Source organism: Acinetobacter lactucae (assembly GCF_001605885.1).
GTDB classification, from domain to species: Bacteria; Pseudomonadota; Gammaproteobacteria; order Pseudomonadales; family Moraxellaceae; genus Acinetobacter; species Acinetobacter lactucae.
Genome location: NZ_LRPE01000023.1, coordinates 115344 through 230686, shown reverse-complemented (window position 1 = coordinate 230686; position 115343 = coordinate 115344). Strand labels below are relative to the sequence as shown.

Below are 115343 nucleotides of genomic sequence, written 5' to 3'. Positions count from 1 at the left end.
GTGCATTAGAACCAGCTGATGTTTCAGGCATCGTGCTTGATGAAGATGCAAGAAGTGCCGACATTATTTTTGCAACCAGCGATCAATTAGCGCGTGCGATTGGCTCTCAAGGTCAAAACGTTCGTTTAGCTTCTGATTTAACTGGCTACAAACTCGACATGATGCTTGAAGAAGAGTATCGTGCTCGTCAGCAAAATGAAGCTCAGCAATATCTTGATATGTTTGTATCACGTCTCGATATTGAAGAAGATTTAGCAATGGCATTGGTGGAAATGGGTTTCACTTCTTTAGAAGAGATTGCTTATGTTCCTGCTGAAACTTTTGACGAAATTGAGCTTGATGCTGAATTGGTTGAGTTATTGCAAAGTCGTGCAAAAGAAGCAGCCCTTACTGATGCTTTGAAACAGCAAGAAAATATTCAAGAACCGAGCGCAGACCTTCTCACTATGGAAGGCATGACTTCTGAGATCGCTTACTCGCTTGCCGCTCGCGGTATTATTACTGTCGACGATTTGGCAGATCAGGCTACTGACGATATCTCTGATATTGAAGGTCTTGGTCATGAAAAAGCAGGTCAATTGATCATGAAAGCTCGCGAATCATGGTTTAACTAGGAGATGAAATATGACGGACAAGTCGATTAAAGAGTTAGCTCTCAGTGTAGGACGTCCTGTTGAGAAGCTCCTAGAACAGGCTCGTGAAGCAGGTTTGCCTCAACGTACAGCAGACGACATTATTACCACTGAACAACAGGATACTTTGGTCAATCATTTGAAAAAAGTTCATGGTCAGGAAAGTGGTAACACAGGAAAAATTGCGTTGAAACGTAAAACAACCAGTACCGCTAAAGTTGCAAGTACTTCAGGTAAAGCAAAAACGATTAACGTAGAAGTACGTAAAAAACAGGTTTTTGCTAAACCAAACCCTGAACAAATTGCAGCAGAAGCTAAAGCACGTGCAGAAGCAGAAGCGAAAGCACGTGTAGAACAGCAAACGCGTGAAACTGCAGAGCAAAAAGCGCGTCTTCAAACAGAGCAAAAAGCTAAAGCAACTTTAGATGCTATGCGTGCTGCTCATCAACAAGATACTGCTGCACAGACAGCTCCAAAAGCTGCTGTTGTAGTGAAAAAGCGTGGTGGTGGTACAGTAAAACCTGCACCAAAACCAGCTGAAACTCCAGAACAGAAAAGAGCTCGTGAAGAGCAGTCAGCTCAGTTAAAAGCAACTGAAGAAGCTGCACGTCGTAAAGCAGCTGAAGAAGCTCAGCAACGTACACTTGAACAAATGCGCAAAATGGCGTCTAAGTATTCAAATGACGATGCTACTACGACAATTCGCGTGATTGATGATTCTCCACTTGCTTCAGGTCTAGTTGGCCAAGCTTATGAAGATTCATTTAAGCAAGAAGACCGTGAAATTAAACGCGGTGGCGCAACCACTAACCCACGTGCTGGGAAGAAAGGTGGTCGTCGTGGTCAAGAAGAGCAAAGCTTTGTTAACCATAACAAACGTGGTTTAAAATCAAGCCAGGCGAATAAGCATGGATTTGAAAAGCCAGTTAAAAAGCAAGTTTATGATGTAGAAATCGGTTCAAGTATTGTTGTTGCCGATCTTGCTCAAAAAATGGCGATTAAAGTACGTGAAGTTATCAAGACACTTATGAAAATGGGTGAATTGGTTAATCAAGATCAAGCTATTGATCAAGACACAGCAGCACTTGTTGTAGAAGAAATGGGCCACAACCCTGTTTTAGTTTCTGATACACAAGCGGAAGATAACTTGCTTGAAGCAGCTGAAGAAGCTCGTGGTGAGCAAACAACTCGTCCGCCAGTTGTTACCATTATGGGTCACGTCGACCATGGTAAAACATCATTGCTTGACCGTATTCGTCGTTCGAAAGTGGCGGCTGGTGAAGCAGGTGGTATTACCCAGCATATTGGTGCATATCACGTTGAAACAGACAAAGGGATTATTACATTCCTTGATACACCGGGACATGCGGCATTTACTTCAATGCGTGCACGTGGTGCTAAAGCAACAGATATCGTTGTATTGGTTGTTGCAGCAGATGACGGTGTAATGCCACAAACTGCGGAAGCAATTGACCATGCTCGTGCAGCAGGTACTCCAATTATTGTTGCAATCAACAAAATGGATAAAGAATCTGCTGATCCAGACCGTGTGTTAAATGAATTAACAACGAAACAAATCGTTCCAGAAGAATGGGGTGGTGATGTTCCGATTGCTAAGGTTTCTGCACACAGCGGACAAGGTATTGATGAACTCCTTGATTTAATTCTTATTCAATCAGAATTGATGGAATTAAAAGCATCTGCTGAAGGTGCTGCGCAAGGTGTTGTTATTGAAGCACGTGTCGATAAAGGCCGTGGTGCGGTAACTTCTATTCTTGTTCAAAACGGTACATTAAACATTGGTGACCTTGTTCTTGCAGGTTCGTCTTATGGCCGTGTCCGTGCAATGTCTGATGAAAACGGTAAGCCAATTAAATCAGCAGGCCCATCTATTCCTGTAGAAATTCTGGGTCTACCAGATGCTCCAATGGCAGGTGATGAAGTTCTTGTTGTTAATGACGAGAAGAAAGCGCGTGAAGTTGCCGATGCTCGTGCTGACCGTGAGCGTCAAAAACGTATTGATCGTCAAAGCGCAATGCGCCTTGAAAATATCATGTCGTCAATGGGCAAAAAAGATGTTCCTACAGTCAACGTTGTTTTGAAAACAGACGTACGTGGTACTTTAGAAGCATTGAATGCAGCTCTACATGAATTATCTACTGATGAAGTAAAAGTTCGTGTAATTAGTTCAGGTGTTGGTGCGATTACTGAGTCTGATGTGATTCTTGCTGAATCTTCAGAAGCGGTATTGTTAGGCTTTAACGTTCGTGCCGATACGACTGCTCGTCAGCGAAGTGACCAAGATGGTATCGATATTCGTTACTACAGCATCATTTATGAATTAATTGATGATGTGAAAGATGCTATGAGCGGTAAACTTGCTCCTGAACATCGTGAAACAATCTTGGGTGTTGCGGAAGTACGTGAAGTATTCCACTCAAGTAAGTTTGGTGCAGCAGCAGGTTGTATGGTACTTGAAGGCACATTACATCGTAATAAACCGATTCGCGTATTACGTGATGATGTTGTAATTTTCCAAGGTGAGCTTGAATCTCTTCGTCGTTATAAAGACGTTGTTGAGGAAGTTCGCGCAGGTATGGAATGTGGCCTTGCAGTTAAAGGTTATAAAGACATCAAACCACAAGATAAGATCGAAGTGTATGATGTTCAATTGATTAAACGGAGTCTTTAATGGCGGGTAGCCAACGCTTAAAGCGCATGGCGGATTCAGTACAACGTGAGTTGTCTGAGCTAATCCGTCAAGAGCTTAAAGATCCTCGCTTAGGTGGTCTAGTGACCATCTCTGCGGTGAAAGTTAGTGCGGATATGGGTTATGCTGAAGTTTATGTCACCGTTATGGGACGTGAACTAGGCGATGAGCAAAGTGAAGCAGCAAATAAAGAAACTTTAGATGTATTAAATAAAGCTTCTGGTTTCTTGCGTCACGAATTGAGCCGTCGCATTAAGACTCGTATTACGCCTCGCTTACGTTTCCATTACGATAAGACGAATGCATATGGTAACTATATGTTTGGTCTAATCGAAAAAGCGGTACAAGATTTACCAGAACGTAAGTCAGATGACCAAGAGTAATTAAAACTCAAAATAAAAAAGCCACCTTCGGGTGGCTTTTTTATTGATTCAATTTTTTATTCTTTAGGAGGTTCCATTGGCGGTTTGTTTTGTGAAAAGCGTTGACCAATTTTGTAACGGTCCCAAGGTAGAGGACGTTCAATGGCTTCAGGTACTTCACCACTTAATGAGCGTAAACGTAAATGTAGCGCAGCTTGAGCAATCAAATTAGCCGAAACTGGTGCGGTGATGAAAGCTAAAAGGGTAATGAGTAGCTCAGCAAAACCAAAGCGACCTTGGAAAGCAAAAAAGATCATGGAAGCGATCAGAAAGCTTCCTAAGCCGAGCGTACTCGACTTAGTTGGCGCATGTAAGCGCATGAATAAGTCAGGTAAACGGACCATACCGATTGAGCCCACTAGCATGAAGAAGGCACCAAAAACCAGAAAGACCGAAACAATAATTTCCATTGCAAATTGCATTTGACCTCTCCTTAATCGATAACATGACCGGTTGTGAAGTAGCGTGCTAAGGCCGCTGTAGATACGAAACCTAACATCGCAACCAGTAGTGCACCTTCGAATAGAGAGGTCGTCATCCAATAAATACCTAACACAACAATAAGGCAAGTTGCATTGAGGAAAAGCGTATCGAGTGCCAAAAGTCGGTCTACAATTGATGGGCCCATGACCATTCTGAAAAGGCAAAGTAGCATCGAGATTGTAACGGCAATCAAGCTAATACCTAGAGCATAGGGTAAGATTGTCATGCACTTGCCTCCGTTTTACTTTTCACATCAAAAATTTCCATAAGAGGAATTTCATAACGTTGTTTGATGTCTTGAATGTCAGATTCGGTATTATCTGTGCTCAAAGCATGAACCAGAATATCCCCACGTTCCTGATCGATACCCGCAGAAACCGTACCAGGCGTTGTGGTGATGATCATCGCCAGCAAGGTATTGACCTGTTCATGTTCTGTTTCTAAAGGTACACGATACCATTTAGGATGTAATTTTTTGGTAGGCCCTAAAACAAGTTTTGCGACCTTAAAGTTAGAAATAATAATATCCCAAAGAACCACAAAGCATAGTTTAACCGCTGGTTTCCAGTGAATATGCGGTGTGCGGGTAATAAACGGTTTAACTAAACGAGGAATAATCAAGCCTAAAAGCATAGCAGTCAAAAGATCACTCGCATCAAGGCTATGCGCCAGCATCAACCAAAATAAAATGATGAGAACTGAAACAAATGGGTGTGGAAACCAGCGTTCAAGCAAATGAGATAACTGCATTGTTATGGCTCCATAGGTTTCAATTGACTTTCATCAACAATGGTAGGCGTTTGAAGTTTGTCCTGTTGCTGAATTTGTCGTTGTTTATATTCAGAGATATGCTCACCATTGAACGTATCTTTCGAAATAATATTTGGAACAAGATAAGCATTATGATCTTCAACCTCACCGCCATACTTGGTTTCCGGTAAGTAAGCTGGGTCATATGGTTGCACACTGATGACTTCACCGTTTTGATCTACTTTAAGAATAGATTGTTGGTAAAGCGCATGGTCTTGGATCTGCTCTGCGGTGTTTAATGTGTAATGCTGAATTGGTGCAGCAAAGACAACATAAGCGATTAAACCAGCAAGTAATATATAAATGACTTGATCGTTACGTGGTGGTGCGCGTTCCGGCAAAGCACGATAAAGAATATAAGCAGGATGGATTGGATCTTCTTCTGGAGGAGATGCGCGCCAGAATAAGATAAAACCAACACGTGTAAGAGCAATAATACTTAATAAGCTCACAACAAGCACAACACCAATAATCCAGCCTTGATAGCTAGCTTCAACTGTCGCTTGCAAGATAAATACTTTTCCAAGAAAACCACTAAAAGGTGGTAAACCTGCGAGCATCATGGCAATCAAGAAATAAGTCAGCATAGCCGCTTTTTCTTGTTTGATTCTTGGTGCAACTTTTAAATGATCTTTAAAATCTCCACGTTGTGAAGTGATCCATCCACAAAATAGATAAAAAGCTGCTCCGATCAATGTACTGTGCACTAAGTAATATAAAGCGCCAGACCATGCCTGTGTATTAGACATGGCAATGGCTGTAAGCAAAGTACCAATTGAAGAAAGTACCATAAAGCCGACAAAGCGACGCAAACGATCTGCCCCAATTGCTGCAATCACACCATAGAGTGAAGTAATTAAGCCAATAGGCAGTAACCAGCTTTTTAAGATTTCTTGACTAAGTGCATCGTCAAATACTGTTCCATTTACACGTAAAATAGAATAGATCCCGACTTTAGTCATGATGGTGAAAATCGCAGCTACAGGCGTACTTGCAACGGCATAAGTTTTTGGTAGCCAAAAACCGACAGGAAGCATTGCCGCTTTAATACCGAAAACAACAAAGAGAAGTAAGGAACCAGCGACTGCTAATTTGTGTTGATCTGCTTCAAGTGTCGGTATAAGTCGTGAGACATCGGCCATGTTAAGGCTACCCACACTGCCATAAATCATACCAAGCCCAATTAAGAATAGGGCAGAGGCTAAAAGATTGATAATGACATAGTGAACGCCAAGCTGAAAACGAGGTTTACCTTGTCCATGTAAGAGCAACACATACGAAGCCATCAACAGGATTTCAAAAAAGACGAAAAGGTTAAATAAGTCGCCTGTGAGGAATGCTCCACAGATCCCCATTAAGAGGAAATGTACCATGGCATGAAAATAGCGACCACGGGTGTCCCAGTTATCACTTGCATACCATAAAACTGGTACTGCTAATGCGTAGGTCAATACCAGCATAAAAGCTGAAAGACGATCGAGTACAAGGACAATACCAAACGGTGCTGACCATTCACTGAGTTGGTAAACAGTAATTTGACCCGTGCTGGCGTAACTTAGATAAACAATAGCGGTAATTAACCCGGCAATTGCTGAGACAAGGCTAATGCCACGTCGCCAAGGCTGGCGCCAGTCATCTTTTAAAGCACCTGCCCCAGGGTTGCCTAACAGTAATAAGATAAAAGCAGTGAATGCTGGGATGAGAATGCTAAAAATAGGCGTGTGTTGTTGCCAAAAAGATAAAAAATCAAACATCACGGCTCATCCTCACGTGGGTCGTATGTTGGGGAGGCATCTTCTTTAGCATCAACATGATCACTACCTGATTCATAACGGCTACGTAGCGCAAGTTGTACAATAAACGCTGTAGTTGCAAAACCGATCACGATGGCGGTTAACACCAACGCTTGAGGAAGTGGATCGGTTATTTTTGTTGTTTCAGTTAAAATTGCCGGTGAGCTGATTTGTAATCGACCCATAGCGAATAAAAATAGGTTTACTGCATAACCGATTACAGCCAATCCAAGCACAACAGGGAAAGTACGAGCACGTAAAATCAGATAAATACCTGTGGCAACAAGTAAACCAATAGCAGAAGCCAATAAGAATTCTAAACTGATCATGATGATTCCTCCCGATGTGGTACAGGACCAGACATACTCGAATGACGAGAGTCGCCTAATACAGAGATGAGCAACATTGTCGCGCCTACAACGGTGATATAAACACCCAAGTCAAAACTTGCAGCTGAAGCTAGATGTAGTTTCCCTAGAATTGGTAATTCAACATAGACATGAGCGCTAGTGAGGAACGGACGTAACCAGAACCATGCTGCTATACCAGTCAAACCTGCAATCGTTAATCCTGTGCCAATCCAAACTTCGTAAAGGCGGCCTGACTTCGCTTTTAACAGCTGTTCTGCTTGATCTTGACCTAGTGCGATATATTGGATGATTAAGGCCATTGAGGTGATTAGACCTGCAATGAAGCCACCGCCTGGATAGTTATGTCCTCGCAAAAAGATATAAACACTGACGACAAGCGCTAGCGGTAATACCCAAGAGGCCGTAATACGGAACATAAGCGGAGATGGATTGAAACGGTAGGTGAGACCTTGAGTCATTGTTGTACCGTGTACACGCATACCATCCATTAAACAAAGTGCACCAATCGCAGCGATTCCTAATACCGTAATTTCACCGAAGGTATCGAAGCCACGGAAGTCAACTAAAATGACATTTACAATATTTGAGCCACCACCAAGTGGTAAAGACTGTTGGGCAAAGAACCAAGAAATCGAATTGTGATCACGGGTTAAAATGAGCCACGTAATCCAGCCAATTCCTAAACCTCCAACAATGGCTAAAGCAGCGTCTCTTAAACGTCTAGAGCGACGAGATTCATAAGGTGTTAGCTGTGGAAGTAAAGATAAACTCATTAATAAAAGAACAGTCGTTACAACGTCTACTGTAATTTGAGTTAGTGCTAAATCTGGTGCTGACATGGTGACGAAAACCATGGTTACCACTAGACCAATTGCACCACTAATAAGTACTGCCTTAATACGCTCATGGTGGAACCAGAGCATCATCCAACAGCCTGAGAACAATGTCAGCCAAAGAACAATAGCAATCCATGGAGCATGGGTGAGTTCACGTGTACCCGTGCTCAGCCCTTGATTGAGTAAAGGCATGGTCACCATGATGATGCTAAAAGCAATGATCCAGAACAAATAACTTTGCAATGAACCATTTTCCGTTTTCTGTTTGATTTTTCGGCTAGTAAGCAACAGATGTTTTAAAAATAAATCAAATAAGATGCGGCCTTGTAATCTGCCTAGACGTGGGTCAAGGTCAATTTTGCGAATCATGCCGTCTTTTGCTAAAGCAAAGTAGAAGAGCGTACCTCCAATCAAAGCAATAATACTCATCACCAGAGGAGCGTTAAATCCATGCCAAATTGCAAGGTGTGTACCCGCAAATTCCGGTTGCATTAAGCTTGCTTTTGTTACGCTATTTACCAGTGGTTCTACCAATAACGAAGGCAGAACGCCGACCAAGATACAGAGCACAGCAAGAAGAATGGCTGGGGCACGCATCCCGATTGGAGGTTCATGGGCATTTTTATTTGGAACTTGTTTGCCAATTGGACCATCAAAGAACACACCATGCACTAAGCGAATTGAGTAACTTACTGCGAAGATACCAGCCAGAGTGGCAATAATACTAGCAAAGATAACCGTTGAACCTGAAAGATTCGCCAATAGCTCGGTAAAGAACATCTCTTTTGAAATAAAGCCATTAGTGAGTGGTACACCTGCCATAGAGGCAGCGGTGATCATGGTGAGTGTGGCAGTGAAAGGAAGTAATTGCCAAATACCACTGAGTTTTCGAAGATCACGTGTGCCAGTTTCATGATCAATAATCCCTGCAAGCATAAACAGTGCTGCTTTAAATGTTGCATGGTTAATAATATGGAAAATAGCAGCAGCAACCGCTAAAGGAGAACCGATCCCTAGTAAACAAACAATAAGTCCTAAATGACTAATGGTTGAATAGGCTAACAGTCCTTTTAAATCTTCTTTGAAAATAGCAAAGCACGCTGCCATACAGAGCGTAAATAGGCCGACAAACGTAACAATATTATGATAAATCGCAGCACCTATAAAAATTGGAAGTAAGCGGGCAAGTAGAAAAATCCCCGCTTTTACCATAGTCGCAGAGTGCAGATAAGCAGACACTGGCGTTGGTGCAGCCATTGCGTTCGGTAACCAAAAATGAAATGGAAACTGAGCACTCTTCGTAAATGCGCCAAGCAAAATCAGCAATAACATTGGAATAAAAAGAGTGTGGGCTTGGATCGCATCTTTCATGCCCATGATTTCGCTAATTTCATAGGTTCCAGTGATTTGTCCTAATAGAACAAATCCACCTAGCATTGCTAAACCGCCCATCCCTGTAATCGTGAGTGCCATCCGAGAGCCACGTTGAGCAGCCTCATAATTACTCCAATAACCCACTAGCAAGAAAGATGAAATACTGGTGAGCTCCCAAAAGACTAATAAAATAATAAGATTATTAGAGAGCGAAATACCCAGCATTGCTGCCATAAACAGCATGAGTAAGGTATAGAGTTTACTTAAAGAATTTTTAGGGCCGAGATAATAATAGGCGTATATATAAATGAGTGTACCGATACCGGTAATAAGTAAAGAGAATAATAAACCAAGAGCATCGAGTCTGAAGCTCAGATTGATCCCTAATTGAGGTAGCCAATCCCAGCTTTGTTGAATGCTTGCACCACCAAGCACAGTTTTAGCCTGAGTCAGTAATAAACCAAAACTGGTTAAACTGACTCCAATTGCCCCTAAAGCCGTTACTCCACGCGAGAACCGTTGAAGCAATGAAACAAGGGTGGTGCCTAATATTAACGGTAATAAGATAATTATCGGTAGCACACTCGTATCCATATATGATTTAGGTCGAAACCTAAAGGTGAAATTTTAATTTCAGAATAGATAGGAATTCAAAGAGAGTTCCAAAGCTTATTATTCCGAAAACCCAACCAAATTAGAAAATAAAGCGAGAAACAAGTTGTATTGCGCAACTTGAAGAATAAAAACGCAAAATGAAATTTATTGTACACTAAAAAAGCATTGAAAATCTGATGTTATTACATGTAGTAACAACATCTAGTTATTTTAGAGCCTAAAAAACCGCACTCCACCATATATTTTGTGAGTGCAGTTTTTTGATTATAAAGCTCAAACCGAAGGGCTCTCCTCTGGTGTGTCTCCCGCATGAATCATCTTTAATAATTCATTTTTTTGTTGTTCATTTAAACCCTGAATTTGCTGAAATAAAACCTCAATCTGTGCTGGTGTTGGGTCTATTAAATTTAGAGATTGTGCTTCTATATGTGGTGCTAAAGGTTCGCTTCTTTGAAGTAAGGTATAGATCTGTTCAAGTTGTTGCTTGGTCGTATTTAGGTCAAGATGGCTAATTTTACCGTGCTCCAATTTTAGACATTGATAGGTTGAAGCATGTTCGAGTAACTCTTCACGACTTCCTGTTGCAATAATTTGTAGGCGTGGGAATGCTTGATGAAGTCGATTTAAGATCTCAGAGCAATGCGTTGAATCGAGCTGTGCATCAATCTGGTCAATGAGTAAAACGCCGTCTCCTTCAAGGCAAGGGTTTAAACTTAATGGATTGAGTAAACAGAGTCTGCGGGCTATATCGCCTACTAAAGCAATCCAAGTTTTTGTGGTATTTGAAAGCTGCTGAAAAGGTAAGGTTTGACCTTCATAATCAACCATAAGTTGCAACCGCGGCTGATATTGTAAATAGATATCTTTAAGTTCAGGTAAAACTATATTTAATGCATTCTTGAAGGCGTAGAGATTGGGTGAAGTAAGCTGTTTAGGTTGCCCAGATAATTCTTTTTGAAGCTCATTTAATAATTCTGTGTGATCTTGCTGATCTGATTGCTTAGATCTAATGCGTTGTACTAGATATGCAGCTTGAGCATTTTCGATATCACTGATTTCTCGTAACCATTCAAAAAAGCGCGTAAAAGTTGTAAACGGGAGCGGGCTAATGTCGTAGGCTGAAATGGCTTGAGTAATGCCGGGTAAATTTTTATTGAGCAGATTAACATCATTTACAAAGCGCTCGGCTGGGTAGTAAGCGATTAAGGGTAGTCCTTGTAATGGATCTTTTTTTGTAACTTGTTGATAAAGCGCCATGGTTTGGTCAAGTTGTTGAGTTTCAACTTGGCTTATTCCGACACCACTTGCATTTAAGGTTTTAAAAAGTTTCCAGCTACACAGAGAAGAATCTACCTGCTGAGCAGAGGTGCTTTCTGGTAAATGGCCAATTTCAGAAGGGATTTGGATGGTCACTTCGATTTTTGATTGGAGGCGCGACTGAGTAATGTCTTGATCAGGAGTGACAATACCGGGACTACGTAAATCTTTAAGGCGAGCAGGCAACCAAGTTAAAGCATGGTAAGTATGTTTGAGCAACATACTTTTACCAGTTGCCTGTTCACCTAAAATTAAGGTGATTGGCTGTTTTTCATAGTGAAAATGTATTTTAAGGTCGTGAAACAGAGCAATATGTTTAAATTGGACAGATTCAAGTTTCATAGGCTCACCTAAGTATGAGCGCTTCAACCAACCGACTGACGAAGACTTAAAGGCGCCCTTAGTTTTAATTGTTGTATCAGATCATAAAGATGATGGATATTTAGACTTACTTTAGCACGAGTACAGGCAACGTACAGTAGTCTTAATTCTTCATCGGTAATCTTGTGCTCTAAGCCATTAATTTTAAATTGATAGTCATCTTCAATATGAACACGGTTCCATTCTAGCCCTTTCGCTTTATGGGCTGTAGAGATGACATAGTCAGCCTGCTCAAGTGGTGTAATCTTTGCAAGTGCTTTTTTTAATGGGTCTGTGCCATGATCATCAACCAGTTTTACTAATGGCTTAATGTCACTACCTTCATTGGTTTCACAGTATTCATGGACATCGTGCCACGAATTAAACCATGCCAGTTCAGGCACATCCGTAACCCGTTTTCCTTGCTTTAAGAGGCTGGCAGCATCTACAAAACGGTTTAGTTTTTGATGATCAGCCTGCAAACTCACTTTATCGCCGTGAACTAAGCCTGCTAATAAAAGCTCCATTGCCCGAGCATTGGTACGGCATAAAATCGCATCACGCATTTTGGTGTGTGGTTTATTTACGACGCTCGATTTCTGGTTTGGATTGCCAAGCAAGGGAACAGTTTCATTTAAACCACCCAATAATGCATTAGCAACATCGGCAATTGTTTCACCAAAACGAAAAGAGGTCGTTAAGCGAGACTCTGGCAACGGCAATTGTTGCATTGCATTAATCGCACCGCGCCACGCGTAGATTTGCTGATGTGCATCACCTACATAAATAACCTGCGTATTTTTTTGGCGAAGCAAAATGCCCAACATTAAAGGGTCAGCATCTTGTGCTTCATCAAATAGTACATAATCGGCTGGGATGTTAGGTTCAGACAATGCCCAAAGTTTGAGGTAAATATCGTGACCAATACCAGCTTGGTGGTTTGGATCGATTGACTCTAACCAACGGCGTTCAACAGCAGAGTAAAGATGGGTTTGCAGTGCAGTAATATCATCTAGATGTAACCAGTTTGGCGCCTGAATGTGTCGAGGGGCTGGATATTGAGAACTGGTCGAACAGAAATAGCTCACCGCATTGGCGACAAGACTCGCTAGGCGACTTGGCATCAAGACGTATTTTTCATAACGTCCACCCATCATGCGCCGTAAGGTAATCGGTTCTAGTCGATATTCTTTTGCAATAAAGCTTGGACTTAAGCGAGGCAAGCGTAATTTATCAGTTACACCACGCGGCACACTGCGAAAGGCGAGTGAGTGAAAAGTACGACAATCTACATTACGATGAAATTTGTTTTGTGCTTCACCCGCAATGGCTTTGTTAAATGCCAAATACATACCGCGCCGTTCAGGCATGGCATCACTAATCATTTGTAACGTAGTAGTTTTACCTGTACCCGCATAGGCAATCACTTTAAATGATTGCCCAAGACGTGCGTTATCTATGGCAATGGCTTGCTCATAGGTGGCTTTAGGTTTTTCGATATTCGACACTGAGTGATTTTAAACCTTGTTGCGGTTAGCTTTTTCAACTAAACCAGATAAACCCTGACGACGAGCTAATTCGTCAATAATAAGTTGTGGATTAAGATCGAAATAACCCAACATGACAATGCTATGGAACCACAAATCGGCAGTTTCATAAATCAAGTCATTTAAATTGCTTTCTGTATTTTGAGCAGCGTAGTCTTTGGCAGCGATAATCGTTTCTACGCTTTCTTCGCCGACTTTTTCTAAGATTTTATTGATGCCTTTTTTGTAGAGGCTTGCCACATATGACGTATCCGCTTCTGCTTGTTTACGCTCTTGCATCAATTGCCCTAAGTGAGCAAGTACATCCACTTGTTCAGTGGTGTGTGCATGATCGTGGCTTTCAGTTTTGGCTTTATCGCCATAAATTGCAGTAGGGTCTTTTAATTGTGCATCGACAATTTCCCAGCCCTGTGGGGTAAGTTTACGATAGAAACAAGACTCACGACCTGTATGGCACGCGATCCCGCCGTGTTGCTCAACTTGTAATACGATTACATCGCCGTCGCAGTCCAGACGAATTTCATAAACCGTTTGGAAATGACCTGATTCTTCACCCTTGTGCCAAAGTTTTTGGCGAGAGCGAGAGAAATACACCGCCTGATTTTTTTCTGCTGTGAGCGCAAGTGATTCACGGTTCATCCACGCTACCATCAAAATACGTCCGGTTTGATGATGTTGAGCAATGGCAGGGATAAGACCTTGTTCGTTAAATTTTACTTCATCGAGCCATTGCGTGTTATTCATGAGGAATCACCAAAGAAATATGAACTATAAATTGATTTCAATCAGATGCTAAAAAATAGCTTGTATAGTGTACGGCATCAACGTCAGTTTTAGGAAAAATTCTTTGTCCTTTTTGTCTTTGTCAGCCCATTGAGTAGCTTGAATACGATTACTTTTAAAAGTCAGACAGAGATTCACTTTTTAAATTAAAAGTACTGTTTTCTTTAGGCAATTGAGCTACTCGATCATAATCAAGTTGTTGAAATGGGCCAGTCTTTAAGCCTGAAATTGTGATCGCCATTTCTTTTCGAAAATAGGGGATTTGATACATCCAAGGGAAAACTAAATCTCTTAAACCACCAGTCCACCAATGGTCAGATTGATAAAGTGGTGTTAGTAAACGACTGAGAAATTGATAAAACTGGGTGGATGAGTGGCGAAGCTGGTGGTAGTGCTGCCAGAGCAGGGACCAATCAATATTCTGGTTCTTTTGAGCATGTTGTAATGATTGAGAAAAAGCCCAAGCATCCAATAATGCCATATTTGCACCTTGACCTAACTGTGGACTCATTGCATGAGCGGCATCGCCGAGCACACCAATTCGACCCTGACCAAATTGAGTCAGGACGACATCGCGGTAGTTTGCAGATAGCCATTTAGGCTGAGTTTGACTGTTATACAAAATTTCTTTTAGCCATTCTGCAACTTTGGGCCAACGTTCTGAGACTTGCTTTAACCAAGCTTGTTTAGCCTGTTCATCTTGCAAAAAGCTTTGTAGTTGTGGCGTAGGTAAGCTCCAAAAAACACTTGAAAGACGCTGTTGAGGTTCGGTTGGAATAGCTCCTGTAGGTAGAATTCCCATCATAATTTTCGAGCGATCATAAAATTGATGCAGAATTTCAGAATCGAGCACTTGGCACTCAGGCACGATACTCCAGGCTGCACCCCACGGGTAGGCTTGATCGACCTTTACCCATGCTTTAGGTCTTAATTGACTACGCGCACCGTTGGCAATAAGTACAGCATCAAAGCGAGCCTCAAACTTATGGTTTTGATGCATGCCGAACAGTCGAACTTCATTGGTATGTTCTTCAAAGCTTTCAACAGAGTGGTTCATACGCCAAGTAATTTGGCTTGAGTATTCACTAAGCTTTTGTGTGAGCACATGACATAAAGTGGCACGGTGTATACCTAGACCATAAAGATTTGCTGATGCTTCATGATAATGACTATTCACTAAAAGACGCTTGTCTGGAAGTTGTCCTTCTAAGCCTGTGACTCTTGCACCTAATGTTAAGGCTTTGTCGAGCACACCTAAATGTTCAAATACGGCTAAGCCCGCGGGTTGTAGTAATAAACCGGCACCGACCGGAGATAACTCATCAACTTGTTCAAAAATAGTAACGTTATTACCTTCACGGGCGAGTAAAATCGCAGTGGCTAAACCTGCAGTGCCGGCACCGATAATAGCAAAATGAGGTGTTTTCATTGTTTATTCTTTTGAAGCATTTATAGATTCAATTTAGCAATGAACGAATAGTTGAGCTATAAATTTTTTTAAAATTAAAGTTTTTCCATAAAAAAATCCCTTGCACTGGCAAGGGATTTAGAATTTATTTCAAGATGCGCCAAAGTGCTAATAAACTACTCAGCACAATCAGAATAATCGAGACAAACCAAGGGCTAATAATCGCGATGGTCAATAAAATCAGCATGCTACTACCGAACATCCAACTGCGGCGTTGTTGATGTTCCATTTGCAAACGAAGTTGTTGAATTTCACGTAACTGACGGTCTTGCCAAGCAGATTGATTCTTTAAACCATTTAGACTGTCAATAATTAAACTTGGGAAATCTTGAGCGCCTAAAAGCAGGTCAGGTAACTGCTGGCCGAGCTCTTTTACATTTTTGACTGGGTTCATGTTGGATTTGACCCATTCCGTCAAAATTGGTTTTGCCAATTTCCAGATGTCGAGCTGCGGATAAAGGTCAGTACCTAAGCCTTCTACATGCACTAAAGTTTTGAGTAGCAGCATGAGTTGTGGCGGAATTTCTAAATGGAAGCGTCGAGCAATATCCATGACTTGAATTAAGATGCCCGCAAAATCAAGCTGATCCATTGGTTTAGACACCATTGGCCCAACGGTACGGCGCATTTCACGTGCTAACGAGTCTTGGTCCGTACCTGGTGGAATCCAGCCAGCTTGATGCACAATTTGAATAAGCTGCATAAAGTTGCTGTTCATGACAGCAAGCAACATGCGAGCAACTGTCATTTGGTCGTGTTTAGATAGTTCACCCATAATCGCGCAGTCCAGCGCAATAAAGCGTGGATTGCTTGGGTTGATAGTTTCTACAAAGACGTTACCGGGGTGCATGTCAGCATGGAAAAAGTTATCGCGGAAGACTTGCGTAAAGAAAATAGTTAATCCTTTTTCTGCAAGTTGTGCGCGATCCATGCCTAATCGGTCAAAGGTTGCCGTATCTGAAATAGGCACACCTGTAATACGCTCAGCCACCATGACATCTTTTGTGTCCATGTACACTTCAGGTACATACATCATGGTTGAGCCAGTAAAGTAATGGCGCATACGGCGGGTGTTATCTGCCTCAATACTCAAGTCCAGCTCATTTAAAATGATCTGGCGGTAGTCTTGAATAATTTCGGTGAGATGCAATGCACGAGCAGCCTCAAGGCGGCTTTCTAATGTATTTCCTAGCCATGCCAAAATTTCAAAGTCTTGCAAAATTTGATTGCGAATGTCAGGGCGAGTCACTTTAACCACAACTTCGCGACCATCATGCAACGCAGCAGTATGCACTTGGGCAATTGATGCGGCAGCTAATGGCTGATCATCAAAGCGAGCAAACAATGTATTAACATCGGCTTTTAACGAGTCTTGAATACGCTGTTTGGCAACCTCTCCATCAAAAGGCTTTACTTGATCTTGAAGTAAAACTAGCTGAGCGAGCACCTCAGGTGGAATCAAGTCACGACGAGTAGAGAGTAATTGGCCGAGCTTGATTGCAAGTGGTCCCATATCTTCTAAAGCTTCTTTGAGCTTTAAAGGGTTTTTACGTTCACGGCTCGACCATGCAGCTGGATGCATTTTAATAATATTTAATGCATGCTGAGCTTTAACTGGTAATTCATCCGCAGGGAACAACGTATCGAGTCTATAGTGCGCTGCAATACGCCAAAGTTCGAGTAAACGTGAAACGTGCGGAATCATATACAGTCTTACCTAGTCTTGAGAGGGTTGTAGTTGTGCATTGAGTTGCTGCAATCTTGCTTCTAGACGGTCAATGTCTTGATTAAGCTTGCGAGTAGCTTGAGTTAAGTCTTCCATTTCCCAGCGAGGGGCAAATAGGCCGCTATCTTCTTTTAATGCGTCTTCTGCAAAAAATAGATGACTTTGAAGAGAGCGTTTTAAATGTTTTGGTGCAAGTTGAATCTTGCCAATCTCGTGTGCGAGTTGAGGACCGACCCATCTGGATAAATGCGCAGCTAAATCTGGTTCAGCTTGCTGCATAATCTTTTGAATATCCTGTAATAGGTGATAATCACCTTGGAGTGGGATATTGCCAATCTGGTCTGGATCGCTGACTAATAATTTAATCAGTTCAACGACATCTTTAACATGCAAAGTGGCAGTTGCTTCAGAAATTTTGAATTGGCCATCAAAAGGACGTTGTTCAAAAATAGAAGGTTTTTCGCTGTGTCCTGTTGCAGTAGGTTCAAGACGTACTTTTTCTTGGTCAAAGAATACATCGACAGAAAGCTGCGGGCTATCAATCACTACACGCAACATTTTGCCCTGTAACTGATTAAGCTGAATGCGTGTAACCGCATCCAGATCGATCAGATGATGAATGATACGTTCGACTGCACCGAGTGCCAGAATCGACCACATATCGTTATCCCTTACAGTTTAAAGCCACGGTGAACGGCAACAATACCAGCAGTAAGGTTGTGATAGTCACAGTTCTGGAAGCCAGCATTTTCCATCATACCTTTTAAAGTACGTTGGTCTGGGTGCATACGGATTGATTCAGCTAAATATTTATAACTTTCTGAATCATTGGCAACCAATTTACCCATAATCGGTAAAGCGGTGAATGAGTAGAGGTCATAAAGTTTTGAAAATGGCTCAAATACAGGTTTAGAAAACTCAAGAATCAGTAAACGACCACCTGGCTTCAACACACGGAACATAGACGCAAGTGCTGCATCTTTATCTGTCACGTTACGTAAGCCAAAGCTAATGGTGACAAGGTCAAAGCTGTTGTCTGCAAAAGGCTCTAAGGTTTCTGCATTGGCAAGAACAAAGTCAACATTGGTACAGCCCGCATCAATTAAACGGTCACGGCCAACATTAAGCATAGATTCGTTAATGTCTGAAAGTACGACATGGCCTTGCTGACCAACTTCACGGCTAAATACTTTTGCTAAGTCGCCTGTACCACCAGCAATATCCAACACGTGTTGACCACGGCGAACGCCAGACATGTTAATTGCAAAACGCTTCCACAAACGGTGAATACCAAATGACATCAAGTCATTCATCAAGTCATATTTGCTTGCAACTGAATGGAAAACTTCTGCAACTTTTTGTGCTTTATCTTCAGTTCTAACAGTTGAGTAACCAAAGTGTGTTGTTTCACCCACGTTGCCGGTATTGCCCGCACCACGAGGTAAATTATATTTCGGTACAGAACCATTCACAGGCGTGTCTGTTAAGGTTTGCTGTAAAGTTTGTTGTTGCCCTTGAGGTGTACCTTGCGGTAAAGGTGAGCTTAGGAATGGGCTAACTTTGTCTGAACTTTGTGCCTGCTCAGTTGGAGATGTTGGCTTTTGGTTTTCGTTAGACATATTGTCTCTCCTAGACTCAAACTCAAGTGAAACGGAATAAGTTCTGCATGATGACAGATTTTGTCTATTTTTACAGGCATCATCATGCAAATATAATGAATAAAATCTCAACTTCGCGAGGTTGATTTTTTCTATGTGCCGACCTTATCACACTCTAAATGGATTCGGATGCCCTGAATGTACATTTTCAATAATCTGGCGTTCTTTTTCAGTAAAAGTCTTGATAAAGGTCTCGGCTGATTTTAACGGTTTCATTGCACTAAAACCATCTTGAATGAAATCATACATCAATTCGAAGTGATATTTTTGGGCAATACCTTTACACATTTTAAAAGCAGTAAACATCATAAATGAGCGCATGTACTTATCGAGCGCTGCTCCTAAATCATCAAGAAGGGCAAGCTGCTGGTAACGAGCCTCGGCCTGATCAAGCTTGATTAAGGTTAAACGCATAATCTCATCAGTGAGTACGGTATCTGCCGGATAGTCCTCAAGAAGTTGCATTGCTACTTGCTCATCAAGTCGAGTGGCAAGTACAGCCAAACTTACCGATTTAGTGCCTGTTTTAATTGCATTTTCAGGTAAAACTTTTTCTGCTTTATGCGCATATTTCAAGAGGCGTTCAATTTGAGCTGCCAAGGCATCAAACTCTGGACCGCCATATAAACGATTTAAAAAGTACTCTGACATGAGCTTATGCGCTGGCAAATTAAAAAAGTCGTGATGCGTATCTTTCATCCGCTCTTTTAGCCATGTTTGTACATCTTGCAAACGTTGGGCAAGCACAGGATTATCATGATAATTAAATGTTTTATATTGTTGTAAAAGATCATCAAAAGCAGCGAGTTTAGACATTTAAGGCTCTAATATTGGGCTATTTGCAAAAAATCATAAAAGGCATTGTAACCTTGTACTATGGCGAGTAGATGTAAAAAAAATGATTCATGCGTCAATTTTTAAACAGAATTTTGTCGCAATGACATAATTTGTATAGCAATTCATCATTTAACCGCATAAGTTAAAGATCATCGAAATTAAACAATAAAAGATTAGAGCCGTGGACTATGAGTGAACAACAACCAAAATTTGAGATTCGTGATGAAGAACAGCTTTCAGTCGATTTGATTGAAGCACAATATGCGTTAAAAGAAAGTCGGGGCAAACCTAACGCTAAAAGTACACTGATATTAATGAGTGGTATTGAACTGGCTGGAAAAGGGGAAGCGGTTAAGCAGCTTCGTGAATGGCTAGACCCAAGATATTTACGAGTCAAAGCAGACGCACCGCGTGTACTGACGGATACAGAGGCTTTTTGGCAATCTTACTCGGAGTTTATTCCGACTGAAGGACAAATTGTGGTGATGTTCGGCAACTGGTATAGCGATTTGCTCGTCACAGCAACGCATGTTTCTGAACCTTTAGATGATTCCCGCTTTGATGAATATGTTGAAAATATGCGGGCATTTGAGCAAGATTTAAAAAATAACTATGTGGATGTGGTTAAAGTTTGGTTTGACCTTTCATGGAAATCACTACAAAAACGTTTAGACAAGATAGACCCATCTGAGCAACATTGGCATAAGCTTCACGGCCTAGACTGGCGTAATAAAAAGCAATATGACACTTTGCAAAAGTTACGCCGTCGTTTTACCGACGATTGGTACATTATTGATGGTGAAGATGAAAAACAGCGTGATCAGTTTTTTGCTCAGTACCTTTTACAACATATGCGACAGCTCCCAGAACATGAAACTGAAGTCAAAGGACAATGGCAGCAAGCTAAAATTCCAGAGAGTTTGTTACAACCAGCTAATGAGCCACTTGAAAAAGCCGACTATAAAAAAGAACTCGATAAACTGAGCAAAAAAATTGCCGATGCCATGCGTTTTGATAAACGTAATGTCGTGATTGCTTTTGAGGGTATGGATGCAGCCGGTAAAGGCGGTGCTATTAAGCGAATTGTTAAAAACTTAGATCCGCGTGAATATGATATTCATTGTATTGGTGCACCTGAACGCTTTGAAGCTCGACATCCTTACTTATGGCGCTTTTGGAACCGTATTAATGAGGCTGAGAAAATCACGATTTTTGATCGGACATGGTATGGGCGCGTGCTTGTTGAACGTGTTGAAGGTTTTGCTTCGCCTTTAGAATGGCAGCGTGCTTATGATGAAATAAATCGCTTTGAAAAAGATTTATTTGATAGTCAAACGGTTATAGTAAAAATTTGGCTAGCAATTAGCAAAGATGAGCAAGAGCAGCGTTTTAAGGCGAGAGAAGAAACACCGCATAAACGTTTTAAAATCACTGCGGAAGATTGGCGTAATCGTGATAAATGGGATGATTATTTAAAAGCCGCAGCAGATATGTTTGAGCGAACCAGTACTTACTACGCACCTTGGCATATTGTTGCAACTGATGATAAATATACGGCACGTCTGGAAGTCTTAAAGGCTATTTTAAAACAGCTGAGAGCAGACTAGGCTCTCAGCTACAAGGCATATATTAATTTACAATAGTGCTACGGCTTTTTTGCTGAATACGCTTTGCAAGGTTATAACTGTCATTCAGATGAGTTTCTGCTATTTTTTTCATCATGAAATAACCTAAACTTGCTGCTACAATTTGTCCGCCTAGCGGTATAAATTTAGTCACCTGTTTCGTTACGATTTTGCCAAAAAAGCCATTAAATGTTTTTTTAACGGTGGTACGTGCCACTACAAAGCCTGAAAATTCAAAACCACGTTTACGTAGCTCATCCCAGTGAATTGTTTTAGTTTTTGGGTCGTAGACACTCACGTGTTCAGGTGCTAAACCAAAACGGGAATTGATATCTGGAATCAGGTGAGACAAAATTCCCAAATCTACTACCACGTCAAAAAAAGGAATCGGTACGAGCGCCGCTCCTGCTGAGACGTAAGCTCTTTTTTTGATGAGTTCATGGCACTCATCGCGAATTTGTTCCAGATTTAGGCTAGGATCAATATAGTCAGGAATCTTGTCAATTTTCATAATGTTTACCTGTATAAGTTTCTTGATGGCGTCATTCAAACCAAGTGGGTATATGACACCTAAAGTTAAATTATGCTGTGTTTAAACCAACGTGACATAGTCAGATTCAGTTGTATAGTAATGAATGTTTATGATTTTGTGCATAAATTATGCAAGCAGGATATGAAATAAATGGGGATTCATGTTATTCAAAGTCAACGTATTGATGTGTTGTTACAAGGTGTATTGGCGTCTACATCACAAGCTTCAACGCATCCATTACAGGTTTTGAAAACCCAACATTTTATTGTTCCAAGTCCTGCGGTCGAGCAATGGCTGATACAAAAACTTGCAGAACAGCAAGGCATGAGTGCCAATTACCATTTTCACCAACGGGTACGAGGTTTCCAATGGTTTGCCTACCAGCAAGTTTTAACTGCGCATAAAGAGCAGGTTCGTAAAGCGAACATCCCTCGTTTGATTTTTAAATGGCGGGTGCATCAGGCTTTACACGAATTTATTCAACCTGAAACGATGAGCATCGACACGTCGCATCCTTTACATTCTATTGTTCAGCGTATTTATGACAGCGCAGATCGACTCGAACAAGGCATAGATAAACAATTAAAAAAACAAAAAATGCTGTATTGGGTCGCTGAGCAGGTTGCCGATCTATTTAGCAACTATATGATTTATCGTGGACAGTGCCAGCGTGGTTGTGAAAATAGTTGCACTTGTCCTGAAAACTGGCTGTCTGCTTGGGGGCAGGGCCGAGCACTCGATATTGAAAAATATATTGTACAAAAAGATGAAGAAGTGACTGCTTTTGCATTACATCAAACGCAAGAGCTAGAACGTTGGCAGCGTTGGTTATGGCAACAACATTTTCATGATGACTTTTTGCAGATGCAACAAATCGATGAGTTGTTTTGGCAAGAGTTAGATCATCCGGACCGCAGTAAGCGTGCTATTTCAAGATTACCTAATCAAGTGGTGATCTTTACGTTGTTAGATTTACCGCCAAGCCAATTACAGTTTTTGCGCCGTTTAGGGCAATACGTTGATGTGCTGATTTTGCATTATAACCCTTCACAAGAATATTGGGCTGATAGTGTCGATCCACTCTGGAAACAACGTTATGACTTAGGGGTAAAAGAGCGTTTTATTGCAAAAAATCCGAAGGCAACAGATGCTGAAATTAGTGATTTCTTTAATAAATTTACACTCAACTTTAATGCTGAAGCGCGTGAGTCCAGACATCCGCTTTTAACCAGATTGGGTAAACAAGCCCGCGACCACTTTTCACTATTATCAAATTTATCTACGGGCGAAGAAGGTAAGTGGGTGGATGCTTTTGTGGATGATTTTCCTGAAAGTTTACTTGGTAAAGTTCAGTCAGATATTTTGCATTTAGTGGAGCCTCAAGCTAAGCAATATGCGCTTGTTCCAGATGATGACTCGATTCAGATTCATGTTTGTCATTCGACTTTACGTCAGCTTGAAGTATTAAAAGAGCAGTTGATTTGCTGGTTGGCTAAACCACATGAGCAGCCGCGCCGTCCAAACGATATTTTAGTTTTAGTTCCTAATTTGGCTGATATAGAGCCATTAATTCGAAGTGTATTTCCCGCTACTGCCACTGAGCAAGGTGTACATTTGCCGGTGAAGATTGCAGGTGTTGCATCACTTGATGCACTTAATGCTTGGCGTGCCGTGATTGGGCGTATTCAACTGATGCAGGGGCGTTTTAGCTTTGATGATTTTGCTGACTGGTTAAGTTTGCATGCGACCCAGCAACGTTATGAACTTGAATATGTTCAGGTTGAGCGAATTTTAAATTTACTTGCCGAGGCAGGCTTTAAACGAGGGCTGGATGCAGAGCATCTCAAACGCAGTTTGTGTGAAGGGGACGACGATTACCGATATAGCTTTAAATTTGCCTTAGAAAGATTGGCTCTTGGTATTGCCGTGCCTGTGCATGCGACGTTTAATCAGGTGTTGAGTTATGCCAAAGTTCAACCGAGCGATTTCGAGTTGGTGGGTACACTCATTCAGATTTATCAAGATTTGAATGAGCGCCGTGATTGGCTGACTCTGCATGAACAAGGAAAAGTCTACACGGTTGAATATTGGCTCCAAGTGCTGGGCAAGGATATTATTGAATTTGAGCAGGTCGGTGTTGCAGCTTTAAAGGCTGTGCGGGAAATTGTTAAAAAACAAGAACGAATGTTAACGCTCGCAAGTTATTACGCCGAGACAGAAACAGGAACTTTGCGCAAAATTACCTTGCCTCTGCCTTATATTATTGAAGAAATTCAACGGACATTAGAAAGTCAAAGTGCGCAAGCTGAACCGACAGGGCAAATTACCTTTGCCCAAATTGGACACATTCGACCGTTACCTTATCGTTTAATGGTTATGCTAAATCTTGATGCAGGGCAATTTCCAAACCGTGATACACACGTTCCATTTGATTTGATGGATGCACTGCGCCAACAATTAGGCGATCGCTCTCGACTTGAAGATGATCAAGGTGCTTTTTTAGATGCTTTATTATTAGCCCAAGAAAATTTATGGCTGTTTTATAACGGCTTTGATGTGAACGATGGTGAAGTGCGCGAACCTTCCAGTATTCTTCAAGAGTTCCGTGAGCATCTTGCTTTAATTGTGAAAGCTGAAAATGATGCACCTGAAAAAATAGTTGTTGAAGGGATTGAGATTCCATCACAATTAAAACAACTCTATCACTTACATGATTTACAGCCCTTCGACCCGAAAGGTTTTACTGTAGAAAAAAGTGTTATTCGCTACCAAGACCACTGGTTTAAGATCGCTTCACAAATTCAGCAAGTTTCAGGAAGCCGTCAACCTTGGACGAACACAACCTATCCGCTACAAGCACCGGATATGCTGGTTTTAGAGAGCCAGCAGTGGATACAGGATGTGACATTCCCTGCACGGTTATATTTGAAAACTTTAGGGGTAGAAAACTTAGGAAGTGTCGGAGTGCTCGACCAAAATGAACCGTTATTATTAGATGGTTTAGGGCGCTATGCGATTCGACATTTTTTACAACAATCTGAACAGCAAGCACAACCTGAAGTATTAATTGATCAGTTACCTGTAGGTAAAGTCAAATATAGTGCATGGCAACAAGGTGTATTTGAGCAAGAATGTTTGCTTGAACGTCTTCACCATTATGCACCAGCAGTGACACAAACCACTCAGCGTATTTGGCGAATTGCTAAACAGCTGCATATGAATATTACAGTTCCGAAGTCTGAAACTTGGGATTGGGTGAGTATGGAGCCTTCAAGCGCTCGGGCAAAAAGACGTGCTAAAGTCTGGTTAGAATATCTACTTTGGTTAGCTTACTTAAATGAAGGAAGTGCAGGGGCTGAAAAACGCCGTATTGTGGTTTTTAGCGATCAAACTGTGATTTGTAGTGGCATAAGTTCTGAGCAAGCTCGGCAATATTTACAGCCATGGTTTAAAATCTGGCGCCATGCACAGCAACAACCTTTGGTTCTACCAGCAGCCTTATTATTAAAGCCGCTAGAAAAAGCTAAAGCATATCAGTGGGAAACAACAAATCAGACAGAAAAAGCAAAACTGGATGAGAAGAGCTATGCTGAGCTGCTAAAATACTGGAATGAAACAGGGTCATTTACCACGATGGATATGACTCAAAATGAAGCTTGCAAGTTGCATCAAGACTGGAGCTTTATTTTACAAGAACAAGATGCACAGGCTTTACTTCAACATGCTTGTGATGAGTTTGCCTATGATCTGTATCATCCGGTTTTTCAATTTCAACATTCGGAGTAAGGCATGAACTCAAGAGTACAGGTGTCTTATCAACCTATTATTGATATTGAATTTAGTGGCTTACATTTAATTGAAGCTTCGGCAGGTACAGGAAAAACCTATACCTTATCAAGTTTGATGGTCCGTATCTTTCTTGAAAAGTACTTGCCTAGACAAGTCATTGCGACCACGTTCACCCGTGCTGCTGCCGCCGAGTTAAAAAGCCGTATTCGTGCACGTTTGGTTGAAACGTACCGTTATTTAGATGCCAAGCGTAGTTTTACAGAACAAGAATTACTTACGCAGGCAGAGCAAGAACCTGACTTATTACTCGAGCATATTCTAAAGCATTTTGCGACGCGTATTGCCTATGCTTGTGAACGCTTAAAGTTAGTGATAGATCAGTTAGACGAGCTATTTGTCGGGACACTCGATAGCTTTAGCCAAAAGTTGTTGCGTGAGTTTGCTTTTGAGAGTGGCAAAATTGAACGTGCCCAAATTACTGATGATGCCAAAACCTATAGCCGACAACTAATTCATGATGTTTTACGTGAATGGATACAGTCTCAACCTCAAACCGTGATTGATGCGTTGTATTTGGCAGGTGAGCTTAAGAGTGTTGATAGTTTTGTTAAACTGGTCGAAGACTCACTGAATTTTAGTTCAGCTCATTTTAAACTTCCCGAAAAACCAACTATTCAATTTGAACAACTTGCGCAGCTCAAACAATTAGCGACAGAAATTGATATCAGTCTTTTAGAAGCATATTACCTGCTTGATGGCGAGCACTATAAACATGTGAGCGGGACAGTATTTAGAAATGGGGCATTTAATAAACTATTTAGTGAATTTTTACCGCAGTTACTACAAGTTCTAAAGCAAAGCGACATTATTTTAGTTTTTGACGGGTCATTAGCCGCACAGAGAGAACTTGTTTTTAAGTTTTTAGGCCAAATTGCCGATCAAAAAGTTTTTAAGAAATGTCCTGCTGAAATTTCAGATGGATTCTATCAACATCCCTGTATTCAACAGATTCAACAGCTATTTGGCGTACTGAAAAACTACGCCGAGCAGTTCGACCAGCTTCATATTTATTTAAAAGCCTATTTATGTGTAGAGGTTAAAAAACGCTTACCACAGGTTTTGCAAAATAAAGGTGAGACTACTTTTTCTCAGCAAATTCGTACACTTTCTGAAGCTTTAAAAGGTGAGCAGGGGCAACGTTTTGCTGTATTTGTGCAGGCTCGATATCCCTTAATATTGGTTGATGAATTTCAGGACACTAACCAAGATCAAGACGACATGCTGGCGAGCATTTGGCGTCATCCAGAGCGCTACAAAAAAGGTTGCATGATTATGGTGGGTGACCGTAAACAGGCGATTTACGGTTTCCGCGGTGGGGATATGCTCACCTTCTTAAATGCCTATAAAGATATTCAAGCTAAACATGGTCGTGAATATAAGTTAATTCATAACCATCGTTCCGTTGCGGATCTGGTTGAAGTGGTCGATGCCTTGTTTCAAAGGCAAATCGACTTTGGTGAAGAAGTTCAATATGACCCAATTCGAGCAGGAGCTCGGCCTCATCCGGTTTTAGTTGATCAAAACCAGCCTAACCCCCATCCTTTACGCTGGTTGATGCTCAAAGATAAAGAAACAGAGGCTCAGCAAGTTGCATGGAAGATTCGAGATCTACTTAACCAGTCACATGCTGGACAACTATATTTTCAAAAAGATGCTCAGACTCAAACCTTAAACGAAGATGATATTGCGGTATTGTCTCGTAATCATGATGGCCTCGATAAAGTTCAATTTGAGCTAGAACGTTTAGGAATTCGGGTTAATCGTCCATCAAAACGAAGTGTTTTCGATTGCTCGATTGCTCAAGACGTGGGTGCTTTGTTGACGGCCATACTTCATCCTTACGATGAGGCAAAAGTAAAGCGAGCGTTAATTAGCCGTCTATTTGCCATGGATTTAAAACAACTCTTGCAACTTGAGCAAACAGCCGAAGGGTTAAGCCAGTTTATGACTGGTTTTGACATGATTAGAGAGTTGTGGTCCGCTCAAGGCTTTTTAGTGGCATGGCAACAATGCCTCATCCAGTTTGATATATGGCAAAATCTGGTTGCAGCTCAAAGTAAAGATAATGAACGGGTTGTGGTGAACTTACGTCATTTAACTGAAATTTTGAGTCAGCACAGTGAAAAATACTCAGGTGCCCAGAACCTTTATCACTGGTATCTCAAACAGTTACGTTCTCCTCTTGACCGTGATTGGGAGTTAGAACGTAAATTATCGAGTGAAGCTGGTGTTCAGCTCATGACAATTCACCAGTCAAAAGGACTGGAATTTAAGATTGTATTTTTATTAGGTGCAGATAAGCCCTTTCGAGAAAATAATAAAACACTCAATTTTTCGACCCAAGATATTATCAAACCAGACTCAAACCAGACTTTGACTCAACGTGTCGTTGCGATTGCTGACAAAACTTATTTGAATGAGATTGAACTTAAGCAACATGAGGAGCGAGCGCTCGCTGAACAGAATCGTCTTTGGTATGTCGCTTTAACGCGAGCAAGCCATCGCGTCTATGCTGTTTTACAAGATCTCGATGGTAAATCGGTATCAGGCCTCGCATTTTGGAAAAATAGGAATGAGCCTTTTCAGCACCATTGCTGTACGGATGAAATGGTTTTGGAACAGATTCCACAAGCAATTCATTTAGCCAAACAAACAAGTATTATTGAAATACAAGCAAAACGGTTTCCTGAACAACGTTTTTATTCGAGAGGGAAAACCAGTTTCAGTTACTTGGCACAGCATTTAAAACATAAGGCTGGCACAGATTTATTGGCCAGCCAGAGAAATGATGCTGTATTGGCAGAAGATGAGTTGGACTTAATTAATACTGCTGAAGCAATCAGTGCTCAGCCGATTGACTGGATAAAGAATAACTTTCCTAGAGGAACGCTTGCCGGTAATTTCTTGCATGAAATATTTGAACATATTGATTTTCAATGTTCAGATGACTGGGTCATAGAAATACGACGTCGTTTTAAAAATGACTATAGTAGCCTTTGGCAAGATTTACTCATTAAATATAACGAGAGCTTCCCAGAAGAGGAAGATGCCGAAAATCTGCTTTACCAGTCAGTTGCAGAGTGGTTAAAAGATATTTTGCGAACGCCGCTTTCTCAAGGCTTTCGATTAAACCAGCTCCAACAAGACCAGTATCTGTCAGAGTTCCCTTTTTATTTAGCACTCTCAGATCGGGTATTAGCGATGACTCGTATTCAGCAACTCTTCGCTGAGTATGGGTTGAATATGCCGGAATTACTTGAAGCTCGCTCAGCACGTTACCTCAATGGTTCTATCGATTTGGTTTATTTTGATGGTCAGCGTTACCACATTGCCGATTATAAAAGTAATTACTTAGGCGATGATCTTGCAGATTATCGTAGCGACAGCATTGCCCAAAGTATGTCTTTAGCAAGTTATTGGCTACAAGCAGGTTTATATCTCGTTGCGTTACATCGTTATTTGCAAGTCAAAATGCAGGATTACCAGATTGACCAACATTTGGGTGGGGCAACTTATCTTTATTTACGTGGTATGAATGGTGAAGCGGAGCAGGGGTACTATTATTGGGAACCTAGCGTCGAGTTTATTCTTCGTCTTGATGCCATTTTGGGGTATTTTGCTGAGGATAAAATTGCATGAAAAATGCTGATAAAATGCGTAATTTGAAGATTAACAAATACTTGACATGTGGATAAGCCTGTCTATAACCATGTGGACAAGCGTGTGGAAAACTAGGTGGATAAGTGTGTGGACAATCTAAACAGCCCTGAACAAGCCGATTTAAGCTGGTTAACAACTTGGAGTAACTTCTTAAATCAGGCTCCATTTACTGAACAATCGCAAGTGCCAGAAACCACTTTTTACTTGCAGCAGCTTATTGAAGCGAGCTTACAAGGCGATAGCTCTATCGATGTCAGTTCAGAGCAAATTGCAGCACTTGGTCAGCTTGCTATATCTGCCGATCAAGCAACTTCAAAAGTTGCGCCGTGCGTCTACGATGAGCAGGGGTTGGCATTATACCGATATTGGCACCTAGAGCAACGACTTGCGGAACAAATTTGTCGATTAAAGCAACAATTAATTCAACCTGTAGCTTGTGAAGACTATCTAGACCTACTCACCGATCCTCATCAACAGGCAGCTTTACAGATGGTTGCTCGGCAAAGTTTGAGTATTATTACGGGTGGGCCGGGTACAGGTAAGACTTATACGCTGGCACGTATTATTGCTGTGCTGAGTCAGGCAATTCCGCATATTCGTGTGGCGATGGCTGCTCCAACAGGTAAAGCAGCACAGCGAATGCAAGAAGCATTACAGAACTCGTTTAACGATCCTAAATTGCTTGAGTCTGGATTAGTGAGTGAAGAGCTAAGGAATCAGGGAACACAAACGATTCATCGATTATTAGGGATGGGACATAGCCAGACACCAAGGTTTAATCAAAAACAGCCTTTGCCTTATGACGTGATTGTCGTGGATGAAGCTTCCATGCTTGATTTAAATCTAGCTACTCTTTTATTTGAAGCTGTGCCTGAGTCTTGTCGAATTATTTTATTAGGAGATGCGAATCAGCTCGCTTCCGTCGATGTCGGCGCGGTTCTTGCAGATTTGCAGCAAATACAGGCGTTGGCTGATAACAGAGTACAATTACAAACCAGTCGTCGTTTTGCTGAAGGTGCGTTGATTGGACAAGTGGCCAAATTTATTCAGGCACAAAGCTATCAACAAGACCATGTAGAAGTTTTGCAGCGGTTTGAAGTTGATATTGTTCAGGTGTCAGAATTAAAGCCCATACTTTTACAAAGAGATATGCCTGATGTGGTTCAGCTTGAATATTTACCAGAAGGGAATCAATTAGACCTAGATAACTATTATCAAAAGCTAATGCTCGGTTTCCAAGGGTATGTACAGAGTCTAAAAAATTATTTAAAAGAAGAGCGTTCGATTGAACAGGCCCAAAATGTAGTAAAAGCGTTTGATGACTACCGGATTTTAACGGCTGTTCGTCATGGCCCGTTCGGCTTGCAGCAGTTAAACCAATATGCGCAGCGTTGGTTGCAGCAGCAACTTTCAATCGTGACTCTTGGAGGATGGTACGTGGGTCGTCCTGTAATGATGACTTATAACGATTATCAGCTTGGTATTTCAAATGGAGACATTGGTTTGTGTTTTGAACATAGAACTCAGCCACAACAATTTGAAGTATATTTCCCAAGTTTAAATAAATGGGTCGCTGCAAATCGATTGCCTAAAAGTATTCAAAGTGCCTTCGCCTTAACCATTCATAAATCGCAAGGGTCTGAATTTACACATACTGCTGTCGTTCTAGATCAGGCTGCAAAGAACTTATTAAGCCAAGAACTTATTTACACTGCGATTACACGAGCTAAGAAAGTAGTCAGTCTTTTAGTGCATCAAGAGGCATTGTTACAGGCATTTACAGTTCGTACTACACGAAAAAGTGGTTTAGTTCAGAAAGTTAATCGGTTAGTTCGTTAAGACAAACTTAATATTTTTACACTTGTAAGAAAAAGCTTACATAGATTCGAGATATTTGCTGCTAGAGTACACCCCGTGTTTTTGAGATTATAAATGCACAACGAGCTTGGCACGGAATGTCGGGCAAAATCGCACAATAAAAATTACTTAAGTCGAGAGACTGCGAACTTACAATGATGTAGGTGTATAAAGAGGAAACTTACAGCCGCTAAGCCTTGTAGTTTTGGGAGAGACTACAGGGCTTTTTTATATTCTAATTTTTAGCACGTTTCAAAAAGTATTAAGAAGTTTCCTTTCTAGCACTGCCGTCGCTATGTTTTCTGCTAAAAATTTAAATCAATAATATCAATATATTTATTTGTAATATGATTTTAAAACAGGCATTTTTCCTGTGAATTGTTAAGTTAAATGTTATACAGAACTGTACGTTAAATGTTAAAAGGGGCCATTTGCCAAATATTAGACAGACCTGTACGTTTTTACTTACATGATGATAAGAAAAATACTACTTTTCTTCATAATTGGATATGTCACAATACATCACATAAGGAAATAGAAACAAAAACAACGGAAGTGAGTTAAAACAACAAGAAGGATGTGGCTAGCATCTCACCAACGACAATAAAAACAGTAATAACACGATAAACAAAAACTACAGCGCAAAAAACCCAAGCAGAAATGCTTGGGTTTTTTATTTGCTTCTATACTAAGTCAGTCTCATGAGAATCGCTACCAAATAAAGAACGGCGTTGATCTCTCGGTATACGTGGACATTGGGTTGAGATTTGATATAACACTTTAGCTAAAGCAGGCAGGTGAGTACCTACTACAGATTTGCCTGTTGTTAATAGAGAAACACTGATATCTCTTTCAGGATCGGCCCAGCATAAGATATTAGAGAACCCTAAATGGCCAAATGCTTGCCCTGACATTGGACCAAAAAGTCCTACAGGGTTGCTGCCTAACATTGGCCCTAAAGCATAGCGCATTGGAATTAATAATGTACGGTCAATGTTAACGCCTGTGGTGGGAAGAGTCGCTCTGAAAATAGTTTTTTCACTGAAGATTTGCTGACCTCCGTAGCTTCCACCACTTAAAAGCATTTCAAAGAATCGGCCAGCTTGTTCTGCACTGGTATAGATGTTCCCTGCTGGGCAAATGGTGTCCATAAAACGACTATCATTAGTGACATCAACTGCAAGTTGTAAACCGCCACCTAAAACATGGTTAAGGTAGTGATCGGTACCAAGGCGAGGATGCAAACCTGTTGCACAGTTTAAGGCAACTTCTGAACGGTATTCAGGTTTTAAACCATAGTTGAAATAAGGCATTCCCATCGGTTTTTCGATAGTCTGATGCACAAAGTCACGTAAATCCTGCCCAGTCACCCGTTCAATGACTTCTCCTAAAATATAACCTGCCGTAACCGCATGATAGGCAAGGTGATTACCAGCGGGAGACACAGGGCGAGCAGCATATAAACGTTTTAAAATTTCGTCTTTATCAAATAATAATTCTGGTGTGACATCGCCATCAATATAGGGAATGCCACCACGATGTGCTAATAAATGAAAGATCGTTGCGCGGCGCTTACCGTTAACACCATATTCGGGAATGTAATAGCTCACGGGATCAAGCAAATTAATTTCACCCTTTTCATCTAATAGATGAATCAACATGGCTGTGATCATCTTTGATGCTGAAAAGAGGCAAACAGGGGTATCTGGTGTTGCAATCAGCGCATTGTCTTGAAGCCCCATCGGAGAATTCCCTTGGGCATATCCAATGCTTCTATTCAGCAAAATTTTACCTTGCCTACGTAAACAAAAGGTAATGAGTGGATAGTTTCCGGTTTTATATAGTGCTTCTATACTTTTCCAGATTTTTTGAATCTGGTGTTCACTCATGCCACCCTGTTCAGCAGCAACTTCATCTTTTTGTCGAATGACTTGCTCAATATTGTCCGGTACTGGACAAGTGTTGGTCGAAAAAATTTTCACACGTCCCTCGCGCTTCTTTCTTTTTATTCAAGGCTAGTGTGCAGGGTTAAGGTCTTCATGTCAGTGTCTAAAATGACAAGTTACTGAAAACTATTTTGCAATCCACCTATAGATACCTTAAAATAGGCGACTTGCTGTAGTGATGCACGGCAGTCAGTTGCCTCAACTGATTCATATCGTTTACTTTTTTAAGCATCTCGGAGAAATCGAATGGCTTTAACTAATGCAGACCGCGCAGAGATCATTGCTAAATTTGCTCGCGCTGAAAATGACACTGGTTCACCAGAAGTTCAAGTAGCTTTATTGACTGCTCAAATCAATGATTTACAAGGTCACTTCAAAGCTCACAAACACGACCACCACAGCCGTCGTGGTTTGATCCGTATGGTTAACCAACGTCGTAAATTGCTCGACTACTTAAATGGTAAAGACCACGGTCGTTACACTGCTTTGATCGGTGCTTTAGGTTTACGTCGTTAATTCGATTTTCACTTTGTTTTCGCTATTTCGCATGTCGCAATGCTTTATCGCTGAAAAGAGAGTTTCACTTAATGTTAGGTTAAGTGATTTTTAGAAGGGGCGCTTGTGCGCTCCTTCTTTGCGTTTAACTTTTTTAAATAATTGATCTAGTGTGATGGCTTCTAAGCTTTGTCATTTATCTACCAATCGGTGTAGTCTGAATGCCAAACCTTAGGGGTCTCACTAGAATAAAATTAGGAAAATACAATACATGTCAATGTTTAATATCGTTCGTAAAGAATTCCAATTCGGTCAACATCAAGTCGTTTTAGAAACGGGTCGCGTTGCACGTCAAGCAAACACAGTTTTAATCACTATGGGTGGCGTAACTGTTTTAGTTGCAGTTGTTGCTCAACCTAAAGCAAAAGCGGGTCAAGACTTTTTCCCGTTAACAGTTAACTATCAAGAAAAACAATATGCAGCTGGTCGTATCCCTGGTGGTTACGGTAAGCGTGAAGGCCGTGCTTCTGAAGCTGAAACTTTAATTTCACGTCTTATTGACCGTCCAATTCGTCCGTTGTTCCCAGAAGGTTACTTCAACGAAATTCAAGTAACAGCAACTGTTGTTTCTTCTGACAAAACTATGGATGCTGACATTGCAGCAATGCTTGGTACATCAGCAGCATTGTCTATTGCTGGTACTCCTTTCCGTGGTCCAATCGGTGGCGCACGTGTTGGTTTAATCAACGGTGAATATGTTCTTAACCCGAACTTCGAACAGTTGAAAGAAAGTGACCTTGACCTTGTGGTTGCAGGTACAGAATCTGCTGTATTGATGGTTGAATCTGAAGCGAAAGAACTTTCAGAAGATCAAATGCTTGGTGCTGTGCTTTTCGGTCATGACGAAATGCAAATTGCAATTCAAGCGATTAAAGAATTTGCTGCCGCTGCTGGTGCTGTTGAATCAACTTGGGTTGCTCCAACTAAAAACGAAGCGCTTCTTGAGCAATTAAAAGCAGCTTTCGAAGCTAAAATTTCTGAAGCATATACAATTGCAGTTAAACAAGACCGTTATGCAGCACTTGATGCACTTTATGCAGAAGCTGTAGCTCAGTTCGTTCCAGAAAATGACGAAACTGGTATCGCTGATGAAGTAAACGAATTATTCGAAGACCTTAAATACCGTACAGTACGTGACAACATTTTGTCAGGTAAGCCACGTATTGATGGTCGTGATACAAAAACTGTTCGTGCTATCGACGTTCAAGTTGGCGTATTAGATCGTGCACACGGTTCTGCATTATTTACACGTGGTGAAACTCAGGCGTTGGTAACAACAACTTTGGGTAATACACGTGATGCGTTAATGGTTGATACCCTTGCTGGTACTAAAACTGATAACTTCATGTTGCACTATAACTTCCCTGCATACTCTGTAGGTGAAACTGGCCGTGAATCTGGTCCTAAGCGTCGTGAAATTGGTCACGGTCGTTTAGCGCGTCGTGGTGTTCAAGCTGTTCTTCCTGCTGCTGACCGCTTCCCGTACGTGATTCGTATTGTATCTGACATTACTGAATCTAACGGTTCATCTTCAATGGCTTCTGTATGTGGTGCTTCATTATCACTTATGGATGCAGGTGTTCCGCTTAAAGCTCCAGTTGCTGGTATTGCAATGGGCTTAGTGAAAGAAGGCGAGCGTTTCGCAGTACTTTCTGACATCTTGGGTGATGAAGATCACTTAGGTGATATGGACTTTAAAGTAGCAGGTTCTGCAAACGGTATTACTGCACTTCAAATGGACATCAAGATTGAAGGTATTACCGAAGAAATCATGGAAGTTGCATTAAACCAAGCATTTGCTGGTCGTATGCACATCCTCAATGAAATGAACAAAGTCATTTCACGTGCTCGTGCTGAAATCAGTGCTCATGCACCGACGTTTGAAGTAATTAACATTAACCCAGACAAGATCCGTGACGTTATTGGTAAAGGCGGCGCAACTATCCGTCAAATTACTGAAGAAACTAAAGCTGCAATTGACATTGAAGACAACGGTACAGTACGCGTATTTGGTGAAACTAAAGCTGCTGCTAAAGCTGCAATTGCTAAGATTCAAGCGATTACTGCTGAAGTTGAACCAGGTAAGATCTATGACGGTAAAGTAATCCGTATTGTAGAATTCGGTGCGTTTGTAAACATCATGCCGGGTACTGATGGTCTTCTTCACATTTCGCAAATTTCAAATGAACGTATTGCGAACGTAACTGATGTTCTTAAAGAAGGTCAGGAAGTGAAAGTACAAGTTGCTGATGTTGATAATCGTGGTCGTATCAAATTGACTATGAAAGACATTGAACAAGCATAATTGTTCTAGTGACATGAAAAAGTCCGCTTGATGCGGACTTTTTTTATGGCATGATGCAAGTAATACAAAAACAGATCTTTGTGGTATGCAGGTTTATTACTTTTATCGCCATCAAGCTGACGGCTATGTTTTTTTAAGCCGTGAACAGCATAGTGAACATGTTCTGGAGTTTTTCTGGATTGATAGTGTCAGAACGGATGTGGTGAACCATAACGAAGAATGGCAACAAAAGATTCAACAGCTTTCAGGCGTGGTGATTAATGAATTTCATATGCGGGATATTGCTAATATTGAACATCCCTGTGCATTTGATACCCTTGAAGAATATGACCTGCTCATTTTTAAAAAGCTGGTTACACCTGATGATGAAATTAAACATGCTGAATACCAAGATAGTGTTTTTGGATTAGCGACGACACCCATCAGTTTTATCTTGACGCCTGATGTACTGATTAGCGTGCGTGAGCAGGGCAATAAGTCGATTGAAAACTATATTCAACGGCTCGAAAATATTTTATGTAAAACTTTAGAAGAGCAAAATAAGACCCGTAAACTGCCAAATTCACCAGTCGATTTATCGTTGCGACTTTTAAATAGTATGGTGGATGGCTATCTTGATATACGCTCACCATTGACCAGAAGGGTTGAGCATTGGCAGCAACAATTACTGCAGGGAAATCGCCGTTTCAAACAATGGCACCAACTATTCCATGAAAATATGGCCTTTCAACAGGTTGAAAATTTATGCGAAGAGCAAATCGAAACCTTACAAGAATTCCGAGATGAAATTGTAGAAAATTACCATCATGTAGTTGGTAGTCATATTCGTAATTCTCAAGATATTTTATTGGTCCGATTAAATGATTTGATGAGTCATGTTGAGCGTATCCAAAAACATACTTTGCGGTTACGCAGCGCAATTCAATCAGCAATTGATTTGCATTTTTCAGCGATTGCAAACCAGACCAATGAAAACATGCGGATTTTGGCAATTATCACCGCAGTTTTTGCACCGCTTACCCTTTTAACAGGTATTTATGGAATGAACTTTGAGTTTATTCCTGGTCTTAAATCGCCAGTTGGTTTCTGGATAATGTTAGGGGTGATGCTACTGAGCACGATTTTGCTTTTGTACTATTTTTATCGACAACATCTAGTTGGGCGTGGTGAAAAAAGTGTGATTGATTTATTGGCTCAACAGCATCGTCAAAATCGGATGAATTTGTTTTGGTTTTTGGAATATGAACCGATTAAGCAGACTTTGAAGGAAGTGGAGAAGATTACTCGGTTGAAATAAAAGTGATTTGCAAAAAATGAGTAAAGTTGATTTGTTAGCATTGCCTCAAATATAGAGTTTAATTAGATATTTTTTTGTATAGGCTTATCCTTACTTTTGACCGGGCAAAAGTAACAAAACCCTTTATTGGACTGACGGTACATCCATGTTACCGCAGTCCAAATGGCGGCATCCATGCCGCCCATCACGTTAGCTCATATCTATGTGAAAGGTTATTTAGAAGAACAAATCTCAATGAAAATGCTTCAACTGTTTTCTAAGTTGTTGTACTTCATCAATCAAATCTAACATCACCGCAACTGCTGCTAAACTTGCGTCAAAGTCACGTTGCAGACGATAAGCTTTACGAGCACGTGCGACGTCTTCGCCCATAAACTGATGTGCTTCAGGTTTATTTTCGACTGATAAAATATCATATTCAATGAGCTGAAGAATCCAGTCAGGACTTTGGCCACAAGCTTGAGCAAATTGTTGTAGGTCAAATGTAGATTGTTCATCAACGACCTCTGCACTAAAGGTATGGCCGTCATATACAATTTCTCGATAGTGAATGGTTGTCATGATCTTGCTCCCTAATGAGATGAACGAGGTTCGAATGAAGCAAAGGCTTCTGCCAATTGCTGATACGCTTCTTTTTCTTTTTCAGAATTTGCAGGGGGGAATACAATATTTAAAATTAAATACAGATGCCCTGGCGTTTTATTTGGTATCCCTTTGTCTTTTAAACGTAGCTGTTGTCCTTGTTTTGCATTTTTAGGTAAATTGACATTTAAAGACCCTGCTGGTGTTTTTACTTCAATACCTTGACCTAAGGCCGCTTCCCATGGGGTTACATCTACAGTCAAATACACATCATTGCCTTCGACATGAACACGGTCTGTATCTTTATACTGGATTTCAATATAAAGATCGCCGTTCGCACCACCGTTATTCCCACTTTGGCCTTGTCCAGTTAAGCGGATTTGCTGACCTTCTTTCATACCTTTTGGTATTTTGACTTGAAGTGTTTTGCGTTGAACTTCAGGCTCGCCATAAGCATTCATGGTTGGGATTTGCAGGGTAATCTGTTGGGTTGATCCGTGATAGGCAATATCAAGATCAACCTCTATGCTGGCATGTTGATCTTCACCGCGATAACTACGTTGTTGTCTTTGATATTGTTGTTGCCCACCGCCAAAGCCTGCACCAAAGCGGCCAAATAAATCTTCAAAGCCGCTAAAGTCTGCTTGCTCACCACCTGTAAAGCCTTGACGATAAAACTGTGCTCCATCAAAGCCTCCTTGTGCAGCACCTTGACCAAAATTATTAAACCCTTGAGGGTGATCTAACATCTGGTCATATTCGGCTTTTTTATCAGCATTACTTAATGTGTCATAAGCAACATTAATCGCCTGCATCTTTTCTTCTGCATCTTTTTCTTTGCTGATGTCTGGATGATATTTACGGGCTAATTTTCGATAAGCTTTTTTAATTTCATCAGCAGAGGCTTTGCGTGTAACCCCTAATTCTTCATAATAATTTTTTGCCATAATGTTTTATCACGATGGTGTTGTTTATTTCATTATGAAACGATTTTTAGAGGTTTCAATAAGCTAGATTGTATAAGAGTTGTTCTATTACGAAATGAAATTAATAAGAAGAGGTATAGACAAATTAGACCATACCTTTAATGAATTAGATAAAGCTCTGATACAAGCCGTAAAGGGCAATCAGTAAAAGTAATAAACCACATAGACCTAATATTTTGGGATATAAATGACTGTTAGAAAGGCGGCGGAAAAAGATATAAACCAAAGATAAGGTGAGGAAGTCTAAAACAATCCATGTCAGGGTGAGTAGGGTTAGACTTAAATTTAATTGAGGGGTAATAGAGACGAATTGCGGAAACAAAGCCGAGAAAAAGATAATATCTTTAGGGTTTGAAATACCCACGAGAAAGCCTTTTTTAAAGCCACCATTTTGTGCTGAAACTGTTTGTATCGCTTCTGGATGAGGTGCTTGAATTACTTCTTTAAGAATACTAAAACCCAAATAACCAATATATAAGCAGCCTAAAATACGAATGATATTGAGATAACTATCATTAACACTCAGCACTCCTTTTAATACAAGTACTGAAATAAAAATTAAAATAAGCGAGGCTAAGTTTGTACCAAAAATTGTTTCCAGTGCTTTTTTATAGCCTCCTTTGAGTCCGGCGCTTGCAACTAAAATCATGACGGGACCCGGGGTCGCAATCATAATAACTACGCTAAAAATAAAGAGAAAATAATCAAAATAATTCATGGTATTTAGGCATCTTATTTATTGGGTTATAAAGTAGCCTTATATTATCCTATTTAAAATAACATGTTGAAAATTATCATCAAAAAATCCAGCTAAATAAAAAGGCGGTATAACCGCCTTTTTATAAAGTTAAAATATTAACTTAAATGTTCACCAAATAATGCTAAAGCTTCTTCAGCGGTAAATGTGTATTGCGTATTACAGAACTGACAGTCCATACGAATCGGATTCTGTTCTTCTAGGGTTTCATGAACAGCATCTACACCAATTTGAATCAGCGCATTTGCACAACGTTCTTTTGAACATGTACAACCAAATTTTAATGCTTCAATTTCTGGTAAACGAACTTCTTCTTCGTTATATAAACGATATAAGATTTCGTTGGCATCTAAATTGGTAAGCTCTTCAGCTTTTAATGTTTCAGTTAACATCGTCAAACGTGGCCATAAATCTTCATCGACCAAGTTTTGCTCTTCTTCATCATGACGTGGTAAGAGTTGAATCAGTAACCCACCAGAACGTTTATCTGTACTTGCCAACACAATGCGAGTTGGAATTTGTGCAGACAAATCGTAATACTGCATCAAGCAACCCGCTAAAGTCACTTGATCAAGCGGTACAATCCCTTGATAACGTTCGCCAAACTCCGGTTCAATATTAATAAATAAAACTGGGTTAACGAGAGCGCCAAGAACTGTGCTGCTGTCTGTTGCTTCAGCAAAGCGAGGGTCGGTTTCATAGTCCGCTAGAGCACGAACCTCTCCTAAATGGTTACATTCAGCCATCGCCCATTTGAAGGTGCCGCTAGCCTGGATTTGCAAGCTGATACGGCCTTTGATTTTTAGTGTACTTGCAAGTAATGCAGTCGCACTCAACATTTCACCTAGCAGAATTTTAACCGCAGGCATATAGTCACGTTGAGCTAAGATAGTTTGTAGGGCTTCTTCTAGATGAACTACTTCTCCACGTACTGGAAAGTTCTCTATATAAAAGCGTTGGCGTAAATCAGACATAATATTCTCCAGGGCCCTAAGCAGAGTATAACTATTTCGTTTTAATCAAGCTCAGGAAATGCAGCGAAGCCGCAAGCCGGACAGGGGGCAGCTTTGTGCCCATTGTCCAATTATTTAGGCAATGTGAATAAGTCCTTAATATAGCCATTTTCTGAAATCTCAAGTTATTCTAGATGATCTCTTGTAATGTCGATGCGATTTGGTTGTAAATGACGCTTTAAATTAACATCATGTTTTGATGTAGCTTGTTGCTGCGCATCACTTTCAAACAAATGTTCAAGCTCGGCTAAGGCATTACGATGTGTTTCAAAAATCTTCTGTTCATCAGTATAAATACTTTGCTGCTGTATGAGCAATTTCTCATCATAATCCCGAAAGATTTCGATATTGTTATAGGCTTGTTCATCAGAGATACCGAGTTCTCGCAAGGCACGATAAGCCATTCCTAATGAAGATAAATACGTCTCACGCCAAATATATTCAACACCTAAATCTCTTAAAAGATGGACATGATGGCGGTCACGCGCGCGAGCCAATAGCTTTAAGTGGGGATAATTTAATCTAAGATGACGCGCGACATTCATTGAATCTTCAACATCATCAATCGCTAAAATAAATACTTTGGCTTTTTCAATACCCGCAGAACGCAGTAAATCCGGCTGGGTCACATCGCCATAATAGAGCTTACCGCCGTATCGACGAACGAAGTCCACTTGCTGAAGATTGTTATCGATGGCAGTAAAACCTAAATGTTGTAGACGGGCAATACGCGCAATAATTTGTCCAAATCGTCCAAAACCAGCAATGATAATCGGGTTATCCTGCTGAGGAATCTCGTCATACTCAGGTGGACGTTCTTTATTAAATAGAGGAATGACCTGAGTTGCCATAATCCAGTAAATCACTGGGGTAAGGACCATCGACAACGTCACAATTAGAGTCACTGGCTCTAATAGAGCTTGAGTTAAAATCTTCTCACTTTTTGCAAGACTCAAAATGACAAAAGCAAATTCACCACCTTGAGCTAAACAAGTCCCAAGAAGCAGACTATTGTTCCAACTGTATTTTTTATAGCGAGCAATCGCAGTCAATATCAGCGTTTTGATGAGTAATAAGCCGACTGCGCCACCAATAATAAGCAAAGGCATATCAATCAGTAGTGACAGCTGGGTGGTCATACCCACAGTCATAAAGAATAAGCCAAGTAGTAAACCTTTAAACGGTGCAATACTCGCTTCAATTTCGTGACGGAACTCTGAATCTGCTAATAATACGCCTGTGAGGAAAGCGCCTAATGTGGTGCTAATTCCTAAAGTGTCCATCAGCAATACAACAGCAAGAATAATAAATAACCCTACTGCTGTAATGAGCTCAGTCGCTCCACTTTTAGCTACAAAACGGAAGAAGGGACGCATTACATAGCGGCTAAACAGAAACAGGCCAGTAAAGGTTGCAATAATAGCTGCAAAATAAGCGACGCCGTGATGGGTTGATTCTGTTCCTGCCAAGAGTGGAATGATGGCAAGTAAGGGAATAGCTGCTATATCTTGAAAAAGTAAAATGGAAAAAGACTGCTGACCATAAGTCGTATTGAGTTGCTGTTTTTCAGTCAGAAGCTGTAATACAAAAGCGGTAGAAGACAGCGCAAGGGCAAAACCAATCACAAAGCTGACAGAAAGCTGCTGTTGAAACAGTAACAGTATGATCAACATAAGAATGCCCCCACTAATGAGGACTTGCAGACTTCCCATCACAAAAATAGAGTCACGCATTTCCCACAAACGTTGTGGGCGTAACTCTAAGCCGATTAAGAACATCAATAAGATGACACCGAATTCGGCAAGTTCCATAATCGCTTCAGGGTCATGTGCAATATTTAAAACACTAGGACCCAGAAGTATTCCTGTAAATAAATAACCTAAAACTGTTGCTATCCCTAGGCGTTTGCCAAGAGGGACTAAAATCAGAGAAGCTCCAAGAAAAATTGTTGCTTGCAGTAGGAATGACATTCATTGCCTCGAATGTATTAGTCTCTTTTAAGTTTAAAGCCAAAAAGGCTTCTTCACACCATGATATTCAAATCATCTAATTAAATTCTTGCGGATCAACATCAATTGATAGTCTGAGTTGATGCTGACGCGGTGCATGAACCAATTGTGACCACCATTGTCTTAAGTAAAAATGTAGGCGAGCACGGTCAGCAGACAAAATCACCATATGTGCGCGGTAACGTCCCGCTTTACGCTCCATAGGAGCTGGAATAGGTCCCCAAATATCAACAATTTCACCAGCCACTTGACGAAGTTGCTCGGCAGCTTCATTTAAAAAATGTAAGGTATAGTCACGGTCTTTGGACTCTGCACGTATCAGTACGGCATAGCGATAAGGTGGCAGCAATGCGACTTTACGTTCTGCAAGCGTCTGTTTGGCAACCGCCCGATAATCTTTTTCGATGAGTGTGGTGAGTAAAGGGTGATCTGGTCTTAAGGTTTGTAAGTAAACATGGCCTTTATGTTCGCCACGGCCTGCACGTCCCGCGACTTGTACAATTAACTGCGCAGTACGTTCTGGCGCACGAATGTCGACACTCAGTAAGCCTGCATCAATATCTAAAATAGCAACTAAGGTGACGTGTGGAAAATGATGGCCTTTTGCCAACATTTGAGTGCCGAGCAAAATTGTTGGTTTGTTTTGGTGAATACGATCATAAATTTTTTGCCAGCTTCCGACACGACTCGTGCTGTCACGGTCAACCCGAATCACCTCATGTTCGGGAAATAATTCTTGTAAGTGTTCTTCGACCTTAGCTGTTCCAGCACCCAAGGTTTTTAGGCTTTTTTGCTGACATTCAGGGCAATGGTGTGGCAAGCGATGAACAGTACCGCAGTGGTGGCAGTGTAAATAAGAATAAGGCTGAGTATGCAAAGTAAAATGTGCATCACAATGCGGACAATTTGCTTGCCAGCCACAGCTTTCACACACCAGTACAGGTGCATAGCCACGACGGTTTAAAAAGATTAAAACTTGCTCTTTTCTGGCTAGGGTGTTTTTAATTTGTTCTATTAAAGGCTGGCTAATTCCATGCTGTTTTTTGACAATTTTAAGGTCAATCAAATGCATTTTAGGTAAAAGCGCATGGCCTGCACGTTGGTTAAGCTGAAGCGCTGTTAATTTGCCAGTTTCGACCAAATAATAACTATCGATGCTTGGAGTTGCTGAACCTAAAATAACAGGGCAGTTTTGTAAGTGCCCACGGTACAGGGCGACATCACGTGCATGGTAGCGGAAGCCTTCTTGCTGTTTATAAGACAAGTCATGTTCTTCATCTAAAATGATTAAGCCTAAACGCGGTAGTGGCGTATAGATCGCTGAGCGCGTCCCTAGAATAATAGAGGCTTTACCAGTTTGTGCCTGTTGCCATGCTTGTAAACGTTTAGAGTCATTTAAGCCAGAGTGCAAGAGAGCAATATCACAATTAAAACGAGACTTAAACCGAGAAATGGTTTGAGGAGTTAAACCAATTTCGGGGACCAAAACCAAAACTTGCTTACCTTGTTTTAGCACTTCGTGCATGATGTGCAGATAAACTTCAGTTTTACCACTTCCAGTTAAACCATCTAACAAGAAGGCTTGGTACTGATGTTGCGCGTTTACAACGTGCTGGGTTGCCTTCTTTTGGTCTTCATTGAGTGTAAGCGGCATTTGTGCCAATTGAACAGGCGATGGGCTAAAGTCGTGTGGTTCAAGTGTGCAGTCTACCAGTCCTTTCTTTTGAAGCGCTTTAAGAGTAGCAGTTTCTACACCACTTAAATTAAGAATATTCTCTGTAGTTCCGGCAGGGTGTAACTTTAAAATCTGATAAGCATCTTGTTGCTTAACAGAACGTTTGAGAAGTGCTTCAACATTATCACATGGTGTAATTTTCCAAAGATGGAACAAAACATCCATCGGTTTGCCCTGACGTAATAATGCAGGTAGGGCGGTTTGCATGACCTCACCAATTGGAAATTGGTAATACTGGGCTGACCATGTCAATAAACTTAAAACTTGTTCGTCTAAAATAGGCTCATCATCTAAAAGTTCAGAAATGTCTTTAAGTTGAAATGTGCCTGTAAATGATTCATTTGGGTTCACTTTTTCAGTAATGATACCAATCAGGTTTTGGCGTCCAAATGAAATAGCGACGCGTGAGCCTACGTGAGCCCGTTCATATTGTGCTTGGGTGAGTGTATAGTCAAAAGTGTCGTACAGATGCACAGGTACGGCTACACGCACACGATAAACAACTGAATCAGGCTTTGGCGTTATGGTCATAGAGGCTCATTTCGTCAATTTTAAAAAACGGCATAGCGTCGTGAAGAGGACTTGGGTATTCTACACAGGCTATAGAACGAATATGAATGATTGCGTAGCATAGATGCAACAGCAGCGACTATTATTTTTGGAAAATTAGAACATTACCATGCCTGCATATCAATTTACTGCCATTGATGCTTCAGGGAAGCAGCAAAAAGGAGTGCTTGAGGGAGACTCAGCGCGCCAGATTCGCCAACAATTACGTGATAAAGCATGGACACCAATTAGCGTTGACCCTGTTGAACAAAAAGATAAACATCAGAGTCAGGGGTTATTCCAAAAAAAGTTCAGTGCTTATGATTTGGCGCTCATGACCAGACAACTTTCGGTCTTGGTTGCTGCTGCTATTCCACTTGAGGAAGCCTTACGCGCCGTGAGCAGACAAAGTGAAAAAACACATGTGCAAAACCTTTTATTATCTGTACGTTCTCGAGTCTTAGAAGGGCACTCACTCGCGCAGGGTATGCAGCAGTCTGGACGTTTCCCTGACCTGTATATTGCAACGGTTGCTGCTGGCGAGCGTTCGGGGCATTTAGATCTCATTTTAGATCAGCTTTCGGATTACACCGAAAACCGCTTTGCCATGCAAAAGAAAGTTCAGGGTGCCATGATTTATCCCATCATTTTAATGCTGATGTCTTTTGGTATTGTGATGGGTTTAATGACTTATGTTGTGCCAGAGATTGTAAAAACTTTTGATCAAAATAAAGATGCTCTTCCGTGGATTACAGTCGCTTTAATGAAAGCGAGTGATTTTATTCGCCATGCGTGGGTGTTTATTATTCTTTTTGCAGTAGTAGGTGTTATCGCATTCATTCGGTTCTTAAAAACCACTGCTGGACATTATGCTTTTGATCGATTAACACTCAAATTGCCATTATTCGGTAAACTGTCACGTGGTATTAATGCTGCAAGATTTGCCAGTACCTTATCTATTTTGACTCGTTCAGGTGTCCCTTTGGTTGATGCCTTAAAAATTGGTGCAGCAGTAACCAATAACTGGGTCATACGCGACTCAATTGCTCACGCGGCTGAGCGTGTGACAGAAGGTGGTAACTTAGGTACGCAACTTGAGCGCAGTGGTTATTTCCCACCAATGATGGTACAAATGATTCGAAGTGGAGAGGCATCAGGCGAGCTGGACCGCATGTTAGAACGAGCATCGACCATGCAAGACCGTGAGGTGACGACATTTATTTCAACCTTACTGGCATTACTTGAACCGCTTATGCTGGTTTTAATGGCAAGCATTGTACTGGTTATTGTAATCGCGGTTATGCTGCCAATCGTAAATATGAACAATATGATTTAATCACTTTGATATTAGAGATAATGATGAAAGTACAAACTATGCAACGTAAGCGAAATAAAAACTCAGGCTTTACCCTCATTGAAGTCATGGTAGTAATTGTAATTTTAGGCGTGTTAGCTGCTTTAATCGTACCAAATGTCATGGGGCGTAGTGAAAAAGCCAAAATTGATACGACTCAAATTGCATTAAAGGGTGTAGCGGGAGCTTTAGATCAGTACAAGCTTGATAACGGGCATTTCCCAACCATGCAAGAAGGCGGGCTAGATGCTTTGGTTAACCAACCAGCTACAGCGAAAAACTGGATGCCAGGTGGTTATGTAAAAGGTGGTTATCCTAAAGACAGTTGGAAAAATGATATTCAATATGTCATTCCTGGGGCAGATGGTCGAGCTTTTGACTTGTACTCATTTGGAGCGGATGGCAAAGAAGGCGGTGAAGGTAATGATGCAGATATTTATTATCAACCTTAATTAAAATGTAATGGAGATTATCAATTCAGTTAAAAAGATAAAATGATAAATGTGAATTGATAATCTCTCTCAATCAGTAAAATATAATAACTAACTGAAAAATATAAATTAAAGTTAATATCAATATTTGAGATTTATAATAAGAATTATTCCCATATTTAATAGTTACAAGAAAGTTAAAATGTGGAGGAAAATAAGCTATATATTTAAATGAAAGCTTTGCATAATAACTAAAAAGCACTTTATCCAATTAAAAGGAGAGATTAAATGAAAGCATTTCTCATATTAGATGAACTGACTCAGTTTCATTGGGTAATGCTCAAGTCTGTCCTATTGATTTTGGGTTTATTGCCGATTGCTGAAGTTTTTTTAAAGTTATGGCTGAGTACAGAGGGAAGTAGCCAAATCATGATTGGCTTCTTTGCACTAAGTATTGTGAGTGCATGGTTAATGGTGAGTTTCTTCACCGCATTAAAAGCGAGCGTCTGGCAAGTTAAACAAATATCTACTCAATATGAGCAATTACTTTTTAAAGCTTATCGTTATCTACCTATGGTCTTTTTATCGAGTTTAGTTGCTTATTTATCTTTGCAATTATCGATTGCTTTTTAATAATATTTTAAAACCAAATTTTTAGATAAAACGTAGACTAAACATCTACGTTTTATTTTTTAACTGAACTTAAAAATAGGGTGTTCCTTCATTTGTACATATTATATGCTTCAGATCAGCTATCTAAGAACATGAGAAAAGTAAATGGAACAAATCGAGTGGAATGATTTTTTAAAAGTAGAGCTTCGCGTTGGTAAAATTATTCAAGCTGAGGTTTTTGAAAAGGCGCGTAAACCTGCTTATATTTTGCATGTAGATTTTGGTGAAGAATTGGGTGTGCGTAAAGCAAGTGCACAGATTACCAAGCTCTATCAACCACAAGATTTGGTGGGTAAATTAGTCGTTGCTGTAGTGAATTTCCCTAAAAAACAAATTGGACCTATCCAGTCAGAATGTTTAGTGACAGGGTTTCATAATGCAGATGGTGATGTAGCACTTTGTATCCCAGAGTTTGAAGTGCCTCTGGGTACAAAGTTATTATGATTTAGCGACGAGATTTAAAAGAAATGTCAACTTTACGTGGGCGATAAACCCAACCTAAAATCAGCAGTAAGACCGCAAATCCTAAAATTGGATAATCACCTAAACGGTTATAAAGAGTTTGGCCTTGCATAGCAGGTAAATCGCCTCTCAAGACAAACTCTTTATCGATTGGTGCTTGTTCAGTGATATGACCATTTTGATCAATAAACGCTGTTACACCTGTGTTGGTTGCACGAATAAACCAGCGGCCATTTTCTTTCGCGCGCATCTGCACCATTTGTAAATGTTGCCAAGGCCCAGCAGTACCCGTAAACCAAGCATCATTCGATACAGTCACCAAGAAATCACTGTCTTCTGCATTACGTCTTGTTAGGTTCGGATAAGCCACTTCATAACAAATTGCAGCAGCAAGCGCATGCCCTTTAATTAAAAGTGGTTTCTGATCACTCTCACCACGTGTAAAACCGCTCATGCTAATGTCATTTTGCATGGCTGGTAATACCCAAGAGAGTAAACCTGAAAGAGGAATATATTCACCAAATGGAACAAGACGCTGCTTTTTATAGAGTCCGCTTGAATCGCTGCCAGATGCCATAATACTGTTGTAATACAGCGGGCTACCAACTTGATGTGATTTCGCAAAATCCCAGTAAGGAATACCAGTTACCCAAGCTGTATGGTTCTTTTTCGCTTGTGCATCCATTGCATCCAAAAATGGTTCAATGTCAGTTTGGAAGAGCGGAATTGAAGACTCAGGCCATACAATTAGGTCACGGCCCCATTCAGATTGTGTCAAACCAGCATAAATTTCTAATGTTCTAACTTGGTATTCAGTCAGCCATTTTAAATCTTGTGGAATGTTACCTTGAATGAGCGAAACGCTAAGTGGTTTAGCCGCTTTAGGTTTTACAAACTGTATATATGATGCTCCCCATGCACCCAAAACTAACAGGGCAGAAGGGATAACCCAGAAAACACGTTTACGCAGAACTTCAACTAAAGCACATGCTAATACAATGACGACAAAGGAAATAGCATAAATACCAAATAGCGGTGCATAACCATCGAGTAAGCGTTCAGTAAAAGCGTAACCTACAAACAACCATGGGAAACCTGTAAATACCCAAGTTTTTGCCCATTCGAAAACAATCCAAAGTGGGGCAAAAGTAAGTGGTGTTTCAGGGAAGAAACGTCGGTAAACCCATGTTTGGAATGCTGTAAATAAACCCATCACAAGGGCCATAATAGCAATCATACATACGCTTAGAAATGCATTGGTATCGCCATATACATGGATAGAAGTATAGAGCCAGAAAGCGCCTACAAACCATAAACCAAAGCCATAGCTCCAACCAATAGCAAGGGCTTGTTTAGCTGAGCGCTTATGTAGTGTTGCATAGAGTAGGGCTGGAGATAAAATTGCCAACCACCACCAATAGTAAGGTGCCAGTGAAAAACTGAACACGGCACCTGAAAATAAAGCAATGAGTAAAGGAAAAATTAAAGGAAGCTGTTTTTGTTGTTGCGAAGAATCTAACAGCTTTTCAAAGTATGCTCTCATTGACGTACAGCTCGAATCAGATGAATAGTGCGGGCATCTGCTTCAACGATTGTAAATAACCAATTTCCAAGCTCAACAGTTTGACCTTGTAAATCACTTACCAGACCAATCTCTTGAAGCAATAAACCGCCGACAGTTTCTACTTCATCATCAGAAAAATCAGCATCTAAAACAGTATTGAAATGTTCGATTGGTGTAAGTGCTTGCACCATCCATGCATTTGCTACCGTATGGTCATTGTCAGGAACAATGTACTGAGCATCTTCATCGACAGTGTCATGCTCATCTTCAATTTCGCCAACGATCTCTTCAAGAATATCTTCAAGCGTAACAAGACCTGCTGTTGAGCCATATTCATCAATCACAATCGCAATGTGAGTCTGAGTATGTTTCAACATACGCAATACCTGATCGGAACGCGCACTTTCAGGAACAAACAACGGTTGACGCATGAGAACTCGAATATCGACTTTGGTATTCGGTTCAGTTAGAAACGGCAACAAATCTTTTGCGAGCAAAATCCCGACAACATTGTCTGGCTGATCGGCAGAGAAGACAGGAAAGCGTGAGTGAGCAGACTCAACCAGTACATCAAGAATATCAAGTAATTGATCATCTTCTTGTAAACTGATCATTGCTGTTCGTGGCGTCATGACTTCACGAATTTTTGTAGCTGGAAGGTCAAGAACGCCTTCAAGCATAGCAACAGTATCTGGTTCTAAAAAGCGGCGTGAATTTTGGACTAATTTTAATAATTCATCACGGGTTTCTGGCGCTGTACCTAACCATTTTCGTAAGCCTCGCATTCCCCACGACGGACTTGGTTCCTCTTGCATGATCTTTCCTAAAGACTCAATGTATCAAATGAATAGACAGATCATACCGAAGAAAAGATGCTTATGCATCTATAAAACAAGCTAAAAGACAAAACGTATATTGTTATGTAAAAGCCAGTTACAGTTAACAGCTCAGTAATTTGTTTATGCTAAAATGTGAAAATTCTATTTGTTCGAGTTTGTCATGTCAGAACAATCTATTTCACCTACTGTTCAACTTAATACACGAGGTTTACGCTGTCCGGAACCTGTCATGATGTTGCATCAAGCCATCCGCAAATCTAAGTCTGGGGATGTTGTTGAAGTCTTCGCAACAGATAATTCGACCTCGTGGGATATTCCTAAATTTTGTATGCATTTAGGCCATGAGTTGTTGTTGCAAGAAGAACGCTTAGATGAAAATGGTCATAAAGAATTTCATTACTTAGTGAAGAAAGGTTAATAGAATAATAAGGCTTCTAATAAAGATGATTAGAAGCCAATAATAATTCAAATTTAATTTGAAATGATAATTTTTTACAAATAAGAATCGTTATATAATTTATAAAATTAAGTATATAACTGACGTATAAAAATGAATGAATATTTTGTGAAACGAAGCTTGTTTATTTTTCTTTGGTTTTTCTCAATTGCTCTTTTATTACATACAGAAACTTCTTGGTTATCTGAAACCGCCGCTATTATTATTTTATTAATCCTTATTATATTAGGTTCTGTTCTACTTGGTTACAGAAATACATCTTTTGCTCCTGAACCTAAGATAAAGATGAGTTTGATTCTGCATACAGGGTTTATGGGGCTTATGTTAATTCTTGATTTATTATTTAGTAATTCGGTTTGGTACTTCGATTTAGCGCGAAACTTTGGCTTTCTTGGCTTATTTTTATTAGGCACATTTATTTTCTATAAAAAGAATTTTAATTTAAACGTAGCAAAAATACCGCCTTTTCAATAAGCGGATTCCAATAAAAAAGCCCCGAATAATCGGGGCTTTTTTATTACATATTAGGATAATTCGGACCACCGCCGCCTTCAGGCGTTACCCATGTGATGTTTTGAGATGGGTCTTTAATGTCACAAGTCTTACAGTGAACACAGTTCGCTGCGTTAATCTGGAAGCGTTTAGAACCATCATCATTTTCCATGATTTCATAAACACCAGCAGGGCAGTAGCGCTGTGCAGGCTCATCCCATTTTGGTAAGTTCACATTCACTGGAATTGAAGGATCAGTAAGCTTCAAGTGAGCTGGCTGGTTTTCTTCATGTACAGTGTTTGAGATAAACACAGAAGATAAACGGTCAAATGTAAGCTTGCCATCTGGTTTTGGATAGTTTGGCTTAAAGCTTGTTGCATCAACAGTTTTTAATGCAGCAAAGTCTTGCTTCAAATCATGTAAAGTGAATGGTACTTTAAAGACATTCTGGTCGATAAAGTTAAATGCACCACCCATCCATTGACCAAATTTATGCATTGCTGGGCCAAAGTTACGAGAGTTATAAAGTTCTTCTTTTAACCAGCTGTTGTTAAATTTGTCAGTGTAAGAAGTTAATTCTTTAACGAATAAATCTTCGCCTTCAGTAACACGTGCAATCGCAAGATCACCGCCTTTTTCTACACCCGCAGCAATCGCTTCAAATACAGCTTCACCACATAACATGCCTGATTTCATGGCAGTGTGTGAGCCTTTGATTTTTGCAAAGTTTAAGAAACCTGCATCATCACCAATCAAGCAACCGCCCGGGAAAGTTAATTTAGGCAATGAGTTGAAACCGCCTTTCACTACAGCACGTGCGCCGTAAGAAATACGCTTACCACCTTCTAAATACTGTTTAATCAGTGGGTGAGTTTTCCAGCGCTGCATTTCCATAAATGGATACATGTGTGGATTTTCATAAGACAAGTCCACGATCATACCCAAAGTCACTTGGTTGTTTTCAGCGTGATATAACCACCAGCCACCTGAAGAAGCCGTTTCTGCTAAAGGCCAACCTGCACCGTGCATGACTAAGCCTGGCTTATGTTTTGCTGGGTCAATTTCCCAAAGCTCTTTAATCCCGATACCGTAATGTTGAGGATCAGCATCTTTATCAAGGTTGTATTTCGCAATCAGGCGTTTACCTAAGTGACCACGGCAACCTTCAGCAAAGAGGGTATATTTCGCGTGTAGCTCATAACCTGGTGTAAAGTTATGCGTTGGCTCACCATCTTTACCAACACCCATGTCGCCAGTTTGAATACCTTTTACAGTACCATCTTCGTGGTAAAGCACTTCAGATGCAGCAAAGCCAGGGAAGATTGAAACTTCTAGTTCTTCAGCTTTTTGACCTAACCAGCGAACAACGTTACCTAACGAGATAACATAGTTACCATCGTTGTGCATGGTTTTAGGAACCATCCAGTGAGGAACTTCTTTTGAAGTGGTGTCTGAAAGTAAGAAGAATGTTTTGTCTTCAGTTACAGGGACATTAAGAGGGGCGCCTTCATCTTTCCAGTTCGGAAAAAGTTCATTGATGGCACGTGGCTCAAGCACAGCACCAGACAAGATATGCGCACCTACTTCAGAGCCTTTTTCAACTACACAAACAGAAAGATCGGGTAAGTTTTTTTCAATCGCTAATTGACGGATCTTAATCGCAGCAGATAGACCTGCAGGTCCTGCACCTACGATGACAACGTCAAACTCCATCGATTCACGTTCGATGTGTTCCATGTAGGACTCCTCAATACTTAAAGGTGGCAACCGTCATATTCAGAAAATTCGGTGCTGCCGTGAGTGTTTTAATCCATAGGCGCAAATATGCTATTGTGCCTTTTATCGTTTGGGCTAGTATAGTTTTAAACCATGATCTAGCCAATTGGCTGAGTCGTAACATTTTTTCGTCAGCAAGGCATAAACTATGGTAAATCAAAATAATTCACCATCGGATATGGGAAAAATACCGTTATCTGATGATAAAAACTTAATGAACATTGCACAATACTTAAAAGGTGTACAGCAAAGTCACAAAAGGTCAATTCCACCTTTAGAGCAGTGGCATCCAAAGCATTGCGGTAAAATGGATTTGACGGTGAAATCCAATGGAGAATGGTGGCACGAAGGTCAATTAATCAAGCGCCAAGCTCTATTAGATCTGTTTACCAAAGTCCTATGGAAAGAAGAGGGTAAATTCTACCTGAAAACCCCTGTAGAACAAATTGAAATCGAAGTTGAAGATGAACCTTTATTAGTCAATCAGGCAGATCAGGTCGAAATTTCAGGTGAGCAGTTTTTACAACTAACTACGACCAATCAAGACGTGATTTTAGTTGATAAAGAACATCCAATTTTTATGCGGGAATATGCAGGGGAGTTGCGTCCTTATGTGCATGTCCGTTTTGGAATTAATGCGCTGATTCAACGTCAGGCTTTCTATCATTTGGTGAACTATGGAACACTGATTGAAAATGATAAAGGAGAAACCATTTTAGAGCTAAAAAGTGGTAATTTGCTATTGCAATTAGGCACTTGAGGTTTAAGCTTTAGGGAGTGAAATTTTCTGACACTTCAGTACAGCTATGACCGCCATACAACCTTTATTTTCCGAGCTAGAACCTATGCCTAAAGCATCAGCAGATGCCCCAATTGGTATTTTTGATTCGGGAATTGGAGGAATGTCAGTTGCAGCAGAAATTGCCAAACATTTACCAAATGAACGTATTGTGTATTATGCAGATACTGCCTACGTTCCTTATGGTCCTCGCTCTGATGAAGAAATCAGAGAACTCACTGCTCGTGCTGTTGATTGGCTATATCGTCAAGGCTGTAAAATTGCAGTCGTAGCATGTAATACTGCTTCCGCATTTAGCCTTGATCATTTGCGTGAGCATTATGGTGAACACTTTCCAATTGTGGGATTGGTTCCAGCATTAAAACCTGCCGTATTACAGACACGTTCTAAAGTGGTTGCTGTGTTGGCGACACCTGCTACTTTTCGTGGCCAACTCATTAAAGATGTGGTCGAGAAGTTTGCTATTCCGGCAGGTGTTAAAGTGATGACTTTAACTAGCCTTGAACTTGTTCCTTGTGTCGAGGCAGGTCAGCAAATGGGTGAGACATGTTTAAAAGCATTAAAAGAAGTTTTACAACCCGCTGCTGAGCAAGGTGCCGACTATTTAGTGCTCGGTTGCACGCATTATCCTTTCTTAAATGAGGCAATTCATCATCTTTTTGATAACCAATTCACACTGGTTGATTCTGGGTTGGCAGTTGCCCGACAAACAGCCCGTATTTTAATAAAAAATGAGTTATTATGTGACCAAATAGGTCAGAATGTTGCACGTATTGAATGTTATGTCAGCGGTAATAATGCTGAGGCACTGCAACCTGTTTTACAACATATGATTCCACAAGAGTTAACTTGGACACTTCATAATCTGAACTGATCTTTTAGCATCATTTAGAAAGTAGTGTTTTTTAGATTTATTATTTTATTTGGGGCGGTTCATGATCTTGGCTGATATTAAGTCACGGATAGATCATGGGGCGAAAGGGTATTGTTATGCTCGATACACGCTATCAGATTTTTATTTCAACATCCGGCCGCGACATGCAGCCAGAGCGGATGGTTCTGTCTCAAACCTTGGTAGGGATGGGTTTCTTTGCTTGGGGATTAGAGCATCGAACACCTCTAACCACTACACTTGCACGTCGACAAATTGATGAATGTGATTATGTAATCCTACTTTTAGGCAGCCAGTATGGCGAACAGTCGATTTCTGGTGCGAGTTATTTGTCTTTAGAATATGAATATGCGTTAAGTCAGGCTAAACCCATTATTGTGTTCATGCATGAGCAACCTGAAAGTCGTGAAATACATTTACAAGAAACACATCCACAGCTTAAAGATAAATTTAGCGCATTTAGAGAAAAGTTATTACTTGATGCAAACCATATTTTTTACTTTAAAAGCCTTCGTGACTTAGAGCTAGCCGTCCGTTTAAATATACCTTTAATGGTTGAGCAGCATATGGGACAAGGTTGGGTTCCTGCTCATCAAGCTCATCACTTAGAAGATGAAATTAAATTATTAAAAAGTAAAATTTTACAGTTAGAACAACAGTTAGCAGAGTCATCAACTCAAGTAAATGAAGTTGCTCCGCAAGATGTTTTTGCATTTGAATATCAAATTCAAGCATTTCAGGACGGCAATTTTAAAGAGCTGAAACGACAACGACAAATGACGTGGTCCCAGTTGCTAAGCATATTGGCAAAGCAGTTTGAAACAGCGATGCCAGAAGAAAATTTTGGAACATGCTTGAATGAATATTTAAATCAGGCAGGCTTAGAGGATGCTCGTCAGGAGTTACCTCGCGCACATGCTGTTGCCTGTGCTCAGATTAACCATAAGGCATTGTTTCGGATTAAAAAGCAAATGCAATCACAAGGCTGGATTGTTCCAACTCAAATTGAACAATCCTATAGCTTATGGAAAGTTACAGCTAAAGCTCAAAAGATATTACTTAGCTATAAATGGAACCATCGAGGCATTCGATTAAAAGCTTAGAGCGATTCAATTTATATATGACAATAAAAGCTGTTACATTAATGTCATAAGATGAACTGAAAGGCATTTACACATGTCGTTTGAACAAAAACCGAAAGTTACTGTCATTTTAGCGAATTTAGGTACACCGGATAAGGCCACTGTGCCTGCGGTGCGCCGTTTTTTAAAGCAGTTTTTATCTGATTCACGCGTGATTGAAATACCAAAATTTATTTGGTGGATTATTTTAAATCTGTTTGTTTTACCTTTTCGACCGAAAAGAGTAGCGCATGCCTATGCTTCGGTATGGTCAAAAGACTCACCGATGCGTGAAATTGTGTTTGAACAAACCAAACGTGTGCAGGCTTATTTACAGCAAGAAAATAATCAGTTTGATTTAACCGTGATACCAGCAATGACCTATGGCAATCCAGGTATTGATGCAGTGTTAGAAAAACTGGCGTCTAACCCGCAAGAGCATGTCATTCTATTGCCTTTGTTTCCTCAATATTCTGCAACTTCTACAGCGCCGTTATACGATGCGTTTGCGAAGTGGATTCCAGCCCAGCGAAACTTGCCAGGTCTAACAATTATTAAAGACTATTATCAGCATCCAATGTTTATTCAGGCATTGGCAGAAAGTGTTTTAGCCTACCAAGAGCAACATGGAAAACCTGAAAAACTGTTGATGTCATTTCACGGTATTCCACAGCCATATGCTGATAAGGGTGACCCGTATGCAAACCGTTGTCGTATCACAGCAAAGTTAGTCGCTGAAGCCTTACATTTGAAAGATGATGAATGGGCAATTAGCTTCCAGTCACGTTTTGGGAGACAAGAATGGGTGAAACCTTATACAGACCAGCTTCTACAAGATTGGGCGAAGCAAGGGGTTCAGTCCGTTCAGGTTTTAAGCCCAGCTTTTTCTGCTGACTGCTTGGAAACACTTGAAGAACTAGCCATACAAAATGCTGAGTTGTTTCAAGAGGCTGGCGGTGGTAGCTATGCTTACATTCCTGCTTTAAATAGCGATCAAGCTCATATTGATTTGCTTGCAGGGTTAGTTCAGGCTAATCTTGATGCCCTTACTTATACCTTAGCCCACCGTTAATTGCGTTTTAGCCAGAGGTTCTTATGCTGCAAGTCAAAATTGTTCCAGTTACTGCATTTGCCCAAAATTGTTCTCTTGTTTGGGACAGTGAAACCAAAGAAGCAGTTTTGATTGATGCTGGTGGTGATGCTTCAGTTTTGAAAAAAGAAGTTGAAGCCTTAGGTCTAAAGGTGAAGGCTCTTTGGCTCACTCATGGGCATTTAGACCATGCTGGAGCGGTAGGAGAGCTTGCTAAAGAATGGAGCGTTCCAGTTATTGGTCCCCATAAAGAAGATCAGTTCTGGCTAGATATGATTCAGGAAGTTTCAGCACGTTATGGCTTTCCAATTCCACAGCCAGTAAAAGTCGATCAATGGCTTGAAGGCGGTGAAGTGTTAAAACTGGGTGAAGATGAATTTGAGGTGCGTTTTGCGCCGGGTCATACACCAGGGCATGTCATTTTCTATAATAAAAATCATGGCTTGCTTTGGACTGGTGATGTCTTGTTTAAAGGTTCGATTGGCAGAACAGACTTCCCGCGTGGAAACCATGAACAACTCATTGAATCGATTAAACGTGAGTGTTTTAGTTTGCCAGATGATACTCAGTTTATTTCAGGACATGGTCCGATGAGTACCATTGGCTATGAAAAACAATTTAACCCATTTGTCGCGGGCAAAGCGGGTTAATCCTCGTAATCATCTTCATTTTGACTACCCTTGTCATGCTGAGGTGCATCTTGGGTAGGCAGTTTATATTCATCGTTTGCCCACGCCCCTAAATCAATTAATTTACAGCGCTCTGAACAAAACGGACGAAATTCATTACCTTCCCAAACACTTGGTTCACCACAACGTGGGCAGGGGAATGTACGTGGCATAAAGCGATATCCTCAAAGTGAAGAGAAATAGATTAGGCAAAAGTCAGGTGACTTGTTAGACTTATGCCGATTTTTATTTAGTTTGATGTGATTATGCAGATTCGTCAATTTCAAGCACAACGTATGCAAGCGCCTCGCGATTTTACCCCAATTGAAAATACCCCGATTTGTGTAGAAATTGGAGCGGGCAAGGGTAAACATGCTTTGCTATTTAGCGGGCAACAGCCACAGCACACGTTGTATGCAATTGAACGAACCCGAGAAAAATTCTTGGCAATGCAAAAACAGCATGGTCTGGAACCGAGAGATAACTTAATCCCTGTGCATGCAGATGCTTTACCGTGGGTGGTACATGCTTTGTACCCCGCCCAAGTAGAGCATTTCTTTATTCTCTATCCAAATCCAGAACCACATAATCCAGCACAGCGCTGGTTGAATATGCCATTTTTTGAGTTCTTAATCTCACGCTTGCAAACAGGTGGAACCATTACTCTGGCAAGTAATATCCCTGAATATATTGAAGAAGCTGAACAGCAGTTATTAAATGTTTGGAAACTGCCTTATCAAAAAGAAAAAATTGCTCAAACATCTGCACGTACTCATTTTGAAATTAAGTATTTAGAACGTGGAGAACTTTGCCAACAGCTTGTGATCACTAAACCTGAAGGTTACAGCACACGTTTTGATGAGTTTGCCCCATTACAAGGTCAAGTGCATGGCGAATAAGCGGGTTGCCATTATTGGTGCGGGTCCGGCTGGTTTAATGGCAGCTGAGGTGTTGAGCCAATATACTTATGATATTGACGTGTATGAGCAAAAACCTTCAGCGGCACGTAAGTTTCTAATGGCGGGTAAAACGGGGTTAAACATCTCGCATGCTGAACCTTTAGCGCAGTTTATTGAGCGCTATGACCATACAGAATGGCTCAAACCGTGGGTTGAAAAATGGGATGCAGGCTGGATTCAGAACTGGATGAAAAATCTGGGAATAGAATCCTACGTTGGCACCTCAGGTCGCATTTTTCCTGTCGAAATGAAAGCGGCTCCTCTATTACGTGCTTGGCTAAAACGTTTGGCAGAACAGCAAGTTAAATTCTTTTATCGTCATCGTTGTATTAATTTACAAGGTACAACAGTAACTTTAGAAAGTCAGAATAATCAAAGCAGCGAGACTTTTACCCAGCAATACGATGCAGTGATATTGGCATGTGGGGCGGTGTCGTGGTCACAATTGGGTAGTGATGGCGCTTGGCAACAATGGATAGATCAATCCAATATTGAACCTTTTCAAGCGAGTAATGCCGGGGTATTGCACGCTTGGTCTACTTTTATGGAAAGCTGTTTTGGTGAACCTTTAAAGCGTATCAATGCGTGGGTTGAGCCTAGCCAAGTTACACATGGCGATATTGTGATTACTCACTATGGGTTAGAAAGTGGTGTTATTTATAAACTGGGACGTGTCTTACGAGAACAGCGAAAACAAGGAAAAAGCTTAAATCTGTTTTTAGATCTATTGCCTGATGTAGAGCTTTCACAGTTAATTAAAAAATTGCAGGCTAGCAAAAAACAATCGCTCACTAATATCTGGCGTAAAGCTGGCTTAGATACAGCTAAGATTAACTTAGTCAGAGAAGTGGTTGATAAAGCACTATGGAACCAACCCAATGTTATGGCTCAGCAAATCAAAGCTCTTCAAATCAACTTAGAAGGTTTTAGACCTATTGAGGAAGCGATTAGCTGTGCTGGTGGTGTTAAGCAAAATGCATTAACTGAAAACTTAGAGTTTAAACAAACCTCAGGGGTATTTTGCTGTGGCGAAATGCTGGATTGGGATGCTCCTACAGGCGGATATTTGCTTACAGCATGCTTTGCTACAGGGCGAGCGGCTGGTGAAGGCGTACATTCATTCCTAGAGAAATAACGGCTTGATTTGGTGCTATGTTTGATATGTGAAAAGTGGTAATTTTGAACAATCAATAAAAATAGGATTTACGAGATCATGTCTCAAGCATCACCAGTCTATCAGGGAAGTTGTTTATGTCAGGGTATTCGCTACGAGATTAAAGGCGATATCGGAGATATTATTCAATGTCACTGTCAACGCTGCCGAAAATCCAATGGAACAGCATTTGCCACGAATGCTCCTGTTAAAAGTACAGATTTTAAAATTACCCAAGGTGAAGACCTAGTCAAAAAATTTGCGGTGAATGGTGTGTACCGTTGGTTCTGTAGCGAATGTGGTTCACCGCTTATTAGCTCGCGTGATGCGCAGCCTGAACTGTATCGTTTAAGAATTGGGACGCTTGATACACCGCTCGATCAAAAGCCGACAATGCATATTTTTGCTGCTTCTAAGGCAGAGTGGGAATGTATTCAGGATGATTTACCGCAATATGATGAACGCCCATGATTTTAAAAAGTATGTTTTAATCAAATTTTAGATGATTTAATATACTTAAAACGGGGAGATGGCATTCCTCCTCTGAAAAACCGCCGGATTGGCTAATGATGCCTACGTTACCCTCATGTATTTATATCGCTGGGTACGTAGGTTATTGCGTACTCTGCTTATTTTTGGAGTACGCCATGTCATATTTCTCTTCATTATTTTTTGCTCTTTTAGCGTCTATCTAAAGGGGTGGTCTTATGTATTACTCTCTACTTTCAATTGCTTTAGGTTCGGTTCTAGGGGCATGGCTGCGTTGGTTTTTAGGTTTAAAACTCAATCCAATCTACCCACAAATTCCACTCGGTACTGTCACTGTTAATTTAGTCGGTGGCTTTATTATTGGTTTTGCGATTGCCTATTTTGCCCAAAGTGATTTAAGTCCGAATTATAAGCTCTTTGTGATTACTGGTTTTTGTGGTGCTTTAACTACCTTTTCAACGTTCTCCATTGAGATTGTGACTTTATTACAAAGTGGCAAATTGGGAATGGCGATGTTGGGGATTTCTATTCATTTGATTGGATCGTTAATTTTTACGTGTTTGGGATTGGCGACTTATTATTGGGTGGCGGGGCATTGAGTTTTTATATTTAAGAATTGAGTATGATTTCAAGTTGTGAGAGCTCATCGAAGTTGAATGTTGAGTAGGATTTTTACGACGGAGTCTTACGGTTGAATTATCTAATGGGAGCAGCTAATTAAGTTACTTTGGTTTTGCCCAAAGTAATCAAAGGCATCTGTCATTCGCAGAACCTGTTCACTGAATCCATTTATCTTATGCTTTGCAAAAACGATCTTTTATTGACACCACGCAGGCTGCGAATGACGTTATCGCGTATCAAATGTAAGGGGCTAATAAAATAATTAAGAAAAATAAGGCATTTACTATCGTGACAGACGGCATGGATGCCGTCGTTTCGCTGTGCTACATGGATGTAGCATCAGCGGAACAAAGGGTTTTGTCACTTTTGCCCTCAAAAGTGAGGCATTGCCTATTAACAGGCTTTAGAAAATCTCATAATTTGAGGCTGTGCTAAAAAATGATTAAGCTTTTTCAGCCAAAGCCTGACCTTTAAACTTCACACCATCCCAACCATTTTGCATAAACTGACGAATATTTTGATGATCAGTTCCCTCAGGGGTCGCCAATACAGATGCGTAGTGCTCTGCAAATAAACTTAAAGTTTGTGCTTGGTCTAAACCTTGTAACTTGGCAAAAGAGAAAACTTTTGCACTGCCTTGATTTTCAGTAGCAGCGTTATATTGTGCACCATTTTGAAAAGCCGTTGGAGTATGTTGGTAACGCGCTTCAATATGAGCTAAAACGTCTGAAAATTTTGCTGTGCCTGCTTGTAATTGGGCAAGTAACTCTTGTGCCATTATCTTAAATTTCCTATCAAATGAGGTTTTAAGCATAGCATCGAATAGCAGCTTTGAAAGCTTGGCAATTATAAAAATTGAGGAGTTATTGAAAAAAATCAGAAAAGTTTTTAGACAACTTGTGGATAAGTTCTCTTTTATACACAACATAAAAAGATCGTAAAAATACACATAAAAAAAGAAGCCTAAGTGGAGGAGATAGTCTTAGGCTTCCAATGTTTTAAGTGTATTGGTCAAATCTTAACGCAAGATTAACTCTTACGGTTAAAGCGAGCAAAGCGTTTATTAAAGCTTGCTACACGGCCTTCATTACTTGCTTGACGTACTTCACCTGTGTAGAAAGGATGTGATGCACTTGAAATATCAAGAGTTACATAAGGGTAAACCTTCCCTTGATATTCTTTGGTTTGTTTAGACTGAAGAGTACTACCAATTAAGAAGTACGCGTCTGCATTGGTGTCATGAAATAACACTTGTTGATAAGCAGGATGAATATCTTTACGCATGAGAGATTGTCCTAAATTATTTTTGATTAAAGAAATGTTATAACATAACAGTTGAAAAGTCAATGTAACCCCCTAGAAGGCTACATTGAACAGTAAATTAAGTTAGTTAGAAGGAGGAATAAGCTCTTCAAATAAATCGTTCAGATTGTCATGAACTTTTAAGTGAATCAGGTTCCAGTAATGTCCTGAAATGGTTCTGTTGACCATTAAAGTATCTGGAGATGGTTTAAATACATCCCAATACTTCAAAGATTTTTTCACAAGTAACATGCCATCATGGTGCGATGAGTTCTCGGCAAAATCATAAGTGGTTGTAAGCGGGCGTAATAATACTTCAATCCAGAGTTTATATAGATCACTCGGGAATTTGCCTTTTTCAGCAAGTGAATGTAGTTCAAATAATTCTGTTTCAATCAAATCGATATTTTCATGGCGAGCTGCATTTACTAAGCGTTTAAAGTGCTGCACGATTTCATTTGAAAGCGTTTTAACACTACCATAGTCGTAAATAATGACACTGCCATCTTGGCGAAAGGCAAAGTTACCCGGATGCGGGTCACAGTGAAAACGTTTTAAAAAGAACATTTCCTGACCTAAAGCGCGAATCAAGCGGCGTCCAATCGTATTTCGAATTTCAATAGGCCAAGCACTGGCAGTTTCAATGCTGTCACCTTGTTCGAGACTTAAGGTTAAAATACGTCTTGAAGAGTAATCTTTGTAAACGGTCGGGATGATAATTTTGTCATCTAATTGGCTATGAAATGTTTTGAAAACCTCAAGGTTTTGAGCTTCGATTTCATAGTTAAGTTCTGCTGACAGACTATCTTGAATCTCTGCAAAAAGCTGATCTTGTAGTTTTTTATCAATTTTAAGTACGCCCATTAAACGAAGTGCTAACCGAACTTGTTTTAAGTCACTTTCACAGGCTTCATCAACACCTGGATATTGAACCTTAACCACAACTTGCTCACCGCTAGGCAGGACAGCTTTGTGAACTTGTCCAATTGAAGCAGCTGCAAAAGGTTCGCTATCAAAAGATTTAAAGGCAACATTCAACGGTTTCCCAAGCTCTCGTTCAACTTGTTGCTGAATTGCAGCAAAGGGCATGGCTGGGGCTTGGCGTTGTAGTTTTGAAATTGCTTTGGCAACTTCAGGTGGGAAAATATCTTTATATTGCGATGCAATTTGACCGACTTTCATCACGGCACCTTTCATTTCGCCTAAGGTGTCGGCAATTTGCAACCCAATATCCTGAAATAGCTTGGTTTTTGAAGCCAACTTTTGTTCTTCGTCTGCGTTCAAGTTTCGAATCGAGTTAGAAACGGTTTTCGTTGCAATGCTCGCGGTCATTCCTGCAAGTTTCATAAATCTTTTGCCAGGTGAACTTGCATTCTTTGCCATATCTTCGATACCTCATTGACTACAACATAATATTGCCTAGTTTTGATCATAGGTGACAAAACTTAAAAAGCCTATAAGAAATTGTTTATCTCATGTAAGAAAATTTTCGAAAAACAAAATGTTATTTTTATAGTAAAAAATATGAAAAGCTTGTGAAAATCTATTTCATAAACAAAGCTTTAATATCTATAAAGTGTCTGTTTTTTTGGTGCTAATGTGAATGGCAGGTTAAATAAAAATAGAGATAACAAAAGTTATGACAAGTTTAAGTTCAGCCCATGGGCGGTCTCAGGCGGTTCCTTTATCTGTGTTTGAGCAGTCAAAAGATGCGCATATTATTCGTTCTGATGAAGAAGCAATTGAGCTTGCCAAAAAACTTGCTCAAGAGTTTGCACACGAAGCATCCGATCGAGACAGAGAGCGCCGTTTACCCCTAAATGAAATTCAACAGTTCTCACAAAGTGGTTTATGGGCTATTACGGTTCCCAAGCAATTTGGTGGTGCACAAGTTAAATATCGAACCTTGGCTGAGGTCATCAAAACAATTGCAAGTGTTGATCCATCTCTTGCACAGCTTCCCCAAAATCATTTGGCTTTTATTGAACATTTACGTCTTGATGCGAAACCTGAACAACAACAGTTCTTCTTTAATTTGGTGCTAAGAGGAATTCGTTTTGGTAATGCCTTTTCAGAAAAACATAGCAAAACGGTGGCTGACCTCACTACCACATTAAAAAAGACCGAGCACGGTTATGAAATTAATGGCAAGAAGTTTTTTGCAACAGGTGCATTGCTTGCGCATTGGGTTCCCATTGTCGCTGTAAATGAGCAGGGGCAGCCTTATGCGGCACTAGTTCCTCGGGAAACTTCAGGGGTGAATATTATTAATGACTGGTCTGGTTTTGGGCAACGAACCACGGCTAGTGGTACGGTAGAGTTAAATCAAGTTCCAGTACGTGAAGAATATCTAATTCCGATTTATCAGGCTTTCGAACGTCCTACTCCAGCAGGTGCAATTTCACAATTTATTCAAGCTGCTGTCGATGCAGGTATTGCACGTGGCGCAATTGAAGAAACAATTCACTATGTCAAAAATCATAGCCGCGCGTGGGTCGATTCAGGTTTGGAAAAAGCGAGTGATGACCCTTACACAATTGCAAATATTGGTGATTTAAAAATAAAACTGCGTGCAGCAGAAGCGGTATTAGATTTGGCTGGAGATGCGATTGATCAAGCGATTGCCGACACGACAGAACAGCATGTAAACCAAGCGACATTATTAGTTGCTGAAGCAAAAGTACTCACTACGGAAGTTGCGATTTTAGCAGCGAATAAGCTTTTTGAATTGTCGGGAACACGATCGACCTTGTCAGAGCTTAATTTGGACCGCCATTGGCGTAATGCTCGCACTCACACCTTGCATGATCCGGTGCGCTGGAAATATCACATTGTCGGTAATTATTATCTCAATGGCATCCATCCGCCCCGTCATGCATGGAGTTAAATTGAAGAAAAAATAAGATTAGGAGAATAAAGATGACGATTACCCAAATTGAATTAGAAGAACTGTCGGTAGGCGCTGATTATGAAAAGGTAGCGAGTAGATTTCGTCCAGTTTTTGAAAAAATTGCTCAAGGTGCAATTCAACGAGAAAAAGAACGAATCTTACCTTTTGAACCGATTCAGTGGTTAAAAGAACTCAAATTAGGTGCGGTACGTGTACCTGTTAAATATGGTGGAGATGGGGTGTCATTACCGCAACTTTTCCAGCTTTTAGCAGAGCTAGCACAAGCAGACTCGAATATTGTGCAAGCTTTGCGTGGACACTTCGCTTTTGTTGAAGACCGTTTAGTTGCTCATAAAGAGCATTCACAGGAGGTTTGGTTTCAACGCTTTGTACAAGGTGATTTGGTCGGGAACGCATGGACCGAAGTTGGAAATGTACAGATCGGTGACGTCGTTACACGAGTAACCAAAGATGCTTCGGGCAACTTGGTGGTGAATGGTGAAAAGTATTATTCAACTGGAAGTATCTTTGCAGACTGGATCGATTTATTTGCTTACGATGAAGTGAATGACCGCCACGTAATTGCTGCTATTTATCGTCATGAATCGGGCGTGAGTGTAATTGATGATTGGGATGGCTTTGGTCAAAAGACAACGGGCAGTGGTACTTTAAAAGTGCATCAGGTTCATTTGCCAGCTTCGCATCTTATTCCATTTGACCAGCGTTTTAAATATCAAACTGCTTTTTATCAGGTCGTCCATCTTGCAACCCTAACAGGGATTGCGCATGCCGCGGTCGAAACTTTTAGCCAAGAAATACGTGAGCGAAAGCGTATTTTTAGTCATGGTAATGGTGACCTTGTTCGTCACGACCCACAAGTTTTACAGGTGGTAGGTAAAGCCTCTGCTCAAGCCTATGCAAGTTTAGCAATTACGATTAAAACAGCAGAAGCATTACAGAAAGCTTACGAAAGTCACTTTAGTGAGTTAGAGGTGAAAGAACATCAGTTTAATGTAGATGCAGAGCTTGAGTCGGCACAAGGGCAGGTGGTAATTTCTAATTTGGTACTCGATTTAACCAGCCAGTTATTTAATGCTTTAGGTGCATCGGCAAGTAGTCAGGTCAAACAACTCGACCGTTTCTGGCGTAATGCTCGGACTGTGTCTTCACATAATCCGCTTATTTACAAAGAAAAAGTGATTGGAGATTGGGAAGTAAACCGTACCGATTTACCTTTTGTCTGGCAAATTGGAGCAAGCCCGCGAGCTAAGTCTGCATAAAATAAAAAAGCCGATATTTATCGGCTTTTTTATTAGGTTTGACTTAAACGTTTGGTATTTAAATAAAGCCGTGAGAGCAATAAAACACAAGCAATGCTTAAACCAATAATTAAACCTAGCCACACGCCAGCTACACCCCAATGGGTATAACGTGCTAAATAAAGTCCGATAGGGAAAGCAATCACCCAATACGCCATAAGCGTAATCCACATCGGTGCTTGAGTATCTTGCATGCCTCTTAAACAGCCTGCCGCGCTGACTTGTAATGCATCCATCAACTGATAACCCATGGCAAACCAGAGCAAATACATGGCAACAGGAACAACATCTATATCTTGAGTATAAACCGAGACAATTTGTTCACGACCTAAGGCAATAAAAGACATGGTCAATAAAGCAAAAAATATTGCTGTGCTCAGACCAATCTTTTGCACTTGGTACATGGAAGCCCAGTTCTTTTCACCATAATAGGTTCCCACTCGAATGGTTAAGGCAATCGCAAGTGAAAGCGGAATCATAAACAGCACTGAAGTCACTGAAATTGCGACTTGATGCGCTGCAATAAATACTTCACCCAATGGGCTAAGCACCAATGCACCTGTGCTAAAAATACTCACCTCAAAGAACACGGCTAAACCGATTGGTAGGCCAAGCTGTAAAATTCTTTTTACCCAACCCAGGTTAATTTTATCGAATCTGCTAAAAATAGACGTGTTTCGGTAAGCCGAGGCTTTATAAATATAGCCTGCTAATGTAATCAGCATGAGCCATTGTAAAATGGAGGTTGCAAAACCACAGCCTGCGCTACCTAATGCAGGTATTGGCCCCAATCCATGCATAAAAATCATGTTAAGAGGAATCAATACAACTAAAGCTAATAGGCTAATAGCTGTTACAGGGCGTGGATGACCTAAGGCCTCCGAATAACCGCGTAGAGCTGCGTACATGGTTACAGCTGGCATGCCTAAACCAATCGCATGTAAGAATAAACTTGCTTTAGGCTGTAAGCTTTCAGGAACACCGAACACATGCAAGAAAAATGGCATGAGCTGCAAAATGAGCATAGCCATTACGCCTAAAATGATGGCGACCCATAAGGATTGGCGAACAATAACAGGAATTTGTTCTGTATTTCTTGCGCCCTTTGCTTCAGCGACCAATGGTGTGGTTGCAATCATAATGCCACTGAACAGGAGCATGACTGGAATCCATAAACCGACCCCTACAGCAATTGCAGCTAAATCAGTTGCAGATAAATGCCCAGCCATAATAGTGTCAATTAACCCAAATCCTGCTTGAGCAAACTGGGTAATTAAAATCGGTAGCATTAAGTGGAAGAGTTGTTTTAATTCAGACCGAAAAGATGTGACATTCGACACAAAAGGTACTCTTTTTAAATTATAAAAATGAAGCTAACGTTGCAAGGTGAGTATCACACCGACAAAGATGATGACTCCACCAAGAAACCGTTGCCATGTAACAGGAGTCTTTTCTGTACCTAACCAGCCAAAATGATCAAGTAGCATAGAAATAACAATTTGCCCAAAAACGACTAGTCCTGTAAAGGTTAAAAAACCAAGCTTAGGTGCAGTATAAATGCTCATGCTAATTGCATAAACCCCTAGGAATCCTCCTGTCCAAAGAAGCCATGGAATATTGGATATTTCACTTAAAGAGGGTTTCTCGGCACTTTGAAAGAAAACCATAACTGCTAAAACAATAGTACCTATGAAAAATGATAATAAAGCTGCCTGCAAGGGTGAGTGTAGTTGCTCGCGCAGTTGTGCATTAATAGCAGTTTGAAAAGCCATGGCAACACCGATTCCCATAGCTAGAGGTAAGATCAGGAAAAGTTGACTAGAGAATTTCATCATTTTTATCAATATTTAAGTATGTTTAAAAACAGTCTAAAGCAATTAAGGTATGTTTTCATAAGCCCATTGATGCAGTCATGTTAAAATAGAAATATTGTGTAAATTGGACCTGCTCCTTGGCCGTATTAAACCCTGCTTCTATTCCTCTATCTTTATATATTCATATGCCTTGGTGCGTGCGTAAATGTCCATATTGCGACTTTAACTCGCACGCTGTACCAGATGGAGCACTTTCGTCAGAGCTTGAGCAAACCTATTTAAAAGCATTGGTGGCTGACTTTGAAACTCAAGTCGATATGGCACAGGGACGTTCAATTCACAGTGTATTTATTGGTGGTGGAACGCCTTCACTCATTTCTGCAAAAGGTTATGCATGGCTCTTTGATCAGCTTAAGTCATTGCTCAAATTTGAAGATGGATGTGAAATCACACTAGAGGCAAACCCTGGAACACTAGAACATGACCTGTTTGCAGGCTATTTAGAAGCAGGTATTAATCGTTTGTCGATTGGTGTGCAGACTTTTAATACAGAGCACTTGCAAAAGCTTGGACGTATTCATTCAGCCAACAATGCTATGGATGCAATTGGGCAGGCACGACAAGCAGGCTTTAAGCGAGTGAATGTCGATTTAATGCATGGCCTACCTGAGCAAACGCTAGAACAAGCGCTTTATGATTTAAAGGTTGCTGTAGAGCATGGTGCGAGCCATATCAGTTGGTATCAACTTACTATCGAGCCGAACACGGTGTTCTTTCGTACTCAACCTGTTTTGCCTCAAGACGAAGTGCTAGAAGACATTCAAGAGCAGGGTGAGGCTTATCTAAAAGCCAATGGTTTTGTAAACTATGAAGTATCGGCTTGGCGTAAAGAGCAGCCTTCAGCCCATAATTTAAATTATTGGGAATTTGGTGATTACCTTGCGATTGGTGCAGGGGCACATGGCAAAGTGACACAACCAGATGGGGTGTACCGTTTCCAAAAGACTCGTTTGCCAAAAGACTATTTGGCTAAGGTTCCAGCCGAACATTTGCAAATGAAAAAGATTGAGGTAGAAGAGTTACCTTTTGAATTTATGATGAATGCTTTGCGTCTAAATGATGGTGTAAAAGCCGAGTTATATGAGCAGCGTACAGGCTTAAGCTTAGATCACTTAAATGAGGTACTCACTTCATTGCGAGCTAGAGGGTTATTGGTAGATGATCATTCTCGTTTAGCTTGTACAGAGCAGGGGCATATTTTCTTAAACTCGGTACTAGAAGAGTTCTTGTAAAGAAACAAGCTAAAAAGCCGCACGATGAGATGCGGCTTTTTTGACTTTAGCGGGTGGTGTAGCCGCCATTTGCAAAAATCGTCTGACCGGTAATCCACCAACCTTCGGTTACTAAAAAGCGAACTAGAGGTTCAATATCTTCAATTTTAGTGAGTCCCCCTAAAGCTGAAGCTGATTTATGGTAAGCGACCGCTTCGGCAGACTCCTGGCCATAAAAGAATGGTGTGTCCATTGGACCTGGTGCAACAGCAGTCACGGAAATCTGACGATCACCAAATTCTTTTGATGCAGCACGGGTGTAATGCTCAACAGGTGCTTTTAAACCCTCATAGGTTGAATAGAGTCCAGTGTAGGCTGCTAGAAGGGAAGTCACGATTGAGCAGATCTTGCCGCCGTTATTTAGGTGACGACCCGCTGATTGAATAAAGAAATAGGCAATTTTTGAGTTGATATCGCTCATGCTATCAAACTCTTGTTCGGTGGTTTCTAAAAATGATTTTTTTAAAACCTTTCCAACTGTATTGATCGCAATATCTATTCCACCAAAATGTTGTTTAGTGTCTAAGAAGAGTTTTTCGATATTATCAATATCCGTTAAGTCTGCTTGAATTAAAACAGCATCTACACCGAATGCTCTTACATCTGCGAGCGTCTGTTCAGCATCTGCTTGAGTTTCAGTGCTATTGTAGTGAATCGCGATTTTTGCGCCTTGTTCTGCAAATTTACGGCTAATCAGTCCACCTAAGTTTTTTGCGCCGCCTGTAATCAGTACAACTTTATCTTTTAAGGTATGAGTTGCCATGATGGTTGTTCCTATGATGACTTGTTTTAATGTGTTTTTAGTCTAGATTGGCGGTAATTTTTGATCAATTATGCTAGTTTGGTTTAACTATTCATAGAATACGAACAATTAAATGGATCGGTTGCAGCAATTTTTTATTTTTACAGAAGTCGCTAAACGACAAAGCTTTAGTGAAGTGGCAAATCAGCTTGATTTACCTCGTTCGACAGTGACGAGTGCAATTCAACAATTGGAAACTCACTATGGGGTACGTTTATTCCATCGAACTACGCGTAAAGTCAGCCTTACCCAAGATGGACAACGAATATTACCCGAATGCCAAAATCTATTATTTGATTATGAACAGCTCGAACAGCTTATACAGGCACAAAAGCAGCATTATCGTGGCACGCTAAAAATTTCAATGCCCAGCCGAATCGTACACCAAGTGATTATTCCTGAACTTCCCGATTTTTATAGGCGCTATCCGGATATCCATTTACAACTTCATAGTTCTGATGACATTACTGATTTAATTGAGAAAGGAATTGATTGTGTTGTTCGGGTAGGGCAGTTAGATAACAGTAGTTTAATTGCGAAGTTTGTTGGTAACTTGATTATGGTGAATTGTGCAAGTGCTGACTATTTAGAACAGTATGGCATCCCTGAACAATTAGCAGATCTATCTCAGCATAAATTGATTAATTACACAGGTCCCGTTGGTGAGAAACAAGGGGGATTCTTCTATCAAAATGGAGCTGTGATGATGGATAGTGCTTTAAGTGTAAATAATACCGAAGCCTATATTGCAGCGGCCAGTGCAGGTTTGGGGATTATTCAACTACCTTACTTCGATGTACAAGATAAAATTGAGCAAGGAACTTTAGTTGAAGTATTAAGCACTTATACGTCCCCATCTCTTCCACTCAATATTTTGTATCCAAACCGAAGTTATATTCCTAAGCGTTTGGAAATCTTTATGGAATGGGTTAAAGATGTTCTATATAAGAAATGCATCGTCATCTTTTAGTCATAAAACTAAAATACATTAACAATAAAAAAAGCCTCTCGCAGTGAGAGGCTTTTTAGAATTTGGTGGGTCGTCCGCGACTCGAACGCGGGACCAACGGATTAAAAGTCCGCTGCTCTACCAACTGAGCTAACGACCCAAATAGGTTCAAAACAGATAAGTGGTGGGTCGTCCGCGACTCGAACGCGGGACCAACGGATTAAAAGTCCGCTGCTCTACCAACTGAGCTAACGACCCTGAGCGAGAATTAAGTAAAACAACGTTTTACCTGAGTGCAAGAGAAAATCTATGATTTTCTTAAGCAATCAAACTCGTATTGACTCAGAGAGAAGTAATACTTCTAAACACTGTATCGTTTTGATGTCGCGTATTTTAGCAAGTTATTCAACTAACACAAGAGGAAATTGAAAAACATTTGCATGATTGCCTATAAAAAGCACGATTTCCTCTTGTTTAGCTAAAAAATGAACTAAAAACGGTATTTATATGCCTGAATGTTGTCAAAAATTTCAGTTGTGATGTCACAGTAACTGCTTTCACCAGGTAATAAAGCGAGTAAACGTTCAGAAGTTTTGCTTGGATTAAACGCATCTTCCTTCAATTTATTCTTTTGGTACTTAAAAGTACCTGTTGTTTCAACTTTAGCTTGTATACGTAAAAACACTGGTACTGCATAAGCAGGTAAGCATTTTTTAAATACAGTCACCATTTCTGTTAAATCAGTGTCATTTAACTCAGCACCATCAGCAAGTGTGATTGCTGCCATACCTGCACGACCATTAGTATTTGGAATTTCTACACCATAAACCACAGCCTCAGCGATCTTGTCATATTCACACACCATGTTTTCAACTTCGGTAGTAGATACATTTTCGCCTTTCCAGCGGAAGGTATCGCCTAGACGGTCAACAAACTGGGCATGACGGAAACCAATATTACGAACAAGATCACCTGTATTGAAATATGAGTCACCTTTTTTAAAGACATCTTGCATAATCACAGATTTATTCTTTTCTGGGTCGGTATAGCCGTCAAATGGGGAGCGACTGGTAATTTTGCCTACCAATAAACCGACTTCACCTGCTTTAACTTTTTTACACCAGCCATTTTTATCGCGTACAGGCTCATTCTTTTCTTTATCAAATTGAATGACTGCATACGGCATAGGGGAGAAGCCTACCGTATTGTCAAAGTTGAAAATATTACTAAAACCGACATTACCTTCACTTGAAGCATAAAGCTCTAGAACTTCTTGAACGCCAAAACGTTGTTTGAATTTATCCCAGATGTTTGGACGCATGCCGTTACCAATCATTTTGGTTACACGGTGAGCACGGTCAAGCTCTGTAGCCGGAGCATCCATCAAGTAACGGCAAAGTTCACCTACGTAGCCGATTGCAGACGCATTAAACTTCTGTACATCTTTCCAGAATGCACTGGTTGAATATTTGCGGCGAATTGCAAGGGTCGAGCTTCCTGCAATCACACCACACCAGCAAACAACCACGCCTGTTGCATGGTACAACGGCAAAGTGACGTACATTACATCATCTGGACCAAGGTTTAGAATGTGGCCGTAAGTACCATAGGCAAGTGTCCAGCGGCTATGTTTAAAAATAACTGCTTTTGGTAAGCCCGTTGTGCCCGAAGTATAAATATAAAACAGGCCATCATTTCCATGAACAGAATGTGTGGTTGATGGATTGAATTTCGGAAATTGATCAATTTCTAGTGCAAGATTGGCATAACCTTGAGGTGCAGTTCCCCCATCTTGACGCGTTGCCTGATCTGCAAACCAATGGAAGCGATCTTTAGGAACGTTTAAGTCTTGACGAATTTCATCAATTGCAGCACGGACTTCTTCGCCAGCAATGACTGCAATTGGCTTTACAAGATTGATGCTATGAGAGAGGACTTTACCGACTTGAGATGTATTTACAAGCGCAATAGTTACCCCAATTTTAGCTAAGCCCACAATAGTGGCAATAAGCTCAGAACGGTTCTCAACCATTACGGCAATCACATCACCTTTACGTGCGCCGAGAGATAAATAATAGTGAGAAATCTGATTAGCCCATTCATTTAAAGCTTCGTATGAGTAACTTTGATCTTCAAATAATAAAGCAATACCTTTCGGATTTCGCTTAACAGCTTTCTCAAAAGCTACACCTAATCCAGTTGGTGTGTTTGCTGTTCTTAAATAAGCCTGTTTAAGACCATTCAGGATATGGGGTACTTTGGGAATAAAGCTAGGAAGTCTGGTGGCAACATCCCCAAGCGTAATGATATCGGTCTGTGTTGTCTGGCTCATATCAATCCTATTTATTTTTCGATCAATCCAAAAAAGGTTGCGTTGGCAAAAGTACAGTATTTTTCATGGTTCACCATGCTTTTAAAACTTTTCTTCTAGTGCAATCAACCTAATTGGTTAAAAATAACAAAAAAAACCTAGTCATCGAAATGACTAGGTTTGTTTAAATTAGCTGCAATTGAGCAAATGATTTACTCAGCTACAGGATTTGCTTTCTTCGGTGGACGGCCACGAGGGCGACGAGGACGACTTGGTTTGTCCTTATCAGCTTTAGAATCTTCTGATTCACTCTCGGCAGCAGCTTCAGTTGGTTCTACAGCTTGTTCTGTAGCTACTTTGGTTTTTGTAGCTTTTGGCTGCTTTGCAACTGGAGCTTCTTCAACTACAGTTGTCGCTGGTGTTTCTTCTACGCTAGCTGCTACTTCAGTTTCCTGATCAAGCTCAAGCGGTTGCTGTTTTGACTCAACAGGTGCTTGTGTTTCAGCAGTAGGAACAACAACGGTTTCTTCTACAGTCTCAACTACAGGTGCAGTTTCTTCTGGTGCAGAATGTTGTTGTTTAACTTGCTCAAAAGCTTGTTCAGCTGCAAGTTTCGCTAAACGACGGCGTTCACGCGGATCATTAGCAACACGCGGTGTTGCCTCTTTTGGTGGCGTCAACGGAAGTACTGGTGCAGGTTCTGCTTCTTGTGAAGGCTTGTTGCTTGGAAGCTCAGCATCACGAGTAACAGGCTTTTTGTCTTCAGCTTCAGCTGCGACTTCAGTCACTAGAGTACTTGCGTATTGCTCGGCAAATTTCTGCAATGCACGATTAAATGTTGGAACTAAACCAAACTGTTCAATCAGTACTGTGCAGTCTTCACCGTAAACATGACGAATCAAGCTACCAATTGTATATTGCGCCAACGTCGGAATTTGCGATGGGGCAATTGATGGTGCAGTAGCTTTAGCACGTTTTGCATTGCGTTGTTCACGGCGACGCATACGAGGATCATTACTTGCACGCTGAATTTGCGGTTGAGTTTTCTCAGCCTTTGGTTGAGGAGCTTCTGCTTCAGCAGTTACTGTCTCTTCCACAGCAGCAACAGGTGCTGGAGCTGATTCTTGAGCAGCTTCAACAACAGGTGCTTTTTCAGTACGTTCAAGAGGTTGCTCAGGCGTTAAAGCAATAATTTCGCTTTGTGCTTGATCAACATTGATGACTAAGGCTGTATTCATGACTTCATGCTGTGGAGCATCAATCAAATCAACCTTAATTTGTTTTTCATCAACAACTGCTGGTGCCTGCGTATTTTGATTTTCATTTAATACGCTTGGATCGCGGTGGCGATTCGGGCGGTTTGGACGTTGTTGATTATTACGGTCACGACGTGGTACAGCATGCTCAGCTTGTTGACCATCATTTTGATGTTGGGCATGTGGCTGATCTTGTTGTTGACGCTTTTGTTGACGTTTTAATTCACGTTGCTCTTGGCGTGATAACTGTACAACCTCTTCATGAACCTGTTGTTGCTGTGGTTCTTGATTGTGGTGGTGTTGATGTTGTTCACGTTGCTCTTTGTGCTTACGTTTTTTGTTGTTTGGACGCTGCTGTTGTACTTTATCGTCTTTCTCAACATTCTCACGTGCTTCCTGTTTAACAGGAGATTGAGAAATATAAGCATTGTTAGATGGAGCCGAAGTAACTTCAGCAACTACTGGTGCTGTAACTTGGCCAAACTGTCCACGGCTAACAGCGCCTGTATTCACCATTTGTTCAATTGCGGCAGCAGCATTTTGTGCTGAGCGAGATTGATCAACTGTTTGAGCTTGTTTTTGAACAAAAAGATTTTCTAACCATGCACATGGGCTTGCTGCTTTTTGAGCGCTTGCCTGAGCAACAGCAGGTTGAGCTGCTTGATTTACTTTCTTTTGGTTAGCTGCGTTGTTGGTAGCAGGGGCTGCATGAGTATGGCCATGATCAGCTTCTTCTAAATGCCATTCAGAAGATTCATAACCTAACTCTTTTTCACTTGAACGAGTTGCTTCAGTACGTTCGTAGCTAGATGGTGCAAATCCATCTGGATTGTACTGAATTTCGTAGTGAGGTGTTTCTAAGTGTGGGTGAGGTAAAACAGTCACACGAACACTAGAAGTTTGTTCTAAATAAACAAGGCTATGACGTTTTTCATTGAGCAAAAACGCTGCAATTTCAACAGGTACTTCTACTTGTACTTCACCATGACGTTCACGAAGCGCGATCTCTTCTACTTTACGCATAATAGAAAGTGAAAGTGAGCGTAAGTCACGAACCATGCCTGTACCATGACAGCGAGGGCACACATAACCTGTTGCTTCTTCAAGAGATGGACGTAAACGTTGACGGCTCATTTCCATTAAGCCAAAACGAGAGAGTTGGCCAAACTGAATACGTGCACGATCGCTTTGTGTTGCTTCACGAAGTTTTGCTTCAACCATGCGTTGGTTGCGCTCTTTAGTCATATCGATGAAGTCGATTACAACTAAACCACCAATGTCACGAAGACGAAGTTGGCGAGCAATTTCTTCTGCCGCTTCTAAGTTCGTATTCAGCGCAGTTTCTTCAACGTCATGTCCACGAGTCGATTTCGCAGAGTTAATATCGATTGAAACTAAAGCTTCAGTCTGGTCAATCACGATTGAACCGCCAGAAGGAAGTTTTACTTCACGCTCATAAGCAGTTTGAATTTGGCTTTCAATACCAAAATGAGCAAACAATGGCTCGTTTAAAGTATAAGTTTTAAGTTTATCTAATTGACGAGGCATCACTGCTTTAACAAAGTTATAAGCTTCGTTATAAGCCTGTTCGCTATCAATTAAAATTTCTGCAACATCATCACGTAAATAATCGCGGATAGCACGAGTAACAACACCAGCTTCTTGATGAACCAGCATTGGAGAAGGACCAGAGCTCGCTGTACCTTGGATTTGAGCCCAAAGGTCAAGCAAATGCTGTAAGTCTAACTGTAGTTCTTCTTGGGTACGGCCAATACCAGCGGTACGTACAATAACGCTCATACCACGCGGTAAATTTAAAGAAGCTAAAATTTCTTTTAATTCTTCACGTACAGAACCTGAAATTTGACGACTAATACCGCCGCCTTTCGGGTTGTTCGGCATAAGAACCAAATAACGTCCTGCAAGTGAAATAAAGGTAGAAAGGGCAGCGCCTTTATTGCCACGTTCTTCTTTTTCGACTTGAACAAGTAATTCAGTACCTTCAGTGATAAGTTCACGAATGTTTGAAGTTTGTCGTGGGTCTGCTTGGAAATAACTGTTAGCAATTTCGCGCATAGACAAGAAGCCTTGACGGCCTGCGCCGTATTCAACAAAAACAGCTTCTAAAGATGGTTCTACGCGGGTTACATGGCCTTTATAGATATTGGATTTTTTCTGTTCTCGGGTACGATTCTCTAAATCAAAATCGTAAAGACGATTACCAGTGATAAGTGCAACGCGGACTTCTTCTGCGTGAGTTGCATTAATCAACATACGTTTCATGGGTGTGACACCTAATAGTGACCCACACAAACATATCGCACAAACTTAAAGGTTCTGAACGAACATCGAACATGACGGATCATTTCCCAGATCTCAAAATATTTGTGGTCTGAGTCATCTGTTACCGGCTACATTTAGCCTTAGCTTCGATTCTCGTCTGTGATGTAGGCAATACTGCTTCAACCTTTAAATCAGACTTCCTTAGTGCTTCACTGGCGGGTGAGCGGTGCATTGGTTAATGACTTTCACTGTCATTGGGCGCGAAGTGACTTCTTTTTGGAAGTTTGATACGGAATGCTCATCGTATCGGTGCTTTCGGCAGTTCCAATGCATCAACGCTTTAGCCTGAAGGCAACATTAAGGAGCGATTTGTCTGATGTGTATCAGTTTACGTTCCATAACCAACTAGAGTTGGTAACATATTTTTTTGAACAAACTGAATTAAACGCAACAGTTTGTCATTTTGCCGATATAATAAGCCTTCGGCGTCGGCATAATTCTTTAGGACCAATCCGAGCTGGTGATGAAAGCATCATTTTGATTGAGGTTTCAATCAGGGAAATTCCCTATTAGATGTTCACTTACGGCGGTATCCGTGCGCTGACTATATCAAACCTTGCAGCATCTGCCTATGGGCTAAGCTTAGATTTCTTGTGAAAAAACTAAGCTAATCGGTCATTTATTAATCAAATTTAGCAAAATTTCAGGTTTAAATATTAGTATGAATTCTACACAGCAATGGCAAAGTGTCACTTGGTTTGAGGTGGATGAACATCAAGCAGGACAGCGAATTGATAATTTCCTGTTTTCGCGTTTAAAGGGTGTACCTAAGAGTCGTATTTATCGTTTGATTCGTGAAGGTCAGGTTCGAGTAAATAAAAAACGTATTAAAGCTGAGACCAAATTAGAGATTGGAGATCAGATTCGTGTAGCACCTATTCGCTATGAACAAAAAGATGAAACAGCCGCTCCTGTGAGTGACAGTGTAGCACAAAGCCTACTCAGCCGTGTGGTCTATGAAGATGAAGGGCTGATAGTCATAAATAAACCATCAGGTATTGCTGTACATGGTGGTAGTGGTGTGGCGTATGGTTTGATTGAGGCTTTACGCGCAGCGACAGGTAAGAAATACTTAGAACTGATTCACCGTATTGACCGTGACACTTCTGGTCTGGTCATGATTAGCAAGAAACGTAGTACTTTAAAGCTGCTACAAGATATGTTGCGTGAGCACAAAATTCGTAAGACTTATGCGGCAATTGTAAAAGGTCAGGTGAGTCTCGATAAACAACTTATTGATGCTCCTTTATTTCGTTACGAGTTAGCCAATGGCGAGCGTCGTGTACGTGTCTCTAAAGAAGGTAAACCGAGTAAAACGGAATGGGTGGTTGCTGAGCGCTTTAAAAATGCTACTTTGGTCCATGCCTCACCTTTGTCAGGCCGTACTCATCAGATCCGTGTACATGGTTTAAGTATTGGACATCCTTTGGTAGGTGATGATAAATATGGACACACCACTGAGTACGCAGGTCCGCAGGCACGACGTTTATGTTTACACGCGATGCGTTTAGATATTCCGGGTTATCCACCCATTGAAGCGCCGTTACCAGAAGATATGACCCAGTTATTAAAGGCTTTGAGAGTAGCAAAATGAGTCTGAAAACCGAATTAGTTATTTTTGACTGGGATGGAACTTTATATAACTCTGTTGGCCAGATTGTTGCGAGCTTACAACATGCCGCAGAGCAACATGAATTACCTCTAAGTGATGAGGCAGCCAAAAGTATTATTGGGCTAGGCTTGCCAGAGGTTATGCAGACCTTATTTCCAGAAGCACCAGAGTTGCATGACTCGATCTTAAAAGCATATGGCGATCACTATATTGCTAATTCTACGAATGATGCATGGTTTGACGGTATTGCTGAGCTATTACATGACTTAAAAGCCCAAGGTTTAAAACTTGCAGTCGCGACGGGTAAAAACCGTCGTGGGTTAGACCGTGTAATCGCAAAAACACAAAGTACTCATCTTTTTGATGTAACTCGGGCAGCCAACGAAACACGTTCAAAACCAGACCCATTGATGTTACAAGAGATTTTGACTGTAACGGGAGTGAGTGTTGAGCAAGCGGTCATGATTGGTGACAGCAGCTATGATCTTGATATGGCACAGCGTTTGGGGATGCCGCGTATCGGAGTAGGTTATGGCGTGCATTCGGTTGAAGTTCTGCAAAAGTTTCAACCTTTAACGATTGCTAAAGATGTAGCAGAGCTTCACAGCTTTTTAAGAGAATATGCTCAGTTACCTACTGTAAATGTCGCTTAATTTAAAATAATTTAAAGAGGGAAGACGTTCCCTCTTTATCTAAGTTAAATAACAAAACAATAAGAAGAGAAAAATGAGCCGTTCAATTCGCCTATTAAATCTTTTACAGCAGCTCCGTGAAGCTCGTTACCCAATCACAGCGCAAGTCTTGGCTGAGCGCCTAGAAATTAGCGTTCGAAGTGTCTATCGAGATATTGATAGCTTACGTGAGCAAGGTGTAAGAATTGATGCTTCAGCAGGTCTTGGGTTTCAGCTCAAAGAAGATATTGTATTGCCGCCAATGACACTCAATGAAAATGAAGTTGAAGCTATTTTTCTGGCATTGTATTGGTTGAAGAGTGTGCCAGATCAATCTTTACAATCGGCATCTACATCGATCTTAGCTAAATTAAATTCGGTTTTGCCTGAACATCGCCAATATTTATTACAACAAACCACCCTAAGAGCTTTTAACACATGGCTGCCTGTGGATGAAAATTGCGTTGAACAGGTACGTTTAGCCATCCGGCAGCAAGTCAAAATTTCGTTGCATTATCACGATGAGCAGCAACGAAGTAGTGTTCGAACTTTGTGGCCTTTTGCCTTGGGATATTTTAATGACAAAATTTTGTTGGCCGCATGGTGTGAACTAAGACAAGATTTTCGACATTTTAGAATGGATCGCATTCAACAGTTGAGTTTAACTCAAGAGTTATACCCATCATTTAAGCAACAACTATTTCAGCAGTGGTGGGCACAAGAATCGAAGATTGCTGACAAAAATTGACAAAGTCCACTTGTAAACTAAGAACTACGATAAACAAGGAGCAATAAGAATGAGCCTTAAACTTTATACTAACAAAGAGTCGCGTGGTGTCGTTATTGACTGGCTTTTAGTCGAGTTGGGTGTTGAATGTGAACGAATTGAAGTTGCATACAAGACCGAAATGAAGTCGCCTGAATATCTAAAACTTAATCCTTTTGGAAAAGTGCCGGTATTGGTAGATGGTGATGTGGTTATTTATGAGTTAGGCGCAATCTGTGCTTATTTAGCTGATAAGTTTTCTGAAAAAGGTTTAGCACCTGCTTTAGATGATCCAAAACGCGGTTTGTACTATCGTTGGTTATTTGTGATGGCAGGTCCTTGGGAAGCTGCTGGTGTTGATAAAGCTTTAGGAATAGAAGTATCGCCTGAGCAAAAGATGTTCGTTGGCTATGGCGATTACAATGATGCTTATCAAGCTTTAGTGCAAGGTTTGAGTGAAGCGAATCCGTATGTATGTGGTGAACAATTTACCGCAGCAGATGTAAATGTTGGCGCTATGCTTTTATGGCAGTTAAAAATGAAAGCGATTGAATCACACCCAGCTATTACCCGTTATGTTGAAACGATTGAACAGCGTGAAGGCTTAAAACAAAGCACTATGAGTCAACTGTTATAAACGTAATATTCTTAAAGGTCACCCCAATGGGTGGCTTTTTTATTTTTAAATAAGAGATCTAATTGGTAAGAAAGCCAGCAGCAACGTTAATACAGATCGCTAAAATGGTGGTATTAAACCCAAAAGACAGCACTGCGTGAAATAGGTTTAAAAGGCGCATATGTTTGGTGGTAATTGAGACATCGGCCGTTTGAGCAGAAGTACCAATAATATAACTAAAATATAGAAAATCTGGATAAGTTGGGTGTTGTGTTCCTGGGAAATTTAACCCCCCATTTTCTTCATTTCTAGACAAAGCCATATAAAAATCATGGGCATAATGTAGGGCAAAAACGGTATGCATAAAAAGCCATGCAGACACAATGGTAAGTAAAGCTAAAGCCACATGGCCTAACCTTGCAGAACCGTCAGAAGGGAGCTGCGACAGTTGAATTAGAATCGCAACCAGACACATAGTTAAGGCCAATAAAACAATCAGCATAATGACCCATTTGCTTTCATCTTGTTTTTTAGCTTGCTGTTGCATTTGTGAATGATCGGCACTTCTCATAAGTTGCCAAACATGGAGTAAATAAATGCTAACCGAAGCATTCCAACTGACTAATAAAATAGTTGACCATTTCCATGAAGTTAACCATGTCAAAATGCTGGCGGTGATTGCTCCCATGAACAAAGCAATAAAAAAATGAGGGCGGTTTTGTACACTACGTCCAAGATGTTGAAATACGCCAACCATTTTCCCTTATCTCCTTTTATTACGTAACAGATATATTGTTTTTTATTAAATGGTGAAAATAATATCTCGTTTTATATGGATTTTATTCCATTTTCTTTCATTTATATATCTTGGAGTAATTACTTTTATCCAATATCTAAAATAGAACAAAAGCACAGATTAAACTGTCGTAAAAAGTATAAATAAATAGAAATAATATTTATTTATACTTTTTATAAAGATGCTCTTATTAATCATGTGTTTAATAATAAAATTATTTTTAATAATTAAGCATGATTTAAGTTTTTATCTAAATGAAATACTTTAGTGAGTTGATCAATAAATTTTTGCACGCCTACAGACTGAGAGTTTTTACGGTAATTTACGAATAAATCAAGTGTGGGCAACTCGACATCAAGTGGGCGAACGACAGTATTTTTGATGCCTAAAGGTGCTACGTAAGCTGGTAAAATTGTACAACCTAATCCAGAGCCAAGTGAGTTAATATTGAATAATATGCTGTCTGCTTTTTGAACAATATTTAGTTCGATGTTGTGAGTTTTAGCGAAATCTAAAATAGTGTTATGTAACGTTTGTGATTGCTCGGCAGCAGGAATAATAAAATCGATGCCTTGCAAGGCATGGACAGGGATTCGATCATATTGAGCAAGTGGATGATTCTTAGGAAGCAAGAAAATCAGGGGTTCAGTAAAAACAAATTGACTTTGAATTTCATCACTATCTGTATTTTCACGCGTAAATGTAATGTCTAACTCACCTTTTTTTAAGGCTTTAAGTTGTTCGGTATTGTTTAAATTAGATAATTCAATAGTAAGGTCGGGGTGTTGTAATCGCAGATTAGGAAGAACGTAAGGGAAAATTTTCATTTCTGCGATGGGTACAAAACCGATACGTAAGAGTTGTTGTTTCGCCTTAGAAACCTGCCGTGCCATAGCAACCGCTTTTTCAGCTTGAGCGAGAGTAAGTCGAGCATGTTCTAAAAATACTTCACCTTCTTCGGTTAACTCAACTTTACGTTTTGTGCGGTTTAAAAGTCGTACACCGACATCTTCTTCTAAGTCTTTAATTTGTTGGCTAAGGGAGGGTTGTGCAGTAAAAAGTTTAAGAGCGGCTTTACTAAAATTTAATTCTTCAGCAACGGTAATGAAATATCGGAGATGGCGTAGTTCCATAAGACTAATCCAAAAAATGTCTTACTATGATTTAAGTGAAGTATAAAGCATAAATAGATATAGCGTGAAGGTGCTTTAGATATTTATAAAATAAATGGAATTTAAATTTTCATTAAAGATTTAATATAGGTGCTTAGGTTTTAATAATTCATAAAAGATATTAATGAATAGTTAATTAATACATTATCTTTAATTAATCAATTAATTTTCTAAATGTTTTGAATATTCATTTAAGAAATTCTCATAATATGCAAAAACGTGAATAATATAATAAATTTATAATCTCTAGTTCACTCAACTCTACCGAACTGTAATTGTTACTAAATATATTTTTGTATGGGTCAGAATAATTCAAAAGTAAAAATTAGGGGCTGTAAAGATGCAAATAGAATGGTTGTATGATGGCTTTAAGCATTCTGTGATTGTTATGTTATACAAGAGGTCTTAATAGAAATGGTAATTGCTGACGCATAAACCCAACACATCTATGTGTTTTTTATGGCACTCTAATTTGACTTAGGTGAGCTATGAGCACGATAAAAAGGATATTTATATGATAAATAAGTGTAAGTACCATAGCTTAATTTGTTTTAATCGTTAAGATAGAAACCTGAACACATCCATTCTGTTGATGCTAAAACATAGAAAAGCCCATGAAAGACAAGCCGACATTAACTTATCAATTGCCGACTCAGTCCTGCTGGACGCATACATGGATAAAACCGCCTTTTTGTCATCCTGAATTGGGCCATGAAAAAGATACACGTTTTTATAATCAGCAGCCTAGATCGCCTGCACGAGGATCAAAAGAGTTATTGCGTTGGTTAGTTACGCGTGAGTCTTTTACATGGAAAGTGGATATTCAAAGTGAATATGAAACCCGTGTAAATACGGCTGTAGCTTTACCGCAAAATCGACCTCAGGCAGATCTGGACGATTGGCAAGTCTGGTTTGTCGGGCATGCAACGGTATTGGTTCAGATTGGTCCTTATAACTTTATTACTGACCCAGTGTGGTGTGATTATGCAAGTCCTGCACAAGGGCGTGGACCACGTCGTGTATGTCCCGCAGGTTTTGCACTAGAGCAATTGCCGACCATTCATGGAGTTCTACTCAGCCATAATCATTATGACCATATGGACTTGGCGACACTTGAATGGCTACATAAAAAATTCGCAATGCCAATTTACACTGGGCTCGGGAACGGGTTTTACCTACCGAAAGAGTTTCATGTCATTGAGATGGATTGGTGGCAAGAAATTCCCTATCACGAATTAAGAATTATCTATACGCCTGCACAGCATGGTTCAGGCCGTGGTTTACGCGACCAGAATAAGGCACTTTGGGGTGGCTTTTCGGTTGTAGCTAAAACAGGTCATTGTTTCTTTGCGGGTGATACCGGTTATGCGGGTCATTTTAAGCAAATTCATGCCCGTTATGGCGCACCACGTGTAGCCTTGCTTCCAATAGGTGCGTATGAGCCACGTGAACTGATGAGCTATGTTCATATGAACCCGCAAGATGCGTTACATGCACATTTTGATTTACAGGCTCATCGTTCTATTGCGATTCATTATCGGACTTTCCAGTTGACTGATGAAGACCGAGAAGACCCAGAGCATGCTCTAGCACAGGCAATTAAAGCTTCGTCAAAGCTTGCAAATCCTTTTTATTGCATTCGGGAAGGGCATAAACTGACTGTTTAAAAACGATGCTTGATATTAAAAAAGCCAGTTCAAATTGAACTGGCTTTTTATTATTTTGACTTAAATTAAGCTAAGTCAAAACGGTCGAGATTCATGACTTTAGTCCATACAGCAACAAAATCTTGAACAAATTTTTCTTTACCATCTGCCTGAGCATAAACTTCGGCTAATGCACGTAAGATTGAGTTTGAACCGAAGACTAAATCATTACGTGTTGCGGTAAATTTTACTGCGCCGGTTTTACGGTCTTTGCCTTCAAATACTTCGCTTGTTGAATCAACAGGTGCCCATACAGTAGACATGTCGAGTAAGTTCGTAAAGAAGTCTGTGCTAAGTACACCAACTTGTTGAGTGAATACACCGTGTTGTGATCCATCCCAGTTAGTGCCCAGTACACGTAAACCACCAATCAATGCTGTTAACTCTGGTGCAGTCAAAGTCAGTTTTTGTGCTTTATCAATTAATAATGCCTCAGTTGATGAACTGACGCCGTCTTTTTTCCAGTTTCTAAAACCATCGGCAAGGCCGAGAAGTAATTGGAAAGATTCGACATCAGTTTGACTTTGTAGTGCATCAACACGACCAGGGGCAAATGGAACGCTAATATTGAAACCTGCCGCTTGAGCAGCTTGTTCTACGCCAACGTTACCTGCAAGCACGATTAAATCAGCCAATGACAATTGAGTAGATGCTTTGAGTTCTTCAATTTTAGTTAAAGTCTCAACAGCTTTTTTGTTTACTTCCCATTCGCGTTGTGGCGATAAAGCAATACGTGCGCCGTTTGCACCGCCGCGTTTGTCTCCACCACGGAATGTTGATGCGGAAGCCCAGCTAAGAGAAACCAACTCACCAGCAGATAGCCCTAGTGCAACGATTTTTGCTTTTGCCTCATCAATACTGGCAGAAGATGGAATAACGCTAGCAGCAGGTAATGGGTCTTGCCAAATTAAATCTTCAGCCGGAACTTCAGGGCCTAAATAACGTGCTTTTGGTCCCATATCACGGTGAGTTAATTTGTACCACGCACGGGCAAAAGCATTGGCAAAGGCTTGTGGATCGTTAAGGAAACGACGAGAGATCTTTTCAAACTCAGGATCAAAACGTAAGGTCAAATCTGTAGTAAGCATTGTTGGCTTACGTTTAACTGATGGATCGAATGGATCTGGAATGATTGCCTCAGCATCTGCTGCTACCCATTGGATTGCACCAGCAGGGGAACGTTCTTGTACCCACTCGTATTTGAATAGGTTTTCAAAGAAGTAGTTGCTCCATTGGGTTGGCGTTTGTGACCAAATGACTTCTAAGCCTGAAGTGATGGCATCTTTACCAACACCAGTGCCAAAACTGTTGGACCAGCCAAAGCCCATTTGTTCAATTGATGCTCCTTCAGGATCAGCTTGAACATGGTCAGCAGAGCCAGCGCCATGGGTTTTACCTAAGGTATGACCGCCTGCGATCAAAGCAACAATTTCTTCATCATCCATTGCCATATTGCCGAAAGTTGCACGAATAAACGGCGCAGCTGATCTTGGATCACCGCTGGCTTGTGGACCTTCAGGGTTTACATAAATTAGACCCATTTCAGTTGCAGCGAGATTACTGCCTTCCAAAGCTTCTGAGTTACGATGAGCTAACCATTCTTTCTCGTCGCCCCAGTTTACGTCATTGTCTGGTTCCCAAACATCTTCACGACCTGCACCAAAACCGAATGTACGGAAACCCGAAGATTCAAGTGCGATGTTTCCAGCAAGAATAAATAAATCTGCCCACGATATTTTTTGACCGTATTTTTGTTTAACTGGCCATAGTAGGCGGCGTGCTTTATCTAAACTCGCATTGTCTGGCCAACTATTTAAAGGTGCAAAACGTTGTTGACCACGACCAGCACCACCACGACCATCACCCATACGATATGTACCGGCAGCATGCCAAGCTAAACGAATAAATAGGCCTGTATAACTTCCCCAATCGGCTGGCCACCAATCTTGAGAATCGGTTAACACATTTTTGATATCAGCTTTGAGTGCATAATAGTCGAGTTTTTTAAATTCTTTACGGTAATCAAAATCTTTGCTGAGTGGATTAGAACGTTCTGAATGTTGATTGAGTAGGTCGACGCGTAGTTGTTTTGGCCACCAATGTAAACTAGGCGTGCCACCACCGACCGTTACCTCTGGTTTTGATTTATGGCCTGAAAAAGGACATTTTGATTCGTCTGACATGGTTAATTCTCTCTGGGTAATAATTATTGAGCTCTTAGTAAAAATGTTAGGGCTCATTTTCCTGGACTTCTGGTTTAAAAACTCATGTTTATTAAATAAAGAAATGAGTGAACAAATGGTGATAGAAACCGTTTAAAAGTCTTTTCACTGAAATGCCAGCCCATTATTTTTATTTAATAATGCATCAGATTCCTTTAGTTGTTATTCCTCCAATTTACTGTATGAAGGTTAAAAAACAAGAGGAAAAATAAGATGAAACTTGTAAATAACGATGCATAGAATTACCTCTTCAATTGTTGGAACAACGTAAGATCTTTAATAACGCTCTTTAAATATACTAGAAGTAGGTATCTTATTTTTCAAATGGATTAAATTGTAAATATTGATTTAAAAAACCGATTGAAGGTTTGTTTGAAAGATTGAGATGGAAGCAATAGTGAAAAGAAATTTTTTATATTTAGTTGTAGTAGAAAATATTTCAAAATAAATAAAGGAGAGCATTGCTCTCCTTTATTTTTTATATATTAAACATTTACGATTCGATTTGATTTAACCATATCGGCTAGACCATGAGTTTTAAAATAGTACTCAAGCCAGCTTTTCACAATGAGTGGATTATTCATTTTCATGACATCATCCAGTAATTTTTGTGCATCTGTCATAGGGACATGACAAATTGCTTTTCGTACTCGCAAAATGTTACTCGAACTCATTGAAAGGGTATTAAAGCCCATCGCCATGAGCAAAATTGCCGATAATGGGTCACCCGCCATTTCACCACAAATACTGATTGGTTTTTTGTATTCATGACATTCTTTAACTAAACGAGCTAGCGCACGTAAAATGGATGGGTGGAAGTGTGAATAAACGTTGGCCACATGTGGATTATTACGGTCAACTGCAAGTAAATATTGAGTTAAGTCATTTGAACCGACCGAGAAGAAATCGACGAGTTCAGCAAACTCATCAATTTGTAGCAATACGCTCGGCACCTCAACCATAATCCCAATTTTTGGCTTGGTAATTTTAACTTGCTCTTCTTCTTGCACGGCAATCCAGTCACGTTCAAGTAAGTAAAGTACCTCTTCGACTTCACTGACTGTCGTCACCATTGGCAATAAAATATGCAGATTATTTAAACCAATGCTGGCTTTGAGCATAGCGCGAATTTGTGAAGAAAAAATCTCAGGATGATCAAGCGTGAAACGAATACCACGCCAGCCTAATGCCGAGTTTTCTTCTTCGATACTGAAATACGGTAAGTCTTTATCGGCACCAATATCGAGAGTTCGCATTACCACAGGTTTGTTGGCGAAGTGGCTCAACTGTTGACGGTAGATTGCACGTTGTTCTTCTTCACCCGGGAAACGTTCCCGTAGCATGAATGGAATTTCACTTCGGTATAGACCCACACCTTGCGCGCCGCGTTGTACACCACGGACAACATCAATCATGAGGCCTGTATTTACATAAAGTTGAACGGATACACCATCTGGAGTAATCGCTTCTTTGGTCTCGTATTGTTTGAGATCTTTTGCGATTTGCTCATCTTCTTTTTGAATTTCTTTATAACGTTGGCGTAAACGACGTGGTGGATTGACAAAAACACGGCCCTGATAGGCATCCACAATCATTTCTGCATCATCAAGTGTGTTCACTGGCAGTTCGGTTACACCAACTACGGTTGGAATACCTAATGCACGAGCCACAATCACCATATGTGAGTTGGCTGCACCTTCTGATGTCACAATTGCAGCAATGTTGTCTACAGGCAGCTCTACGAGTGCCGCGGTACTAATTTCTTCACCAATTAAAATACTGTCTGGGCTTAGATCACGATGGCTAGAGTCTTCTTCTTGCAAAGAGGCTAAAATACGTCGCCCTAAATCTTTAAGATCAGACACTCGCTCACGTAGATAGTCATCTTCCATTTGTGCAAATAAGGCAGTGTGCTTTTCAATGACTCGGCGTACTGCACCTTGCGCCCAATGCCCATCACGGATGAGTTCTTTAATTTCCGCTGGTAACGCATTTTCATCTAGCATTCTTAAGAAAACACTAAACAAAGCGCGTTCTTCGGCCATTAATGAATCATGCATTTTTTCATCTAAAGAACGAATCTCTGAACGAACTGATGAAATGGCTTGATCTAAAATTCGGAGTTCATCGCTAATATCTTCTGCTTCACGATCAGGTACAGAACCTAAATCTGCTGGCGGATATAAAATAATAGCGCGGCCTAAAGCTACACCACCTGCACCTGACGCGCCTTGAAAGGTTTTGTAGGCAGGGCCATTACTTGGTTTGCGAAATACGTCAATATTTCCAACTGCGTGAGCATGAGCAATAACGCCAGAAAGCTGAGCACACAGTGTAACTAAAAAGGACTCGGCAGCTTCGCTAAAATCTTGAGGCAGTTTGTTTTGGACAACCAAAACGCCCATAACCTTACGACGATACATGACGGGTACGCCAAGGAACGAGTTATAAATTTCTTCGCCCGTTTCGGGTAAATATAAGAAACGCTCATGTTTTGGCGCATTGTCCAGGTTAACAATTTCTTCACGCTGCCCGACCAGACCGACCAAGCCTTCACCGAATTGCAAAGAAACATGGCCTACAGATTCTGGATTTAAGCCTTTAGAGGCCATCAATACATAGCGCTGATTACGTTCATCGAGTAAATAAATAGAGCAAACATCCACTTTCATGGCCTCAGCAACCTGATTGACCATGATGTCTAATGATTCATGCAAACTGACGGACGCATTAACCTCTTGGACAATGCGCCGTAGAGTGTCGAGTTGCATGTTTGACATGGATGTATACTCCAGTATTTTTTTAGACTATGAATGTATTTATAACAGCACTTTTAATAAAAATCATTTGCTAGATAAATGATTCTTAGGGTAATTGTTGCATCGGCAACTGTGTACACAACTCCACCATGGCTTTACGATAAACATCACGCTTGAAGTTCACCACTTGGCCAAGAGGATACCAATAGCTAACCCACTGCCATTCATCGAATTCGGGCGGGTCGGAGAGGTTTAACTGAATATTTTTTGCAGGCGCAGTTAACTTCAGTAAAAACCATTTTTGTTTCTGTCCGATACATACGGGGTCAGAGTCTGACCGAATGTACCGATGTGGCAAACGATAACGCAGCCATCCTTTGGTTTGCGCAATAATCTGGACATGTTCGGGCAATAAGCCGATTTCTTCTCTCAGTTCTCGAAAAAGTGCCTGTTCAGGGGTTTCTCCAAACTGGATGCCTCCTTGTGGAAATTGCCAAGCATTGTGACCAATGCGCTTTGCCCATAAAACCTGTCCATCATCGTTTGCCAAAATGATCCCGACATTCGGTCGGAAACCTTCTGAATCGATCATTTGGCTACCTAAATATTGTCTATATCGTTGACTTTAATCGCGGGGACAAACACTTTTTTATGTCCAGCTCGAAAAGATCAAAGTAAAATGTTTAAATTGCTACGATCTTAACGAATTTCTATCGACTAGCGGAGATAGATTTACATTTTTTTTCTTAAATTTCAGTTTAAACGAGAATTTTCATGAAACTGGCGTTGTTTGATTTAGACCATACCTTGTTAAATACCGATTCAGACCATTCTTGGGGTGAATTTTTAGTCAATGAAGGTTTGGTTGATCCGGTTCATCATCGTCAGATGAATGATAAATTTTATGAAGATTACAAAGCAGGGCAACTTGACCCATATGCTTATAATGAATTTGTTTTCGGATTTTTAACGCAGCATGACAATAACTACTTAACTGAGCTCCACCAATTGTTTATGCAAAAAGTGATTCGTCCGCAAATGCGTCCAAAAGGTTTTGATGCAATCAAAAAGCACCAAGATTTAGGACATATGATTGTCGGAATTACTGCAACAAGTGATTTTATTACGGCGCCGATTTTTCGTGAATTTGGAATTACTGAAATTTTGGCAACTAATGCTGAAGTGGCTGACGGAAAATATACGGGTAAAGTTGCTGGTTTAGCGTGTTATCAAAAAGGCAAACTTGCACGTCTAGATGCATGGTTGGAAGGCCGTAACTTGTCTGAGTCTTGGGCTTATTCTGACTCAATTAATGACCGTTTCTTACTGGAATACGCAACGCATGCGATTGCGGTAAATCCTGATGACCGTCTTGAAAAACTGGCTCAAGAACATAATTGGGATATTCAGGACTGGTCGATTTAAGACTTTTGAGTTGGAAGAGTGGCCCTGAAAAGCGTTAATGTCTTCCAACTCTTAATAAATTCTATTTAAAATCATTTTTAATATTTCTTATAAATCTTGGTTCAAAACAGATAGTGATATGTCTAACAAAGAATAAATTTTATCTTGGTAAAGATTTAAGAATATAAAAAATTTGATTTAAAAATGAGGGAATAATGTCAAAAACAGCACAAATTAAATTACCAAAACAACTTTGGAATGATGAAAGTATTGATTTAACACGTCATAGCTATCAGGGGAAATTACTTAATAAAAGCGAAGGCTTTAAGCTGGGTAAGGCTCAACGCAAAAAAGTACCACGTGAACAGCTATCAAAGCTTTCTGAACGACCAAAAGGTACAACTGCCTTAACGATCTATGATTGGAGTAACCAAGGACGTTTAGAAAAACTTAAGCCGATTCGCGCAAAACGGATGAGTGTTTCTCCATTTACATTTTATCGGGGTATGCCTTCTTTGATGCTATTTGATCAAGCGTGGGAGCGGGTAAATTCTGGTTTATTTCAACAGATTTGTGGCGATTGTCATTTAAGTAATTTTGGCGGTTTTGCAAGTCCTGAACGTAACCTGTTATTTGGAATTAATGATTTTGATGAATCCTTAGTTGCCCCGTTTGAATGGGATTTAAAGCGTTTGGCGACCAGTTTTGTAATAGCGGCGCGTGATATTGATCTTGCTAATAAAGTAGGTTTAAAAGCAATTAAAATCATGCTGAATAGTTATCGTCAGCATTTATTAGAAAATACGGAACTTTCACCACTCCAAGTTTGGTATGAAAAAGTTGATGCCAGTACTTTATTGGAAAATACTGAATGCCGAAAACTAAGAAAGAAACGCGAGAAGCATCTTGATTCAGCGCAGAAAAGAACTGCGTACTCTGTTTTGCCTAAGCTAACACAGCAAGATCAAAATACAGGATTTCGTCATTTTGTGGATGATGCGCCGTTATTATGGCATCCGAGTGCAGATGAGCCGTTTAGTCAAGATATTGATGTATTCTTTCAACAATACCGTGATTCTTTGAAATATGATCGCCAAGTGCTTTTTGATCGTTATCAACGTACAGATGTGGCTTTGAAAGTGGTGGGTGTGGGAAGTGTGGGTACGCGTTCAGCGATTGCATTATTTCAAGATGCAGATCGGGAACCTTTAATTTTACAAATGAAGGAAGCGAATCCGTCGATTCTTAGTCCGTTATTTGTAGAAAAAGTAAAACATGAAGGTGAACGTGTAGTACATGGTCAGCAGCTCATGCAGGCTGCAAGTGATATATTTCTTGGATTCTCTTCAATATCCAATCAACATTTTCATGTACGTCAGTTACGTGATATGAAAATCTCGGTTGATCTGAGTGATATGGATGATGACTATTTCTATGAGTATGCTGAAAGTTGTGGTTTAGCCTTGACTCATGCACATGCTAAATCTGGAAATGCGGATGTACTTATGGGATATCTTGGCGAGGGGAGTACGATTGTGGAAGTATTACAAACATATGCAGAGGAATATGCACAGCGCAATCTAAATGACTATCAGCAATTTATGAATGAGGTTGCAGATGGTAAAATCCAGCTCGCTGGAGATGAGGCGCTTTAATAATAAGTATGCTGCTACAGATGACATGAAATAATTCGAAAGGTTAGAGAAAAAATGTTTAATAAAATTATGTCTGGTTTGGGCCTACAAGGTGTGACTGTAGAAACTGTTTTGCAGAATCCAAGCTTGCAGGCAGGTACCACATTGCATGGTGAAATTAGCTTTAAAGGGGGATCATCTGATAAAGAGATTAATGGTCTTTATTTGCAATTGGTGACAATGGCAGAAGTTGAATCTGGTGATCATGAGTTTAATCAGCCTTTAGTTTTGCAAGAGTGGTTAGTAAATTCTCGATTCCTATTACCAGCACATCAAGCGCATTCTTTCCCTTTTAGTATTCAACTACCATTTGAAACACCGATTACAGAAGTTGCTTGTCGCCGAAATGGTGCACGTGTTTGGATTCAAACCCATATGGATGTTGATTGGGGATTAGATGCAACTGATCGTGATTATCTAAAGGTTCTGCCAACTCCAGCTATGGAAATGTTTCTACAGGCTATGCAGCGATGTGGCTTTAGTTTATCAACTGTCGATGTAGAAAAAGGTCAACTTACCGCGCGAAATTTTAGATCAACCATTGGTTGCTACCAAGAGCTTGAATTTGTCTCTTCGCACATGTTTAGTGGATTTAATGAGGTGGAAGTTTCTTTCGTTGCCGAGCCTAATCAAACTCACGTGATGCTTGAAGTAGATCGTCACTTTCGATCAGATCAACTATTAACGATGACCATTTCTCATCATATGCTTGATGTAAATCAAATGGTGCAACAAATCAGAAGCCTCTTAAAGCTTGGATAAATTAAATTAGAGGCTTTTATGCATCCTGCATCATTTTAATCAACTCCTGCATGGCTCTAGATTGAGTACGTGCAGGGTGCCACACCATGCCTAATTGACGATTCATCTCAACATTTAAATCAAGCTGCTGCATATCCTGATTCAGCAGAGTTTTGGGTAAAACTGACCAACCTAGACCAATCGACACTAACATACGAATAGACTCAAGAGGGTTATTGCTCATGGTGATTTTCGGTTTGAGTCCTTGTTTTTCAAACTCAGCCAAAGTGATTTGAGCAGTATAAGTTTGTGCAGCGGGTAATAAGCTTGGATATTCAATTAAATCTTGTAGGGTGAGATTCTTCTTTTGAGCCAGTGGATGAAAAGGGGCAGCAACAAAAACTAAAGGATCATTCCAAATTGTAATGTAGTTAAGACGCTCATCTCCTGAAGGAGGAAGTGTTAAGAACGCTAGCTCTAAATCTCCAGCCAATACCTGTTCATGGGCTTGCTCTGAATCAACAAAATGTACATCTAAAGTGACTTGAGGAAATTGCTGAACAAAATGCTTAAGCGGTGCAGGTAAATGATGCAAACCAATATGGTGACTTGTACCGACTTTTAAGCGGCCTTGTACCTGAGTTTGTTCATGGCTAAGTGTATGGTGGATATCACCCAACTCATTTAACCAGTTTTTAACTTTAGGTAATAACGAATGTGCAGCATGAGTTGCCTGAACACCTCGGCCTGCGGATTCAAATAGCTTTACGCCAAAATATTCTTCTAAGCTGTGGATTCGTTTGGTTACAGCAGGCTGAGTAATAAATAACTGATCTGCTGCCACAGAGATAGACCCTGTTTCCATAACTTTTACAAAAGCTTCAAAGGCTGCAAGATTCATAATACAACTCAACTTGGAATAGAAAAATCAAGAGGCTAAAGTTGCCAAGCCAAAATCGTATCATGCTTGCAGCGGAACGAGTGAGAAAGTTATGAATTACCGCACTAATCTTAACCTAAGCCGTTGTTTCTTTTTCGGCTAAGGCTGCTACGCGGCGATCTTTAGCTGCCCATACTTTTTCATGGAAGAAAAAAGCGAAAGCTTGTACGGTTGGTTCAAGCATACTTAATGTTAAAGCCATCCAGATGTTACCTGTTACAAAGTATGCGACTAGCATCGCTACACTAATATGCATAATGTAATAACTTAAGGTTTTTTTTAAAGTACGTTGATTGTTTACAACGAATTTTTGAATATTAGCCATGATCATTCTCTTTAGCCACTTTGGATATTTTTAGTATAGGCATTAGAGTATAAGATTAAAAATTGATTATGCAAATGATAATCATTAACAAAAACGATTTGTTAAATTTGGGGTTGTTTTTAGAAATTAAAATTGATTCCAAAAAGTTTTCTAATTTATAAAAATGATAAATTAGATTTATGTAAAACTCTGGCTATAATCGAAGAAAGATTAGAATTACCCAGTCCAATGGAGCAAGACGACATGGCAGGCAAAACTTTATATGACAAATTGTGGGATGACCACGTTGTTTCACAGCGTGATGATGGCTCATGTTTACTTTATATTGACCGTCATTTATTGCATGAAGTGACTAGCCCACAAGCATTTGAAGGTTTGCAACTTGCGGGTCGTCAACCATGGCGTTTAAGCGCAAACGTTGCGACACCGGACCACAACGTTCCAACATCTAAAAAAGAACGTGACCAAGGCATTGCTGGTATTGAAGATGATACATCTCGTATTCAAGTTCAAACCTTAGATGACAACTGTAAAGCTTTCAATATTGTTGAATTTAGCATTAATGATATCCGTCAGGGGATTGTGCATGTAGTTGGACCTGAACAGGGCTTAACTTTGCCGGGTATGACCGTGGTGTGTGGTGATTCACATACAGCGACTCACGGTGCTTTCGGTTGTTTGGCGCATGGTATTGGAACATCTGAAGTTGAACATGTGTTAGCAACACAATGTTTGATCCAGAAAAAATCTAAAAACATGTTAGTGCGTGTGGATGGCGTATTAGGTAAAGGTGTAACACCAAAAGATGTGGTGTTGGCAATTATCGGTAAAATCGGTACTGCTGGTGGTACAGGCTATGCAATCGAATTTGGTGGTCAAGTTTTCCGTGATATGTCGATTGAAGGACGTATGACGGTATGTAACATGGCGATTGAAGCAGGTGCTCGTGTCGGTATGGTTGCAGTTGATGACAAAACCATTGAGTACGTGAAAGGCCGTAGCTACGCACCAAAAGGCGAGCAATGGGATCAAGCAGTTGCTTACTGGAACACTTTGCATTCAGACGAAGATGCTGTCTTTGATGCTGTAGTTGAGTTAAATGGCGCAGAAATCGAACCACAAGTATCTTGGGGAACTTCACCTGAGATGGTGATTCCGGTCACTGAAGCTGTACCAACTTTAGAACAAGCGAAAGATGATGTTCAACGTAATGACTGGACACGTGCTTATCAATATATGGGTTTAAATGCAGGACAGGCATTAGCGGATATTCAGCTTGATCGTGTCTTTATTGGTTCTTGTACGAATTCTCGTATTGAAGACATCCGTGCTGCGGCTGAGGTGGTTAAGGGCCGTAAAGTGGCATCTACCATTAAACAAGCCATGATTGTTCCGGGTTCTGGCTTAGTTAAACAACAGGCTGAAAAAGAAGGCTTGGATAAAATCTTCTTGGAAGCTGGCTTTGAATGGCGTGAACCAGGTTGTTCAATGTGTTTAGCAATGAATGCAGATAAGTTACAACCAGGTGAACACTGTGCATCGACGTCTAATCGTAACTTTGAAGGCCGTCAAGGCAATGGTGGTCGTACTCACTTGGTGAGCCCGGCAATGGCGGCAGCGGCTGCAATTGCAGGTCACTTTGTTGATGTTCGTTCATTTTAATTCAGTCTGGAGCAAACCATGAAAGCTTATACAGTTGAACAAGGTATCGTTGCACCATTAGATCGTGCCAATGTCGATACAGATTTAATTATTCCAAAACAGTTTTTGAAATCAATCAAACGTACAGGTTTTGGCGACAACTTATTTGATGAGCTTCGTTATTTAGATGAAGGTTATCCGGGACAAGACAATTTAGTACGTCCCAAAAATCCGGATTTCGTTTTAAACCAGCCTCGTTATCAAGGAGCAACCGTTTTGATTGCTCGAACTAACTTTGGTTGTGGTTCAAGCCGTGAGCATGCGCCTTGGGCATTAAACGAATATGGTTTCCGTACTGTTATTGCCCCAAGCTTTGCTGATATTTTCTTTAATAACTGTTTCAAAAATGGCATGTTACCTGTCATTTTGCCAGAAGAAGTTGTTGATCAGTTATTTAAAGAATGTGCTGCCAATGAAGGGTATCAATTAACAATTGATTTAGCGGCTCAAGAAGTACGTACGCCAACAGGTGAAGCTTTTAAATTTGAAGTTGATCCATTTCGTAAGCATTGCTTGTTAAATGGTTTGGATGATATTGGTTTAACGCTTCAAAATGCGGATGCAATTCGCGCTTATGAAGAAAAAACTAAACAAGTTCGTCCTTGGGTATTCCAAGAGTTAAATTAACCTTTTGGTACATTTTAAACATAGCCATGGCGTAGCGTTCAAACTCTTGCTAACATGCTAAAGCATAAAAACACCTTAAAATTATGCACTAGATGAGGATTGGGCTTGAACAATGAAGAGGAACGTTACTCATAGCTTTTTGTTGAGCCTGTGCGCAATAACACTCAGTGCTTGTCAGAGCACTTACAATGTAGTGGATACTGTCCGTATTAAGCAGGCTGAACAAGATAGTTTGGGGCAGAATGCAGCGATATATTGTTCGGGTGCGAAAAGTTGTGAATTTGAACGACTAAATGACATTACTGTAGTGGATGCGCAAACACGTCGAATTAGTAATCAGGCAATTCATCAAGGAATTGTACGATTACAAGGTTCAGTGCTTAGCCAAAGCAACAGCTTGTATTTATCTGTACCTGCCAAACAATATGAAGTGGTAATCCGTTTCTATCCGATCTCTCCAGATCGGGCTGAAACAATCCATGTTATTCACCAGTTTAATGCCAACCATCGCTATACATTTAAAATGTACCGAGACAAAACTAACCGTTCGGGTAGTTTGCTGAATGTTTCTGTACCAGATCCATTATGCGTTGACTTAGAACAAGATGAGCGAGTTATTCGCCGCTTTTGTCGACCATTTGATGTGACAACAGGGCTAGGTGAATTTGTCGAACAGAAAAAACTAACGCCACGGCAGTTATAACGCTGCTTGTCTTTGGAAAATGGAAAAATTTATGTCTAAACAGATTTTAATTTTGGCTGGTGATGGTATTGGTCCTGAAATTGTTGGGGCGGCAGAAAAAGTATTAAATACAGTAAATGAAAAATTTAATTTATCGTTAACTTGGGAACATGGCTTATTAGGCGGTGCGGCAATTGATGCACATGGTGAACCGTATCCTGCTGTAACAAGTGAACAAGCAAAAAAAGCTGATGCAATTTTGTTGGGTGCGGTAGGCGGACCGAAATGGGACACCATTGAGCGCTCTATTCGTCCTGAACGTGGTCTTTTAAAAATTCGTAGTGAGCTAAACTTGTTCGCTAATTTGCGTCCAGCGATTTTATATCCTCAATTAGCAGATGCTTCTAGCTTAAAGCCTGAAATTGTTGCTGGCTTAGATATTCTTATTGTTCGTGAACTTACCGGCGGTATTTATTTTGGTCAGCCACGTGGTATTCGTGAACTCGAAAACGGTGAGAAACAGGGTTATAACACTGACGTTTATTCTGAAAGCGAAATTAAGCGCATTGCAAAAGTAGCTTTTGAACTTGCCGGCTTGCGTGGTGGTAAAGTTTGTTCAGTTGATAAAGCGAACGTTTTGGAAGTAACAGAACTTTGGAAGCAAACAGTCACTGATTTACAGCAAGCGAATTATTCAAATATTCAGCTTTCACATATGTATGTCGATAATGCTGCAATGCAACTTGTGCGTGCGCCTAAACAGTTTGACGTGATCGTAACGGGTAACTTGTTTGGCGATATCTTATCTGATGAAGCAGCAATGCTTACAGGCTCAATCGGCATGTTGCCATCTGCATCGTTAGATGAAAATGGCAAGGGTATGTATGAGCCTTGCCATGGTTCTGCACCGGATATCGCGGGTCAGAATGTGGCGAACCCATTGGCAACAATTCTTTCAGTTGCAATGATGCTTCGCTATACATTCCGTGAAGAAGCTGCTGCAAAAGCAATTGAAGATGCAGTAGGTCAAGTACTTGATCAAGGCTTACGTACAGCGGATATTATGTCTGAAGGCATGACAAAAGTGGGTACAGCTGAGATGGGTGAGGCAGTTGTCGCTGCTCTTGCTTAAAAGCTTCTTATAAAAAACGCAGCTCAACGCTGCGTTTTTTTGTGCCTATGTTTTAGCAGGCTTTACCTTCATATTGAATAGACTCGGCAATATCATTCTTAAGCTGGAAAATCACTTTGCAGTTGAAATTTAGATCATAAGAGTTACTGCTTAAATTCCCCGATTGTATGGGAACAGAACCACCTCTCATATCAACATTACTCACCATCGGAATTGGAATGCTTAACGGACGTAAAATCGTATAGATGAGTTGATTGGATGTTTTTTGTGGAGTGTTGGCGACTTGAAAGCCAAGACTCCGTAGATTGATATCTTGTTGAATGGTCGCCGTTGATTTACCTAGAAAACCTTTTAAATATTCTTGTAAATCTATAGATTGGCGTGGATGGCTAGCACAACCGTTAAGATAAATAATCATAAAAGACAATAAGCCAATTTGGCATCGGGTATATATGTTCATTTTTCTCTCTATATAAAATTATATTTATTATTAAAGAACAATAGGTTGTATTTACAAGCTTGTAAAGTAAAAAAGGAAGATTATGATAAATGAAAGTGAATTTGTTTTTAGATTTATCAATTACATTCGAACCGCTTTAATAATAATTTCATAAAAAACTTAAGGAAGAAAAGGATGAGAAAAATAGTTTTTGCTTTTTTATGTAGCGTTGGAATGACTTCGGTCTATGCGGATAACTGTGATAGTGCCCGCAATACTTACGATGATATTTACTGTACAAATAAAATTTATGCGAGCGCTGATGCAGATCTGAATAAGAATTATCAAGCTCTACGAGTAAAGTTAAATACCGCGCAGAAAAATATTCTTAAGAAGTCTCAACTTGCATGGATACGTCAACGTGACGCCGAGTGTACAAATTCAAATAGGAATAGCGTAGACGTGCAATGTCGTTTACAGACAACGCAGGAAAGAAACCATTGGCTGCAAGAAAGATTGCGTGAATGCCAAACGGTAGGATGTAAAACCAGTCGCTTAAATGAATAAATGACGCAATAAAAAAGCCACATCATAAAGTGGCTTTTTTGCATTCACTAATTAGCGAGCACGGTACGTAATACGACCCTTAGTTAAGTCATATGGAGTCATTTCGACTTTTACACTGTCGCCAGTAAGAATACGAATATAGTGTTTACGCATTTTACCAGAAATGTGTGCAATAACTTCGTGACCGTTTTCAAGACGTACACGGAACATCGTATTAGGAAGCGTTTCGGTGACAACGCCTTCGAACTCAATGAGTTCCTCTTTATTGGCCATAGCCTACCTGATGATCAAATTGGAAAGGCGCAAATTATAGTCAATTTTTTTAAAAAAAACAAGATAGACACACTTCTGCTAAAGCATCTGGTTAAAGTATGACTAATAAAAAAAGATGTAATTTTTTTCACAAAAGAAGAGTAATTCTGTTGTCAGTTTGGTCAATCAACGCTAATCTAAAATCATAGTTATTAGGGACTGTTAATTGCATAAAGGTCAACAGCCCTAAATATCAATGAAGTATCTACATGGAAGGGCACTGCGTGGGTCAGCTAACAGATGCATCAGTTGTATTACGCTTTGGCTACCAAGCGATTCGTCGTGCGGGTTTGCCAACAGAAGAAATATTAACCAAAGCGGGAGTTGCTTTAAATCAGGTCGATACCAATGCACGTACACCGTTAAGTGCACAGTACGCCTTTTGGACTGCCGCTCAGGAAGTCAGTAAAGATCCAGACATCGGTCTGCATTTAGGTGAGCATTTGCCTTTGTATCGAGGGCAGGTGATTGAACATCTATTTATTAGTAGTGAAACCTTTGGTGAAGGCTTAAAACGAGCTTTAGCTTATCAACGACTCATTAGTGATGCATTTGATGCAAAACTGGTAGTTGAAGAAGGACGTTGTTATTTAACCAATGGCGAACAGATTGGCGCTGACAATCTAGTCAACCGTCATTTTTCCGAATGTGCAATTTCAGGCATACTTAGATTCTTTAAATTCATTACCGAAGGGCAATTTCATCCTATCTTCATCGATTTTAATTTTAGTGAAGGTGCTTCTGAGGATGAATATTTCCGTGTATTCGGCTGCCCAGTTAGCTTAGGTCAGAAAGAGACACGGTTATATTTTGACCCTGCTATTTTAGATTTCCAGCTTTGGCAAGCAGAACCTGAGTTATTGCAATTGCATGAGCAGCTCGCAATTGAAAAATTGCAGGAACTGGCCCGTTATGATTTAGTGGGTGAAGTTCGTCGCGCAATTGGTTCAACACTGGAAAGCGGAGAAACCACCTTGGAAACGGTGGCTGCTCAGTTGAATATTACTCCGCGTCGCTTACGTACTCAGCTCAGTGAAGCAAATACCAGTTTTCAACAAATACTTTCTGACTATCGTTGCCGTTTGGCTAAAAAGCTTTTGGCAAATACCAACGAGAGTGTTGAGCGTATTGTGTATTTAACCGGTTTCTCTGAACCAAGTACGTTCTATCGTGCTTTTAAGCGTTGGACAAATGAAACACCAGTTGAATACCGTAAGCGTAAACAACACCGTTAATTTATCCTATGTCATGACGGAGTTGTGCCATTGAGGCTTTAATAATTGGATTGGCCTTCAGCTAGAGTTACTTTTCTTTCGGGAAAAGTAACCAAAACCATTGTCATACGCAAAACCTGTTAGATAATTATCAATATCTAATGCTTCGCAAAAACATATACTTATATATTTAGGGCAGGTTGCGTATGACTTCGTCGCGTATCTTATAAAATGGTTAATTTGAATATTGAGTTTTAAATATTTTAATCTGGTAAATTGAGCCAATGTGGCCCAAGTGGTGGCTGCGGTAAATCAAACTGCTCAGGATAATTACACTGAATAAAATAAAGGCCATCGGGTGGGGCAGTTACGCCTGCTGCCTTACGATCCTGTGCTGCAAACATTGCATCGATATGATCAATTTCATACATACCTTGACCAATTTCGAGTAAGCAACCGACAATATTACGCACCATATGGTGTAAAAAACCATCTGCTTGAATATCTAGAACCAAATAGCGGCCATGTTCAAATAAACGGCAATGTTTTACATGTCGAACAGGCTGGTTTGACTGGCATGCTGCTGCGCGGAAAGTTTCAAAGTTATGTGTTCCTTCAAATTTACTGGCAGCTTCAATCATCTTTTGCACATCTAACTTTTGATAAATGTGAGTAACTTGCTTGTGTAATAGTGCTGGACGATGAGGTGCGTTATAGAGGATATAGCGGTAACGTCGAGCAGTCGCTTTAAAACGCGCATGAAAACTTTCATCCATCAGTTTAATCCACTGAATGGAAATATCTTTAGGCAGTTGGCTGTTTGCCCCTCTTAACCACCCTGTTTCTGGACGAATGGCATTCGTATCGAAGTGCGCCACCATATTTGTTGCATGTACTCCCGCATCAGTACGGCCCGCACCATGAAGTGCAATAGGCTCATCTGCAATTTTACTCAGTACACGCTCAATCGTTTCCTGAACGCTGGCAACGCCTGGCTGTTGTGTTTGCCAACCTCGGTATTGAACTCCGCTAAATTCAATACCGACTGCATAACGTTGCATAGCTTCACCTCTATTTAATGCTAATTTTCATTCCAATGGCTTAGCCATTGTTCTGGGGTTGGATATTTTAAATAGATTTGAAGTGCTTTTGCATAAAGATCTGCATGACTATGTGCATCACTGATGACAATTTTTGCAGTTTTGGCCCAGGCACTAATCGCATAACGTTGGTCAATACCACCGAATGTCACTTGAGTTGTGAGAATCGGGACGCAGCCACGTGTGTAAAGCTCATCTAATGTTGCAAGTAATTCTTGGTTTACAGCGATATTGCCTGTACCAAAACCTTGTAACACTAAAAAGTGCGGAGGGGCAGGAAGTAAGTGGCGTAATTGCTGTACTAAGTGCTGTGTTGCAATAGGTTGCATCATCCAGTTTAAAATCTGGAATGAAGCAGCTCGTTCAATTTGGGCATCTTGTACAATCAATTCATTTTGCTGAGGTGTAAACTCAACTTCACTACTTAACCCTGAGAATGCATCGAGTTCAGTTGTATGCGTTTTTGATGCAGTTTGCGCATGGAATACTTGATGGTGGAATGCGAGATAAGCACCCACAGGTAAAGCAATCACTTGTTCTAATGCAAGATATAAGTTCTCAATTGCATCAGTAAATTCACGGGTATTGTCACCTTGAATATTAAGTAATGGGTATTGGCTACCGGTAATCACAATATGACAGCTTTGGCCTAAAAAGCGGGCTAGGGTTGCAGCCGCATAACTGAGCGTGTCTGTACCATGAATAACAACAAAATGCTGATAACCTTCAAGTTGTAGTTGTTGTATACGTTGAATTAGGCGTAACCAATCAGGCGCCGTACATGCACTGCTATCAACAATATTGGGCGCAGCGAAGCAGTCAACTGTTAAGTGTGGTGGAATCACTTTTTCAAGTTGAGGTAGGAATTGGTCATAAGGCATAGGAGCTAAAGGTTCACCAATACAACCAAAAGTACCACCCATATAAAATAAGGCTATTTTTTTCATATTATTGCAAGCATAAAAAAGCAGTCATCTCTGACTGCTTATGGTAAAACGATCAGCTTTAAGAAGCTATGCGATTAAGTAAGTTTTTCGCGCGTTGTTGTTGTTCTGTGTTGAATTTTTGCTCATTGCTTGCCAATAAAGCTTGAGCTGCAGGGTAAGCACCTAACTTGATGTATTGCTCAGCCAATTTTAGATCAAGTTCACTTTCATCTAACTGTTTTAATTCTGGAAAAGCTTCTAAAAGAGGATCTTGGATTTGATGTTGAGTCGTTTCTTCGCGTACTAAATTTATATGATTTTGAGTTTCAATCTCTGGTGGGGTAACAAAAGTAGGCTCATCTAGCGAAAACTCAAGAGGTGTTATTGAATTCGCTTCTAATGGAGCTTGTTCTACCAATTTAAGCTCACCTAATGATGAGATCTGCTCATGAGATTTTGTCTCAGGATTTGGAGAGTTTAATTCAAGATTAAAATCCAAAGTATTGCTATTGTTCTCTTGCTCTGCTGATGTTTCTACTACTTGGGCTTTTTCCTCAGGTTCATGCAGTGGTGCTAAATCAAAAGAAAAATCTAAGTCAGCCAAATCATTTGTTTGTTGAGATGAAGATAACTCTGATTTCTGTGTCGGTTGGCTGGTACTTTCTGTGAACGTGGTTTGCTCAAATGAAAAGTTAAACTCTAAAGGTTCAACTTCAACAGCAGGTTCTTGTTTTACAGGGGTATAGTCTTGCTGCAAGTTATCGAAAGAAGTTTCAGAAGTACTTGTTGTTAACTGGTCAAACTGAGCTGTTGCATCAGATGTGTTTTTTGGTTCTGGGTATGTTTGAGCTTGAGGAAAATCGATCGCATCTGGTTGTCTTGATGACTCATATTCTTTTTGTCTGGCTTCTGCTTGAATGGCTATTTCATTGAGCGCCAAGCTACGAATATGGCCAATCAGTTGAGTTATTGCAAACTCATCTTTTTGTGCAATATGAATCTCTAGTAGCAATAAATAAAGTTCATGTTGTGTATTATCTTTTTTGAGTGCCTGATTGACTTGAGCTTCAGCGGCTGAGAATTGTCTTTCTTGAATAAGTAGCTGAATCTTCTGACGAACAGCGTCTGGAACAGGACTGCTTTGTGGAGTAGAAGGGATAGATTTTTCAACCACATTGACTTTAGTTTTTTCACGCGAGTTTTTACTTGATTTAGCGTTCGTTTTTTTATTGGTTTTTCTATTTATTGTTTTAGGGGAATTCGCCTCTTGCTTCTGGCTATTTTCGCGTTTTTTTAAAATGACAGCGACCACGAGCAATATGATAAATGGAATCACATATAACATTACTTTCCCCTTAAAAAATAAATATTTGCAATATAAAGCGAGCTGACTCTGGTTTTAACTTAATGCTTTTGCTTATGAGTCTGTTGCTGTGCTTGTAACTGCTGTTGTAACTCTGCCAAACGTGCATTCAAAAGTTGAATACGTTGGTCTTTTAAACGTAAAGTTTGATTTAGTTTGGTTACATTCCTTTGTAATGTAACGGTTTTTTCTCGTGTTGTCATAACTTTTACTGCTAACTCAGTATTGTTTTGACTTTGTTGTGTGCTCTTCTTAGCACTTCCATGCGTAGAATTTTGATTGCTTTCAGCCACAATACTCATTTCAGCTTGCTGTAAACGGTATTTTGCCTTGCTAGAAGTTGATTTTTCAGAATGTGCTGTGTCTACTTTTGACTTGTTTTGCTGAGGTTTAGTAGCAGGAGAGTGGGCTAGGTTAAGCGCAATTCCTTGACGTAAACGATTTACATCACCCTGAATAAAAGCATGTCTGTTCTGAGCTTGAATATCATGCATGACTTTCGCAACAGGTTGTTTAGTTTTTGCTGCGATACGATTAGCAATGCTCCATAAAGACTCGTTGCGCTGTACTACATATTTACCTGATGTTGCTGGGCCTTTATAGGGACTTAGGGTCTGTTTCTTGGCAGGATTTTGGTTAAACGTCTTTTGAGGCTTAGATTTCTTTTGCGCTGTTAGTTTGTTGACTGGAGTTTTTGGTGAATTGTTTGTGGCTGTTTTGGCGTTGGTTGGTTTAATTTGATTTTCTGCTGTTATCTGATCAGAAGTAGTACTTGCTGCAACTTGTTGAGCAACCTGACTAGAAGAGCTTTCGCTAGATGTATTGGATGAGTTTATGTTTATCGCTGGAGTAGTTCCAGAGCTAATATTAAGGCTATGTTCACCATTCGAGTCAGTTGTCGCTGGAGTCGAATTTGCTGATACATAACGGGTACTTTCTGGCAGATTTAGAGCAATATCTTTTTCATTGACAATAAACTGAGGTGATAAAGTACTTTCGTTATTTTCAATCTTTTTTATAGAAGAAGGTTTAATTACGGTTTTAATATGCTGTAAACGGGTGGCAGAACCTTCACTAATTTTTACTACAATATTCAGTTCAGGATCAATCAGAGGGCGAGATGAGGTAATAACAATAACCCCTGAGCCTTGGCCGTTTTGGCGTGTATAAAAATTAAGATTTCCGGGCGGCTGATGAGTCACTCCTAACGCGTTTAAATCTTCAGGAGTTGCCAAACTGACTTGTAGGGTAGCGTTGGGATCAGCTTGTTGGAAATTCATTTCAGCATATAACAAATCGCCGGGTGCGGACTGAATTTGTATAGGGTCTAATGTAATCGCATAAAGAGAAGGCGAAGACATAATGGTGAAAATGGCAATTTTTAATTTGTTATAAACAGTCATCTCAATCCATGACCTAATAAGTCGTAAAGTCGCTCAAAATTATACAATAATGAAATGTAAATAAATTGTAAAATTTTCACAAACCAGTTACGAAAAAGCCGATCTAATGTGATCGGCTTTTTATTTTGACTGAATAATTCAAATCAAATTATGAGCTTTTATATTCAACTAAAATACGTAACATACGACGTAAAGGCTCAGCAGCACCCCAAAGTAACTGGTCACCCACTGTAAATGCACCTAGATATTCTTTACCCATGTTGAGTTTACGTAGACGACCTACAGGCACAGTTAAAGTTCCAGTTACAGCAACAGGTGTAAGGTCAGTCATAGACGCTTCACGAGTATTTGGTACAACTTTCGCCCATTGGTTTGAAGTACGAATCATGTCTTCAATTTCATCAAGCGGTACATCTTTTTTCAACTTGATTGTAAGTGCTTGAGAGTGGCAACGCATTGCGCCAATACGGACACAGTGGCCGTCAATAGGAACAATTTGTGAGTTACCTAAGATCTTGTTGGTTTCAACTTGACCCTTCCACTCTTCTTTTGATTGACCGTTTTCAAGTTGCTTATCAATGTAAGGAATCAATGAACCCGCTAATGGCACACCAAAGTTAGCAGATGGGAAACCTTCACCACGTTGTAACTCAGCAACTTGACGATCAATATCCAAAATTGCAGATTTAGGATCATCTAACAATGTTTTGGTATTGTTATATAAGTAGCCCATACCAGTAATGAGCTCACGCATGTTTTGTGCGCCAGCGCCTGATGCTGCTTGATAAGTCATAGCAGTCATCCACTCCACCAAATTATTTTGGAAAAGTGAACCTACACCCATCAACATAAGCGATACTGTACAGTTACCACCTACGAAAGTTTTGGTGCCGTTAACCAAGCCGTCTTTAATCACGTTAAGGTTTACTGGATCAAGAACGATGATCGCATCATCTGACATACGTAAAGTAGAGGCTGCATCAATCCAGTAGCCATCCCAACCAGTCGCTTTTAACTGTGGGAAAACTTCAGACGTATAGTCACCACCTTGACAGGTAATAATGACATCCATTTGCTTCAGACTATTAATGTCTGTAGCTTCCATAAGTGCTGGGGCAGTCTTACCACCAAATGAAGGAGCTTCACCACCTGCATTACTGGTAGAGAAATAAAATGGCTCAATATGAGCAAAATCATTCTCTTCAACCATACGTTGCATAAGGACGGAACCGACCATCCCGCGCCAACCGACCAGACCTACTTTCATGTCATTTTGCCTCGGTGCGTTAAAATTGTTAGGGGGAGTTGAGTGTATCAAAAGTGTCCACAACTGCAAGCGTTACAGAAACAAAACACCATCTTTATTGAGTAGAATATCTTGTTTATGTTACATACAAAATTGATAAAGATGACAAAAACTTTAAAAAACAAATCATCTTAAAAGAGAAAATTCAATGATTTATATCGAAGTTCTAGCTGGTCTGGTGATTTGGTTGAGTTTCTGGTCACTTATTCCTCGTGATGAGTGGTGGTTTCGTGGTGCCGATTTTCCTCGTTTGCAGATTCTATTCATTGGTCTATTAGCCTTTATAGGAATGCTGTTTTGGCCTACCGAATGGGATCTCTGGCGTGAAATAGTGTTGGCTTTGCTCATTGCCGCGATTGCTTATCAGCTTAAAATGATTTTGCCCTATACCTTGTTTTGGAAAAAACAGGTTAAACAGGTAAGAAGTTCTCAATTAGAACCACAAAAGCAGATTTCATTAATCGTATCGAATGTTCTTACTCCTAATGATAAATATCATTTACTTCTTGAACATATACGTACGCTAAAACCTGATTTATTACTTACACTAGAAAGTGATAAGACTTGGGAAAATGCTTTAAAAGAGATTGAAGGCGACTATCCTTATCGTGTTCCTGTGCCTTTAGATAATCTCTACGGCATGCATTTATATAGCCGTCTACCTTTATCAAATACTGAAGTTAAATTTATTTTAAGTGATGAAATTCCCTCTATTCATACCACTGTGACTTTACGTTCTGGTATGCCAGTTCAACTCTATTGTTTACATCCGAAGCCTCCTAGTCCAACTGAGGCGAAAGACTCGACTTTACGTGATGCAGAACTTTTAATTGTTGGCGATCAAATTAAAGATCTAGATGAAAGCTGTATTGTGATGGGGGATTTAAACGATGTAGCATGGTCCCGTACTACGCGCTTATTCCAGCGGATTAGTGGATTACTTGACCCGCGAGTTGGGCGGCATTTCATTAATACTTTTCATGCGGATTATCCTTTGCTGCGTTGGTCTTTAGATCATATTTTTCATAGTACTGATTTTGGTTTAGTTAAAATGCAGCGTTTGTCGCATATCGGATCTGATCATTTCCCTGTCTATGTTGTTTTACAGACTGGTCGAATATTTGAAAACCTGCATGAGGAGCTAGAACAAACTCAAAATGATGAAGAAGAGGCACAAAATGCTATCCAAGAAGGAATTGCCAAGGCTGAAGCCGAAGAGAAAATAGTGACTGATAGAATTGCTCAACCTTATAAATAAAAAAGAATATAAAAATTGATGTAAGCAATATCGTACAAAGATTTGAGTCTAGGGCGAATAGGCAGATGGTTATAAAAACCTTATTCTACATTCATCGGCACACGGAACCGGGAATGGATAATCCCAAGTAAGGATACACTAAGCTGATATGGAATAGCATCACGGATCAGATGTTGGAACGGAATCGATAAAAATAATTATTAACCTGAAAGCACAACCTCATTTACCCGAGTTTTGCAGGACGCAGAACTCGGGTTGATATTTTTTATATACCTAATTTAATTCTGTGTAAATAAAACAAATATTTTTAAGATAATCTTAATTTTTAAATCTATCTAATAATGGGTAAATACCCATGCTTTTTTATATAAATCTACATAATTTTCCATGAAAGAAGATACAAAATTTTTTTTCGTTAAGTTTTTGTTTTTATAGATTATAGATGAATAAATCTAGGCTTTGATCTATTTAAAGATAAATTGGACTTGTTTAATTAATAAATCTCAATAGAATGTGCCGATCGTTGACATGTTGGATCGTCAACAGGCATTGTTTTTTACTTCGCCGGATCGGCGGGTTGTGATTTGTTTGTGCATTTAAATTTCTGTTTGGGAATTAGTGCACATATTGAGGTTTCACTCTTAGTTAGTGGTCTTCTCCCTCTCATATTTGATACTTTGCGGTGCATAAGGATTGTCTTATGAAGAATTTTAAATTTAGCCTTGCTTGGCAAATTTTAATTGCTTTAATCCTAGGGATAGTTGTCGGGGCTGTTTTACATAATCAGCCTGAAATCAGAGACAGTATTGTGAATAACGTTCTTAACCCATTGGGTAAGATCTTTATTAGCCTGATTAAAATGATTGTTATTCCAATCGTTTTCTCTACCTTGATTTTAGGTATTGCAGGTGTAGGCAGTACCAAAAGTTTAGGGCGACTTGGTTTTAAAACCATTCTCTATTTTGAAATTATTACGACGATTGCTATTTTGGTTGGTTTGTTTGCAGCAAATATCTTCCATCCAGGTTCAGGCATTGATATGTCTCAGCTGGTTCAAACAGATATTTCTCAATATAAACATACAACTGAAGAAGTTCAGTCTCAGTCACATGGTTTAATTCAAACAATATTATCGCTCATTCCAACGAACATTATTAGTTCAATGGCGCATGGCGAAATGTTACCTGTGATTTTCTTTGCTGTGCTGTTTGGTATTGGACTGTCGTCATTACCAGCAACCACTAAAGACCCGTTGTTGAATGTGTTTCATGCTGTTTCTGAAACAATGTTCCGTGTAACGCATATCATCATGAAGTATGCACCAGTGGGTGTATTTGGTCTGATTGCAGTAACTGTTGCAAACTTCGGTTTCGCTTCACTTATTCCATTAGGCAAGTTGGTTGTACTTGTTTATGCTGCCATCTTCTTCTTTGCGTTCGTTGTACTTGGTCTGACTGCAAAAATGTTTGGAATCAACATTTTTATCTTGTTCAAGATTTTGAAAGATGAATTGATTTTGGCATTTTCAACTGCAAGCTCGGAAACAGTTTTACCGCGTATTATGCAAAAAATGGAAGCTTACGGTGCGCCAAAAGCAATTTCCAGCTTTGTAATTCCAACTGGTTATTCATTTAACCTTGATGGTTCTACGCTTTACCAAAGTATTGCAGCAATCTTTATTGCACAGCTTTACGGTATTGAAATGTCAATCAGCCAACAAGTTATTTTGGTTGTAACATTAATGATTACTTCTAAAGGTATTGCGGGTGTTCCTGGCGTATCATTTGTTGTGTTATTAGCGACATTAGGTAGTGTGGGTATTCCTGTAGAAGGCTTGGCATTTATTGCTGGTGTTGACCGTATTATGGATATGGCTCGTACTGCGTTGAACGTTGTAGGTAACGCGCTTGCTGTACTTGTAATCAGTAAATGGGAAAAACAATACGACTCTGAAAAAGCTGCTGCTTATGAAGCATCTCTTAAATAAGAGAGAAGTTTTTAGTCGAAAAAGAACCCGCGAAAATCGCGGGTTTTTTATTGGACTATTTCAAAACGCGTTGGTAGAGTTCTAGTGTTTGATCACACATATCTTTTAAGCTAAACATCGTGACAGGAGCAACGATTTGAGGTTGTTCAATATGACTTTTTACAGTCGCCACTAGAGCTTTTTCATTTTCTGCTTCAACCAGACCTTGCGGATATACGTTCGATAAAATCTCAGCAACACCGCCACGGTTCCAGCCAATTACTGGTGTACCCACTGAAAGGGCTTCTAATGCTGTTCTACCGAATGTTTCTGCCTGATTGGATAGAGAGAGCACAATATCGCTAAAAGCCAGCCATTCGCGAATATCTGAGCGATGGCCTACGAAGGTAATTTTATCTGCGAGTCCTTTGGTTTGAATGGTACTCTGCAACTCGCTTAGATAGGCCTGTTTTTTTGCATCGGCACCACCAACAACTACAGCATGTAGCTGAGGATATTGTTCACCTAGTTTTTGCATTAGTTCAATTAAACTTTCATGTCCTTTTAAACGTGTAATACGGCCGGGTAAGCAAAGTAAAAACTTATTTTCGAGTTCAGGAAAGTCATTAAAAACTTGATTAAACCATTGTGCTGATGGCTGATAATTATGTGGAAACGCGGTTGGATCAATTCCTCGATAAATGCGAACAATATCTTGGGGAGGGCAGTTTTTATAATGGTCAGTAATGTATTTAACCACGCTGTCTGAAACAGCGATCACTTTTTCGGCCTGCGTCATAATCGCACTATAACGATTGACTGAATAAAAGCCATGTACCGTGCTAATGAGATGCGGGCGTTTGTTCGCTGGTATTTTTCTTAAGGCAAAATGAGTAAGCCAAGCAGGGACACGAGAGCGCACATGAACAATATCGGGTTGATGTTGTTCAATAAGCTGGCGTAAAGGACGGATTTGCCACAAGCTTGAAAGTGATTTTTTATGAATTGGTAGTGTTAAATGAGTGGAGCCTTCAGCTTCGAGCTGGGACACTAGTCGTCCGCCATTTGAAACAACTAACGATTGATGGCCTTGTGCAACCAGTGCACGTGCAATTTCTAGTGTGCCGCGTTCTACGCCACCGCTATTGAGTTCTGGGAGAAGTTGCATCACTTTCATTGTTTTTTGCCTTATACGTTCATAAAAGATGGATCATCTACAGATACATCATCTCAAACTAAATCATTATCCAGAGTTTACTATCGTGATAGCGACATGGAGGTTGCTGTTGCGCTGTGTTACAAGGATCTAACATCAGCGGAACAAAGGATTTTTGCTTACTTTTTATCCCTAAAAAGTAAGGTCTGCCTATTCGAAATTATTTGAATATCACTATAAATCGAGACTGTGCTTATTACTAATCTAAAATTATTACAGCCTTATCTTAATAAATTTCCTCATATCCCTCAGGACGTGTTTTAAAGCGACGGTGGAACCACATATATTGAGTTGGTGCGATTCGAAGTTGATTTTCGATAATTTTATTGACGCGTGTTGCATCATCAACTTCATCATCACTTGGCATATTGTCGACCGCAGGTTCAATCAGAACATGATATTTGGGGTTCTTAATATCCCCATGACGGTAAAAATATAAAGGCACAGCGACTGCTTTTGAAATTTTTAATAAGCGACGGTGAGCAGTTACTGTAGCGGCAGGCACGCCAAAGAATGGTGCCATCACGCCTTGCTTGAGTCCGAAGTCTTGATCGGGGCTATACCAAATTGCATCACCATCTTTAAGGTGGCGAATTAAACCACGCATATCATCATGGTCGATTTGTGCTTTATAAATGGTGCCACGGCAACGATAAATCAGCATATCGAGCAAAGGGTTATTTTGAGGTCGATAAACGACATCTGGCTCGAAATATTGAGCGCACACATAACCCCCTGCATCAAGAAGCGTACTATGAGTTCCCAATAATAAAACGCCTTTTCCCTGAGCTTGAGCATTGGTAATGTGTTCTAAGCCTTCAATGGTGACACGGTTTTTAAACCAGTAAGGTTTGTACCATGCGTTTAATGTCTCAAAAATACCAAGCATCATATCCACAAAAACTTGCTTAGCTTGTTGCTGTACTTTTTCGGCTGACCAGTCGGGAAAGCAGACTTCTAAATTACGAATAGTCGTTTTTCGGCGAGATTTTAAATATTTCCAAGCAAGATTTGCTAAGCCATGAGCCAGACGCCATTGAATTGCCCACGGCAAAATAGCCAAAAGCATTAAAAAAACAATGGCAATCCAAATACCCCAATATTTAGGCAATAAAAAGGACCATTGAAATTCACCGGGCGTATAAGTCTGCTTTTGGCTCATAGCGATATAAAGAATTCAAAATTAAAACTGGCAAAAGTGTATCACGAACTGAATTTATCGTCGTAATACACTGTTGAATTGAGTGGTTAAGATGAAGAAGTAAAGCGCGGTTATCGACGATTTTCTAAAAGAATGCGAACAGCAAGTCCAGCTAGTACTGTTCCCATGAGCCAACGTTGTATATTTGCCCAAAGAGGCTTCTGTTGAAGAAAAAGTGCAATGCTACCCGCAGAAAGCACAATCAGCGCATTTACCGAAACGCTGACAAAAATTTGAATAGTACCGAGCTGAATGGATTGCCATAAAATACTGCCTTGGTGTGGGTGAATAAACTGTGGCAGTAAAGATAAATACATAATCGCAATTTTAGGATTAAGTAGATTTGTAGCAAAACCCATTAAAAATAGTTTAGCTGGAGAGTCTACTGATAATTGCTTTACATCAAAAATAGGGGATGCATTAGGGCGTAAAGCTTTCCATGCAAGCCAGAGTAAATAAATGGCTCCAGCAATGCGTATAGTGTCATAAGCATAAGGGACTGCGATAATAAGCGCTGTGATCCCGAAAGAAGCGCAAAGCATATAAAATACGAAGCCAACGCCGACACCAGCAAGTGAAATAAATCCCGCCGTTTTTCCTTGGCAAATTGAACGAGAAATAAGGTAAATCATGTTTGGGCCAGGGGTAAGCACCATCGCCAAGCAGATTAATCCGAATGCTAAAATTTGAGAAAGATCTAGCATGAAAAATTACTCGAATATTATTATATGGGTAGATATAACATAATTATTTTTATAAGTCTTATATTCAAACAGAGCGATATCTTAAACGATTAAGCCTAACCAAATTTAATCACTCATCACGTGTTTTTTATAGATTTTTAGCTTTCAAATTTATAGATATTCTTAAAAAAGCCCCCTTAATTTAAGGAGGCTTTTTTGTTATTTAAATTGTAGGAAAGAACACAAATTAATTTCCTTTACTCATTTGCTCAAGTTCATCCCAACGCTCTAATTTTTCAAGTAATACCTCTTCAATTTCTGCAAGGCGTTGACTTGCTTTAGTTGCTTCATCGGCATTACTCACAAACCATGAACCATCTGCAAGCTTGTCAGAAAGCTCTGCTTGTTCAATTTCCAGTTTCTCGATTTCGGCAGGAAGTTGCTCTAGCTCACGTTGGTCTTTATAACTCAGTTTGACCTTTTTAACGTTACTTTGTGCTGCTGCTTTTTCAGCTTCGGCTTTTGCCTGAGCTTTTTTAACGTCAGACTTTTGGTCTACGACTTTATCATCTGGACGTTGCTGTAAATAGTCTTGGTAGCCACCAATGTACTCTGCAATATTGCCTTTACCATCAAAGACCCAAGTTGATGTTACGACGTTGTCCATAAACGCACGGTCATGCGAAATGAGCAATAAAGTGCCTTTATATTCAGAAAGCATCTCTTCAAGAAGCTCAAGAGTCACCATATCCAAGTCATTGGTTGGTTCGTCCATCACAATCAGGTTCGATGGTTTAAGCAGTAATTTAGCAAGTAAGATACGGTTACGCTCACCACCAGAAAGAGCTTTTACTGGTGTGCGTGCACGTTCAGGTGAGAACAAGAAATCTTGTAAATAGCTGTAGATATGACGACGGTTACCATTCACGTCAACAAAGTCAGAACCTTCTGAAACGTTTGCCATCACTGTTTTTTCAAGGTCTAAGGCATTACGTAATTGATCAAAATAAGCAACTTCTAACTGTGTACCTGTCTTAACAGAGCCACCGTGCTCGATTTCACCTAAAATGGCTTTAATTAAGGTAGTTTTACCGACACCGTTATCACCTACTAGGCCAATACGGTCACCACGCATAACAAGGGTAGAGAAATCTTTGATAAGCGGTTTGTCACCATAAGATACGCTTAAGTGCTCAATATCAAATACTAATTTACCAGAGCGATTTGCTTCTTGAGTCGCCATGCTCACTTTGCCTTGTTGTGAACGGCGAGCTTTCGATTCTTCACGTAAAGCTTTTAAGGCACGAACACGACCTTCATTACGCGTACGACGAGCTTTAATCCCTTGGCGAATCCAAGCCTCTTCTTCAGCTAACTTTTTATCAAATAAGGCATTTTGTTTCTCTTCTGCCTCCATTTGCTGAGCTTTAAGCTCTAAATAACGTGAATAGTTGCCTTCGTAGCCACGTAGGATGCCACGGTCAAGTTCAACAATTCGAGTTGCAATGCTATCTACAAAAGAACGGTCATGCGAAATAAATAGAAGTGTTAAATTATTTTGATCGAGTAGAAATTTTTCTAACCATTCAATACTTTCAACATCTAGATGGTTCGTCGGTTCGTCTAGAAGTAATACGTCCGGTTGTGTCAAAAGAGCGCGGGCAAGT

At 40.3% G+C, this 115343-nt stretch carries 97 protein-coding genes, 2 tRNA genes and 1 riboswitch (2 of these 100 cut by a window edge); of the genes, 45 read left to right on the top strand and 54 right to left on the bottom strand.

All coding sequences use genetic code 11. The annotated features are described in order from the left end of the window. The 3 genes in view from nusA to AWW73_RS10660 are tightly spaced (at most 10 nt apart) and all read left to right on the top strand, a layout consistent with a single transcriptional unit that may run on beyond the window. A protein-coding gene (nusA, locus tag AWW73_RS10670; RefSeq protein ID WP_002115134.1) for a transcription termination factor NusA crosses the window boundary here: on the top strand, positions 1–614 show its 3' end. The gene continues 871 nt to the left of window position 1, outside the view; only the last 614 of its 1485 coding nucleotides appear in the window; the start codon falls outside the window, past its left edge; its stop codon occupies positions 612–614. A 10-nt stretch (positions 615–624) separates the two neighbouring features. Continuing rightward, positions 625–3324 (top strand): translation initiation factor IF-2, encoded by a 2700-nt coding sequence (gene infB, locus AWW73_RS10665; protein ID WP_031947214.1) that lies wholly within the window; start codon positions 625–627, stop codon positions 3322–3324. Then, complete coding sequence (locus AWW73_RS10660) at positions 3324–3725, top strand: ribosome-binding factor A (protein ID WP_002114836.1); 402 nt, start codon at positions 3324–3326, stop codon at positions 3723–3725. The genes infB and AWW73_RS10660 overlap by 1 nt, the downstream gene beginning before the upstream one ends. 56 nt (positions 3726–3781) lie before the next feature. Here AWW73_RS10660 and AWW73_RS10655 read toward each other — a convergent pair whose 3' ends face one another. From AWW73_RS10655 to AWW73_RS10590, 14 genes are all read right to left on the bottom strand, one after another. Next, positions 3782–4186 carry a Na+/H+ antiporter subunit G gene (locus AWW73_RS10655; protein WP_014208229.1) on the bottom strand — a complete coding sequence of 135 codons (405 nt, stop codon included), beginning with the start codon at positions 4184–4186 and terminating at the stop codon, positions 3782–3784. Between the two features lie 11 nt (positions 4187–4197). Then, on the bottom strand, positions 4198–4473 hold the full coding sequence (locus AWW73_RS10650) for a monovalent cation/H+ antiporter subunit F (RefSeq protein ID WP_016144171.1): 276 nt from the start codon (positions 4471–4473) through the stop codon (positions 4198–4200). Further along, positions 4470–4997: a Na+/H+ antiporter subunit E gene (locus AWW73_RS10645; protein WP_004794999.1), complete on the bottom strand. Its 528-nt coding sequence runs from the start codon at positions 4995–4997 to the stop codon at positions 4470–4472. The genes AWW73_RS10650 and AWW73_RS10645 overlap by 4 nt, the downstream gene beginning before the upstream one ends. Before the next feature lie 2 nt (positions 4998–4999). Beyond that, a complete protein-coding gene (locus AWW73_RS10640; RefSeq protein WP_057104880.1) occupies positions 5000–6811 on the bottom strand; it encodes a monovalent cation/H+ antiporter subunit D in 1812 nt (603 codons plus the stop codon). After that, positions 6811–7179: a Na+/H+ antiporter subunit C gene (locus AWW73_RS10635; protein WP_002115033.1), complete on the bottom strand. Its 369-nt coding sequence runs from the start codon at positions 7177–7179 to the stop codon at positions 6811–6813. The genes AWW73_RS10640 and AWW73_RS10635 overlap by 1 nt, the downstream gene beginning before the upstream one ends. Further along, the gene (locus tag AWW73_RS10630) at positions 7176–10025 is read right to left on the bottom strand and encodes a monovalent cation/H+ antiporter subunit A (RefSeq protein WP_062849618.1); all 2850 of its coding nucleotides are present in this window, start codon (positions 10023–10025) and stop codon (positions 7176–7178) included. The genes AWW73_RS10635 and AWW73_RS10630 overlap by 4 nt, the downstream gene beginning before the upstream one ends. Positions 10026–10319: 294 nt before the next feature. Continuing rightward, on the bottom strand, positions 10320–11705 hold the full coding sequence (locus AWW73_RS10625) for an AAA family ATPase (protein WP_062849617.1): 1386 nt from the start codon (positions 11703–11705) through the stop codon (positions 10320–10322). Between the two features lie 23 nt (positions 11706–11728). Beyond that, positions 11729–13231: a UvrD-helicase domain-containing protein gene (locus AWW73_RS10620; RefSeq protein ID WP_061874453.1), complete on the bottom strand. Its 1503-nt coding sequence runs from the start codon at positions 13229–13231 to the stop codon at positions 11729–11731. Between the two features lie 9 nt (positions 13232–13240). Continuing rightward, positions 13241–14014: a bifunctional phosphoribosyl-AMP cyclohydrolase/phosphoribosyl-ATP diphosphatase HisIE gene (gene hisIE, locus AWW73_RS10615; protein WP_002156965.1), complete on the bottom strand. Its 774-nt coding sequence runs from the start codon at positions 14012–14014 to the stop codon at positions 13241–13243. Between the two features lie 154 nt (positions 14015–14168). After that, entirely contained in the window at positions 14169–15482 is a 1314-nt protein-coding gene (locus tag AWW73_RS10610; protein ID WP_062849616.1) for an FAD-dependent oxidoreductase, read from the bottom strand. Positions 15483–15606: 124 nt separating this feature from the next. After that, positions 15607–17226: an ABC1 kinase family protein gene (locus AWW73_RS10605; RefSeq protein ID WP_062849615.1), complete on the bottom strand. Its 1620-nt coding sequence runs from the start codon at positions 17224–17226 to the stop codon at positions 15607–15609. Positions 17227–17238: 12 nt separating this feature from the next. Continuing rightward, positions 17239–17907, bottom strand: a complete 669-nt coding sequence (locus tag AWW73_RS10600; protein WP_062849614.1) for a ubiquinone biosynthesis accessory factor UbiJ — start codon at positions 17905–17907, stop codon at positions 17239–17241. A gap of 11 nt (positions 17908–17918) precedes the next feature. Continuing rightward, positions 17919–18866 carry a bifunctional demethylmenaquinone methyltransferase/2-methoxy-6-polyprenyl-1,4-benzoquinol methylase UbiE gene (gene ubiE, locus AWW73_RS10595; RefSeq protein ID WP_062849613.1) on the bottom strand — a complete coding sequence of 316 codons (948 nt, stop codon included), beginning with the start codon at positions 18864–18866 and terminating at the stop codon, positions 17919–17921. A 147-nt stretch (positions 18867–19013) separates the two neighbouring features. Next, entirely contained in the window at positions 19014–19721 is a 708-nt protein-coding gene (locus AWW73_RS10590; RefSeq protein WP_016144183.1) for a DUF8198 family protein, read from the bottom strand. A gap of 209 nt (positions 19722–19930) precedes the next feature. Between AWW73_RS10590 and pap the strand changes: the two genes are divergently transcribed. After that, positions 19931–21349: a polyphosphate:AMP phosphotransferase gene (gene pap, locus AWW73_RS10585; RefSeq protein ID WP_062849612.1), complete on the top strand. Its 1419-nt coding sequence runs from the start codon at positions 19931–19933 to the stop codon at positions 21347–21349. A gap of 22 nt (positions 21350–21371) precedes the next feature. Here pap and AWW73_RS10580 read toward each other — a convergent pair whose 3' ends face one another. After that, on the bottom strand, positions 21372–21878 hold the full coding sequence (locus tag AWW73_RS10580) for a hypothetical protein (RefSeq protein WP_057104872.1): 507 nt from the start codon (positions 21876–21878) through the stop codon (positions 21372–21374). A gap of 171 nt (positions 21879–22049) precedes the next feature. Between AWW73_RS10580 and AWW73_RS10575 the strand changes: the two genes are divergently transcribed. From AWW73_RS10575 to recD, 3 genes are all read left to right on the top strand, one after another. Then, positions 22050–25685: an exodeoxyribonuclease V subunit gamma gene (locus tag AWW73_RS10575; RefSeq protein ID WP_062849611.1), complete on the top strand. Its 3636-nt coding sequence runs from the start codon at positions 22050–22052 to the stop codon at positions 25683–25685. A gap of 3 nt (positions 25686–25688) precedes the next feature. Beyond that, a complete protein-coding gene (locus AWW73_RS10570) occupies positions 25689–29387 on the top strand; it encodes a UvrD-helicase domain-containing protein (protein WP_062849610.1) in 3699 nt (1232 codons plus the stop codon). A 108-nt stretch (positions 29388–29495) separates the two neighbouring features. Continuing rightward, positions 29496–31247 carry an exodeoxyribonuclease V subunit alpha gene (gene recD / locus AWW73_RS10565; protein ID WP_062849609.1) on the top strand — a complete coding sequence of 584 codons (1752 nt, stop codon included), beginning with the start codon at positions 29496–29498 and terminating at the stop codon, positions 31245–31247. A 701-nt stretch (positions 31248–31948) separates the two neighbouring features. Here the strand turns inward: recD and AWW73_RS10560 are convergent. Further along, positions 31949–33247: a serine hydrolase domain-containing protein gene (locus AWW73_RS10560; RefSeq protein ID WP_061874462.1), complete on the bottom strand. Its 1299-nt coding sequence runs from the start codon at positions 33245–33247 to the stop codon at positions 31949–31951. Positions 33248–33457: 210 nt separating this feature from the next. Here AWW73_RS10560 and rpsO point away from each other — a divergent pair, with 210 nt between their 5' ends. The 3 genes from rpsO to AWW73_RS10545 all read left to right on the top strand — a co-directional run bounded on the left by rpsO (position 33458) and on the right by AWW73_RS10545 (position 37368). Further along, positions 33458–33727 (top strand): 30S ribosomal protein S15, encoded by a 270-nt coding sequence (gene rpsO, locus AWW73_RS10555; protein WP_002114951.1) that lies wholly within the window; start codon positions 33458–33460, stop codon positions 33725–33727. 256 nt (positions 33728–33983) lie between these two features. Then, on the top strand, positions 33984–36071 hold the full coding sequence (gene pnp / locus AWW73_RS10550) for a polyribonucleotide nucleotidyltransferase (RefSeq protein WP_170814194.1): 2088 nt from the start codon (positions 33984–33986) through the stop codon (positions 36069–36071). An 85-nt stretch (positions 36072–36156) separates the two neighbouring features. Then, positions 36157–37368, top strand: a complete 1212-nt coding sequence (locus AWW73_RS10545) for a magnesium transporter CorA family protein (protein WP_062849608.1) — start codon at positions 36157–36159, stop codon at positions 37366–37368. Between the two features lie 231 nt (positions 37369–37599). On the opposite strand, the gene AWW73_RS10540 is transcribed toward AWW73_RS10545, so the two are convergent. The 6 genes from AWW73_RS10540 to AWW73_RS10515 form a co-directional block, all read right to left on the bottom strand. Beyond that, the gene (locus AWW73_RS10540) at positions 37600–37929 is read right to left on the bottom strand and encodes a chaperone modulator CbpM (RefSeq protein WP_016142348.1); all 330 of its coding nucleotides are present in this window, start codon (positions 37927–37929) and stop codon (positions 37600–37602) included. A gap of 11 nt (positions 37930–37940) precedes the next feature. Continuing rightward, positions 37941–38897: a DnaJ C-terminal domain-containing protein gene (locus AWW73_RS10535; RefSeq protein ID WP_062849607.1), complete on the bottom strand. Its 957-nt coding sequence runs from the start codon at positions 38895–38897 to the stop codon at positions 37941–37943. A gap of 145 nt (positions 38898–39042) precedes the next feature. Next, positions 39043–39654, bottom strand: a complete 612-nt coding sequence (locus AWW73_RS10530) for a LysE family translocator (protein WP_062849606.1) — start codon at positions 39652–39654, stop codon at positions 39043–39045. Positions 39655–39791: 137 nt separating this feature from the next. Then, positions 39792–40667 (bottom strand): Hsp33 family molecular chaperone HslO, encoded by an 876-nt coding sequence (hslO, locus tag AWW73_RS10525; RefSeq protein ID WP_016142345.1) that lies wholly within the window; start codon positions 40665–40667, stop codon positions 39792–39794. Between the two features lie 164 nt (positions 40668–40831). Then, complete coding sequence (locus AWW73_RS10520) at positions 40832–42676, bottom strand: monovalent cation:proton antiporter-2 (CPA2) family protein (protein WP_062849605.1); 1845 nt, start codon at positions 42674–42676, stop codon at positions 40832–40834. A 76-nt stretch (positions 42677–42752) separates the two neighbouring features. Continuing rightward, positions 42753–44981, bottom strand: a complete 2229-nt coding sequence (locus AWW73_RS10515) for a primosomal protein N' (protein WP_062849604.1) — start codon at positions 44979–44981, stop codon at positions 42753–42755. A gap of 148 nt (positions 44982–45129) precedes the next feature. Here AWW73_RS10515 and gspF point away from each other — a divergent pair, with 148 nt between their 5' ends. From gspF to AWW73_RS10495, 4 genes are all read left to right on the top strand, one after another. After that, complete coding sequence (gspF, locus tag AWW73_RS10510; protein ID WP_062849603.1) at positions 45130–46335, top strand: type II secretion system inner membrane protein GspF; 1206 nt, start codon at positions 45130–45132, stop codon at positions 46333–46335. A gap of 20 nt (positions 46336–46355) precedes the next feature. Then, positions 46356–46805: a type II secretion system major pseudopilin GspG gene (gene gspG, locus AWW73_RS10505; protein WP_227513998.1), complete on the top strand. Its 450-nt coding sequence runs from the start codon at positions 46356–46358 to the stop codon at positions 46803–46805. Between the two features lie 267 nt (positions 46806–47072). Then, the gene (locus tag AWW73_RS10500; protein ID WP_016144198.1) at positions 47073–47417 is read left to right on the top strand and encodes a hypothetical protein; all 345 of its coding nucleotides are present in this window, start codon (positions 47073–47075) and stop codon (positions 47415–47417) included. A gap of 144 nt (positions 47418–47561) precedes the next feature. Next, on the top strand, positions 47562–47900 hold the full coding sequence (locus AWW73_RS10495) for a tRNA-binding protein (protein ID WP_016144199.1): 339 nt from the start codon (positions 47562–47564) through the stop codon (positions 47898–47900). Position 47901: 1 nt separating this feature from the next. Here the strand turns inward: AWW73_RS10495 and lnt are convergent, their stop codons facing one another. Together lnt and AWW73_RS10485 are read right to left on the bottom strand one after the other, a co-directional pair. Beyond that, complete coding sequence (gene lnt, locus AWW73_RS10490; protein ID WP_062849602.1) at positions 47902–49461, bottom strand: apolipoprotein N-acyltransferase; 1560 nt, start codon at positions 49459–49461, stop codon at positions 47902–47904. Then, positions 49458–50297 carry an HlyC/CorC family transporter gene (locus AWW73_RS10485; protein WP_002114976.1) on the bottom strand — a complete coding sequence of 280 codons (840 nt, stop codon included), beginning with the start codon at positions 50295–50297 and terminating at the stop codon, positions 49458–49460. The genes lnt and AWW73_RS10485 overlap by 4 nt, the downstream gene beginning before the upstream one ends. 184 nt (positions 50298–50481) lie before the next feature. On the opposite strand from AWW73_RS10485, the gene tusA reads away from it, so the two are divergent. Both tusA and AWW73_RS19085 read left to right on the top strand, forming a co-directional pair. Then, the gene (gene tusA / locus AWW73_RS10480; RefSeq protein WP_057104858.1) at positions 50482–50739 is read left to right on the top strand and encodes a sulfurtransferase TusA; all 258 of its coding nucleotides are present in this window, start codon (positions 50482–50484) and stop codon (positions 50737–50739) included. Between the two features lie 132 nt (positions 50740–50871). Then, a complete protein-coding gene (locus AWW73_RS19085; protein WP_016144201.1) occupies positions 50872–51252 on the top strand; it encodes a hypothetical protein in 381 nt (126 codons plus the stop codon). A 43-nt stretch (positions 51253–51295) separates the two neighbouring features. Here the strand turns inward: AWW73_RS19085 and AWW73_RS10470 are convergent, their stop codons facing one another. After that, positions 51296–53008, bottom strand: a complete 1713-nt coding sequence (locus AWW73_RS10470; RefSeq protein WP_061874200.1) for an electron transfer flavoprotein-ubiquinone oxidoreductase — start codon at positions 53006–53008, stop codon at positions 51296–51298. Between the two features lie 187 nt (positions 53009–53195). On the opposite strand from AWW73_RS10470, the gene AWW73_RS10465 reads away from it, so the two are divergent. The 5 genes from AWW73_RS10465 to AWW73_RS10445 all read left to right on the top strand — a co-directional run bounded on the left by AWW73_RS10465 (position 53196) and on the right by AWW73_RS10445 (position 57599). Continuing rightward, entirely contained in the window at positions 53196–53807 is a 612-nt protein-coding gene (locus tag AWW73_RS10465) for a DUF1285 domain-containing protein (RefSeq protein WP_016144203.1), read from the top strand. A gap of 46 nt (positions 53808–53853) precedes the next feature. After that, positions 53854–54720 (top strand): glutamate racemase, encoded by an 867-nt coding sequence (gene murI, locus AWW73_RS10460; protein ID WP_057105404.1) that lies wholly within the window; start codon positions 53854–53856, stop codon positions 54718–54720. Between the two features lie 116 nt (positions 54721–54836). Continuing rightward, positions 54837–55841: a DUF4062 domain-containing protein gene (locus tag AWW73_RS10455; RefSeq protein ID WP_057105403.1), complete on the top strand. Its 1005-nt coding sequence runs from the start codon at positions 54837–54839 to the stop codon at positions 55839–55841. Positions 55842–55914: 73 nt separating this feature from the next. Then, complete coding sequence (gene hemH / locus AWW73_RS10450; RefSeq protein ID WP_062849601.1) at positions 55915–56931, top strand: ferrochelatase; 1017 nt, start codon at positions 55915–55917, stop codon at positions 56929–56931. Positions 56932–56954: 23 nt separating this feature from the next. After that, a complete protein-coding gene (locus AWW73_RS10445) occupies positions 56955–57599 on the top strand; it encodes an MBL fold metallo-hydrolase (protein ID WP_016144207.1) in 645 nt (214 codons plus the stop codon). Here AWW73_RS10445 and AWW73_RS10440 read toward each other — a convergent pair. Then, positions 57596–57790 (bottom strand): DNA gyrase inhibitor YacG, encoded by a 195-nt coding sequence (locus AWW73_RS10440; RefSeq protein WP_016144208.1) that lies wholly within the window; start codon positions 57788–57790, stop codon positions 57596–57598. The genes AWW73_RS10445 and AWW73_RS10440 overlap by 4 nt on opposite strands. Before the next feature lie 87 nt (positions 57791–57877). Here AWW73_RS10440 and AWW73_RS10435 point away from each other — a divergent pair, with 87 nt between their 5' ends. From AWW73_RS10435 to crcB, 4 genes are all read left to right on the top strand, one after another. Further along, positions 57878–58516, top strand: coding sequence for a class I SAM-dependent methyltransferase (locus tag AWW73_RS10435; RefSeq protein WP_081409578.1), 639 nt, complete (start codon positions 57878–57880; stop codon positions 58514–58516). Continuing rightward, positions 58506–59711 (top strand): TIGR03862 family flavoprotein, encoded by a 1206-nt coding sequence (locus AWW73_RS10430; protein WP_062849599.1) that lies wholly within the window; start codon positions 58506–58508, stop codon positions 59709–59711. The genes AWW73_RS10435 and AWW73_RS10430 overlap by 11 nt, the downstream gene beginning before the upstream one ends. Positions 59712–59789: 78 nt before the next feature. Next, positions 59790–60200, top strand: coding sequence for a GFA family protein (locus AWW73_RS10425; RefSeq protein ID WP_062849598.1), 411 nt, complete (start codon positions 59790–59792; stop codon positions 60198–60200). Between the two features lie 45 nt (positions 60201–60245). Continuing rightward, a riboswitch (Fluoride riboswitch) is annotated at positions 60246–60312 on the top strand. A gap of 124 nt (positions 60313–60436) precedes the next feature. Then, positions 60437–60817 carry a fluoride efflux transporter CrcB gene (gene crcB, locus AWW73_RS10420; protein WP_004794914.1) on the top strand — a complete coding sequence of 127 codons (381 nt, stop codon included), beginning with the start codon at positions 60437–60439 and terminating at the stop codon, positions 60815–60817. Between the two features lie 464 nt (positions 60818–61281). Here the strand turns inward: crcB and AWW73_RS10415 are convergent, their stop codons facing one another. The 3 genes from AWW73_RS10415 to AWW73_RS10405 form a co-directional block, all read right to left on the bottom strand. Further along, positions 61282–61617, bottom strand: coding sequence for a HopJ type III effector protein (locus AWW73_RS10415; protein ID WP_062849597.1), 336 nt, complete (start codon positions 61615–61617; stop codon positions 61282–61284). 251 nt (positions 61618–61868) lie between these two features. Beyond that, on the bottom strand, positions 61869–62123 hold the full coding sequence (locus AWW73_RS10410; protein WP_062849596.1) for a type B 50S ribosomal protein L31: 255 nt from the start codon (positions 62121–62123) through the stop codon (positions 61869–61871). Between the two features lie 102 nt (positions 62124–62225). After that, on the bottom strand, positions 62226–63524 hold the full coding sequence (locus AWW73_RS10405) for an ABC1 kinase family protein (RefSeq protein WP_062849595.1): 1299 nt from the start codon (positions 63522–63524) through the stop codon (positions 62226–62228). 256 nt (positions 63525–63780) lie between these two features. Here AWW73_RS10405 and AWW73_RS10400 point away from each other — a divergent pair, with 256 nt between their 5' ends. Together AWW73_RS10400 and AWW73_RS10395 are read left to right on the top strand one after the other, a co-directional pair. Then, positions 63781–65028, top strand: a complete 1248-nt coding sequence (locus AWW73_RS10400; protein ID WP_062849594.1) for an SfnB family sulfur acquisition oxidoreductase — start codon at positions 63781–63783, stop codon at positions 65026–65028. A 32-nt stretch (positions 65029–65060) separates the two neighbouring features. After that, a complete protein-coding gene (locus tag AWW73_RS10395) occupies positions 65061–66311 on the top strand; it encodes an acyl-CoA dehydrogenase family protein (RefSeq protein WP_062849593.1) in 1251 nt (416 codons plus the stop codon). Between the two features lie 32 nt (positions 66312–66343). Here AWW73_RS10395 and abeM read toward each other — a convergent pair whose 3' ends face one another. Both abeM and AWW73_RS10385 read right to left on the bottom strand, forming a co-directional pair. Further along, the gene (gene abeM / locus AWW73_RS10390; protein ID WP_061874210.1) at positions 66344–67690 is read right to left on the bottom strand and encodes a multidrug efflux MATE transporter AbeM; all 1347 of its coding nucleotides are present in this window, start codon (positions 67688–67690) and stop codon (positions 66344–66346) included. 33 nt (positions 67691–67723) lie between these two features. After that, positions 67724–68185, bottom strand: coding sequence for a DMT family transporter (locus AWW73_RS10385; protein ID WP_016144218.1), 462 nt, complete (start codon positions 68183–68185; stop codon positions 67724–67726). 116 nt (positions 68186–68301) lie between these two features. Here AWW73_RS10385 and hemW point away from each other — a divergent pair, with 116 nt between their 5' ends. Beyond that, a complete protein-coding gene (hemW, locus tag AWW73_RS10380) occupies positions 68302–69456 on the top strand; it encodes a radical SAM family heme chaperone HemW (RefSeq protein WP_016144219.1) in 1155 nt (384 codons plus the stop codon). Positions 69457–69502: 46 nt separating this feature from the next. Here hemW and AWW73_RS10375 read toward each other — a convergent pair whose 3' ends face one another. Next, positions 69503–70258: an SDR family oxidoreductase gene (locus AWW73_RS10375; protein WP_062849592.1), complete on the bottom strand. Its 756-nt coding sequence runs from the start codon at positions 70256–70258 to the stop codon at positions 69503–69505. 112 nt (positions 70259–70370) lie between these two features. On the opposite strand from AWW73_RS10375, the gene AWW73_RS10370 reads away from it, so the two are divergent. After that, positions 70371–71267, top strand: a complete 897-nt coding sequence (locus AWW73_RS10370; RefSeq protein ID WP_061874213.1) for a LysR family transcriptional regulator — start codon at positions 70371–70373, stop codon at positions 71265–71267. A gap of 63 nt (positions 71268–71330) precedes the next feature. Here the strand turns inward: AWW73_RS10370 and AWW73_RS10365 are convergent. The 4 genes from AWW73_RS10365 to AWW73_RS10350 form a co-directional block, all read right to left on the bottom strand. Further along, positions 71331–71406, bottom strand: a tRNA-Lys gene (locus AWW73_RS10365). Positions 71407–71428: 22 nt separating this feature from the next. Continuing rightward, a tRNA-Lys gene (locus AWW73_RS10360) sits at positions 71429–71504 on the bottom strand. 232 nt (positions 71505–71736) lie between these two features. Next, positions 71737–73578, bottom strand: a complete 1842-nt coding sequence (locus tag AWW73_RS10355) for a long-chain-acyl-CoA synthetase (protein ID WP_062849591.1) — start codon at positions 73576–73578, stop codon at positions 71737–71739. A gap of 191 nt (positions 73579–73769) precedes the next feature. Beyond that, positions 73770–77096, bottom strand: coding sequence for an Rne/Rng family ribonuclease (locus tag AWW73_RS10350; protein ID WP_062849590.1), 3327 nt, complete (start codon positions 77094–77096; stop codon positions 73770–73772). A gap of 721 nt (positions 77097–77817) precedes the next feature. Here AWW73_RS10350 and AWW73_RS10345 point away from each other — a divergent pair. The 4 genes from AWW73_RS10345 to AWW73_RS10330 all read left to right on the top strand — a co-directional run bounded on the left by AWW73_RS10345 (position 77818) and on the right by AWW73_RS10330 (position 80842). Beyond that, complete coding sequence (locus AWW73_RS10345) at positions 77818–78750, top strand: RluA family pseudouridine synthase (protein WP_062849589.1); 933 nt, start codon at positions 77818–77820, stop codon at positions 78748–78750. Then, the gene (locus AWW73_RS10340) at positions 78747–79421 is read left to right on the top strand and encodes an HAD-IA family hydrolase (RefSeq protein WP_062849588.1); all 675 of its coding nucleotides are present in this window, start codon (positions 78747–78749) and stop codon (positions 79419–79421) included. The genes AWW73_RS10345 and AWW73_RS10340 overlap by 4 nt, the downstream gene beginning before the upstream one ends. A 73-nt stretch (positions 79422–79494) precedes the next feature. After that, positions 79495–80187, top strand: a complete 693-nt coding sequence (locus tag AWW73_RS10335; RefSeq protein WP_062849587.1) for a helix-turn-helix transcriptional regulator — start codon at positions 79495–79497, stop codon at positions 80185–80187. 49 nt (positions 80188–80236) lie between these two features. Then, positions 80237–80842, top strand: a complete 606-nt coding sequence (locus AWW73_RS10330; protein WP_062849586.1) for a glutathione S-transferase family protein — start codon at positions 80237–80239, stop codon at positions 80840–80842. Between the two features lie 58 nt (positions 80843–80900). Here the strand turns inward: AWW73_RS10330 and AWW73_RS10325 are convergent, their stop codons facing one another. Together AWW73_RS10325 and hcaR are read right to left on the bottom strand one after the other, a co-directional pair. Continuing rightward, positions 80901–81578, bottom strand: coding sequence for a DUF1345 domain-containing protein (locus AWW73_RS10325; protein ID WP_062849585.1), 678 nt, complete (start codon positions 81576–81578; stop codon positions 80901–80903). 266 nt (positions 81579–81844) lie between these two features. Continuing rightward, positions 81845–82750 carry a DNA-binding transcriptional regulator HcaR gene (hcaR, locus tag AWW73_RS10320; RefSeq protein WP_016144229.1) on the bottom strand — a complete coding sequence of 302 codons (906 nt, stop codon included), beginning with the start codon at positions 82748–82750 and terminating at the stop codon, positions 81845–81847. A gap of 653 nt (positions 82751–83403) precedes the next feature. Here hcaR and AWW73_RS10315 point away from each other — a divergent pair. Then, the gene (locus AWW73_RS10315) at positions 83404–84456 is read left to right on the top strand and encodes an MBL fold metallo-hydrolase (RefSeq protein ID WP_062849584.1); all 1053 of its coding nucleotides are present in this window, start codon (positions 83404–83406) and stop codon (positions 84454–84456) included. 65 nt (positions 84457–84521) lie between these two features. Here the strand turns inward: AWW73_RS10315 and katG are convergent, their stop codons facing one another. From katG to AWW73_RS10300, 3 genes are all read right to left on the bottom strand, one after another. Next, on the bottom strand, positions 84522–86678 hold the full coding sequence (gene katG / locus AWW73_RS10310) for a catalase/peroxidase HPI (protein ID WP_062849583.1): 2157 nt from the start codon (positions 86676–86678) through the stop codon (positions 84522–84524). Positions 86679–87202: 524 nt separating this feature from the next. Then, positions 87203–89497, bottom strand: coding sequence for a phosphoenolpyruvate--protein phosphotransferase (gene ptsP / locus AWW73_RS10305; protein WP_031947261.1), 2295 nt, complete (start codon positions 89495–89497; stop codon positions 87203–87205). Positions 89498–89582: 85 nt separating this feature from the next. Further along, a complete protein-coding gene (locus AWW73_RS10300; protein ID WP_000567255.1) occupies positions 89583–90068 on the bottom strand; it encodes an RNA pyrophosphohydrolase in 486 nt (161 codons plus the stop codon). Between the two features lie 182 nt (positions 90069–90250). Here AWW73_RS10300 and AWW73_RS10295 point away from each other — a divergent pair, with 182 nt between their 5' ends. The 3 genes from AWW73_RS10295 (at position 90251) to AWW73_RS10285 (ending at position 93336) form a co-directional block, all read left to right on the top strand. Further along, entirely contained in the window at positions 90251–90901 is a 651-nt protein-coding gene (locus AWW73_RS10295) for an HAD family hydrolase (protein WP_062849582.1), read from the top strand. 194 nt (positions 90902–91095) lie between these two features. Continuing rightward, positions 91096–92535, top strand: a complete 1440-nt coding sequence (locus AWW73_RS10290; RefSeq protein ID WP_062849581.1) for a DUF2252 domain-containing protein — start codon at positions 91096–91098, stop codon at positions 92533–92535. 54 nt (positions 92536–92589) lie between these two features. Next, on the top strand, positions 92590–93336 hold the full coding sequence (locus AWW73_RS10285; RefSeq protein WP_031947264.1) for a sporulation protein: 747 nt from the start codon (positions 92590–92592) through the stop codon (positions 93334–93336). Positions 93337–93352: 16 nt separating this feature from the next. Here AWW73_RS10285 and AWW73_RS10280 read toward each other — a convergent pair whose 3' ends face one another. Together AWW73_RS10280 and AWW73_RS10275 are read right to left on the bottom strand one after the other, a co-directional pair. Continuing rightward, entirely contained in the window at positions 93353–94216 is an 864-nt protein-coding gene (locus tag AWW73_RS10280; RefSeq protein ID WP_005066023.1) for a LysR family transcriptional regulator, read from the bottom strand. 115 nt (positions 94217–94331) lie between these two features. Further along, on the bottom strand, positions 94332–94586 hold the full coding sequence (locus AWW73_RS10275; protein ID WP_025470541.1) for a DUF2061 domain-containing protein: 255 nt from the start codon (positions 94584–94586) through the stop codon (positions 94332–94334). Positions 94587–94823: 237 nt separating this feature from the next. Between AWW73_RS10275 and leuC the strand changes: the two genes are divergently transcribed. The 4 genes from leuC to leuB all read left to right on the top strand — a co-directional run bounded on the left by leuC (position 94824) and on the right by leuB (position 98722). Further along, positions 94824–96242 (top strand): 3-isopropylmalate dehydratase large subunit, encoded by a 1419-nt coding sequence (gene leuC, locus AWW73_RS10270; RefSeq protein WP_031947265.1) that lies wholly within the window; start codon positions 94824–94826, stop codon positions 96240–96242. Between the two features lie 18 nt (positions 96243–96260). Continuing rightward, on the top strand, positions 96261–96908 hold the full coding sequence (leuD, locus tag AWW73_RS10265) for a 3-isopropylmalate dehydratase small subunit (RefSeq protein ID WP_062849580.1): 648 nt from the start codon (positions 96261–96263) through the stop codon (positions 96906–96908). 112 nt (positions 96909–97020) lie between these two features. After that, positions 97021–97611, top strand: a complete 591-nt coding sequence (locus AWW73_RS10260; protein WP_016144240.1) for a hypothetical protein — start codon at positions 97021–97023, stop codon at positions 97609–97611. Positions 97612–97642: 31 nt separating this feature from the next. After that, positions 97643–98722: a 3-isopropylmalate dehydrogenase gene (leuB, locus tag AWW73_RS10255; protein ID WP_002114882.1), complete on the top strand. Its 1080-nt coding sequence runs from the start codon at positions 97643–97645 to the stop codon at positions 98720–98722. 52 nt (positions 98723–98774) lie between these two features. Here the strand turns inward: leuB and AWW73_RS10250 are convergent, their stop codons facing one another. Beyond that, positions 98775–99182: a hypothetical protein gene (locus tag AWW73_RS10250; protein ID WP_031947266.1), complete on the bottom strand. Its 408-nt coding sequence runs from the start codon at positions 99180–99182 to the stop codon at positions 98775–98777. Between the two features lie 174 nt (positions 99183–99356). On the opposite strand from AWW73_RS10250, the gene AWW73_RS10245 reads away from it, so the two are divergent. Further along, positions 99357–99728: a lysozyme inhibitor LprI family protein gene (locus AWW73_RS10245; protein WP_062849579.1), complete on the top strand. Its 372-nt coding sequence runs from the start codon at positions 99357–99359 to the stop codon at positions 99726–99728. A 51-nt stretch (positions 99729–99779) separates the two neighbouring features. Here the strand turns inward: AWW73_RS10245 and infA are convergent, their stop codons facing one another. After that, positions 99780–100001 carry a translation initiation factor IF-1 gene (gene infA, locus AWW73_RS10240; RefSeq protein ID WP_001284370.1) on the bottom strand — a complete coding sequence of 74 codons (222 nt, stop codon included), beginning with the start codon at positions 99999–100001 and terminating at the stop codon, positions 99780–99782. A gap of 263 nt (positions 100002–100264) precedes the next feature. Here infA and AWW73_RS10235 point away from each other — a divergent pair, with 263 nt between their 5' ends. Next, entirely contained in the window at positions 100265–101275 is a 1011-nt protein-coding gene (locus AWW73_RS10235) for an AraC family transcriptional regulator (protein WP_016142299.1), read from the top strand. Positions 101276–101517: 242 nt separating this feature from the next. Here AWW73_RS10235 and truA read toward each other — a convergent pair whose 3' ends face one another. From truA to asd, 5 genes are all read right to left on the bottom strand, one after another. Further along, complete coding sequence (gene truA / locus AWW73_RS10230; RefSeq protein WP_062849578.1) at positions 101518–102315, bottom strand: tRNA pseudouridine(38-40) synthase TruA; 798 nt, start codon at positions 102313–102315, stop codon at positions 101518–101520. A 20-nt stretch (positions 102316–102335) separates the two neighbouring features. Continuing rightward, positions 102336–103301: an asparaginase gene (locus AWW73_RS10225; protein WP_062849577.1), complete on the bottom strand. Its 966-nt coding sequence runs from the start codon at positions 103299–103301 to the stop codon at positions 102336–102338. Positions 103302–103359: 58 nt separating this feature from the next. After that, positions 103360–104625, bottom strand: coding sequence for a hypothetical protein (locus AWW73_RS10220; RefSeq protein WP_062849576.1), 1266 nt, complete (start codon positions 104623–104625; stop codon positions 103360–103362). A gap of 59 nt (positions 104626–104684) precedes the next feature. Beyond that, positions 104685–106046, bottom strand: a complete 1362-nt coding sequence (locus AWW73_RS10215; protein WP_062849575.1) for a type IV pilus assembly protein FimV — start codon at positions 106044–106046, stop codon at positions 104685–104687. 148 nt (positions 106047–106194) lie between these two features. Then, positions 106195–107313: an aspartate-semialdehyde dehydrogenase gene (asd, locus tag AWW73_RS10210; RefSeq protein ID WP_016142294.1), complete on the bottom strand. Its 1119-nt coding sequence runs from the start codon at positions 107311–107313 to the stop codon at positions 106195–106197. Positions 107314–107500: 187 nt separating this feature from the next. Here asd and AWW73_RS10205 point away from each other — a divergent pair, with 187 nt between their 5' ends. Beyond that, complete coding sequence (locus tag AWW73_RS10205; RefSeq protein ID WP_062849574.1) at positions 107501–108610, top strand: endonuclease/exonuclease/phosphatase family protein; 1110 nt, start codon at positions 107501–107503, stop codon at positions 108608–108610. Between the two features lie 700 nt (positions 108611–109310). After that, positions 109311–110597 carry a glutamate/aspartate:proton symporter GltP gene (gene gltP / locus AWW73_RS10200; RefSeq protein WP_016144248.1) on the top strand — a complete coding sequence of 429 codons (1287 nt, stop codon included), beginning with the start codon at positions 109311–109313 and terminating at the stop codon, positions 110595–110597. Positions 110598–110652: 55 nt separating this feature from the next. On the opposite strand, the gene AWW73_RS10195 is transcribed toward gltP, so the two are convergent. The 4 genes from AWW73_RS10195 to AWW73_RS10180 all read right to left on the bottom strand — a co-directional run. Continuing rightward, the gene (locus AWW73_RS10195; protein ID WP_062849573.1) at positions 110653–111753 is read right to left on the bottom strand and encodes a glycosyltransferase family 4 protein; all 1101 of its coding nucleotides are present in this window, start codon (positions 111751–111753) and stop codon (positions 110653–110655) included. A gap of 265 nt (positions 111754–112018) precedes the next feature. Beyond that, positions 112019–112954: an LpxL/LpxP family Kdo(2)-lipid IV(A) lauroyl/palmitoleoyl acyltransferase gene (gene lpxL / locus AWW73_RS10190; RefSeq protein ID WP_062849572.1), complete on the bottom strand. Its 936-nt coding sequence runs from the start codon at positions 112952–112954 to the stop codon at positions 112019–112021. A gap of 110 nt (positions 112955–113064) precedes the next feature. Continuing rightward, on the bottom strand, positions 113065–113697 hold the full coding sequence (locus tag AWW73_RS10185) for a LysE family translocator (protein ID WP_031947278.1): 633 nt from the start codon (positions 113695–113697) through the stop codon (positions 113065–113067). 226 nt (positions 113698–113923) lie between these two features. After that, positions 113924–115343 carry the 3' portion of an ATP-binding cassette domain-containing protein gene (locus tag AWW73_RS10180; RefSeq protein ID WP_062849571.1) on the bottom strand. 491 nt of this gene lie beyond the right edge of the window, so the window shows 1420 of its 1911 coding nt (coding positions 492–1911); its start codon lies off the right edge, out of view; the stop codon is at positions 113924–113926.

Coding starts and splice junctions, on each gene's coding strand:
- infB (WP_031947214.1), top strand. CDS start 625: ATGACGGACAAGTCGATTAAAGAGTTAGCTCTCAGTGTAGGACGTCCT.
- AWW73_RS10660 (WP_002114836.1), top strand. CDS start 3,324: ATGGCGGGTAGCCAACGCTTAAAGCGCATGGCGGATTCAGTACAACGT.
- AWW73_RS10655 (WP_014208229.1), bottom strand. CDS start 4,186: ATGCAATTTGCAATGGAAATTATTGTTTCGGTCTTTCTGGTTTTTGGT.
- AWW73_RS10650 (WP_016144171.1), bottom strand. CDS start 4,473: ATGACAATCTTACCCTATGCTCTAGGTATTAGCTTGATTGCCGTTACA.
- AWW73_RS10645 (WP_004794999.1), bottom strand. CDS start 4,997: ATGCAGTTATCTCATTTGCTTGAACGCTGGTTTCCACACCCATTTGTT.
- AWW73_RS10640 (WP_057104880.1), bottom strand. CDS start 6,811: ATGTTTGATTTTTTATCTTTTTGGCAACAACACACGCCTATTTTTAGC.
- AWW73_RS10635 (WP_002115033.1), bottom strand. CDS start 7,179: ATGATCAGTTTAGAATTCTTATTGGCTTCTGCTATTGGTTTACTTGTT.
- AWW73_RS10630 (WP_062849618.1), bottom strand. CDS start 10,025: ATGGATACGAGTGTGCTACCGATAATTATCTTATTACCGTTAATATTA.
- AWW73_RS10625 (WP_062849617.1), bottom strand. CDS start 11,705: ATGAAACTTGAATCTGTCCAATTTAAACATATTGCTCTGTTTCACGAC.
- hisIE (WP_002156965.1), bottom strand. CDS start 14,014: ATGAATAACACGCAATGGCTCGATGAAGTAAAATTTAACGAACAAGGT.
- AWW73_RS10610 (WP_062849616.1), bottom strand. CDS start 15,482: ATGAAAACACCTCATTTTGCTATTATCGGTGCCGGCACTGCAGGTTTA.
- AWW73_RS10605 (WP_062849615.1), bottom strand. CDS start 17,226: ATGATTCCGCACGTTTCACGTTTACTCGAACTTTGGCGTATTGCAGCG.
- AWW73_RS10600 (WP_062849614.1), bottom strand. CDS start 17,907: ATGTGGTCGATTCTGGCACTCGGTGCAGTCGAACGTATCATTCATCAT.
- ubiE (WP_062849613.1), bottom strand. CDS start 18,866: ATGTCTAACGAAAACCAAAAGCCAACATCTCCAACTGAGCAGGCACAA.
- AWW73_RS10590 (WP_016144183.1), bottom strand. CDS start 19,721: ATGTCTAAACTCGCTGCTTTTGATGATCTTTTACAACAATATAAAACA.
- pap (WP_062849612.1), top strand. CDS start 19,931: ATGAGTGAACAACAACCAAAATTTGAGATTCGTGATGAAGAACAGCTT.
- AWW73_RS10580 (WP_057104872.1), bottom strand. CDS start 21,878: ATGAAAATTGACAAGATTCCTGACTATATTGATCCTAGCCTAAATCTG.
- AWW73_RS10575 (WP_062849611.1), top strand. CDS start 22,050: ATGGGGATTCATGTTATTCAAAGTCAACGTATTGATGTGTTGTTACAA.
- AWW73_RS10570 (WP_062849610.1), top strand. CDS start 25,689: ATGAACTCAAGAGTACAGGTGTCTTATCAACCTATTATTGATATTGAA.
- rpsO (WP_002114951.1), top strand. CDS start 33,458: ATGGCTTTAACTAATGCAGACCGCGCAGAGATCATTGCTAAATTTGCT.
- pnp (WP_170814194.1), top strand. CDS start 33,984: ATGTTTAATATCGTTCGTAAAGAATTCCAATTCGGTCAACATCAAGTC.
- AWW73_RS10545 (WP_062849608.1), top strand. CDS start 36,157: ATGCAGGTTTATTACTTTTATCGCCATCAAGCTGACGGCTATGTTTTT.
- AWW73_RS10540 (WP_016142348.1), bottom strand. CDS start 37,929: ATGACAACCATTCACTATCGAGAAATTGTATATGACGGCCATACCTTT.
- AWW73_RS10535 (WP_062849607.1), bottom strand. CDS start 38,897: ATGGCAAAAAATTATTATGAAGAATTAGGGGTTACACGCAAAGCCTCT.
- AWW73_RS10530 (WP_062849606.1), bottom strand. CDS start 39,654: ATGAATTATTTTGATTATTTTCTCTTTATTTTTAGCGTAGTTATTATG.
- hslO (WP_016142345.1), bottom strand. CDS start 40,667: ATGTCTGATTTACGCCAACGCTTTTATATAGAGAACTTTCCAGTACGT.
- AWW73_RS10520 (WP_062849605.1), bottom strand. CDS start 42,676: ATGTCATTCCTACTGCAAGCAACAATTTTTCTTGGAGCTTCTCTGATT.
- AWW73_RS10515 (WP_062849604.1), bottom strand. CDS start 44,981: ATGACCATAACGCCAAAGCCTGATTCAGTTGTTTATCGTGTGCGTGTA.
- gspF (WP_062849603.1), top strand. CDS start 45,130: ATGCCTGCATATCAATTTACTGCCATTGATGCTTCAGGGAAGCAGCAA.
- gspG (WP_227513998.1), top strand. CDS start 46,356: ATGATGAAAGTACAAACTATGCAACGTAAGCGAAATAAAAACTCAGGC.
- AWW73_RS10500 (WP_016144198.1), top strand. CDS start 47,073: ATGAAAGCATTTCTCATATTAGATGAACTGACTCAGTTTCATTGGGTA.
- AWW73_RS10495 (WP_016144199.1), top strand. CDS start 47,562: ATGGAACAAATCGAGTGGAATGATTTTTTAAAAGTAGAGCTTCGCGTT.
- lnt (WP_062849602.1), bottom strand. CDS start 49,461: ATGAGAGCATACTTTGAAAAGCTGTTAGATTCTTCGCAACAACAAAAA.
- AWW73_RS10485 (WP_002114976.1), bottom strand. CDS start 50,297: ATGCAAGAGGAACCAAGTCCGTCGTGGGGAATGCGAGGCTTACGAAAA.
- tusA (WP_057104858.1), top strand. CDS start 50,482: ATGTCAGAACAATCTATTTCACCTACTGTTCAACTTAATACACGAGGT.
- AWW73_RS19085 (WP_016144201.1), top strand. CDS start 50,872: ATGAATGAATATTTTGTGAAACGAAGCTTGTTTATTTTTCTTTGGTTT.
- AWW73_RS10470 (WP_061874200.1), bottom strand. CDS start 53,008: ATGGAACACATCGAACGTGAATCGATGGAGTTTGACGTTGTCATCGTA.
- AWW73_RS10465 (WP_016144203.1), top strand. CDS start 53,196: ATGGTAAATCAAAATAATTCACCATCGGATATGGGAAAAATACCGTTA.
- murI (WP_057105404.1), top strand. CDS start 53,854: ATGACCGCCATACAACCTTTATTTTCCGAGCTAGAACCTATGCCTAAA.
- AWW73_RS10455 (WP_057105403.1), top strand. CDS start 54,837: ATGCTCGATACACGCTATCAGATTTTTATTTCAACATCCGGCCGCGAC.
- hemH (WP_062849601.1), top strand. CDS start 55,915: ATGTCGTTTGAACAAAAACCGAAAGTTACTGTCATTTTAGCGAATTTA.
- AWW73_RS10445 (WP_016144207.1), top strand. CDS start 56,955: ATGCTGCAAGTCAAAATTGTTCCAGTTACTGCATTTGCCCAAAATTGT.
- AWW73_RS10440 (WP_016144208.1), bottom strand. CDS start 57,790: ATGCCACGTACATTCCCCTGCCCACGTTGTGGTGAACCAAGTGTTTGG.
- AWW73_RS10430 (WP_062849599.1), top strand. CDS start 58,506: ATGGCGAATAAGCGGGTTGCCATTATTGGTGCGGGTCCGGCTGGTTTA.
- AWW73_RS10425 (WP_062849598.1), top strand. CDS start 59,790: ATGTCTCAAGCATCACCAGTCTATCAGGGAAGTTGTTTATGTCAGGGT.
- crcB (WP_004794914.1), top strand. CDS start 60,437: ATGTATTACTCTCTACTTTCAATTGCTTTAGGTTCGGTTCTAGGGGCA.
- AWW73_RS10415 (WP_062849597.1), bottom strand. CDS start 61,617: ATGGCACAAGAGTTACTTGCCCAATTACAAGCAGGCACAGCAAAATTT.
- AWW73_RS10410 (WP_062849596.1), bottom strand. CDS start 62,123: ATGCGTAAAGATATTCATCCTGCTTATCAACAAGTGTTATTTCATGAC.
- AWW73_RS10405 (WP_062849595.1), bottom strand. CDS start 63,524: ATGGCAAAGAATGCAAGTTCACCTGGCAAAAGATTTATGAAACTTGCA.
- AWW73_RS10400 (WP_062849594.1), top strand. CDS start 63,781: ATGACAAGTTTAAGTTCAGCCCATGGGCGGTCTCAGGCGGTTCCTTTA.
- AWW73_RS10395 (WP_062849593.1), top strand. CDS start 65,061: ATGACGATTACCCAAATTGAATTAGAAGAACTGTCGGTAGGCGCTGAT.
- AWW73_RS10385 (WP_016144218.1), bottom strand. CDS start 68,185: ATGATGAAATTCTCTAGTCAACTTTTCCTGATCTTACCTCTAGCTATG.
- AWW73_RS10375 (WP_062849592.1), bottom strand. CDS start 70,258: ATGGCAACTCATACCTTAAAAGATAAAGTTGTACTGATTACAGGCGGC.
- AWW73_RS10370 (WP_061874213.1), top strand. CDS start 70,371: ATGGATCGGTTGCAGCAATTTTTTATTTTTACAGAAGTCGCTAAACGA.
- AWW73_RS10355 (WP_062849591.1), bottom strand. CDS start 73,578: ATGAGCCAGACAACACAGACCGATATCATTACGCTTGGGGATGTTGCC.
- AWW73_RS10350 (WP_062849590.1), bottom strand. CDS start 77,096: ATGAAACGTATGTTGATTAATGCAACTCACGCAGAAGAAGTCCGCGTT.
- AWW73_RS10345 (WP_062849589.1), top strand. CDS start 77,818: ATGAATTCTACACAGCAATGGCAAAGTGTCACTTGGTTTGAGGTGGAT.
- AWW73_RS10340 (WP_062849588.1), top strand. CDS start 78,747: ATGAGTCTGAAAACCGAATTAGTTATTTTTGACTGGGATGGAACTTTA.
- AWW73_RS10335 (WP_062849587.1), top strand. CDS start 79,495: ATGAGCCGTTCAATTCGCCTATTAAATCTTTTACAGCAGCTCCGTGAA.
- AWW73_RS10330 (WP_062849586.1), top strand. CDS start 80,237: ATGAGCCTTAAACTTTATACTAACAAAGAGTCGCGTGGTGTCGTTATT.
- AWW73_RS10325 (WP_062849585.1), bottom strand. CDS start 81,578: ATGGTTGGCGTATTTCAACATCTTGGACGTAGTGTACAAAACCGCCCT.
- hcaR (WP_016144229.1), bottom strand. CDS start 82,750: ATGGAACTACGCCATCTCCGATATTTCATTACCGTTGCTGAAGAATTA.
- AWW73_RS10315 (WP_062849584.1), top strand. CDS start 83,404: ATGAAAGACAAGCCGACATTAACTTATCAATTGCCGACTCAGTCCTGC.
- katG (WP_062849583.1), bottom strand. CDS start 86,678: ATGTCAGACGAATCAAAATGTCCTTTTTCAGGCCATAAATCAAAACCA.
- ptsP (WP_031947261.1), bottom strand. CDS start 89,497: ATGTCAAACATGCAACTCGACACTCTACGGCGCATTGTCCAAGAGGTT.
- AWW73_RS10300 (WP_000567255.1), bottom strand. CDS start 90,068: ATGATCGATTCAGAAGGTTTCCGACCGAATGTCGGGATCATTTTGGCA.
- AWW73_RS10295 (WP_062849582.1), top strand. CDS start 90,251: ATGAAACTGGCGTTGTTTGATTTAGACCATACCTTGTTAAATACCGAT.
- AWW73_RS10290 (WP_062849581.1), top strand. CDS start 91,096: ATGTCAAAAACAGCACAAATTAAATTACCAAAACAACTTTGGAATGAT.
- AWW73_RS10285 (WP_031947264.1), top strand. CDS start 92,590: ATGTTTAATAAAATTATGTCTGGTTTGGGCCTACAAGGTGTGACTGTA.
- AWW73_RS10280 (WP_005066023.1), bottom strand. CDS start 94,216: ATGAATCTTGCAGCCTTTGAAGCTTTTGTAAAAGTTATGGAAACAGGG.
- AWW73_RS10275 (WP_025470541.1), bottom strand. CDS start 94,586: ATGATCATGGCTAATATTCAAAAATTCGTTGTAAACAATCAACGTACT.
- leuC (WP_031947265.1), top strand. CDS start 94,824: ATGGCAGGCAAAACTTTATATGACAAATTGTGGGATGACCACGTTGTT.
- leuD (WP_062849580.1), top strand. CDS start 96,261: ATGAAAGCTTATACAGTTGAACAAGGTATCGTTGCACCATTAGATCGT.
- AWW73_RS10260 (WP_016144240.1), top strand. CDS start 97,021: ATGAAGAGGAACGTTACTCATAGCTTTTTGTTGAGCCTGTGCGCAATA.
- leuB (WP_002114882.1), top strand. CDS start 97,643: ATGTCTAAACAGATTTTAATTTTGGCTGGTGATGGTATTGGTCCTGAA.
- AWW73_RS10250 (WP_031947266.1), bottom strand. CDS start 99,182: ATGAACATATATACCCGATGCCAAATTGGCTTATTGTCTTTTATGATT.
- AWW73_RS10245 (WP_062849579.1), top strand. CDS start 99,357: ATGAGAAAAATAGTTTTTGCTTTTTTATGTAGCGTTGGAATGACTTCG.
- infA (WP_001284370.1), bottom strand. CDS start 100,001: ATGGCCAATAAAGAGGAACTCATTGAGTTCGAAGGCGTTGTCACCGAA.
- truA (WP_062849578.1), bottom strand. CDS start 102,315: ATGCAACGTTATGCAGTCGGTATTGAATTTAGCGGAGTTCAATACCGA.
- AWW73_RS10225 (WP_062849577.1), bottom strand. CDS start 103,301: ATGAAAAAAATAGCCTTATTTTATATGGGTGGTACTTTTGGTTGTATT.
- AWW73_RS10220 (WP_062849576.1), bottom strand. CDS start 104,625: ATGTTATATGTGATTCCATTTATCATATTGCTCGTGGTCGCTGTCATT.
- AWW73_RS10215 (WP_062849575.1), bottom strand. CDS start 106,046: ATGACTGTTTATAACAAATTAAAAATTGCCATTTTCACCATTATGTCT.
- asd (WP_016142294.1), bottom strand. CDS start 107,313: ATGAAAGTAGGTCTGGTCGGTTGGCGCGGGATGGTCGGTTCCGTCCTT.
- AWW73_RS10205 (WP_062849574.1), top strand. CDS start 107,501: ATGATTTATATCGAAGTTCTAGCTGGTCTGGTGATTTGGTTGAGTTTC.
- gltP (WP_016144248.1), top strand. CDS start 109,311: ATGAAGAATTTTAAATTTAGCCTTGCTTGGCAAATTTTAATTGCTTTA.
- AWW73_RS10195 (WP_062849573.1), bottom strand. CDS start 111,753: ATGAAAGTGATGCAACTTCTCCCAGAACTCAATAGCGGTGGCGTAGAA.
- lpxL (WP_062849572.1), bottom strand. CDS start 112,954: ATGAGCCAAAAGCAGACTTATACGCCCGGTGAATTTCAATGGTCCTTT.
- AWW73_RS10185 (WP_031947278.1), bottom strand. CDS start 113,697: ATGCTAGATCTTTCTCAAATTTTAGCATTCGGATTAATCTGCTTGGCG.